Here is a 111,860-nt window from a genome sequence, read left to right on the forward strand (position 1 = left end):
GGGTGGGTGGATCTAGGCTTGGGCTTGCGGTGTTCTGGAGGTCCAATCGCGAGCAAGCTCGCTCCCACAGGGGGTTGCAGGTGCATTGTGGGAGCGAGCTTGCTCGCGATAGCGATCTAACGATCACTCCGGCTTCTGGTAACTATCGATCACTTCCTGCGCCGCCCGAAACGCATCGATCGCCGCCGGCACGCCCGCGTACACCGCGCAATGCAGCAACGCCTCGCGAATTTCTTCCACCGTGCAACCGTTGTTCAGCGCGCCGCGCACGTGGCCTTTGAGTTCCTGCGGGCACTTGAGGGCGGTGAGGGCGGCCAGGGTGATCAGGCTGCGGGTCTTCAGCGGCAGCCCCTCGCGTTGCCAGACACTGCCCCAGGCATGTTCGTTGACGAAGTCCTGCAACGGCTGGGTGAACTCGGTGGCGTTGCCCAGGGCGCGGTCGACGAACGCGTCGCCCATGACCTGGCGACGCATGTCCAGGCCGCTCTTTGGAGTGTCGGTCATGGCAAATCCCTCTTGTGGTGTTGGCGGCGCCAGGCGCGCAGGGAGGTGAACAGCAAAAACGCGAGCAGGGCCGGCAGCACATAGAACAGCATCAGCCGTTCCAGTTGGCCGGCCAGGGGCATGCCGGTGGTGAACGACACCACGTGCAGCCCGTAGGCCAGGTACAAGCCCAGGAACAACAGGCCTTCGGCGCGGGTGACGCGGTAACCGGAATAGAACACCGGCAGGCACAGCACCGCCACGCCGAGCATCACCGGCAGGTCGAAATCCAGGGCGTTCGGCGAGACCGACAGTGGCGTGGGCGCGGCGAGGGCGGTGACCCCCAGCACGCCCAGCAGGTTGAACAGGTTGCTGCCGATCACGTTGCCCACCGCAATGTCCCGCTGGCCCCGCAAGGCGGCGATCAGCGAGGTGGCGAGTTCCGGCAGCGAGGTGCTGACAGCGACGATGGTCAGGCCGATGATGCGTTCCGAGAGGCCGAGGTCCGTCGCCACTTCCACCGCCGCCCCCAGCAACAGGTGTCCGGCGAAAACCAGCATCGCCAGGCCCGACGCGATCATCAACACACTTTTGACCCAGGACAGCTGGGCCACGTCGCCCCCCATCGGGTGCGGTCGCCCCGAATGCCGTGACTGGCGCAGCAACAGCCCGAGGTACACCGCCAGGGCCAGCAGAAGCCAGACGCCGTCCAACCGGGTCAGTTCTTCGTTCCAGGCCAGCACGAACACCAACAGGCTGGCGCCGATCATCAGCGGGATGTCCAGGCGTACCAGTTGGCGCGAGACGCGCAACGGAATGATCAGCGCCGACAACCCGAGGGTGACGAGGATGTTAAAGATGCCGCTGCCGATCACGCTGCCCACGGCGATGTCGGCGTTCTGTGCCAGGGTCGCTTGCAGGCTGACGGCCATTTGCGGCGCGCTGCTGCCGAAGGCGACGACGGTCAGGCCGATGATCAGCGGTCGTACCTGCAAGCGTGCCGCCAGGCCCACGGCGGCGCGCACCAGCAGTTCGGCGCCGCCGATCAGCAACAGCAGGGCGCCGAACAATTCGATCAGGCTGAGCAGCGGTAGGGCGGTGAGTAGGGAAATGGCCGGGCTCCGTCTATCAATCGTCGAGGGCTTGCACGCGCACTCGTGCGGTGCCGCTGCGCAGCATGCCCAGTTGCTCGGCGGCTTCGCGGGACACGTCGATCAAACGGCCTCGGGAGTATGGGCCACGGTCGTTGATGCGCACCACCACGCTGTTACTGTTGCCCAGGTTGGTGATTTTCACCCGAGTGCCGAACGGCAACTGGCGATGGGCGGCGGTCAGGCCGTGCTGGTTGAAACGCTCGCCACTGGCGGTGCGCTTGCCATGGTGCCTGGCACCGTAATAAGAGGCGACGCCGGTCTGGTCGTAGCCGTGTGGATCGACCGTCCCGCTCTGGCTGGCGCAACCGGCCAGCAGGGACAGCAGGGCGCAGGCGCCGAGGAGACGCTTCATTCGAAAGTTTCCAAATACAAATGTGGGAGCGAGCCAGTGGGAGCAAAGCTTGCTCGCGACGAACGATAACTCGGTCCACTGATAGATCGAGGTGTCTTCATCGCGAGCAAGCTTTGCTCCCACAGGCTCGCTCCCACAGGGAATTGAGCCAGACAGCAAGACTGGCTCCATGTCCATCAGCCCTCGAGCTTGCTTTTCAGCAGTTCGTTGACCTGCTGCGGGTTGGCCTTGCCCTTGGAGGCTTTCATGGCCTGGCCGACGAAGAAGCCGAACATCTTGCCGCGCTTGGCTTCGTCTGCCGCGCGGTATTGTTCGACCTGCTCGGCGTTGGCCGCGAGCATCTCATCAAGCACGGCGCTGATCGCCCCGGTGTCGGTGACCTGTTTCAAGCCGCGCTTCTCGATGATCTCGTCGGCGCTGCCTTCACCATTGGCCATGGCTTCGAACACCATCTTGGCGATCTTGCCGGAAATGGTGTTGTCCTTGATCCGCAGCAGCATGCCGCCCAGTTGCTCGGCCGAGACCGGCGACTCATCGATTTCCAGGCCCTGCTTGTTCAACAGGCTGCCCAACTCGACCATCACCCAGTTGGCCGCCAGCTTGGCGTCGCCGCCGATGCTCACGACTTTTTCGAAGTAATCGGCCTGTTCGCGGCTGGTGGCCAGGACGTTGGCGTCATAGCTCGACAGGCCGAACTGCGCCTGGAAGCGCTCGCGTTTCTGCGGCGGCAGTTCCGGCAGGGTGGCGCGCACGTCATTGAGGAACGAGTCCTCGATGACCACCGGCAGCAGGTCCGGGTCGGGGAAGTAACGGTAGTCGTTGGCTTCTTCCTTGCTGCGCATCGGACGGGTCTCGTCCTTGTTCGGGTCATACAGGCGGGTTTGCTGGATGACTTTGCCGCCGTCCTCAATCAGTTCGATCTGGCGCTGGATTTCGCTGTTGATCGCCTTCTCGATGAAGCGGAACGAGTTGACGTTCTTGATCTCGCAGCGGGTGCCGAACTCGACCTGGCCCTTGGGCCGGATCGACACGTTGCAGTCGCAGCGCAGCGAGCCTTCGGCCATGTTGCCATCGCAGATGCCCAGGTAGCGCACCAGCGCGTGGATCGCCTTGACGTAGGCCACGGCTTCCTTGGCGCTGCGCATGTCCGGCTCGGAGACGATCTCCAGCAGCGGCGTGCCGGCACGGTTCAGGTCGATGCCGGTGGCGCCGTTGAATTCTTCGTGCAGGCTCTTGCCGGCGTCTTCTTCCAGGTGCGCCCGGGTGATGCCGACACGCTTGACCGTGCCGTCTTCCAGGGCGATGTCCAGGTGGCCCTTGCCGACGATCGGCAGTTCCATCTGGCTGATCTGGTAGCCCTTGGGCAGGTCCGGGTAGAAGTAGTTCTTGCGGGCGAACACGTTGTGCTGGCCGATCTCGGCGTCAATCGCCAGGCCGAACATCACCGCCATGCGCACGGCTTCGGCGTTGAGCACCGGCAGCACGCCGGGCATGCCCAGGTCGACCAGGCTGGCCTGGGTGTTGGGCTCGGAGCCGAACGTGGTGGAGCTACCGGAAAAGATTTTCGACCGGGTGGTGAGCTGGGTATGAATCTCCAGCCCGATCACGACTTCCCATTGCATGTGTTTCTCCTCAGAAGCCGGTTGGGGTGCGGGTGTGCCAGTCAGTGTGTAACTGATACTGGTGAGCCACGTTGAGCAGGCGGCCTTCCTGGAAATACGGCGCGAGCAGTTGCACGCCCACCGGCAGGCCATCGACGAAACCGGCCGGCATGGACAGGCCCGGCAAGCCGGCGAGGTTGGCGGTGATGGTGTAGACGTCTTCCAGGTACTCGGCGACCGGGTCGCTGTTCTTGGCGCCGAGCTTCCAGGCCGGGTTCGGCGTGGTCGGGCCGAGGATGATGTCGACCTCGTTGAAGGCGGCCATGAAGTCGTTCTTCACCAGGCGGCGGATTTTCTGTGCCTTGAGGTAGTAGGCATCGTAGTAGCCGGCGGACAGCGCATAGGCACCGACCATGATCCGGCGCTGCACTTCGGCACCGAAGCCTTCGCCACGGGAGCGCTTGTACAGGTCGATCAGGTTTTCCGGGTTCTCGCAGCGATAGCCGAAGCGCACACCGTCGAAGCGCGACAGGTTCGAGGACGCTTCCGCCGGGGCGATCACGTAGTACGCCGGAATCGCGTGCTGCATGTTCGGCAGGCTGATTTCCTTGATGACCGCGCCGAGCTTCTCCAGCGCTTTGACACTGTTGTGGACCAACTCGGCGATGCGCGGGTCGAGGCCGGCGCTGAAGTATTCCTTCGGCACGCCGATGCGCAGGCCTTGCAGCGAGCCGTTGAGGCTGGCGCTGTAGTCCGGCACGGGCTCATCGATGCTGGTGGAATCGTTCGGGTCGAAGCCGGCCATGCCTTGCAGCAGGATCGCGCAGTCTTCGGCGGTGCGTGCCAGCGGGCCGCCCTGGTCGAGGCTGGAGGCGTAGGCGATCATGCCCCAGCGCGAGACACGACCGTAGGTCGGCTTGAGGCCAGTGAGGTTGGTGAACGCCGCTGGCTGGCGAATCGAGCCGCCGGTGTCGGTGGCGGTGGCGGCCGGCAACAGGCGCGCGGCCACGGCGGCGGCGGAACCGCCGGACGAGCCGCCCGGTACGTGTTCCAGGTTCCAGGGGTTTTTCACCGCGCCGTAGTAGCTCGACTCGTTGGCCGAGCCCATGGCGAATTCGTCCATGTTGGTCTTGCCCAGGGTCACGGTGCCGGCGGCGGCCAGCTTGGCGACCACGGTGGCATCGTACGGGGCCTTGAAGTTGTCGAGCATCTTCGAGCCGCAGCTGGTGCGGATGCCCTGGGTGCAGAACAAGTCCTTGTGGGCAATCGGCGCACCGAGCAGGGCGCCGGTTTCACCGTTGGCGCGGCGGGCGTCGGCGGCCTTGGCCTGGCTCAGGGCCAGCTCCTGGGTGAGGCTGATGAAGCTGTTGAGCTGCGGGTCGAGCTGGGCGATGCGCGCCAGCAGGACCTGGGTCAGCTCTTCGGAGGAAAACTTTTTGTCGGCGAGTCCGCGGGCGATCTCGGCCAGGGTCATGTGATGCATGAGAGGCTCTTTCCCTTTAGTCGATGACTTTCGGAACCAGGTACAGGCCGTTTTCGACCGCTGGTGCGATGGACTGGTAGGCCTCGCGGTGATTGGACTCGGTCACGACGTCGGCGCGCAGGCGCTGGCTGGCTTCCAGTGGGTGGGCCAGCGGTTCGATACCGTCGGTGTCGACCGCCTGCATCTCGTCGACCAGCCCCAGAATGCTGTTCAGGGCAGAAGTGATGTGTGGAAGATCGGCTTCATTGAGGCCCAGACAGGCCAGATGAGCGATTTTTTCCACGTCGGAGCGTTCAAGCGCCATGGGATTCTCCAGTGGAAAACAAAACGGACGCAGTCTGTCCGTGTGTTAGATTGTCGGAACACTACCGCATTTCTACGGCCCTACGGCCGCGATTGTGGGGTTTGGTGCGCAGAAAAGCGGTCAATTTAACATATTGGCGCCTTGCCCAAAATCCCTGTCGTTGTTAGAGTTTGCCGCACTTTTTTACCCACGCGTTGCCTAGGGTCCCTTTCCCATGTTCAAGAAACTGCGTGGCATGTTTTCCAGCGATCTTTCCATCGACCTGGGCACTGCCAACACCCTTATTTACGTGCGCGAGCGCGGTATCGTCCTGAATGAACCCTCGGTCGTGGCCATCCGCACCCACGGTAACCAGAAAAGTGTCGTGGCTGTCGGTACGGAAGCCAAGCGCATGCTGGGCCGTACACCGGGCAACATCGCGGCCATTCGCCCAATGAAGGACGGCGTGATCGCCGACTTCAGCGTCTGCGAAAAGATGCTGCAGTACTTCATCAACAAGGTTCACGAAAACAGCTTTCTGCAGCCCAGCCCTCGTGTGCTGATCTGCGTTCCATGCAAGTCCACCCAGGTAGAGCGTCGCGCTATCCGTGAATCGGCCCTTGGTGCCGGTGCCCGTGAAGTGTTCCTGATCGAAGAACCCATGGCCGCTGCCATCGGTGCCGGCCTGCCGGTGGAAGAAGCCCGCGGCTCGATGGTCGTCGACATCGGTGGCGGTACCACTGAAATCGCGCTGATCTCCCTCAACGGTGTGGTCTACGCCGAATCCGTACGTGTGGGCGGCGACCGTTTCGACGAAGCGATCATCACTTATGTGCGTCGCAACTACGGCAGCCTGATCGGCGAATCCACCGCCGAGCGTATCAAGCAGGAAATCGGCACGGCCTACCCGGGCGGTGAAGTGCGTGAAGTCGACGTGCGCGGTCGCAACCTGGCCGAAGGCGTTCCACGGGCCTTTACCCTCAACTCCAACGAGGTGCTCGAAGCGCTGCAAGAGTCGCTGGCGACCATCGTCCAGGCCGTCAAGAGCGCCCTGGAGCAGTCGCCGCCGGAACTGGCGTCGGACATCGCCGAGCGCGGCCTGGTGCTGACCGGTGGTGGCGCGCTGTTGCGTGACCTCGACAAGTTGTTGGCCCAGGAAACCGGCCTGCCGGTGATCGTTGCCGAAGACCCGTTGACCTGTGTTGCCCGCGGCGGTGGCCGTGCATTGGAAATGATGGACAAGCACACCATGGACCTGCTCTCCAGCGAATAAGTCTGGCGCAGTGGTCTATGTTGTTCGCTCTCGGGCAGCACTTTGCAGTGCTGCCCGTTGGCGTTTATCTTCTGTCATTCGTATCCAGGCCGGTTTGATGCCGTATGAATAAAGAAAACATTTGCCTGGGAGGAGCGGCCTATTAAACCGCTTTTCGCCAAAGGCCCCTCATTGGGTGTGCGCCTGCTGGTGCTGACCGTGCTATCGGTCGCGCTGATGGTGGTCGATGCCCGCTTCACGCTGCTCAAGCCTGTACGCAGCCAGATGTCGCTGGTGTTGATGGAATCCTATTGGATCACCGACCTGCCGCAGCGCTTGTGGCAAGGTGTCGCCAGCCAATTTGGCAGCCGGACCGAACTGGTCGCCGAAAACGAAAAACTCAAGACCGAAAACCTGCTGTTGCAGGGGCGCATGCAGAAGCTGGCGGCCCTCACCGAGCAGAACGTGCGACTGCGCGAGTTGCTCAACTCCTCCGCACTGGTCAACGAGAAGGTCGAAGTGGCCGAGTTGATCGGCATGGACCCCAACCCCTTCACCCACCGCATCCTGATCAACAAGGGCGAGCGCGACGGTGTGGTCCTTGGTCAACCGGTGCTCGATGCCCGGGGCCTGATGGGCCAGGTGGTGGAGTTGATGCCTTACACATCTCGCGTGCTGTTGCTGACCGATACCACCCACAGCATTCCGGTGCAGGTCAACCGCAACGGCCTGCGGGCGATTGCCAGCGGCACCGGCAACCCGGAGCGCCTGGAGCTGCGGCACGTGGCCGATACCGCCGATATCAAGGAAGGCGACCTGCTGGTCAGCTCCGGCCTCGGCCAGCGTTTCCCGGCCGGGTATCCGGTGGCAACGGTCAAGGAAGTCATCCATGACTCCGGCCAGCCGTTCGCCATTGTGCGCGCGGTGCCGACGGCGGCGCTGAATCGCAGCCGCTACCTGCTGCTGGTCTTCAGCGACAACCGCACGCCCGAAGAGCGCGCCAACGACGCCGCCGTGGCCCAGGAAGCCCAGGACCGGCAGGGCGGCGAGTCGGCCGCCCCGGCTACGGCTGTGCCGGCGCCAGTCCCAGCCATCGTGCCAAAACCACCCGTGCCTGCACCGGCTACGGCAACGACGCCGGCCGCTGCTCCGGCCGCACCTGCTGCGAAACCGACCCGCTCGGCTACCCACGCGCCCGCCGCGCAGCCTGCTCAGCCAGCCCGGCCCGCCGCCAAACCGCCAGCCTCCACGCCGGCCACTGCGCCAGCCACCAGGGGAGCACGAGAAGAATGAGCAGTACCCAATCCGGTAACGGCTGGATGGTCTGGTTGACCTTCGCCATCGGCCTGTTGCTCAGTGTTTCGCCGCTGCCGCAATTCATGGAAATCCTGCGCCCCCTGTGGCTGGCCCTGTTGCTGGCCTTCTGGGCGCTGGCGTTGCCCCACAAGGTCGGCATGGTCACCGCCTGGTGCCTCGGCCTGGCCGAGGATGTGCTTTACGGCACGCTGCTGGGGCAGAACGCGTTGATCCTGACGCTGATTACCTTCCTGGTGCTGTCGCTGCAACAACGCCTGCGGATGTTCCCCATGTGGCAGCAGTGCCTGGTGATTCTGGTGATCTTCGGTCTGGCGCAACTGGTGCAGCTGTGGCTCAGCGCGCTGACCGGCAATCGCCAGCCAACCCTGGCGCTGGTCTTGCCAGCCCTGGTCAGTGCCTTGCTCTGGCCATGGGTCAGCTTCGGTTTGCGTGGCCTGCGCCTGCGTTTCAAAATCAACTGATTCGGTCAGGATATCTACACTTTTTCTGATGACTTACATCCCTGTGGCGAGGGAGCTTGCTCCCGCTCGGTTGCGTAGCGACCGTAAAAGTTGGGGCCGCTACGCCCGAAGCGTCGGGCCGGCCCAGCGGGAGCAAGCGCCCTCGCCACAAAAGCTGTTTTTGTCTGGATGGCTGTGCTTTGAGAGGGAGATGTCTTGATGAAACCGCTTTACCTCGCCTCAGGCTCACCGCGTCGGCGTGAGCTGCTCACGCAGATCGGCGTGCCCTTTACCGCCATTGGCGCCGACATCGATGAAACACCCCTGGATCACGAACCCCCCTCGGCCTATGTCGAGCGCCTGGCGCGCGGCAAGGCCGAGGCTGGGCGGCGAGCCCTGGACGCCGATGTGGATGGCTGCGTGCTCGGTGCGGACACCGCCGTGGTGCTGGAGGGGCGGATTCTCGGCAAGCCAGTGGACCAGGCCGACGCCTTGTCCATGCTGCTGAGCCTGTCCGGTCGCGACCATGAAGTGCTGACCGCCATTGCCGTGCTGGACGGCTCGAGCTGCGAATCACGGGTGGTGCGCAGTCGGGTGCGTTTTCGCCCCATCACCGAACAGGAAGCGCTGGCCTATTGGGCCAGCGGCGAACCTCGGGACAAGGCCGGCAGCTATGGTATCCAAGGGCTGGGCGCGGTGTTCGTCGCCGGGCTCGAAGGCAGCTATTCGGCCGTGGTTGGCCTGCCCCTGTGCGAAACCGCAGAACTGCTGGGCCATTTCGGCATACCCTGTTGGCAAACCTTGAGCGCGCGCTGAGCGCCGTCTGACTTGATGCGGCCATTATCGTGAACATGCCTGAACGAGACCCTGCCATGAGTGAAGAGATCCTGATCAACATCACGCCGATGGAATCGCGCGTGGCGGTGGTTGAAAACGGTGTGCTGCAAGAGGTCCACGTCGAGCGCACGCAAAAGCGTGGCATCGTTGGCAATATCTACAAGGGCAAGGTGGTGCGAGTGCTGCCGGGCATGCAGGCGGCCTTCGTCGACATCGGCCTGGACCGCGCGGCGTTCATCCATGCGTCGGAAATCTCCATGCGCGAAGGGCCGGCCGTGGAGAGCATCAGCGCGCTGGTGCACGAAGGCCAGAGCCTGGTGGTGCAGGTCACCAAGGATCCCATCGGTTCCAAGGGCGCCCGCCTGACTACGCAGTTGTCGATTCCGTCGCGCTACCTGGTGTACATGCCGCGCACTGCCCACGTCGGCATTTCCCTGAAGATCGAAGACGAAGCCGAGCGCGAGCGCCTCAAGCAGGTGGTCAGCGACTGCGTGGAAAAAGAAGGCATCAAGGAAGCCGGTGGGTTCATCCTGCGCACCGCCGCCGAAGGGGCCGGGGCCGATGAGATCCTCATGGACATCCGCTACCTGCGAAGGCTTTGGGACCAGATCGCCGCGCAGATCAAGACCATCGCCACCCCCAGCGTGATCTACGAGGACCTGGGCCTGGCACTGCGGACCTTGCGCGACCTCGTCAGCCCCAAGATCGAGAAAATCCGCATCGACTCCCGGGAAACCTTCCAGAAAACCACGCAGTTCGTCGCCGAACTGATGCCGGAAATCGCCGATCGCCTGGAACATTACCCTGGCGAGCGGCCGATTTTCGACCTGTACGGGGTCGAGGATGAAATCCAGAAAGCCCTGGAGCGCAAGGTGCCGCTCAAGTCCGGCGGTTACCTGGTGGTCGATCCGGCCGAAGCCATGAGCACCATCGACGTCAACACCGGAGCGTTCGTCGGCCATCGCAACCTGGAAGAAACCATCTTCAAGACCAACCTGGAAGCCGCCACGGCGATTGCCCGCCAACTGCGCCTGCGCAACCTGGGCGGGATCATCATCATCGACTTCATCGACATGGAAGATGAAGAGCACCAGCGCCAGGTGCTGCGGACCCTGGAAAAACAACTCGAACGCGATCACGCCAAGACCAACATCATCGGGATCACCGAACTGGGCCTGGTGCAGATGACCCGCAAGCGCACCCGCGAAAGCCTCGAGCAGGTGCTGTGCGAGCCGTGCAGCAGTTGCCAGGGGCGCGGCAAGCTCAAGACCCCGGAAACCGTGTGTTACGAAATCTTCCGGGAAATCCTCCGGGAGGCGCGCGCCTACCAGGCGACCGGCTATAGAGTGTTGGCCAACCAGAAAGTGGTGGATCGCCTGCTGGACGAGGAGTCAGGCAATGTCGCGGAGTTGGAAGCGTTTATCGGGCGCACGATTCGTTTCCAGGTCGAAACCATGTATTCCCAGGAACAATACGACGTGGTGTTGCTCTGAAGAGCTTGGGAAGCGGCGGGCCCGCGGATTTGATTATCTTTGCCAGGGGAGCCCACTGACATGGAGCGTCTGACACGCTTGATCGCGACGCTGACCCGTTGGGGGCTGGGGCTTTGCGCCCTGTTGCTGGTGTTGCTGGCGTTGTACGTCAGCCTCGGTCGCGAGCTGGTCCCGCTGGTGGCCGAATACCGCGCCGAGGTCGAGACCCGCGCGGGTGCCGCCCTGGGCATGCCTGTGCACATCGGTAGCCTGGACGGCAGTTGGGACGCTTTGGCACCGATCCTGGCGGCGCGCGACGTGGTGGTCGGCGAGGGCCCCAATGCCTTGCACCTGGACCAGGTGCGGGCCGTGCCTGACCTGTGGGGCAGCCTGCTGGCGCGTCAGGTGCGCATCGCCCACCTGGAAGTCAGTGGCCTGAAGATCAGCCTCAAGGAGGGCGCCGACGGCAAGTGGGCGCTGGAAGGCCTGCCGGTGAAGGACGAGCAGCCCCTCGATCCGCAGCAACTGCTCGAACGCATGCAAGTGGTCTCCAAGTTCTCGGTGCTCGATAGCCAGGTGACCTTGCAACCCGTCGAGCAACCGCCGCTGACCCTGACCTACGTCGGCTTGAGCCTGCGTACCGGCGCCACCCGCCAGCGCCTGGACGCACGCCTGACCCTGCCTGACGGGCAGCCGGTGGCGATCAACCTGCGCACCCGCCTGCGCGCCAGCGACTGGAAGAACGGCCAGGCCGATGCCTATTTGAGCCTGCCGCAAAGCGACTGGTCCAAATGGCTGCCCAAACGCCTGACCCAGCAATGGAATTTCTCCCGGATCCAGGCCGGTGGTGAGTTCTGGCTCAGTTGGGGCGAGGGCACGGTGCAAAGCGCGGCCATGCGCCTGAACGCGCCGCAGCTCCAGGGTGCCTACGGCGAACGCAAGCCGGTACAGATCCACAACCTGGCCCTCAACGCTTATTTCCAGCGCGGTAGCCAAGGGTTCACCGCGACCTTCGATTCCCTGGCGATGAACCTGGGCGAGACCCGCTGGGAATCGCGCCTGCAACTGCAACAAACCGCCGCCACCGAGCAGGCCGAGGAGCGTTGGCACCTGCAGGCCGATCGCCTCGACCTGACCCCGCTCACGCCTTTGCTCAATGCCCTGGCGCCGTTGCCCGAAGGCCTGGCCACGACGATTGATCGGCTCAAGGTGACCGGTGGCCTGCGCAACGTGCTGCTGGACTACCGGCCGCAGAACACCGGTGACCAGAAAGTCAGCTTCGCCACCAACCTGGACACCGTCGGCTTTGATGCCTATCGCGGCGCTCCGGCGGCGCGCAACGTCTCCGGGAGCCTGAGCGGCGACCTGGGCGGCGGCGAACTGCGCATGGACAGCAAGGACTTTTCCCTGCACCTGGACCCGATCTTCGCCAAGCCCTGGCAGTACTTGCAGGCCAATGCCCGGCTGACCTGGAAGCTCGACAAGCAAAGCTTCACCCTGATCGCGCCCTACCTGAAGGTGCTGGGCGAGGAAGGCCGGATTGCCGGCGACTTCCTGATTCGCCTGCATTTGGACCACAGCCAGGAGGACTACATGGACCTGCGGGTCGGCCTGGTGGACGGTGACGGGCGCTACACCGCCAAGTACCTGCCGGCGGTCCTCAGTCCGGCGCTGGATGAGTGGCTGCGCACGGCCATCGTCAAGGGCGCGGTGGACCAAGGCTTTTTCCAGTATCAAGGCTCGCTCAATCACGGTGCCGTGGACGCGGCGCGCAGCATCAGCCTGTTTTTCAAGGTGCACGACGCCGAACTGGCGTTCCAGCCGGGCTGGCCTTCGGTCAGCAAGGTCAGCGGCGATGTCTTCGTCGAAGACAGCGGCGTGCGCATCTATGCCAGCCAGGGGCAGTTGCTCGATACCCAGGTCAAGGATGTTTCGGTGAACATTCCCCATGTACCGACCGGCCAGAGCTCTCATCTGCTGCTGGACGGCGGGTTCGCCGGTGGGCTGGGCGATGGTTTGAAAATCCTCCAGAGCGCACCGATCGGGACCGCCGAGACGTTTGCCGGCTGGGAAGGCGAGGGCGACCTGAAAGGCAGCGTGAAGCTGGATATCCCGCTGGTCAAAGGCGAGCAACCGAAGATCCTGGTGGACTTTGCCACTGACCAGGCTCGTCTCAAGCTCAGCGAGCCGGCGCTGGAACTGACCCAGCTCAAGGGCGATTTCCGCTTCGACAGCAACAAAGGCCTGAGCGGCAAGGGCATCAGCGCCCGGGCATTCGACCGGCCCGTGACCGCGCAGATTTTCGCCGAGGGCCGTGCCGGTGCGCTCAACACGCGGGTCGCCGCGTCCGGGCAGGTGGAGATCAAGAAGCTCACCAGTTGGCTGAACGTCACCCAACCGTTGCCGGTATCGGGCGTCGTGCCCTACCAGTTGCAAGTGATCCTCGACGGCGCCGACAGCCAGTTGTCGGTCAACTCCAGCCTCAAGGGCGTGGCCGTCGACCTGCCGGCCCCCTTCGGCATGGCCGCCGATGTCGGGCGCGACACGGTGTTTCGCATGACCCTGCAGGGGCCGGAACGGCGTTATTGGGTCGATTATGGTGACCTGGCCAGCTTCACTTACGCCGCACCCAGCGGGAAAGTCGCCGACGGTCGCGGCGAGTTGCTGTTGGGCGCCGGCGATGCGGTGCTGCCTGGGGCCAAGGGGCTGCGACTGCGCGGCACATTGTCGGAGCTGGACGTAAGTCCCTGGCAGGACCTGGTGAACAAGTACGCCGGCCAGGATCCGGGTGGCAGTGCCAAGCAACTGCTCAGCAGCGTCGATCTGAGCGTCGGCAAGCTCACGGCCATGGGCACCACCCTGGACCAGGCGTCTGTGCAACTGGATCGCAAGCCGAACGCCTGGGCCTTGCGGCTCGACAGCCAGCAGGCCAAAGGCAATGTCAGCCTGCCGGACGCCAAGGCCGCTCCGATTGGCATCAAGCTTGACTACGTTCGCCTGCCGGCCCCAGACCCGACGGTCCAGGCCGATGAAAACGCCCCAGACCCGTTGGCGTCGGTCGATCCCGGCAAGATCCCGGCGATGGATATCGCCATCGACCAATTGTTCCAGGGCCCTGACCTCATCGGCGCGTGGTCGTTGCAAGTGCGACCGACCGCCAAGGGCATCGCGCTGAACAACCTGGACATGGGCCTCAAGGGCATGGTGTTGAACGGCAGCGGCGGCTGGGAAGGTACCCCTGGCGCCACCAGCAGTTGGTACAAGGGACGGATCGGCGGCAAGAACCTGGGCGATGTGCTCAAGGGCTGGGGGTTCGCACCGAGCGTGACCAGCCAGGCCTTCCGCCTGGATGTCGATGGTCGCTGGCCCGGTTCGCCGGCGTGGGTCGCCACCAAACGCTTCTCCGGCAGCCTCGACGCGTCGTTGACCAAGGGCCAGTTCGTCGAAGTCGAAGGCAGCGCCCAGGCGTTGCGGGTATTTGGCCTGTTGAACTTCAACTCCATCGGCCGACGCTTGCGCCTGGACTTCTCCGACCTGTTCGGCAAGGGTTTGAGCTACGACCGGGTCAAGGGACTGCTGGTGGCGAGCGACGGGGTGTACGTGACCCGCGAGCCCATTACCCTGACCGGGCCGTCGAGCAACCTGGAGCTCAATGGCACGCTGGACATGGTGGCCGACCGCGTCGACGCCAAGCTGCTGGTGACGTTGCCGGTGACCAACAACCTGCCGATCGCCGCGCTGATCGTCGGTGCACCGGCGGTGGGTGGGGCACTGTTTCTGATCGACAAACTGATCGGCGACCGCGTGGCGCGTTTTGCCAGCGTAAGATACGACGTCAAGGGGCCGTGGAAAGAGCCGAAGATCACCTTCGACAAGCCGTTTTGACAGCTCGACGCCAACTCCCTTGTGGGAGCAGGCCTGTGGGAGCAAAGCTTGCTCGCGATTGCGGTGTATCAGCCAGCCTATATGTTGGATGTACCTGCCTCATCGCGAGCAAGCTCGCTCCCACAGGGGAATGATGCAAAAAATGAGGGAAGCTCCATGCCAGTCGCCGTGATTCAAATGGTCAGCCAAAGCGACGTGCTCGCCAACCTGGCCCGTGCCCGGGTGCTGCTGGAGCAGGCTGCCGCCGGCGGCGCGAGGCTGGCGGTGCTGCCGGAGAATTTCGCGGCGATGGGGCGACGGGACATTGCCGATATCGGTCGTGCCGAAGCCTTTGGTCAGGGACCGATCCTGCCGTGGTTGAAACAGGTCGCCCGTGACCTCAAGTTATGGATTGTGGCCGGCACGCTGCCGTTGCCGCCGGTGGACCAGCCCGAGGCCAGGTCCCATGCCTGTTCGTTGCTGGTCGACGACCAGGGCCAGATTGTGGCGCGCTACGACAAGCTGCACCTGTTCGATGTGGATGTGGCGGACAATCGCGGGCGCTATCGCGAGTCGGATGACTATGCTTATGGTGCCAACGTGGTGGTTGCCGATACTCCCGTCGGCCGGGTGGGCCTGACGGTTTGTTATGACTTGCGGTTCCCGGAGCTCTACAGCGAGCTGCGGGCGGCCGGGGCCGAGTTGATCACGGCACCGTCGGCGTTTACCGCGGTGACCGGCGCGGCCCATTGGGACGTGCTGATCCGCGCCCGGGCCATCGAGACCCAGTGCTACGTGCTGGCGGCCGCCCAGGGTGGCGTGCATCCGGGGCCTCGGGAAACCTTTGGCCATGCCGCGATTGTCGACCCATGGGGCCGCGTGCTGGCACAACAGGATCAAGGCGAGGCCGTGCTGGTGGCCGAGCGCGACAGCAGCGAACAAGCGTCCATCCGGGCGCGCATGCCGGTGGCCAGCCATCGGCGCTTTTTCTCGCAGGGCGCTCGACAGCGGCCTGTCCAAGACGACGAATTCAAGGCGTAAAACATATGAGCGGGTTGTTATCCTCAGTCAGTGAACACCTTTTAGCCCCTGGCGGCGTGACGCTTGAAAGCCTGCAAGGCGTGCTGGGCGACCTGGCCGGCCCGGGCATCGATGCCGCCGACCTGTATTTCCAAGGCCAGATTTCCGAGTCCTGGTCGCTGGAAGACGGCATCGTCAAGGAAGGCAGTTTCAACCTCGACCAGGGTGTGGGCGTGCGCGCCCAGTCCGGGGAAAAGACTGGTTTTGCCTACAGCAACGCCATCACCCTCGAAGCCCTCGGCGCTGCGGCCCGTGCGGCCCGCTCGATCTCCCGCGCCGGGCAGAATGGCACGGTCCAGGCGTTCAGCAGCCAGGACGTTGCGCAGCTCTATGCCCCGGACAACCCGCTGGAAGTCATGAGCCGCGCCGAGAAAGTCGAATTGCTCAAGCGCATCGACGTCGCCACCCGCGCCCTCGACCCGCGCATCCAGCAGGTGTCGGTCAGCATGGCCGGGGTCTGGGAGCGGATCCTGGTGGCTTCCACCGACGGCGGCCTGGCGGCGGACGTACGGCCGCTGGTGCGCTTCAACGTCAGCGTGATCGTCGAACAGAACGGTCGTCGCGAGCGTGGCGGCCATGGCGGTGGCGGGCGCACCGATTACCGTTATTTCCTCAGTGAAGACCGCGCCATGGGCTACGCCCGTGAGGCGCTGCGCCAGGCCCTGGTCAACCTGGAAGCCATTCCGGCCCCCGCCGGCACATTGCCGGTGGTGCTCGGCTCCGGCTGGTCCGGTGTGCTGCTGCACGAAGCGGTGGGCCACGGTCTGGAAGGCGATTTCAACCGCAAGGGCAGTTCGGCCTACAGCGGGCGCATGGGGGAAATGGTCGCTTCGAAACTCTGCACCATCGTTGATGACGGCACCCTGGCCGGGCGTCGTGGCTCCCTGAGTGTCGACGATGAAGGCACGCCAACCGAATGCACCACGCTGATCGAAAACGGGGTGCTCAAGGGTTACATGCAGGACAAGCTCAACGCCCGGTTGATGGGCGTGGCCCGCACCGGCAACGGCCGTCGTGAGTCCTATGCGCACCTGCCGATGCCGCGCATGACCAACACCTACATGCTAGGCGGTCAAAGCGACCCGGCGGAAATCATCGCCTCGGTGAAAAAAGGTATCTATTGCGCCAACCTCGGCGGCGGTCAGGTGGACATCACCAGCGGCAAGTTCGTGTTCTCCACCAGCGAGGCCTACCTGATCGAAGACGGCAAGATCACCGCGCCGGTCAAGGGTGCGACCCTGATCGGCAACGGGCCGGAGGCGATGAGCAAGGTGTCGATGGTCGGTAACGACCTGGCGCTGGACAGCGGGGTGGGGACGTGTGGCAAGGACGGGCAATCGGTGCCGGTTGGCGTCGGCCAGCCGACCCTGAAGATCGATGCGATTACCGTGGGTGGCACGGGCGCATGAAAATATTCAGGGGCTTGCGTGAATCACCGTGGCGAGGGAGCTTGCTCCCGCAGGGCTACGCAGTAGCCCCAACGCGGTCGCTACGCAACCGAGCGGGAGCAAGCTCCCTCGCCACGGTAATTGCGACCCCGGCAAGGGTTTGGTGAGCCAGTGAGCGATCAGCGCAAGCCGCGTTGAGTCTCGTCCAGCTCACGGATGTACTTGAAGATTTTACGGCTCGAAGCCGGTGGCTTGTTCTGCGCCAGTTCGTGCTGGGCCTGACGGATCAGGGAGCGCAATTGCTGGCGATCGGCCTCCGGGTAGTCGATGACGAATTTTTCCAGCACGCCGTCGTCGCCTGCGATCAAGCGATCGCGCCAGCGCTCCAGGTTGTGGAAGCGTTCGTTGTACTGCCGGGTGGAGGCATCGAGTTGATCGAGCAGCACCAGGATGGCGTCAGTGTCCTGATCGCGCATCAGTTTGCCGATGAATTGCAGGTGCCGTTTACGCGCGATATTCGCGGTGTGCTTGGGCGCATCGGCCAGGGCCCGACGCAAGGCGTCGGTCAAAGGCAATTTGGCCAGCAAGTCAGGCTTGAGTGTTGTCAGGCGCTCGCCGAGGTCAACCAGAGCATGCAGCTCGCGTTTGACCTGGGATTTGCTTTTTTCACCCTCGTAGAGGGAGTCGTCGTAAGAATCAACCATGGTGGCAGTCCGCAAAGAAACGCCGCCATGATAACCAGTCGGGGGCCGCTTGTCCGGCCCGGTCGCTCGATGGCCATCACCGAAAACAGAATTTGAGTGGAGAACACCATGAGTGCAGTTCAAAGCGTCGGCCCGCAAGCATTGCCGGCACTGCAGGAACAAGTCGAGCAGATCCTCGCCGAGGCCAAGCGACAAGGCGCCAGTGCGTGCGAGGTGGCGGTGTCCCTGGAGCAGGGCCTGTCGACGTCGGTACGCCAGCGCGAGGTGGAAACCGTCGAATTCAATCGCGACCAGGGCTTTGGCATCACCTTGTACGTGGGCCAGCGCAAAGGCTCGGCCAGCACGTCGGCCAGTGGCCCGGACGCAATTCGCGAAACCGTCGCCGCGGCACTGGCGATTGCCCAGCACACCTCCGAAGACGAAGCCTCGGGCCTGGCCGATGCCGCGCTGATGTGCAAGGAACTGCGGGACTTCGACCTGTTTCACGCCTGGGACATCACCCCTGAACAGGCCATCGAACAGGCACTGCGTTGCGAAGCGGCGGCGTTCGATGCCGACTCGCGGATCAAGAATGCCGACGGTACGACGCTCAATACCCACCAGGGCTGCCGCGTCTACGGCAACAGCCACGGTTTCATCGGCGGTTATGCATCGACCCGCCACAGCCTCAGTTGCGTCATGATCGCCGAAGCCAACGGCCAGATGCAGCGTGATTACTGGTACGACGTCAACCGCCAGGGCACCTTGTTGGCGGACCCGGTGAGCATCGGCCAGAAAGCCGCGCAACGGGCGGCCAGCCGCCTGGGTGCACGGCCGGTGCCAACCTGCGAAGTGCCGGTGCTGTTTTCTGCCGAGCTGGCCGGTGGCCTGTTCGGCAGCTTCCTGTCGGCGGTGTCTGGCGGCAACCTGTACCGCAAATCGTCGTTCCTCGAGGGCGCGCTGGGCCAGAAACTGTTCCCGGAATGGATGACCATCGACGAGCGTCCACACCTGATGCAGGCCATGGGCAGCTCCGCGTTCGATGGCGATGGCCTGGCCACCTATGCCAAGCCGTTCGTGGAAAAGGGCGAGCTGGTGTCCTACATCCTCGGCACCTATTCGGGGCGCAAACTCGGCATGCCGAGCACCGCCAATGCCGGTGGCGTGCATAACCTGTTCGTGACCCATGGCGAAGAAGACCAGGCCGCCCTGCTGCGGCGCATGGGCCGGGGCCTGCTGGTGACGGAACTGATGGGCCACGGCCTGAACATGGTCACCGGCGACTATTCCCGTGGCGCGGCGGGTTTCTGGGTCGAGAACGGCGAGATCCAGTTCCCGGTCCAGGAAGTCACCATCGCCGGGAACATGCGCGACATGTTCAAACAGATCGTGGCCGTGGGGAATGACCTGGAACTGCGCAGCAACATCCGCACCGGCTCGGTACTGATCGAGCGGATGACGGTGGCGGGTAGCTGACCTTCAATCGCAGAAAAAAGGCGCGTCATCCATGGGGTGACGCGCCTTTTTTTATGTTCGCAGACCCCTGTGGCGAGGGAGCTTGCTCCCGCTCGGCTGCGCAGCAGCCGCAAAAAACTCAACAGCAGCGAAAGACGTGAAGGCCCTGGTAGACAGGGTCTGCTTCGCAGACCAGCGGGAGCAAGCTCCCTCGCCACGGTGAATTTTGTACCGACTTACAGTTGTGTTGCTTCTTATTATCATCTAATAATGAATCTCATTAGCCGAGTGAGCCCCGGTCATGAGTTCTGCCCTGCACGAACAACCCTACCTTGAAAGCTGGCGCTGGATGAGCCGTCAGATCCGTTGCGCGATGAACCCGGACGAGCCGCGGTTGATCGAGCACTACCTGGCCGAGGGCCGCTATCTGGCCTGCTGCACCGCCACCTCGCCGTGGATGATCTCCGAAACCGCCTTCCGCCTGTTGCTCGACACCGCCTCGGATGTCGCGCTGCCCTGGCATTGGCGCAGCCTCTGCCTCGACCAGGCCTGGCGCCCCCTGCGTGACCTCGAACGCCAATCACTGTGCCGCTGCCGCCTCAAGCGCTGGCAGAGCCATGCCTGGGCGCTGGCGACCTGCGCCCTGGCGCCATCGATTCCCCTTATTGAACTGGTGCAAGGATCTCCCGATGAGTAATACCCGTATCGAACGCGACAGCATGGGCGAGCTGCAGGTCCCGGTGGACGCCCTCTATGGCGCCCAGACCCAGCGTGCCGTGGATAACTTCCCGGTCAGCGGCCAGCGCATGCCGGCGCAGTTCATCCGCGCCCTGATCCTGGCCAAGGCTGCGGCCGCCCGGGCCAACGTGGAGTTGGAACAGATCAGTGCGGCCCAGGGCAAGGCCATCGTCGATGCCGCCCTGGGGCTGCTCGAAGGCCGTTTCATGGATCATTTTCCGGTGGATATCTTCCAGACCGGCTCCGGCACCAGCTCCAACATGAACGCCAACGAAGTGATCGCCACCCTCGCCAGCGGCCTGCTGGGAGAGGCGATCAACCCGAACGACCATGTCAACTGCGGCCAGAGCAGCAACGACATCATCCCCACCAGCATTCATGTCAGCGCCGCGCTGGCCTTGCATGAGCAACTGCTGCCGGCGTTGTTGCACCTGGTGCAGGTGATCGAGCGCAAGGCTGAAGAAGTCCACCCGTTCATCAAGACGGGCCGCACCCACCTGATGGACGCCATGCCGGTGCGCCTGAGCCAGGTGCTCGACGGTTGGGCGCAACAGCTCAAGGCCAATATCGGCCACTTGCAGGACCTGCTGCCGAGCCTGCAATCCCTGGCCCAGGGCGGTACGGCGGTCGGCACTGGGGTCAATGCCCATCCACGCTTCGCCGAGTTGTTCAGCCAGCAACTGACGCAATTGACCCAGGTGCAATTCACCCCGGGGAAGAACCTGTTCGCGCTGATCGGCTCCCAGGACACCGCCGTGGCGGTTTCCGGGCAGCTCAAGACCACGGCCGTGTCGCTGATGAAAATCGCCAACGACCTGCGCTGGATGAACTCCGGGCCGCTGGCGGGCCTGGGCGAGATCGAACTCGAAGGCCTGCAGCCGGGCTCCTCGATCATGCCCGGCAAGGTCAACCCGGTCATTCCTGAAGCCACTGCGATGGTCGCGGCCCAGGTGATCGGTAACGACACGGTGATCACCATTGCCGGTCAATCGGGCAACTTCGAATTGAACGTGATGTTGCCGATCATCGCCCAGAACCTGCTGAGCAGCATCGCCCTGATGTCCACCGCCAGCCGCTTGCTCGCGGACAAGGCCATCGCCACGTTCAAGGTCAACGAAGCCAGGCTCAAGGAGGCGTTGTCGCGCAACCCGATCCTGGTGACCGCGCTGAATCCGATCATCGGTTACCAGAAGGCCGCTGAAATCGCCAAGAAGGCTTATCAGCAAGGCCGACCGGTCATCGATGTCGCCCTGGAACACACCGACCTGTCTCGCAGCGAACTCGAAGTCCTGCTGGACCCGGAGAAGCTCACCGCTGGCGGCGTGTAACCCCGACACCTGTGTGGAGGACTCACCATGGAACACTGGAAACGTACGATCGAACGGGCCAATCGCTGTTTCATGCTGGGCGAGCTGGTGGATGCCCGCGAAGCCTACCTGCAAGCCCTGGCGCTGGCCCAAGTGTTGTTCGAGCGCTGGGCGGATGCCGACGAAGCAGTCGCTGCTTGCGTCGTCTCCCATCACAACCTGGCGGACCTGCACTTGCGCCTGAACCAGCCGGAGGAGAGCGCCGAATACTTGTGTGCGATCCACCAACGGCTGTTGCAGACGATGCAGGACGAACGCCTGGCTCCGGCCCTGCGCGCCGCCGCTCAGCGCCAGAGCCACAAGACCTACGTCGAACTGCTGAATTTCATCAGCGAGCACGGTGAGTACCCACGCACCCAGCGCCTGCTGCATTGCAATGCCGCTACGCCCCGGCAGCGCAATGCCCCTCTTCATTATGGAGTTCATTGAACATGGCTTTCACCTTGCCTGCATTGCCCTACGCCTACGATGCCCTGGAACCGCACATCGATGCGCAAACCATGGAGATCCATTACACCAAGCATCACCAGACCTACATCAATAACCTCAACGCGGCGGTGGACGGCACCGAATACGCCGGATGGCCCGTCGAAAAACTGGTGTCCAGCGTGGAGCAGTTGCCGCCCAGCCTGAAGGCGGCGGTGATCAACCAGGGCGGTGGCCATGCCAATCATTCGTTGTTCTGGGAGGTGATGACGCCTCAGGGCGGCGGCCTGCCCGAGGGCGCCCTGGCGGCGGCGATCGATGCGCAACTGGGTGGTATCGAGCGTTTCAAGGAAGCGTTCACCAAAGCGGCACTGACTCGTTTCGGCAGCGGCTGGGCGTGGTTGAGCGTGACCCCGCAAAAGACCCTGGTGGTGGAAAGCAGCGGCAACCAGGACAGTCCGCTGATGAATGGCAACACGCCGATTCTTGGCCTGGACGTCTGGGAGCATGCCTATTACCTGCGCTATCAGAACCGTCGTCCGGAATACATCAGCGCCTTCTACAACGTGATCAATTGGCCTGAAGTCGCCCGACGCTATCAGGCGGCGCTGGCGTCGAGTCCTTCATGAACACCCTCCAAGGCTGACTATGGATACTCAAACACTGGCGATTGGAAGCGGGCGGATGTTCCGCTATGCCTTGGGGTCATTGCTGCTGTTGGCCGGGATGACGTTGTTGGCGGCCCAGGGCCTGGCGTGGCTGGACCTGGAGCCCAGGCTGTTGCGAGCCCTTCAGGGCGGCGGACTTTGTGCCTTGGGCACCGCGCTGGGGGCCGTGCCGGTGCTGGTCATCCGGCGCATGCCCCAGGCCGTGAGCGATTCGCTGCTGGGCTTCGGTGCCGGGGTGATGCTCGCGGCCACGGCGTTTTCGCTGATCGTGCCGGGCATTGCCGCGGCCGAGCAGTTGGGATTCACGCCTTGGGCGGCCAGCGGCCTTATCTGCTTTGGCATTCTGTCGGGGGCGTTCGGGCTGTACCTGGTGGACCGCAAGGTTTCGGCCAGCCCCGAAAGGCTGGTGGCGGCACCGGGACGCCCGATCATTGCGCCGCGGATCTGGTTGTTCGTGTTCGCCATCATCGCCCACAACATTCCAGAAGGCATGGCGGTGGGCGTGTCGGCGGGCGGCGGCATGCCGGATGCCGACAGCCTGGCGATGGGCATCGCCTTGCAGGATGTCCCTGAAGGGCTGGTGATCGCGCTGGTGCTGGCTACGGCGGGTATGTCGCGGGTCAGGGCGTTCCTGATTGGCGCGGCGTCAGGGCTGGTCGAGCCCGTGTTCGCGCTGCTGTGCGCCTGGTTGGTGAGCCTGGCCGAGATGCTCTTGCCCCTGGGCCTGGCGTTGGCGGCTGGGGCGATGCTGCTGGTGGTGACCCACGAAGTCATTCCCGAATCCCGCCGCAATGGTCACGAGAAACTGGCGAGCCTGGGGTTGTTGGTGGGGTTTTGCCTGATGATGGTGCTGGATACGGCGTTGGCGTGACAGCGAAGGCGTTGAGAACACCGACACCTGCGGAGAAGGGATTTATTATCTGTGGCGAAGGGATCAGTGGGAGCAAAGCTTGCTCGCGATACAGGCGCCTCGGTTTCGGAGTTGCCGAGTCGCCTCCATCGCGAGCAAGCTTTGCTCCCACAAAAAATCCCGTTGCCACAACAAGCTCGATTCGAGTCCTGGGGCCGTTACTCGCCTTCGTCGAAATATCGGTTGATCAGGTCTACCAAGGCATTCATCGCTTCCTGCGCCTGATCCCCTTCAGTGCTCAGGTGGATCTTGGTGCCCTTGCCGGCGGCGAGCATCATCATTGCCATGATGCTTTTGCCGTCGACCGTGGACTCCGGTGTGCGGCCGACCCTGATGGTGGTGTCCTTGAACTGTCCCGCGACTCCGACAAACTTGGCCGACGCTCGGGCATGCAAACCCAGCTTGTTGATGATTTCAATTTCCTGAGCAGGCATCGCGGTGTGAATCCTTTAGCTGAGGTCGCGGTGGCGAACCTGGACATTCTTCAGGGATTGTTGCAGGAGCTGACCCAGGCGTTCGGTCAGGTAGACGGAGCGGTGGTGACCGCCGGTACAGCCGATGGCGATCGTGACATAGGCGCGGTTGCTGGCGGCAAAGCGGGGTAGCCATTTGAGCAGGTAGCTGGAGATGTCCTGGTACATTTCCTCGACGTCCGGCTGTGCGGCCAGGTAGTCGATCACCGGCTGATCGAGCCCGGACTGCTCGCGCAGTTCCGGTTTCCAATAAGGGTTGGGCAGGCAACGCACATCGAACACCAGGTCGGCGTCTACCGGCATGCCACGCTTGAAGCCGAACGACTCCACCAGGAACGCCGTGCCCGGCTCCGGTTGGTTCAGCAGGCGCAGCTTGATCGTGTCGCGCAACTGATACAGGTTCAGGTGCGTGGTGTTGACCTTCAGGTCCGCCAGGTCGGCGATCGGCCCCAATAGCTGGCTTTCATCCTCGATGGCTTCGGCCAGGGAGCGGTTGGCGTTGCTCAACGGGTGACGCCGGCGGGTTTCGGAAAAACGCTTGAGCAGCGTCTCCTCATCGGCATCCAGGTACAACACATCGCATTGAATATGCCGGCTGCGCACTTCCTCGAGCAGTTCGGGAAAGCGCGACAGGTGGCTCGGCAGGTTGCGCGCATCGATGGACACCGCCACCAGCGGCTGCGCCAGCTCGGTGTGGATCAGGGCGCGCTCGGCCAGTTCCGGCAGCAGGCCGGCGGGCAGGTTGTCGATGCAATAGTAGCCGCTGTCCTCAAGCACGTTGAGGGCCGTGCTTTTACCGGAGCCGGAGCGGCCACTGACGATGATCATGCGCATGTTTAATGACCGTTCTGCTCGTCCAGGACCACCTGGTACAGAGCTTCGTTACTCGGCGCGCTGCGCAGTTTTTCGCGCACTTCCTTGCGGTCCAGCATGCTGGCGATCTGGCGCAGCAGCTCGAGGTGCGCATCGGTCGCCGCTTCCGGAACCAGCAATACGAACAGCAGGTCGACCGGGGCGCCGTCGATGGCGTCGAAATCTATGGGGGCTTCAAGGTGCAACAGTGCGCTGATGGGCGCGGTACAACCCTTGAGGCGGCAATGGGGAATGGCGATGCCGTTGCCAAAACCGGTGGAACCGAGTTTTTCACGGGCAACCAGCGCCTCGAAGACGTCCTGCATTCCCAGATCCGGTACCTCGCGGTGGATCAGGTTGGCAGTTTGTTCGAGGGCTTTCTTTTTGCTGCCGCCCGGCGCGTTCACTAGGGAACGGCCGGGGGTCAGGATCTTTTCTAGTCGGATCATGGATTGGGGGGGTTAACGACCGGTCGCGCCCTGGAGGAGGCTCTGGGTCTTTTCCTTATGCTTTTTGAGTTGGCGATCCAGCTTGTCGGTCAGCAGGTCAATCGCGGCATACATGTCTGTGTGCTCTGCGTTGGCGACCACTTCTCCGCCGGGGATATGCAGCGTGGCTTCGATTTTCTGCAGCAGCTTCTCGACGTTCATCGTGACTTGCACGTTGGTGATCTTGTCGAAATGCCTCTCCAACCGGTCGAGTTTTTCGCCGATGTAGGTGCGCAGGGGTTCGGTCACTTCCAGTTGGTGTCCACTGATGTTGACTTGCATACAGCTTCTCCTTCGTTGCCAGTGCATAAAGCGGCAGGCAGAAATGCCTGCCACTGGAACGCTGTGGCGTGGCCTGTTACATCAACCGCTTGCGTTCGCTCGAAGGCGCGATCCCGAGGGATTCGCGGTATTTGGCGACGGTACGGCGGGCCACCTGAATGCCTTGTGCCTCCAGTAAACCAGCGATCTTGCTGTCACTCAACGGCTTTTTCTGATTTTCCGCGGCCACCAGTTTTTTGATGATCGCGCGGATGGCCGTGGACGAGCATTCGCCGCCTTCGGAGGTGCTGACATGGCTGGAGAAAAAGTATTTCAATTCATAGATGCCCCGGGGGTATGCATGAATTTCTGGGTGGTCACCCGGGAAATCGTCGACTCGTGCATGCCCACTGCCTCGGCAATGTCATGCAGGACCAACGGTTTCATCGCCTCATCGCCGTACTCCAGGAAGCCGCGCTGATGCTCGACGATCTGGGTGGCCACTTTCATCAGGGTTTCGTTGCGGCTCTGCAGGCTCTTGATGAACCAGCGGGCCTCCTGCAACTGGTTGCGCATGAAGGTGTTGTCGGCGCTGGTGTCGGCGCGCTTGACGAAGCCGGCGTACTGGGCGTTGACCCGCAGCTTGGGCACCGACTCCTGGTTGAGCTCCACCAGCCAGCGATCGTTGTGCTTGCGCACGATCACATCGGGGACCACGTACTCAGGTTCAGTGGATTCGATCTGCGAGCCGGGGCGCGGGTTGAGGCTCTGTACCAGCTCGATGACCTGGCGCAGCTCATCTTCCTTGAGCTTCATGCGTCGCATCAACTGGCTGTAGTCGCGACCGCCCAGCAGGTCGATGTAATCGGTGACCAACCGCTTGGCTTCGGCCAGCCATGGCGTCTTGGCAGGCAACTGGCGCAGTTGCAGCAGCAGGCACTCGCCCAGGTTGCGGGCGCCGATGCCGGCCGGTTCGAATTGCTGGATGCGATGGAGGACGGCTTCGATCTCGTCCAGCTCGATGTCGAGCTCGGGGTCGAAGGCTTCGAGGATTTCTTCGAGGGTCTCGTCCAGGTAGCCCTGGTTGTTGATGCAATCGATCAGGGTCACGGCGATCAGGCGATCGGTGTCGGACATCGGTGCCAGGTTCAGTTGCCACAGCAGGTGGCTTTGCAGGCTTTCGCCGGCCGAGGTACGGGTGGTGAAGTCCCACTCGTCGTCATCGCTGCTGGGCAGGTTGCTGGCGCTGGTCTGGTAGACATCTTCCCAGGCCGTGTCCACGGGCAGCTCGTTGGGGATGCGCTCGTTCCATTCGCCATCCTCGAGGTTATCCACCGTCGGGGCGGTTTCCTGGTAGGACGGTTCCGGGATCTCGGTGTTGGTCTTCTGCTCGACGTTGTCGGCCAGCGGATCGGTGTTATCGAAGTCGTCGCCTTCTTCCTGGCGTTCGAGCATCGGATTGGACTCCAGGGCCTCCTGGATTTCCTGTTGCAGGTCCAGGGTCGACAATTGGAGCAGGCGGATGGCCTGTTGCAGCTGCGGTGTCATCGTCAGCTGCTGGCCCATTCTCAAGACTAGCGATGGTTTCATGGCAGGGGCTTAACACCTTATTCGCCGGCGCACATGCGCCATCCACTACAGGGCGCCGGAGCGCCAAACTTAAGCAAATTATATGCCTGAAACCGAAGTGTTTGCCTAGAGCGTCGCCATAATAAAATTAAACGACGCCCGGGCAATTCGCCAGACACGTGTGCTTACAGGCGGAACTCATGGCCCAGGTACACTTCCTTGACCAGGTCGTTGGCCAGGATCGCGGCGGAGTCACCTTCGGCGATCAATTGGCCGTCATTGACAATGTAGGCGGTTTCGCAGATGTCCAGGGTCTCGCGCACGTTGTGGTCGGTGATCAGTACGCCGATGCCCTTGGCCTTGAGGTGATGGATGATCTGCTTGATGTCGCCCACCGAGATCGGGTCCACGCCGGCGAACGGTTCGTCGAGCAGGATGAACTTCGGTGCGGTGGCCAAGGCACGGGCGATTTCCACACGGCGCCGTTCGCCGCCCGACAGGCTCATGCCCAGGTTGTCGCGAATGTGGTTGATGTGGAATTCCTGCAGCAGGCTTTCCAGCTCCTGGCGACGGCCGGCCTTGTCGAGCTCCTTGCGGGTCTCGAGGATCGCCATGATGTTGTCGGCAACCGACAGTTTGCGGAAGATCGACGCTTCTTGCGGCAAATAGCCGATGCCGGCCTTCGCCCGGCCGTGCATCGGCTGGTGGCTGACATCCAGGTCGTCGATCAGCACGCGCCCCTGATCGGCCTGGACCAGGCCGACGATCATATAGAAGCAGGTGGTCTTGCCCGCGCCATTGGGGCCGAGCAGGCCGACGATCTGGCCGCTGTCGATGGACAGGCTGACATCACGCACGACTTGCCGGCCCTTGTAGCTCTTGGCCAAGTGCTGGGCTTTCAGAGTTGCCATTACTGGGCCTTCTGCTCGGTTTTCTTTTTAGGCTGGATCACCATGTCGATCCGCGGACGCTGCTCGGTCACTTTGCTGCCGGTGGCGCGGCCGGCGCTGGCCAGTTTCTTGACGGTGTCGTAGACGATTTTCTCGCCCTGGGTGACGTTGTTGTCCTTGTCGACGACCTTGGCACGGTCGATCAGGACCACGCGGTCCTGGGAGGCGTGGTATTGGATGGTGACCCCGTAGCCCTGTACCGGCTTGGTATCGCCCGCGGTTTGCAGCTGCTCGAAATAGGCCAGGTTGCCCACCGAGGTCACCACATCGATATCGCCGGTCGGGGTGCGGGTGATGGTCACGGTGTTGCCGGTGACCTTCATCGAGCCCTGGGTGATGATCACGTCGCCTTTATAGGTGGCGACGCCATTCTTGTCGTCGAGTTGGGCGTCGTCGGCCTGGATGCGGATAGGCTGGTCGCGGTCGTTGGGAAGAGCCCAGGCGCTCGCGCTTCCCAGTGCTGCGCCCAGACTGAGCAAAATAGGGAGGGTTTTAGCGAGCTTCATACTGTCCTCTTACGTTCGATAGCAGGTGTATCCTGCTTTCCTTCAAATACGCTTTCATGCCCGTGCCGGTCGATACACCCCCGGCGCCGTCGATTCTAACGGGTTGCTCGGTCTGCGCATATTCTTGCTGTGGGAACACGGTCATGCGTGTGCTGGTGATGATGGTCGTGCGGTTTTTCTCGTCGGTTCGGGCGACGCGTACCGAGTCGATCAGCTCCACTTCGGTGCCGCCGGAATTGACTTCGGCGTGCTCGCTCTGCACGTGCCACGGGAATTCGGTGCCGCGGAACATGTTCAGGTCCGGCTTGGTGACCAGCGTAATGTCAGTGGCCTTTACGTGGTCAACCTTGTCGGACGTCATCTCATACTGCACTTTGCCGTCGGGCAGGTACTGCAGGGTATGGGTGTTGGTCGCGTACCAGTCGATCCGTTCCTCGACCTGGGCCGCAGGCTGGTCGAGAAACCGTTCGGGGCTGATGTTCCAATAGCCCACCGCGGCGAAAATCGCCGCGATACAGGCAAACACCACAATGGTGCGAATCTTTTTGCTCAGCATAAATGGCTCACAGGTACGCGGCGTTGGCCGCTTCGAGGCGGCCCTGGGCACGCAGGATCAGTTCACAGAATTCGCGGGCAGCACCTTCGCCACCTCGCGCCGTGGTGATGCCGTGGGCATGCTCGCGCACGAAGCTGGCCGCGTTGGCGACCGCCATGCCCAGGCCGACCCGGCGAATCACCGGCAGGTCTGGCAGGTCGTCACCGAGGTAGGCCACCTGTTCATAGCTTAGGTTGAGTTGACCCAGAAGCTCGTCCAGCACCACCAGTTTGTCTTCGCGTCCCTGGTAAAGGTGCGGGATGCCGAGGTTCTTCGCACGCCGTTCGACCACCGGGGTCTTGCGGCCGCTGATGATAGCGGTCTGTACGCCGGCGGCCATCAACATCTTGATGCCTTGGCCGTCGAGGGTGTTGAAAGTCTTGAATTCGCTGCCGTCTTCGAGGAAGTACAGGCGGCCGTCGGTCAGCACGCCGTCCACATCGAACACGGCCAGCTTGATGGCTTTGCCACGTTGCAACAGGTCTGTGTTCATTTACATGACTCCCGCACGCAGCAGATCGTGCATGTTCAGGGCGCCCACCGGACGGTCTTCGTCATCGACGACCACCAGGGCGCTGATCTTGTGGTCTTCCATGATTTTCAGGGCCTCGGCGGCGAGCATCTCGGCGCGGGCGGTCTTGCCGTGGGGGGTCATGACTTGCTCGATGGTCGCACTGTGGATGTCGATGGTGCGGTCCAGGGTGCGACGCAGGTCGCCGTCGGTGAAGATCCCGGCGAGCTTGCCGTCGGCTTCGAGAATAACCGTCATGCCCAGGCCCTTGCGAGTCATCTCCATGAGCGCGTCCTTGAGCAGCGTGCCGCGCACGACCTGTGGCAGTTCCTGGCCGGCGTGCATCACGTTTTCGACTTTCAGCAGCAGGCGACGGCCGAGGGCGCCACCGGGATGGGAAAAGGCGAAGTCTTCCGCAGTGAAGCCCCGGGCTTCCAGCAGCGCCACGGCCAGGGCGTCGCCCATGACCAGGGCCGCGGTGGTGGAGGAGGTTGGCGCCAGGTTCAATGGGCAGGCCTCGTGCTCGACATGCACATTGAGGTTCACTTCGGCGGCCTTGGCCAGCGGCGAGTCGGGGTTGCCGGTCACGCTGATCAACTGGATGCCCAGGCGCTTGATCAGCGGCAGCAGGGTGATGATCTCGTTGGTGGAGCCGGAGTTGGACAGGGCCAGGATGATGTCGTCCCGGGTGATCATGCCCATGTCGCCATGACTGGCTTCGGCCGGATGGACGAAAAAGGCCGTGGTGCCGGTGCTGGCGAGGGTGGCGGCGATCTTGTTGCCGATGTGCCCGGACTTGCCCATGCCGACCACGACGACGCGGCCCTTGCTGGCCAGAATCATCTCGCAGGCGCGTACGAAATCAGCGTCGATATGGGGCAGCAAGCCTTGCACGGCTTCGAGCTCGAGGCGGATGGTACGTTGTGCCGATTGAATCAGGTCGCTGGATTGGCTCATGTCTGAAATCGTATAGCCCGATGAAAAGGTGGCGATTATAGCGGTAATGAACAATTCCCTCACGTAAGTTCGTCATGCTTTGTTCAAGGGGCCGCAACGTTTGACATAAAATGTGGCTTTTACCTTAAGCCAGGCTTAACGGGCGGGGCGTTGGCCTTGGGCGCTTGGCTGTTGCAGTGATATAGTTCGCCGCCGGTTCGCGTGCCCGGCGGTGCCGGCGCTTGTCGGCTGCCCAGGGCATTCGAATGTGAGGCTGCATCGCAAGGAGTTTAGATGAGTGCCGACAACGCCTACGCGGTCGAGCTGAAGGGACTGTCCTTCAAGCGAGGGACGCGCAGCATTTTCAATGACATCGATATTCGCATACCACGGGGCAAGGTCACCGGCATCATGGGGCCCTCCGGGTGTGGCAAGACCACGCTGCTGCGGCTGATGGGCGCGCAGCTGCGTCCCAGCGCCGGCGAAGTCTGGGTCAATGGCCAGAATCTTCCCCAATTGTCTCGCAGCGACCTGTTCGATGCGCGCAAGCACATGGGCGTGCTGTTCCAGAGCGGCGCGCTGTTCACCGACCTCGATGTGTTCGAGAACGTGGCGTTTCCGCTGCGGGTCCATACCGACCTGCCGGAAGAGATGATCCGCGACATCGTCCTGCTCAAGTTGCAGGCCGTCGGGCTGCGTGGCGCCATCGACCTGATGCCCGACGAGCTGTCCGGCGGCATGAAGCGGCGGGTCGCGCTGGCGCGGGCGATTGCCCTCGATCCGAAGATCCTCATGTACGACGAACCCTTCGTCGGCCAGGACCCGATCGCCATGGGTGTGCTCGTGCGCCTGATCCGCCTGCTCAACGATGCACTGGGCATCACCAGTATCGTGGTCTCCCATGACCTGGCCGAAACCGCCAGCATTGCCGACTACATCTATGTGGTCGGCGATGGCCAGGTGCTGGGGCAGGGCACACCGCAGGAACTGGCGGATTCGGACAACCCGCGTATTCGCCAATTCATGAAGGGTGATCCGGACGGGCCGGTGGCGTTCCATTTTCCGGCCACGGATTACCGTACCGATCTGCTGGGGAAGCGCTGATGCGCAAGAAATCACTGTTGGAAAGAATTCGTCTGTTCGGTCGCTCCGGCATCGATGTGGTGGCGGTGCTGGGCCGTTCCTCGCTGTTCCTGATGCACGCCTTGCTCGGTCGCAACGCGACAGGCGGCGGCTTTGGCCTGCTGGTCAAGCAGTTGCACTCGGTGGGCGTGATGTCCCTGGTGATCATCGTGGTCTCCGGGATCTTCATCGGCATGGTGCTGGCGCTGCAGGGCTTCAGCATTTTGTCCAGCTACGGTTCGGAGCAGGCGGTGGGGCAGATGGTCGCCCTGACGCTGCTGCGTGAGCTGGGCCCCGTGGTGACGGCGCTGCTGTTCGCCGGGCGAGCCGGTTCGGCGCTGACGGCTGAAATCGGTAACATGAAGTCCACCGAGCAGTTGTCCAGCCTGGAAATGATCGGTGTCGACCCACTCAAGTACATCATTGCCCCGCGCCTGTGGGCCGGCTTCATTTCCCTGCCGGTGCTGGCGATGATTTTCAGCGTCGTGGGGATCTGGGGCGGCTCCTGGGTGGCCGTCGACTGGCTGGGGGTCTATGAAGGGTCCTACTGGTCGAACATGCAAAACAGTGTCGACTTCCTCGACGATGTCCTCAATGGCGTGATCAAAAGTGCCGTGTTCGCGTTCGTCGTGACCTGGATCGCCGTGTTTCAAGGCTATGACTGTGAGCCCACTTCAGAGGGGATCAGCCGTGCCACAACCAAGACCGTGGTGTACGCCTCGCTGGCGGTCCTGGGCCTTGACTTTATTCTGACCGCCTTGATGTTTGGAGATTTCTGATGCAAAACCGCACCCTGGAAATCGGTGTCGGCCTTTTCTTGCTGGCTGGCATCCTGGCTTTGCTGCTGCTGGCCTTGCGGGTCAGTGGCCTGGCGCCGACGGCAAGCACCGATACTTATAAACTTTATGCCAACTTCGACAATATCGCCGGTTTGACGGTCAGAGCCAAGGTGACCATGGCCGGTGTGACCATCGGCAAGGTCACGGCAATCGATCTGAACCGCGAGGATTTCACCGGTCGGGTGACGCTGCAGCTGGAAAAGCGCGTGGACAACCTGCCGACTGACTCCACTGCATCTATCCTCACGGCCGGGCTGCTGGGCGAGAAATACATTGGCATCAGCGTGGGAGGGGAAGACACCGTGCTCAAGGACGGCGGCGTCATCCATGACACGCAGTCGTCCCTGGTGCTCGAGGACCTGATCGGTAAATTCCTGCTCAATACCGTTAGCAAAGACGCCAAATGAGGAGCTTTTGAATGATCTCTATCTTGCGACGTAGCCTGTTGGTGCTGCTCGCGGCGCTGCCGTTGATGGCCAACGCAGTGGCCGCGCCTTCGGCCCATGACATCATCCAGGACACGACCACCCGGTTGTTGGCGGACCTTGCCGCCAATAAAGAGAAATACAAGCAGGACCCCAGCGCGTTCTATGACGCGCTGAATGGCATCGTCGGCCCTGTGGTGGACGCCGATGGCATCTCCAAGAGCATCATGACCGTCAAGTACTCGCGCAAGGCAACCCCGGCGCAGATGACCCGCTTCCAGGAGAACTTCAAGCGCAGCCTGATGCAGTTCTATGGCAACGCCTTGCTGGAATACAACAACCAGGGCATCACCGTTTCCCCGGCCAAGGACGAAAGCGGCACCCGCACCAGCGTCGACATGCAGGTCAAGGGCAACAATGGCGCGGTCTACCCTGTGTCCTACACGCTGGAGAAGATCAACAGCGAGTGGAAAGTGCGCAACGTGATCATCAACGGCATCAACATTGGCAAGCTGTTCCGCGATCAGTTCGCTGACGCGATGCAGCGCAATGGCAACGACCTGGACAAGACCATCGACGGTTGGGCCGGCGAAGTCGCCAAGGCCAAGGAAGTGACCGAAGAAGCCAAAGAGAAGCAGGAACAATGATCGAGTCGGTGAGTGAGTCGGCCGTTCGTCTGGGCGGCGCCGGTGAGCTGCTGCTCAGTGGCGTGCTGGACTACCGCACCGGCCCGGCCTTGCGCAAGCAGGGCCAGGCGCTGATCAAGTCCGTCGGTGCCGCCGAGGTGGTCATTGACTGCTCGGCAGTGCAGAAGTCCAGCAGTGTCGGCTTGTCGCTGCTGCTGTGCTTCATGCGGGACGCCAAGGCGGCTGGCAAAACGTGGAGCATCCGTGGGATGCCCGAAGACATGCGCGAAATAGCCCAGGTCAGCGAGCTGACCGAGCTGTTGGCGCACTCCTGACCACATTGTTGGAAAAGTCCCCCCGTCAGAGTCCTGCTTCGCGGGGTTCGCAGGCGCGGGGCTTTTTTGTATGATGTGCGACCCGCGCGCACAGGGCGCCGATTGAGGTTGAGCATGCAGGCTGTAGAAGTGAAGAGCTTCCTTGAAGGAAAGCTGCCTGGTACGCAGGTGGAAGTTGAAGGCGAAGGCTGCAACTTCCAGCTGAACGTGATCAGCGATGAACTGGCGGCATTGAGCCCAGTGAAGCGTCAGCAGAGCATCTATGCCCATTTGAACCCATGGATTGCCGATGGCAGCATCCACGCGGTCACGATGAAATTTTTCAGCAGCGCGGCCTGGGCCGAGCGCACCTGAGCCCAAGGGCCTCGAGATTCTTATGGATAAACTGATTATTACCGGCGGCGTTCGTCTTGATGGCGAAATCCGTATCTCCGGGGCAAAGAACTCCGCCCTGCCAATCCTGGCCGCAACCCTGCTGTGCGATGGTCCTGTGACCGTGGCCAACCTGCCGCACCTGCACGACATCACCACGATGATCGAGCTGTTCGGCCGCATGGGTATCGAGCCGGTGATCGACGAGAAGCTCAGCGTCGAGATCGACCCACGCACCATCAAGACCCTGATCGCTCCGTACGAGCTGGTGAAAACCATGCGTGCGTCGATCCTGGTGCTGGGCCCGATGGTCGCCCGTTTCGGTGAAGCCGAAGTCGCCTTGCCTGGCGGTTGCGCCATCGGCTCGCGTCCGGTGGACCTGCACATCCGCGGCCTGGAAGCCATGGGCGCGGTGATCGACGTCGAAGGTGGCTACATCAAGGCCAAGGCGCCGGAAGGCGGCTTGCGCGGCGCGCACTTCTTCTTCGATACCGTCAGCGTGACCGGTACCGAGAACATCATGATGGCCGCCGCACTGGCCAAGGGCCGCAGCGTGCTGCAAAACGCTGCCCGCGAACCTGAAGTGGTCGACCTGGCGAACTTCCTGATCGCCATGGGCGCCAAGATCAGCGGTGCCGGTACTGACACCATCACCATCGATGGCGTCGAGCGCCTGCATTCGGCCACCTACAAGGTGATGCCGGATCGGATTGAAACCGGCACCTACCTGGTGGCCGCTGCCGTCACCGGTGGCCGCGTCAAGGTCAAGGACACCGATCCGACCATCCTCGAAGCCGTCCTGGAGAAGCTCAAGGAAGCCGGTGCCGAAGTCACCTGCGGCGAAGACTGGATCGAAGTGAACATGCACGGCAAGCGGCCCAAGGCTGTCAACGTGCGGACCGCTCCATACCCGGCGTTCCCGACCGACATGCAGGCGCAGTTCATCTCCCTCAACGCCATTGCCGAAGGCACGGGCGCGGTCATCGAGACGATCTTCGAAAACCGCTTCATGCACGTCTATGAACTGCATCGCATGGGCGCCAAGATCCAGGTCGAAGGCAACACGGCCATCGTCACCGGCACCGAGAAGCTCAAGGGCGCGCCAGTGATGGCCACCGACCTGCGGGCCTCGGCCAGCCTGGTCATTTCGGCCCTGGTTGCCGAAGGCGATACCCTGATCGACCGCATCTACCACATCGACCGTGGCTACGAGTGCATCGAAGAAAAACTGCAGATGCTCGGCGCCAAGATCCGCCGCGTGCCGGGCTAGTTCCGGCTGCATGGGCGCAGGGACGCGTCCGTTGATTTCGTTTTATCGAGGGTGTTTGCACCCTCGATGTGTGTCCGGCGCCGTTTGCGACCGGGCATGAGTACCTTGATAAGGACTGACGTTTCCCATGTTGACCATCGCACTGTCCAAGGGCCGCATCCTTGACGACACCCTGCCGCTTCTGGCTGAAGCGGGCATCGTGCCGACCGAGAATCCGGACAAGAGCCGCAAGCTGATCATCCCCACGACCCAGGCCGACGTGCGCTTGCTGATCGTGCGTGCCACCGATGTGCCGACCTATGTGGAACACGGTGCCGCCGACCTGGGCGTTGCCGGCAAGGACGTGCTGATGGAATACGGCGGCCAGGGCCTGTACGAGCCCCTGGACCTGCGGATCGCCCGTTGCAAGCTGATGACCGCCGGTAAAGTCGGCGCGCCGGAGCCCAAGGGGCGTTTGCGCGTGGCGACCAAGTTCGTCAACATTGCCAAGCGTTATTACGCCGAGCAGGGCCGTCAGGTCGACATCATCAAGCTGTACGGTTCGATGGAGCTGGCGCCGCTGATCGGCCTGGCGGACAAGATCATCGACGTGGTCGACACCGGCAACACCCTGCGGGCCAACGGTCTGGAACCCCAGGATTTCATTGCTGACATCACCTCCCGGCTGATCGTCAACAAGGCGTCGATGAAAATGCAGCATGCTCGTATCCAGGCTCTGATCGATACCCTGCGCAAGGCAGTGGAATCGCGACACCGCGGCTGATTCACCTGCGCGACCTTGAGTCGCGCCCGTCTATCCGTGTCATAGCCAATTTTCTCAGGTGCCCACGCGAATGGACTGGTAGCTTAGGGCGCCTGAGCATTTGCCATTAATGAGGCCCTCGCTATGACCGCTCCCACTTCGATTCGCCGACTCAACGCTGCCGATCCGGATTTCGCACATCATCTGGATCATCTGCTGAGCTGGGAAAGCGTGTCTGACGACTCGGTCAATCAGCGGGTGCTGGACATCATCAAGGCGGTGCGCGAGCGTGGCGATGCGGCACTGGTGGAATTCACCCAGAAATTCGACGGCCTGCAAGTGGCGTCCATGGCCGACCTGATCCTGCCGCGCGAGCGCCTGGAGCTGGCCCTGACCCGGATCACCGTGCCCCAGCGCGAAGCCCTGGAAAAAGCCGCGTCGCGGGTGCGTGATTATCACGAAAGGCAGAAACAGGACTCCTGGAGCTACACCGAAGCCGACGGCACGGTGCTGGGCCAGAAAGTCACGCCGCTGGACCGCGCCGGCTTGTACGTGCCGGGCGGCAAGGCATCCTATCCGTCCTCGGTGCTGATGAACGCCATCCCGGCCAAGGTCGCCGGCGTGACCGAAGTGGTCATGGTCGTCCCGACCCCGCGGGGTGAAATCAACGAGCTGGTGCTGGCCGCGGCCTGCATTGCCGGGGTGGACCGGGTATTCACCATCGGCGGCGCCCAGGCCGTGGCTGCGCTGGCCTATGGCACCGAAAGCGTGCCACGGGTGGACAAGGTGGTCGGGCCGGGCAATATCTATGTCGCCACCGCCAAGCGCCACGTGTTTGGCCAGGTCGGCATCGACATGATCGCGGGCCCTTCGGAAATCCTCGTGGTGTGCGACGGCCAGACCGATCCGGACTGGATCGCCATGGACCTGTTTTCCCAGGCCGAGCACGACGAAGACGCCCAGGCGATCCTGGTCAGCCCGGACGCCGAGTTCCTCGACAAGGTCGCCGCCAGCATCGACAAGCTGCTGCCGACCATGGACCGCGCCGAGATCATCAACACCTCGATCAACGGCCGTGGGGCGCTGATCAAGGTCGATGACATGGCGCAGGCCATCGAGGTCGCCAACCGCATCGCGCCGGAACACCTGGAATTGTCCGTTGCTGATCCGCAAGCCTGGCTGCCACAGATCCGCCACGCCGGCGCGATCTTCATGGGCCGCCACACCAGCGAGGCACTGGGCGATTATTGCGCGGGGCCCAACCACGTGTTGCCGACTTCCGGCACCGCTCGCTTTTCGTCGCCACTGGGGGTGTATGACTTCCAGAAGCGTTCGTCGATCATCTTCTGCTCCGAGCAGGGGGCTTCCGAACTGGGCAAGACCGCCTCGGTGCTGGCCCGTGGCGAATCGCTGAGCGCCCACGCCCGCAGCGCCGAGTACCGTATTCTTGATGAGCAATCCGTTGAAGGGCAGGGGAACTGAAATGAGTAAATTCTGGAGCCCGTTCGTCAAGAACCTGGTGCCCTACGTGCCGGGCGAGCAACCGAAGCTGACCCGGTTGGTCAAGCTCAACACCAACGAGAACCCCTACGGCCCATCGCCCAAGGCCCTGGCGGCGATGCAGACCGAACTGAACGACAACCTGCGCCTGTATCCGGACCCCAACAGTGACCTGCTCAAAGGCGCCGTGGCCCGCTACTACGGCGTGCAGAGCAACCAGGTGTTCCTGGGTAATGGCTCGGATGAAGTGCTGGCGCACATTTTTCACGGCTTGTTGCAACATGACCAGCCGCTGTTGTTCCCGGACATCAGCTACAGCTTCTATCCGGTGTATTGCGGGTTGTACGGCATCCAGTTCGACGCCGTGCCGCTGGATGAACAATTCCGGATCGATCCGGCGGACTATGCCAAGCCCAACGGCGGGATCATTTTCCCCAACCCGAACGCGCCCACCGGCTGCCTGCTGGCGCTGGACGCGGTCGAGCGGATCCTCAAGGCCAGCCCGGATTCGGTGGTGGTGGTCGACGAGGCCTATATCGACTTCGGCGGCGAGACGGCCATCAGCCTGGTGGATCGTTATCCGAACCTGCTGGTGACCCAGACATTGTCCAAGTCCCGCTCGCTGGCGGGGCTGCGCGTGGGCCTGGCGGTGGGCCATCCGGACCTGATCGAAGCGTTGGAGCGGATCAAGAACAGCTTCAACTCCTACCCGCTGGATCGCCTGGCGAACGTCGGCGGCGCGGCGGCGTTCGATGATCGCGAGCATTTCGACCGGACCTGCCGGTTAGTCATCGAGCACCGTGAATGGGTCGTGACCCAATTGGAAGCCAAGGGCTTTGAAGTGCTGCCCTCGGCGGCCAACTTCATCTTCGCCCGCCACCCCCGGCACGATGCGGCGGGCTTGGCGGCGAAACTGCGGGAGCAGGGGGTGATCGTGCGGCACTTCAAACAGGAGCGGATTGCCCAGTTCCTGCGGATCAGCATTGGCACACCGGAGCAGAACCAGGCCCTGATCGAAGCCCTCGGCGAACTCTGAAACCCTGCATTGACCCTGTGGGAGCGGGCTTGCTCGCGAAGGCGTAGTGTCAGTCACTTCAATGTTGGCTGAACTGGCGCCATCGCGAGCAAGCTCGCTCCCACAGTTGTTTGGGGTGTTCGCAATATCGGCGTTCCAGCGCCAATCCCTTGTGGGAGCGGGCTTGCTCGCGAAGGCGTAGTGCCAGTCACTTCATGGTGGCTGAACTGACGCTATCGCGAGCAGGCTCGCTCCCACAGTTGTTTTGGGGTGTTCGCACTGTCGGCGTTCCAGCGCCAATCCCTTGTGGGAGCGGGCTTGCTCGCGAAGGCGTAGTGTCAGCCGCTTCATGGTGGCTGAACTGACGCTATCGCGAGCAAGCTCGCTCCCACAGTTGTTTTGGGGTGTTCGCAATATCGGCGTTCCAGCGCCAATCCCTTGTGGGAGCGAGCTTGCTCGCGATGGGGCCTTCGGATCAGACCCTGAACTGATTGATCAACCGCCGCTGCTGCTCCGCCAGTTTGGTCAGCCCGGCGCTGGCCGCGCTGGATTCGTCGGCGCCGCTGGCCACTTCGTTCGCCACTTGCCCGATGTTGATCACGTTGCGGTTGATGTCGTCGGCCACGGCGCTTTGTTCCTCGGCAGCGCTGGCGATCTGGGTGTTCATGTCGTTGATCACCGACACGGCCTGGGTGATCGTTTCCAGGGCCTGGGCCGCTTTCGCCGCATGCTGCACGCTTTCATCGGTACGGTGCTGGCTGTCTTCCATCACCCGCACCACATCCCGGGTGCCTTGCTGCAGTTGCTGGATCATCGCCTGGATTTCTTCGGTCGCCTGCTGCGTCTTCTGCGCCAGGTTGCGCACTTCATCGGCGACCACCGCGAAACCACGGCCCTGTTCACCGGCCCGGGCCGCTTCGATGGCCGCGTTGAGGGCCAGCAGGTTGGTCTGTTCGGCGATCCCGCGGATGGCGGTGAGGATCGCGTTGATGTTCTCGCTGTCCTTGGCCAGGGTCTGCACCACACTCACCGCCTTGCCGATTTCCACGGCCAGGGCACCAATGGAGGTGGAGGTGTCCCGGACGATCTGCATGCCCTGGCTGGCGGCCTGGTCCGCATGACTGGCGGCCTGGGCCGCCTGGGTCGCGTTGCGGGCCACGTCCTGGGCGGTGGCGGTCATTTCGTGCACCGCAGTGGCGACCTGATCGATCTCGGACATTTGCTTGTGCACACCCTGGTTGGTGCGGATCGCAATATCGGCCGTGTGCTCCGATGAATCGCTGACGCTCTGCACCGAGGTCACCACTTGGGTGATCATGCCCTGCAACTTGCTCAGGAAAGTGTTGAAGCCCCTGGCGATCGCCCCTAGCTCATCGGCGCGGTCGCTCACCAGGCGACGGGTCAGGTCGCCTTCGCCCTGGGCGATGTCATCGAGCATCGCCACCATTTGCTTGAGTGGCCGGGCAATGCCATGGCCCACCAGCCAGATCACCAGCAGACCGATGCCGGCAATCACCAGGCCCACCATCGCCATGCCGAAGATATCGGCTTGGCGCTGATGGTCGAGGTCTTGCTGCAAGGCTTGCAGGTCGGCCATGACCGCATTCAGCGGCAACTGCAGCATCAACGTCCAGCGGGCGTTGGTCTCGCCGATGCCGAACGGCATGTACACCTCGATATGCCCGTGTTCTTCGTCGATGTCGTAGCGCACCTCGCCGACGCCCAGCTTGGCCAGGTTGTCCAATTCGCTGGCATCCAGCAGGTCGCTGGCTTTTTCCCCGAGTTTGCTCGGGTCCTTGGTGAAGGCCACCAGCCGGTTGTTGCTCGAGAGCAGGGCCATTTCCCCGGCGCCGTCGTACAGCTTGCCATCGGCGGCCACGAGCATGTCCTGGATGAAGTTCACCGACAGGTCGGCGCCAACGATGCCCTGGAACTTGCCATCGATCATGATCGGTTCGATGAACGAGGCGAGCATGGTCATCGTGCTGCCGACGCGATAGGGCGCCGGGTCGATCACGCAGGCTTTCTTGCTGTCCTGGGAGCACAGGTAGTACTCACTGGCGCGGATGCCGGTGGAGAGCAGTTTCTGGTCGGTCACGTCGGCGAGTTTTTCCAGGCCCAGGGAGCCGTCCTGGTTGCGAAACCACCACGGCAGGAAACGCCCGCTGGTTTCCATGCCCACCACCGGGCTGTTCACATAGTTGGCGTCGTCGTGGTCGATGGCGTTCGGCTCCCAGGCGATGTAGGCGCCGAGGATCTTCGGGTTGCGCACCACGGTTTCCCGCAGCAGGCTGATCATTTGCTCACGGGGCACCTTCAGTTGCGGGTTGCCGTCCGCGCCGTTGATGCCCATCAAGGCGTTCGTGGTGGCCAGGCCACGGGCGAGCAGCAGTGGTGCTTCCAGTTCCCGTTGGATCAGGCTGGCCTGGGTGCGCGCCAGGGCACTGAGGCGTTGTTCGATGAGTTGCTCGAACTGCGCCTTGGTGCGCTGTTGCACCATCTCCTGGGTGCGGGCGCCAGCAAACAACGCGTACAGCACAAGGGCGGCAACCACACTGAGCACGATGGCACCGGCCAGGGCGGCCACGGAAAACTGGATCGATTTGAATTTCATAAAGGCTCCGGACGCGGAAATGACGTCTGGGCTCTTTATCGGCGTTTCTGTGGCGCGGCATGAGGCGCTGTTCGTCGGGTGACTCTAATAGCTGCGTGGGTGTCGCAAATGGATGTGGTGGGATCTGTCCGAAAAAACGCTAATCCCTCGTTGTGTATCTGGCGCCGATACAAATCAAGGCCTAGGATACGCCCACGTTTCCAGGGAGCTTCTTTTACATGAACAAGACATTGATGGTGAGTGCTCTGAGCGCGGCGCTGCTGCTCGCCGGTTGCCAGTCGGTCAACACCACCAGCGGCGGAGCCGTGGGTGTGGAGCGCAAGCAGTACATGTTCAGCATGCTGTCGACCGACGAGGTCAACCAGATGTACGCCCAGTCCTATCAAAAGACGATGGGTGAGGCCAAGGCCCAGGGTGCGCTGGACAAGACCAGCAACGATGCCAAGCGCATCCAGGTCATTGCCGATCGCTTGATTGCCCAGGCGCCGGTGTTCCGCCCGGATTCGGCCCAGTGGAACTGGGAAGTGAACCTGATCAAGAGCGATGAACTCAACGCCAATTGCGGTCCTGGCGGCAAGATCATGTTCTACACCGGCCTGATCGACCAGTTGAAGCTGACCGACGCTGAAATCGCCGCGATCATGGGCCACGAAATCGCCCACGCCCTGCGCGAGCACGGGCGCGAAGCGATGTCCAAGGCCTATGGCATCGAGATGGCCAAGCAGGGCGCCGGTGCCTTGTTCGGCTTCGGCCAGGACAGCCTGGCCTTGGCCGACACCGTCGCCAACTACGGCATGACCTTGCCCAACAGCCGTGGCAACGAGAACGAAGCCGACCTGATCGGCCTCGAACTGGCCGCCCGCGCCGGCTACGACCCGAACGCGGCGATCACCCTGTGGAACAAGATGGCCAAGGCTTCCGAAGGCGCGCCGCCGGAATTCATGAGCACCCACCCGTCGTCGAGCAGTCGTATCGCTTCGTTGCAAGCGGCGATTCCGAAGGTGATGCCGCTGTATCAGCAGGCCAAGAAGTAAGCATCGCCATGTGGTAAAAGCTGTTTTTTTGTGGCGAGGGAGCTTGCTCCCGCTCGGTCGCGTAGCGGCCGCAAAAGCTTAGGGCTGCTTCGCAACCCAGCGGGAGCAAGCTCCCTCGCCAGAAGAGCCTGCATCAACCTGATCAAACCCACCCACTACTCTGCATCGCCTTGTACACCGCCACGATCGCCAGGACGAAGAACGCCGAGGCGGCCAGGCGGCGGATCAGGGTCAGGGGCAGCTTCTCGGCGGCGAAATTGCCCGCCAGGACCACCGGCACGTTGGCAATCAACATGCCCACGGTGGTGCCGATGATCACCAGCCACAGCTCCGGGTATTGCGCGGCGAGCATCACCGTTGCGATCTGGGTCTTGTCGCCGATTTCCGCCAGGAAGAACGCAATCAGTGTGGTCAGGAACGGGCCGAACCGGCGGGCCGTGTTGGCTTCTTCATCGTCCAGTTTGTCCGGGACCAGGGTCCACAGTGCCGTGGCCGCGAAGCTGGCCGCCAATATCCAGTGCAGGACCGCGTTGGAGAAAAAGCCGCTGACCCAGGCGCCGACCGCGCCGGCCGCCGCATGGTTGGCCAGGGTCGCGGCAACGATGCCGGCGATGATCGGCCAGGGTTTGCGAAAGCGAGCCGCCAGGATGAGCGCGAGCAATTGCGTCTTGTCGCCGATTTCGGCCAGCGCAACGATCGCCGTAGGTACGAGGAGTGAGTCCAGCATCAGGGATTTCCTAAAGGGGCGGGTCGACACGGCTATGACACGTACAGCCTTCCCGCCCCGGGTAAGGTGTGCGTGTCATAGGTCTTGTCAAACCCAGCGACCATCTGCGTGGACGCTTGGGCCGCATACGCCATGGTCTGCTGACCAAGTATGTTGACGTATGCCGGGCGAGCATGGCGCTCGCGGGAGACTACTCCCCTAGGACGGAGCGGATTCTGCCTAGGCAAACCCGATTGAGCAAGTACTGTTTCCTAAAAAACTTCAACCGCGCTTGGCCCGGTAGATGCGAAAGCCTTGGCCTTCGGCCTTGATCGCGCAAACGCCCAAATGCTCCTCGATCAGCGGCTGGTACTTGAGGAAGCTATTGGCAACCAGCCGAAGTTCGCCACCGTTTTTCAGATGTTTGGCTGCTTTTCGCAGCAGGTTTTCCGTGGCGTGGTAATCGGTGTGCACGCCGACATGGAACGGCGGGTTGCTCAGGATCGCGCTCAAACCCATCGGTGCGGCGTCGATGCCATCACCGGTCAGCACTTCGGCTTCCAGGCCATTGGCGGCCAGGGTCAGGCGACTGCTGGCGGCTGCGAAAGCGTCCACGTCCAACAGGGTGACGGTGTTGTGCGGATAGCGCCGCTTGACCGCCGCCCCCAGCACCCCGGCGCCGCAGCCGAAGTCGAGCAAATGCCCGCTGGGCAGTTTATCCAGGTGTTCCAACAGCAGCGCACTGCCGCGATCCAGGCGCCCGTGGCTGAACACTCCCGGCAGGCTGATAACCTTCAGCGGGCCTTCGGCCAGGGGCAGTTCGTAGGTCTGGGCCAGGCTTTCCAGGGGCTTGGCCTCGGGCGCGTTGGCGACAGTGACCTGCCACAGTTGGCAGTGCCGCGCGCTGTCGAGCTTGCGTGGCTTGCCGAACGGGTTGAGCTGCTTGGATGCGCCTTCGATGCCGCTGCGTTTTTCCCCCACCAGGTACACCTCGCGCCCGGCCAGGCGCGCCGCCACGGCATTGAGGAGGTAGTCGGTCAGGTCCTTGGCCTTGGGCAGGAACACCACGGCGGTGTCGAACGCGCGCTCGGGCACGGTCACGCCAAAGTGGCTGCGCTCAGGAAAACGAGCATCCAGCGCCGCCTGATCGCCGGCATGCCAGCACCAGCCATGGGCTTCTGGCAAACGGCCGAGCAAATCGTCGGCGGGCAGGCCGGCCAACAACACCGAACCCTGGAATAACTCGGCCTGACGAAGCAGTACTTCACTGCGCGGATCCATGGTCTGCTCCTTGATAAAGCGGGTAAAAAAAAGTGCGGCAGTTTATCAACTGACGACACGCCGCGCTGTACCGCTGAAAAAGCCCTGGGCGTTTTCGCTCATTTGGCCGACGATCCGCTGCCGCGCTTCGCGGCTGCCCCAGGCGTTGTGTGGGGTGACGATCAACCGTGGGATATCGCCGGCCAGCAGCGGGTTGCCTTGGGTCGGCGGCTCCACGCTGAGCACGTCGGTGGCGGCGCCTCCCAAGTGACCGCTGCGCAGTGCTTCGGCCAGGGCCTGTTCGTCGATCAACCCACCACGGGCGGTATTGACCACGAATGCGCCGGGCTTGAGCAGCGCCAGTTCGCGGGCGCCGATGAAGTTCCGGGTGTGCTCGTTGAGCGGGCAGTGCAGGGTCAGGGCATCGACTTGCGGTAACAATTGCTCCAGTGGCAAGCGGTCGGGACGGGTCGGGCGCCCAGGGATCTGCCCCAGCAGCACGCGCATGCCAAAGGCTTCGGCCAGCCGCCCGACGGCGCTGCCCAACTCGCCATGGCCGAGCAGGCCCAGGGTCTTGCCTTCCAGCTCGACAATCGGATAGTCCAGCAGGCAGAACTGCGAAGCCCGCTGCCAGCGACCTTCCCCCACCGCTTTTTGATAATCGGCCAGGCGCGTCGCCAGGTTCAGCAACAGCATGAGGGTGTGCTGGGCCACCGACGGCGTGCCGTAGCCCTGGCAATTGCACACCGTGATGCCGTGGTGACGGGCGGCCGCCAGGTCGACATTGTTGGTACCGGTGGCACTGATCAGGATCAGCTTCAGTTCAGGGCTGGCCGCCATGGCCTGGGCATCGATCACGATTTTGTTGGTGATTGCCACAGTGGCGCCCTTGAGCCGCTCGATGACCTGGTCCGGCGTGGTCCGGGCGAACAGTTGCAGTTCGCCGAAGCAACTGCGCAACGGGTTCAGGTCCAGGTCGCCGAGGTCCAGGGAAGGGTGGTCGAGGAAAACGGCGCGGGCGGTGTTCGTCATCAGCTGTACCTTTTATGTCAAGAACCGAAGGCGTAATGTGGCGAGCCTATCAGATGAATGCGGCCCTGGCGCCGAACACCGTGGCGAGGGAGCAAGCCCCCTCGACACGGGACTTCATCCAACAAAAGATTGTCGTAAGGAGCTTCCATGTACCTCACCGAATTCCTCACCGTCGCCCTGATCCACCTGCTGGCTGTTGCCAGCCCCGGGCCGGATTTTGCCGTGGTGGTGCGCGAAAGTGTGACTCATGGCCGACGCGCCGGAACCTGGACGGCGCTGGGCGTCGGCACGGCGATTTTCCTGCACGTGGGCTATTCGTTGCTGGGCATCGGCCTGATCGTGTCGCAATCGATCGTGCTGTTCAACGCGCTGAAGTGGGCCGCTGCCGCGTACCTGCTGTACATCGGCTTCAAGGCACTGCGGGCGCAACCGGCCAAGCCGGCCGAGGAAAACCTGCACAAGGAAGTCGGTGAGCGGACCGCCCGTGGCGCATTCATTTCGGGCTTTGTCACCAATGGCTTGAACCCCAAGGCGACGCTGTTTTTCCTGTCGCTGTTCACCGTGGTGATCAACCCGCATACGCCGTTGGCGATCCAGGCCGGTTACGGCGTGTACCTGGCGGTGGCGACGGCCGTCTGGTTCTGCCTGGTGGCGCTGTTGTTCAGCCAGCAACGGGTGCGCGCCGGTTTCGCGCGCATGGGTCATTGGTTCGACCGGACCATGGGCGCGGTGCTCGTCGCCATCGGGGTGAAGCTGGCGTTTACCGAGGCGCACTGACCGCTCTGATCTTTCCTCTGATCGCTTCCATGCGGGTGTGGGGCGATCAATGCCGTTGGCGGGCGTAATCCAGAAAAGCGTCGATGTTGTCACTGCACAGCAGGGGGGACACCGCCTTGACCTCTTCCATCGGCCATTCCCACCAGGCCGACTCCAGCAGGGCCTGACGCACCGGCTCCTCGAAGCGCCAGCGAATGAACCGGCACGGGTTGCCGCCCACCATGGCGTAAGGCTCGACATCGCGTGTCACCACCGCGCCGGCGGCGACCACGGCGCCATGGCCGATGGTCACGCCCGACAGGATCATCGCGTCAGCGCAGATCCAGCAGTCGCTGCCAACCACCACGTCGCCCTTGGTCGGGTTACTGCCGGGAATGTCCCGGGCTTCATCGATCATGCGCGGGAATGGAAACGTGCTGACCCAGTCGGTGCGATGCCCACCGCCCAGCAGGATCTTCACCCCTTCGGCGATCGACGTATAGGAACCGACCTTGAGGACCGTGTCGTCGCCGAACTCCATCACCTCGGGAATGCCATACGTGCCCACCCCGACCTGGTACCTCGGATAGCGCAGACGGATTTTTTCCGGTGAGCGTTCGAGTTTTTCCAGGCGCTTGAGGTGCTTTCGCTCCTTTCGCTCCTTGAGTTTCTGCAAGAACTTCATGGTTGGGACCTTGTCATCGGCAGTCGCAAGGCCAGCCGCTTGAGGCGTTTGAAACTGGTTTTGTTCCAATGGCGCCAGGGGATGCTGCGCAACAGTTGCCAGGCTTCTTTCCGGTCTTCGACCACGGCGTACTTCAGCGCTTTGTGCACCAGCACCGTACGGGCCGACGGGTAGGCGGGGTGATCCCGATAGGGCTCGATGGCCTGCAGGTCCGTCTTGAGCATCAAGCGGTACTTTCTCGAGAGGTTATTGGGGTGGCGCCGATAGCGCGTGACGCAGATCGGCAACTCATGGATTTCGTAACCCTGGCGGGCGATCCGCAGGGTGATCTGGAAATCCTGGACCCTTAGCTGCGGATCATAAAAACCGGCGTCCCGCAGGGCACTCATGCGATACAGGGCCGTGGGCGCGCCGATGACCGCGGCGTTACGCAGCAGGTCATCGAAGGTATGCACCTGGATGTGGTCGCGTTGTTGCTCCTTGATGGTCCGGCCCTCGCTGTCCATGTAGATGATCAGCGCGCCGACACAGCCCACCTGCGGGTGCTCGTCCAGGTATTGGGCACGGACCCCGATCGAATGGGGCAACATCACATCGTCAAGGTCCGGGGTGGCGACATACGTGCCCTTGGCATACTGCAGCCCGTGGTTGAGTGCCGCGCTCACCCCCTGGTTCTCCTGGGAGTAGAGCTGGAAATCGTAGGTCTGCTGCAACTGCCGGAGCATGGCGAGGCTGTCGTCGGTGGAGCCGTCGTCGACCACGATGACCTCGATGTTCCGGTAATCCTGGGCAAAGAGGCTGTGGATCGCTTCTTCCAGGTACTTCCCGGCGTTGTAGCAAGGAGCCACGATCGACACAAGCGGCGCACCTTGAGGCGCGGTGGCCTGGGAAGAGGTCAGTTCGGTGTTCATTATTTTCTGTCAAAAAGTGGTGGCATGCTGGAGACCTGCCAGGGCATTTTCCCCACAGGCTTTTGTAACAAGCGTGACACCTATGCTCGCTGTTGGATCCCGATCTGACAAGGTTTGGTTGCGCAATGCTTGCGAAACCTGGGGGTGAGATGGCTCTGGGCTAGTATTTGCGCGCGGATCAAATCATTCCTTTGGCTGATTTGATCCGTGTATAAGCGCTCTAGAGTGCTTGCTTCCAGCCAAGACCGTGCAGTCAGAAAAGGGATTCTTATGTTGCAGACTCGCGTTATTCCTCCAGCCGAAGGCGCCTATCAATACCCGCTGCTGATCAAGCGGCTGCTGATGTCCGGCACGCGTTACGAGAAAACCCGCGAGATCGTCTACCGTGACCAGTTGCGCTACAGCTATCCGACGCTGATCGAACGGGTCGCGCGCCTGGCCAACGTGTTGACCGAGGCGGGGGTCAAGGCCGGCGATACCGTGGCGGTGATGGACTGGGACAGCCATCGCTACCTGGAATGCATGTTCGCGATCCCGATGATCGGCGCGGTGATCCACACCATCAACGTGCGCCTATCACCGGAGCAGATCGTCTACACCATGAACCACGCCGAGGACCGCTTCGTGCTGGTCAACAGCGAGTTCGTCGGCCTTTACCAGGCGATAGCCGGGCACCTGACCACGGTGGACAAGACCCTGCTGCTGACCGACCTGCCGGAAAAAACCGCCGACCTGCCGAACCTGGTGGGTGAATACGAGCAATTGCTGGCCGCCGCGGCGCCCACCTACGACTTCCAGGATTTCGACGAAAACTCCGTCGCCACCACGTTCTACACCACCGGCACCACGGGCAACCCCAAGGGCGTGTACTTCACCCATCGGCAACTGGTGCTGCACACCATGGGCGTGGCAACCATCATGGGGGCCATCGACAGCGTGCGGCTGCTGGGCACCAACGACGTGTACATGCCGATCACGCCGATGTTTCATGTCCACGCCTGGGGCCTGCCCTACGTGGCGACCATGCTCGGGCTCAAGCAGGTCTACCCGGGTCGCTACGACCCCGAATTCCTGGTCCAGCTGTGGCGCAAGGAAAATGTCACCTTTTCCCATTGCGTGCCAACCATCCTGCAAATGGTCCTCAATGCCAAGGGCGCCCAGGACACCGACTTCGGCGGCTGGAAGATCGTCATCGGCGGCAGCGCGCTGAATCGCAGCCTGTACGAAGCGGCGAAGGCGCGGGGCATCCAGCTCACCGCCGCCTACGGCATGTCGGAAACTGGCCCGCTGGTGTCCTGCGCCCACCTCAACGACGAATTGATGGCCGGCAGCGAGGACGAGCGCACCACCTACCGGATCAAGGCCGGCGTGCCGGGGCCGCTGGTGGAGGCGGCGATCGTCGACACCGAGGGACGGTTCCTGCCCGCCGACGGCGAGACCCAGGGCGAACTGGTGCTGCGCGCGCCGTGGCTCACCGAGGGCTATTTCAACGAGCCGCAGAAGGGCGCCGAGCTCTGGGCCGGCGGCTGGCTGCACACCGGTGACGTCGCCACGCTGGACAACATGGGCTTCATCGACATCCGCGACCGTATCAAGGACGTGATCAAGACCGGTGGCGAATGGATCTCCTCCCTGGACCTGGAAGACCTCATCAGCCGTCATGTGGCGGTACGCGAAGTAGCAGTGGTCGGCATTCCCGATCCGCAGTGGGGCGAGCGGCCGTTTGCCTTGCTGGTGGTTCGGGAAGGGCATGAGATCGGGGCTCGCGAACTCAAGGAACACCTCAAGCCGTTCGTCGAGCTGGGGCACTTGAGCAAGTGGGCGATCCCGAGCCAGATCGCCCTTGTTACGGAAATTCCCAAGACCAGCGTCGGCAAGCTCGACAAGAAGCGTATCCGCGTCGACATCACCGAATGGCAGAGCAACAACAGCACCTTCCTGTCCACGCTTTAGGTCTTTTTGCCGTGCCCGAAAGGGCACGGCAGCCCCACCAAGCAAGCGCTTGCCTTGTCAAACCGCAAATTTCAGCCATCCTTGCCGTGCCGACATCTGTCGGACTGGCGAAAGGACTGTTCCAGAGTGGTCGCGGGCTGCAAATCACACTTTAGAGGGATCAAGCCGTACTACCTGCTGGCTATAGTCCGCTCACGGATTCTCAAGAACGGGGCGCACGCACGAAAGGGCGATGCGACTTCGACGGATATCGGGACGCTGCCGCTCCCTGCCGCCGAGGTGTTTTTGAAATGTCCATTGCCATAACAATAATGCACATGGAGTAGCGTCGATGACCTCAGCAACCACGTTCTGGCGCCGGGCAAAACTGCCTCTGGCGGTCAGTCTCGCCTCTTCGCTCGCCGGGCCAGCATTCGGCGTCAGTTTCAACATCGGTGAAATCGAAGGCCAGTTCGACTCGTCCCTGTCGGTCGGCGCGAGCTGGTCCACGGCCAACGCCAACAAGGACCTGATCGGCGTCAACAATGGCGGCAAGGGCTTGTCGCAGACCTCCGATGACGGCCACTTGAACTTCAAGCGAGGGGAAACCTTCTCGAAGATCTTCAAGGGCATCCATGACCTGGAACTGAAATACGGCGATACCGGCGTGTTCGTGCGTGGCAAGTACTGGTACGACTTCGAACTCAAGGACGAACACCGCCTGTACAAGGACATCAGCGACAGCAACCGCAAGGAAGGCGCCAAGTCCTCCGGCGGGCAGATCCTCGATGCGTTCGTCTACCACAACTATGCCATTGCCGATCAGCCAGGCTCTGTGCGCCTGGGCAAGCAGGTGGTCAGCTGGGGTGAAAGCACGTTCATCCAGGGCGGCATCAACTCCATCAACCCGGTCGACGTGTCCGCGTTCCGTCGTCCTGGCGCCGAGATCAAGGAAGGCCTGATCCCGGTCAACATGTTCTACGTGTCCCAGAGCCTGACCGACAACCTGTCGGCCGAGGCGTTCTACCAGATTGAATGGGACCAGACCGTGGTGGATAACTGCGGTACGTTCTTCTCCCAGCCGGATGTGATTGCCGACGGTTGCACCGATAACCTGCGGGTGCTGAACAAGCGTTCGACCATTCCGCTGCCGGGCGTCATTCTTCCAATATTGGAAGGCCAGGGTGTCGATATCAACGAAGAAGGCGTGCTGGTACGCCGTGGCCCGGACCGCGATGCCCGCGACAGCGGCCAGTGGGGCGCATCGTTGAAGTACATGTTCGAACCACTGGACACCGAGTTCGGTGCCTACTTCATGAACTACCACAGCCGTGCGCCGATTTTCAGTGCCCAAGGGGCTGCGCAGCAGTTCTACACCGCGGGGCCAATCGCGGCACTGCGTCCTCTGATCGTGGCGGGTAACTCCAACTACTTCGTCGAATACCCGGAAGATATCCGTCTCTATGGCCTGAGTTTCTCCACGACACTGCCTACCGGCACGGCATGGAGCGGTGAGATCAGCTACCGCCCGAATGCACCTGTGCAACTGAGCACCACTGATATCCTCTTCGCCGGTGTGACGCCACTTCCCGGATTTGGTGATGCATCGGTGCTCCAGGGCACGCCGGGCCAAGACCTGCATGGCTATCGCCGTAAAGAGATCACTCAGTTCCAGACCACATTCACGCACTTCCTCGATCAAGTCATGGGCGCCAGCCGCCTGACCCTGGTGGGTGAAATCGGGGTGACCCATGTCGGCGGCCTGGAAAGCAAATCCGACGCTCGCTATGGCCGTGATCCGGTGTTCGGTCCGGGCGAACTGCCCAACGGTTTCTGTAACTCGCTCAATACGTCTACTGCGACGGGCGGCGGCCAGACCATCAACGACGTGAACAGCAACTGCAACAACGACGGCTTCACCACCTCCACGTCCTGGGGCTACCGTGCTCGCGCCATCTGGGAATACCCGGACGTGTTCGCTGGCGTGAACCTCAAGCCCAACGTGGCCTGGTCCCATGACGTCAAAGGCTACTCGCCAGGCCCTGGCGGCAACTTCGAAGAAGGCCGCAAAGCCGTCAGCCTCGGGCTGGATGCCGAGTACCAGAACACCTACAACGCCAGCCTGGCCTACACCAACTTCTTTGGTGGCGACTTCAGCACTGTGGACGATCGTGACTTCCTGGCGCTCAGCGTCGGCGTGACCTTCTAAGCACCGTATTTCAGGACGACACACTATGAAAGTAACAAAGAATCTGTTGCAGGCCGGTGTCTTGGGGCTGTCCCTGCTGGCCGCCAGCGTCATGGCGGCAGTACCCGCGGCCGAGGCCGACAAGCTGGGCAAGAGCCTGACGCCGATGGGCGCCGAGATGGCCGGCAATGCCGATGGCTCGATCTCGGCCTGGAAACCCATGGCCAAGAACGCCGGTGCCGTGGACAGCAAGGGCTTCCTGGCCGACCCGTTCCCGACTGAAAAACCGCTGTTCACCATCACTGCGCAGAACGTCGAGCAATACAAGGCCAAGCTCGCCCCGGGCCAGTACGCGATGTTCAAGCGCTACCCGGAAACCTTCAAGATGCCGGTCTACCCGACCCATCGCGGCGCCACCGTGCCGGACGAGGTGTTCGCCTCCATCAAGAAGAATGCGGTCAACACCAAGCTGGTCTCCGGCGGCAACGGCCTGGAGAACTTCGAGACGGCCGTGCCGTTCCCGATTCCCCAGAGCGGTGTCGAAGTCATCTGGAACCACATTACCCGCTATCGCGGCGGCAGCGTGACGCGCCTGGTCACCCAGGCCACCCCGCAGCCCAACGGTTCGTACAGCCTGGTGTACTTCCGCGACCAGTTCGTGTTCCGCGACAAGATGAAGGATTTCGATCCGGCCAACCCTGGCAACATCCTGTTCTACTTCAAGCAACAAGTGACCGCGCCGGCGCGCCTGGCCGGTGGCGTGCTGCTGGTGCACGAGACCCTCGACCAAGTGAAGGAGCCGCGTTCGGCGTGGGTCTACAACGCTGGCCAGCGCCGTGTGCGCCGTGCCCCGCAAGTGTCCTATGACGGCCCGGGTACTGCCGCCGACGGCCTGCGTACCTCCGACAACCTGGACATGTACAACGGCGCACCGGACCGCTACGACTGGAAACTGGAAGGCAAGAAAGAGCTGTACATCGCCGCCAACAGCTACCGGATCGATTCGCCGCAACTCAAGTACGCCGACATCATCAAGGCCGGCCACATCAACCAGGACCTGACCCGCTACGAGCTGCGTCGCGTCTGGCATGTGACCGCGACCCTGAAGGAAGGCCAGCGCCACATCTACGCCAAGCGTGACTTCTACATCGATGAAGACACCTGGCAAGCCGCGGTGATCGACCACTACGACGGTCGTGGCCAACTGTGGCGCGTGGCCGAGGCCCATGCCGAGAACTACTACGACAAGCAAGTGCCGTGGTACGCCCTGGAAACCCTCTACGACCTGCAGTCCGGCCGTTACCTGGCGCTGGGCATGAAGAACGAAGAGAAATCGGCCTACGACTTCGGCTTCACCGCCACCACCGCCGACTTTACCCCGAACGCGCTGCGTCAGGACGGCATCCGCTAAACCGCTGCACCCGAGGCCGCATCCTCGAAACAACGCCCCGACTGGTTCGGGGCGTTTTTTTTGTTCGATCAGTCAACACAAAACCCTGTGGCGAGGGAGCTTGCTCCCGCTGGGCTGCGCAGCAGCCCCAAACCAGCCGACTCATTGTGTCAGGTACAACGCAGTCGCTGCCTTGCGGGTTGCTTCGCAACCCAGCGGGAGCAAGCTCCCTCGCCACAAGAGCGTTGGCTGCCTGAGTTTTTTCAAGTCGGTCGGCTTGTAGTCTTTTTGTAGCCATTTGTAGCACTCCCTTCAATACCTTCTCGTTTACCGCTAGTCTGCGGACATCTGCAACGCCGCCACCCGCATTCCTACAAGAGCCGGCCATGACTGATTTGTCTTCACTTCCGGATTCTGCCCGCGCAGCCATCGCGGTACAGGACGGGCGTTTCTACCGCCCGCCCTTGCCCGACGGCCATGTCGCGCGGCCGCGGTTGTGCGAACGTTTGAGCGCCGGGCTCGGCGGGCGGTTGCTGTTGGTCAGTGCCCCGGCGGGGTTCGGTAAAAGCTCCCTGGCGGTGGAGTTCTGCCAGAGCCTGCCGGCCCATTGGCAAAGCCTCTGGCTGGGGCTCAGTGCCCGGGACAACGATCCGGGGCGTTTCCTGGAACGCTTGCTCGACGGGCTCCAGGCATTTTTCCCGCAACTGGGCGGCCGGGCGCTGGGGCTGCTGAAAATGCGCCAGCGCCATCAGCCCTTTGCCTTCGAAGAATGGCTCGATGGCTTGCTGGACGAATTGTCCGCGCACTTATCGCCCCGCAATCCCTTGTTGCTGGTCCTCGACGATTACCACCTGGCCCAAAGCCCGGTGCTGGATCGCTGCCTGCAATTTTTCCTCAATCACCTGCCTGACGGTTTGCTGGTACTCGTCACCAGTCGCCAGCGCCCGGACTGGCACCTGGCGCGCCTGCGCCTGTCGCGACAATTGCTCGAACTCAACGAGCAAGACCTGCGCCTGACCCATGACGAAGCCTTGACCCTGCTCCAGCATCACAGCAGCTCGTTGCGCGGCGAGGCGCTGGAAAACCTCATCCAGCGCAGTGAAGGCTGGGTGGCCGGGCTGCGGTTCTGGTTGCTGGCCGCCTCCGAGGCCGGCAGCGAAGGCCTGCTGCCCCAGGCCTTGCACGGTGGGGAGGGGTTGATCCGCGATTACCTGCTCGAAGAAGTCATCGATTGCCTGCCCGCCGAGGTGCAGGCGTTCCTCTACGACACGGCCCCTCAGGAGCGTTTTTGCAGCGCGCTGTGCGATGCCGTGCGCGAAGCCCATGACAGTGGCGAAATCCTGCGTTACCTGGCGGCCCACCAGGTCTTCCTGGTGCCGCTGGACGAGCACGGCCATTGGTACCGTTATCACCACTTGTTTTCCGACCTGCTGCGCAGTCGCCCCAGCGCGCCGGCCATGGTCCCGGCCGCGACCCTGCATCTGCGGGCCTGTCGCTGGTTCAACGCCCAGGGCCTGATCGACGAAGCCGTGGAACAGGCGCTGCGGGCCGGGCACCTGGATGTGGCGGCGAACCTGGTGCAGAACCTTTCGGAGGAGCAACTGCTGGCCGAGCAGAACGTCGGCATGTTGCTGCGCTGGAAAATGGATTTGCCCGACAGCCTGCTCATCAGCACGCCGCGGCTGATCGTGCTCTACAGTTGGGCATTGGGCCTGGCCTGCCAATTGGACGCCGCCGAAGAGCTGGCCGCGCACTTGAGTCGTTTCCTGCCGGCCCCTTCCGCCACCGCGCAAAAGTCCATGCTCGCCCAATGGCTGGCCCTGAGCGGCATCGTCGCCCGTGGCCGCGGTGATCGCGAGGCCACCCTGCGTTATTGCAGCGAAGCCCTGGAGAGCCTGCCGCAAAAACGCTACGGCCAGCGGCTGATGTGCCTGTCCACCTTGTCGAACCTGGCGATTGCCGACGGCGACCTGTGGCGCGCCCGGAACCTGAACCGCGATTCCCTGGAGCTGGCGCAGCGGGTTGGCAACCCATTGTTCGAGGCCCTGGCCCATTACGACCGTGCCCGGGTCTTGCAGGCACGGGGGGAAATCCTGCGGGCGCTGGACGAAGTGCACCAGGGTTTGCAACGTTTGCATAAATTATCGCCCCAGCGGCTTTATGCGGTGCGGGCGCGGTTGATCATGTACGAGGGGTTCCTGCTGACCTTGCGCATGCAACCCCAGGTCGGCCTGGCGCGGTTGCAGGCAGGCCTCACCGAAGCCCGCGCCTGCCGCGACATCAGCGTGCTGATCGGTCATTGCGTGATCGCCCGTATCGAAGGCTACAGTGGCGAGTTCGCCCGGGCCTTTGCCGAACTGGCTGAAGCCGAGCGCCTGATGCACATCTGGGACGTTCCGCCGATCTACTACCTGGCGATGATTACCCTGGTCAAATGCGAGCTCTGGCTGGCCCAGGGGCGTACCGACCTGGCCGAAGCCTGGCTGGCCCGCTTGGGCCAGACCTACACGGGCGAACGGGCCGCCGCGCCGCCGGAGTTCCACCCGCAACTGCCGCTGCATGTCGAATTGCAGCAGGCGGTGCTGGAATCCATCCGGGGTCAACCGATGCTTGCCGAAGGGCGACTCGATGCCCTGCTTGAACACGGCCAGCAAACCGGCCGGCAAATGCTCAGCGTGATGGCGCTCAACCAGAAGGTCGCCTTGCTGTTGAGCGTCGGCCGTGAGCCCGAAGCACGCCGTACCCTGGCCCAAGCTTTCGAAGCCGCCAGCGGCGGGGTGTTGCAGCCCTTCGAGTGGTTGTTTGGCAAGCACTGTGAATGGTTTCGCGAACAACTGCTGCATGCACCGCCCAGCACGTTGCGCGAACATCTGCTCGAACGCCTGCCCTCGACGGTGGCCCAGCCTGTCGACCCGGCGGCACCTGTCGAAACCCTCAGCAGTCGCGAGCGGGCGGTGTTGCAACTGATTGCCCAAGGTTGTTCGAACCAGGAGATCAGCGAGCAATTGTTCATCTCGCTGCACACCGTCAAGACCCACGCCAGCCACATCAACAGCAAGCTCGGCGTCGAGCGCCGCACCCAGGCGGTGGCGCGGGCAAAGGCGTTGGGGTTGTTGGGCTGAGCAAGGTTTTGGGGGCGGTGAGAAAAAACTGTGGCTAGGGAGTAAGCTCCCTTGCCACAAAGGCTTTGACAAGGAATCCCTCGATGTTGCCTCTGTACAAAACCATCCCGTCCCCCGTCGGCCAGTTGATCCTCGTCGCCCGAGAGACAAGACTGGCGGCCATCCTGTGGGAAAACGAGCGGCTCAACCGGGTGCGCCTGGGGCCTTTGGAAGAAGACACCCAGCATCCGGTCCTCAAGGAAACCGAACGTCAGTTGCTGGAGTATTTCGCCGGTCAGCGCCGCCGTTTCGAATTGGAGCTGGACTTTGCCGGCACTGATTTCCAGGTCCGAGTGTGGCACGCACTGCTGACCATCCCCTTCGGTGAAACCCGCAGCTACCGCGACATCGCCGTCCAGATCGGCCAACCGACAGCGGTCCGGGCGGTCGGCGCCGCCAACGGTCGCAACCCCATCTCGATCATCGCCCCGTGCCACCGCGTCATCGGCAGCTCCGGCAGCCTCACCGGCTTCGCTGGCGGTTTGGCGGCCAAACAATTGCTGCTCAGCCTCGAAGGCCAACAGACCCTGCAGTTGGCGTTCTGACTGCCTCCCTGTGGGACTGTAGATTTTGCATCCATCCCCAGTCCCCTGTGGGAGCGAGCTTGCTCGCGATAGCGCCCTGTCAGTTTGCCTAGGTGCTGGCTGTGCCAGCGCTTTCAGGTCGGTGGGGATTTGGGGGGCAGCATGCGTGTCGGTGGTTGGCCGTTGGCGTTGTGCTGGTAGATCTTCGTGGGCTGGCCCTGTTCATTGAAGAACACCTGGCCAATGCCGGCGCTGTTCCACAGCCGTTCGCCCGCTTCGGCGTGTTCCGGGGTGTGGGGGACGATGCGCATGCTGCGGCGCTTGGTGAACCAGTTCAGGGGCGAGCGCGGGGAGTAGAGCCAACGGTTCAGGCGGTCGAACCATTCCAGCAGTACGGGCGGGAATTCATTCTTGATGCCGCTGCTGGTGATCTGCCAGATACGCGGGCCGCCCTTGCGGTGTGGGATCAGCACCTCGTAGACGAAGGAATAATGCACATCCCCTGACAGCACCACGTAATTACCCGGTGTGCGTGAGTGTCGGAAAATGTTCAGGATCACCTGGGCCGCGCCGCGATGGGCCATCCAGTTTTCCGCGTCCACCAGCAACGGATAACCGCACCAACTGAACACCCGCTGCACGGTCTCGATCAGCTTTACGCCGAAGATCGGTGCCGGTGAGACGATGATGGCCGAGGGGTGATCCAACAACTCTTGCTGCAACTCGCTCAGGGCTTCCCAATCCAGCAGGCCGGAAGGTTGCTTGAGGGTGTTCTCACTGCGCCAGCGGCGGGTGCGGGTATCGAGCACCACCAGGGCCGGGGTGCTCGGCAGCACGTAATGCCACTGCTGGAAACCCAGCAGGGTGTCGATCAATTGGTCCTGTGGTTCGCTGTCGAGGTAACGGTCGCGGGCGGTGTCGCTCAAGGCCAGGGTTTGCGGGAGCACGTCCGCAAAGGCATCCGGGTTGTTACCCCAGCCTTGGCAAAGCATGTAGGCGATCAAGGCGTTGCCGATGATGCGCTTGGAGAACGGATGGCCGTAGGCCGTTTCCTCCCACTGCGCGGACAGATTCCAGTCATCGGTAATGTCGTGGTCGTCGAAAATCATCAGGCATGACAAGTGCGCAAATACCCGCGCCACGCCGTCCAGCCCGGTCTTGAACGCGTCGATGCGTCGTTGTTCCAGGTCGTAGCGCTGGCGCCGCTCGACGGTCAGTTCGGGGGGCTGCACAGCGATCAGTGTCCAGGGCACCGGCGACCACACCAGCAGGTACATCGCCATGACTTCGGCGAACGTCACCAAGTGATTATCGGCGCTGCTGCTGGTGAAGATCGGCTTGCGCGCCCCGCCGAAAAAACGCTCGCGCAGGGTTTCGTTGCTCTCCAATGCCGGTAGCAAATCGGCGCGATGGTAATAACTGGCCGGGTGTTGGTAGAGCTTGGCGCTGTCTTCCACGACGGCGCCGTCCAGGCATTCCTCGAACAGCCCCAAGCGTTCGATCAGCCCATGAATCGCCCGCAGCATGGGCCCGGCGACATCGTCGGCATAGACCTGGTCGCCACTCATCATCAACAGAGCCGGGCGTTGCGCCGGGTCTTGCGCGAGCAGACGGTCGACACAGAGCAGGCCGTCGTTGGCCGGGTAGTGGGGTTTGCGGCAGGAACCGTGGACCAATTGCTCGATACGCGAGTGCAACATGAAGTTCGGGCACTGTGCGCCGTCATACAACAGATGCGGCGCCCACTCGGCGATGGGGGCACCGTCCACCAGCAGGTCGTAGTCAATCGCCACGTCCTGGGGCAGGGGCGCGTCGAGCGTCACATCGATCAAGTGCACAAACGCCCGTTGCCCCACCGGCACCACGGTGCAACGTGATGCATCGAGTGCCAGGTCGCCGACACCGTCAATGCGCAGCGTCAACGCCAACGCTCGCGTGCCCACCAACCACATCACCAGGCGCGCAGGCTCCAGGCGCCGTAACAGCGGGCCGACCAGAACAGGGGGCAGGGTAGAGGTCATGTCTGGAGTGGACGACAGCATTCGCGAAAAAAGCTCTGTTCAGGGAGAGGCGGGGATCATAACGCAATGTGCTATGCCGCTGGGGATGGGGGAGTGGGCGCTTTTGTGGCGAAGGAGCAAGCTTCCTCGCCACAGGAACGTGTCAAGCCTGGTGATGTCACTGGGCGCTGTTGGAAGCCTCGGCCGCCTTGATCAGGTCCGGACCGATCTCTTTCTCGAACTTCGCCCATACCGGTTTCATTCGTTCGCGCCAGACACTGCGTTCTTGCGGTGTGAGGGTGATGATCTCGGTGGTCTTGGCGTCCAGGACGTGCTGCTTGTCCTGTTGGTTGAATCGTTCCGCTTCCTGGTTGGCATGGGCGGTGGATTCGACCACGATCTTCTCCAGCTCGCTGCGGATATCCGGCGGCAGGCCGTTCCAGAAGTCCGACGTGGTGATCAACATGTAGTCGAGTATGCCGTGGTTGGATTCGGTGACGTATTTCTGTACCTCATTGAGCTTCTGGTTGTAGAAGTTCGAATAGGTATTTTCCGTGCCGTTGACCAGGCCGGTGCGCAGCCCCTGGTACACCACCGAGAAAATCATCGGTTTGGCCTTGGCATCCACCGCCTTGAACTGCTCCTCCAGCACCGCAGAGGTCTGTATCCGGAACGTCAGGCCGCGGGCATCCTCGGGGGTGCGCAATGGCTTGTTGGCCGATAACTGCTTCATGCCGTTGTGCCAATAGGCCAGGCCGGTGACGTTCTTGCTTTCCATGGACTTGAGCAGTTTCTGGCCCTCGGGGCTTTGCTGGAAACGGTCTACTGCGGCGATGTCGTCGAATAGAAAGGGTAAGTCGAACAGTTGCACGGTCTTGGTGTACTGATCGAACTTGGCCAGTGACCGCGCAATGATCTGCACCTCCCCCAGGAGCAGGGCTTCCATCTCCTTGTCATCGCCGTACAGCGTGGAGTTGGGGTAGACCTCGACCTTCACTTTGCCCGGCAGTCGCTCTTCCGTCAGCTTCTTGAACATCAACGCGCCCTGGCCCTTGGGCGTTTGGTCGCCTACCACGTGGGAGAACTTGATGACGATCGGCTCAGCCGCCATGGCCGTGCCCCACACGCCGAAAGCCAGGGTGCAGGCGAGCGCTTTCCATACAGGTTTGAGCATTGCGAAATTCCCTTTGCCTTTACATTCATCGTACGGGCCTCTTCGGAACCCGGCGTACAGCAGACAACGTCCAGTCTAGGAGAAAAACCATCCACTGCCGGGTGAGGTGTTCCGGCGGGCAAACCATCGGGCTTCTGCCAGGTGGGAGCGGGTGTTCACGGCCCCCTTGTGGGAGCGAGCTTGCTCGCGATGATGGCGGCACCTCCAACATCATCGGCCCAGGTACACCGCTATCGCGAGCAAGCTCGCTCCCACAAATCTTTATTCTCCCGCCTCGGTTTCCAGTCCTCCCGTCATCGTGGCCCTCCCGGGGCGAGTCGTATTGTTTTTGTTGTGTGGTATGACGACATTTTAGATTTCTCTCAATAAAAATAATCTCATTTCTCTCTTTCATCCCAGGTTTCATTAATTTTTATTGATTTTGTGGGTTGACAGTCCGTGTGAAACGTCAGAATAATCCGCTACGTTGTATGACGACATACAAATAAACAATAACAACAGGGTGCTCCCTTCTATGAGAATCACAGGCGTTCACGTCGAAGTCTTTTCCACACCTTCGCGCCGTGCCCAGGACAGCGCCGGTCACGCCCATCCGGGCGATGAGGTCATGATCAAGATGGCCTTGCTGCGAATCGGCTGCGACGATGGCAGCGAGGGTTATGCCTTTGGCCCGCCTGAGTTGATTCGTCCGCACATCATCGAATCCTTCGTGCGCAAAGTGCTGGTGGGCCGCGATCCGATGGACCGTGAAAGCATCTGGCAAGACCTGGCGCACTGGCAGCGCGGTAGCGCCGGGCAGTTCACCGACCGGGCGCTGGCGCTGGTGGAGCAGGCTTTGTGGGATCTGGCCGGACGCAAGCTCAAATTGCCGGTGCATAAACTGATTGGCGGTTATCGCGACAAGGTCCCGGCGTACGGCTCGACGATGTGCGGCGACGATTTGCCGGGTGGGTTGTCGACGCCGGACGAGTACGGCCAATTTGCCGAGAAACTGGTGCAGCGCGGCTACAAGGCCATCAAGTTGCACACCTGGATGCCGCCGATTTCCTTCGCGCCAAATCCACAAATGGACATCCAGGCCTGCGCCGCCGTGCGTGAGGCAGTAGGGCCGGACATCGCGCTGATGCTCGACGGTTACCACTGGTACAGCCGCATGGATGCGCTGACCATTGGCAAGGCCCTGCAAAAGCTGAATTTCGCCTGGTTCGAAGAGCCGATGATGGAAGACTCGGCGGAGTCCTATGCCTGGCTGGCCGCCAACCTGGACATCCCGGTGCTGGGCCCGGAGAGCATCGCCGGCAAGTTCCATAGCCGCGCCAGTTGGGTCACCCAGAAGTCCTGTGACATCCTGCGTGCCGGCGTGGCCGGGGTCGGGGGTATCGGACCGTGCCTGAAGGTCGCGCACCTGGCCGAGTCGTTCGGCATGGACTGCGAGGTCCACGGCAATGGCGCGGCGAACCTGGCGGTGGTCGGGGCGATCAGCAATTGCCGCTGGTACGAGCGCGGTCTGCTGCACCCGTTCCTTGACTATGAAGACGTCCCGGCGCACCTCAACAGCATCGTCGATCCCATGGACGCCGACGGTTTTGTCCACCTGTCCGACCGGCCGGGGTTGGGCGAGGACATCAACTTCGCGTATATCGAGGCCAACACCCTGTCCCGACATTGAGCCTGTTCCACGCCTGAGGTCGATGGCTGCCCGGGCGACAAGTCTTTATAAATATAAGAAAGGACTGAACCATGAATCTCTGGCCCAAGCGCCTGACCAGGCTGCTGTGTGTCACCGTGGCCCTGTGCGCAGTGCAGGTGCCCGTCAGCCTGGCCCAAGGCGAAACGCCCCCCGACCAATTGGTGGTGGGCATGAGCATGATCAACCTGCTGTCCCTGGACCCTGCCGCGGCGACGGGGCTGGAGGTCGCCGAGGTCAACGCCAACGTCTACGACATGCTCCTGGAGCAGGACGCGGCGCAGCCGGACACGCTGATTCCGGCCCTGGCGAAAACCTGGGACATCAGCCCCGACCGCATGCGGCTGACCTTCCAATTGCGCGACGACGTGCGTTTTCACTCCGGCGCGCCGCTCACCGCCCAAGACGTCGCCTGGTCGTTGCAGCGCGTTGTCACCCTCAACCGCGCCCTGGCTTCCACCTGGAAAGCCTACGGCTTCACCGCCGACAACGTCGTCAAACTGATGCGCGCCGAAGGGTCGCACACCTTTGTCATGGAGTTGCCACGCGTCACTGACCCGATGCTGGTGCTCAACACCCTGGCCACCTCTCCCAGTGCTTTCATCATCGATCGCTCGGTCGCCTTGCAACATCAGGTCGGCGACGACCAAGGCGCGGCGTGGCTGGCGACGCACACGGCCGGCTCCGGCGCGTTCAAGCTCGACATCTGGCGGGCCAACGACGTGATCCTGATGAGTCGCAATGACGACTATTGGCGCGGCGCGGCGAAGTTGCGCCGGGTGATCATGCGCAACATGACCGAGTCCCAGGCCCTGCGCCTGATGGTCGAGCGCGGTGACCTGGACGTCGCCCGCGGCATGGCCGCCACCGACATCAAGGCGTTGGGCAAGGTCGATGAAGTGCGCATCCAGAGCATCGCCCGCGGCACGCTGTACTACGTGGCGATGAGCATGCAGCAGCCGTTGTTCCAAGACATCCGCGTACGCCAGGCCATCCGCCTGCTGATCGATTACCAGGGCATCAACGATGTGGTCATGCCGCACTACGGCGTGATCAATCAGCGGCCTTTGCAGTTGGGGCTGCCGGCACGCCTGGACGATCCGGGTTATCGCCTGGACGTGGCCGAAGCCAAGCGCCTGTTGGCGGCGGCCGGGCATGCCGAAGGCTTCAAGGTGACTATCCGTTCGCTGACCGATCCGCCGTTCATCAACATCGCCACCAGCCTGCAAGCGACGCTGGCCCAGGCGGGGATCCAGGCGACGATCATCACCGGCACCGGCAACCAGATCTATGGCGCGATGCGCGACCGTCAGTTCGACATCCTCGTTGGGCGTGGCGGTGGCGGGGCGGAGCGGCATCCCCACTCGAGCCTGCGGGCCCTGGTGTACAACCCGGACAACCGCACCGAAGCCAAGCTGAGCAACTTCCAGGGCTGGCGCACCTCGTTCTTCGACCCGCAGCTCAATCAACTGATCGAGCAAGCCGAGCGCGAACGTGACCCCGAGCGCCAGCGCGAAATCTATGGGCAGATCCAGACCCTCTACGACCAACAGGCCGGGGCGATCATGCCGGTCTCACAGATGGTGGACGAAGTGGTGATCCACGCCGACGTGCGCAACTACATCGGCCACACCGCCGCCACCACGCGTCTTCGGGACGTCTACAAGCAGCGCTGAAATCGACGGCCACAGGGCCAAGGCAGGAATGAACATGTCGACTGCATCCTTTTCAATCTGGACCACCCGGGCCGCTTCGGCGACCCGGCGCGGCGGCTCGGTGGCGGTGACGCTGCTGGGGTTGCTGCTGCTGACCTTTTTCATCGGGCGAGTGATGCCCCTGGATCCGGTGCTGGCCATCGTCGGCCCGGACGCCGACGCCTCGGCCTACGCCCAGGTGTACAAAGAACTGGGCCTGGACAAGCCGTTGTGGACCCAGTTCGCGATCTACCTCGGCGACCTGCTGCACGGTGACTTCGGCATGGCCTTGCTGACCGGCAACCCGGTCATCACCGACATCGCCCGGGTCTTCCCGGCCACCTTGGAACTGGCGACCCTGGCCATCCTGTTCGGCGTGCTGGCGGGCTTGCCGCTGGGTGTCTATGCGGCGACCCACCAGGGCCGTGCCGGTGACCATGTCGCGCGGCTGATCACGCTGTTCGGTTACTCCACGCCGATTTTCTGGATCGGCATGATGGCCTTCCTGGTGTTCTACGCCTGGCTGGGTTGGGCTGGCGGCGTCGGGCGCATCGGTCTGGCCTATGACGGGCTGATCCCGAAACACACCGGATTGTTGTTGATCGATACCGCCTGGTCCGGCGACTGGGAGGCCTTTCGCAGCGCCCTGCGGCACATCCTGCTGCCGGCGGTGATCCTCAGTTTCAATTCGGTCGCCTACATCAGCCGCATGACTCGCAGCTTCATGCTCGAGCAACTGTCCCAGGAGTACATCATCACCGCCCGGGTCAAGGGCTTGTCCCAGCGCCGCATCGTCTGGGGCCATGCCTTCGGCAACATTCGCGTGCAGTTGTTGACCATCGTCGCCCTGGCTTATGGCGGCCTGCTGGAAGGTGCGGTGCTGATCGAAACCGTGTTCGCCTGGCCGGGCTTCGGCCAGTACCTGACCAGCAGTTTGCTGCTCGGTGACATGAACGCGGTGATGGCCTGCGTGCTGCTGATCGGCCTCATCTTCGTGACGCTGAACCTGATCAGCGATGCGCTGTACAAGATCTTCGACCCGAGGACTCGCTAATGAACCTGCCCCTTGCTTCCAGCGCAGCCGGCAGTGCCGCGCTGCCCGCTTCGAGTACGGCAGCGCTGGTCGCCAGCACCGTGCGCCTGCTGCGATTTTTGCTGCGCAACCCGATGACCTTCGCCGGCCTGATCGTCGTCGCGACCCTGATGCTGGTCGCGGTCTTCGCGCCTTGGATCGCCGGCCACGATCCGCTGTTGCAGAACCTCGCCGGGGCCTTGCAGGCACCCAGCGGCGTGCACTGGTTCGGCACCGACGAATACGGTCGCGATGTCTTCGCCCGGCTGGTGTATGGCTCGCGCATCACCTTGTACATCGTCTTGCTCGTGACGGTGATCGTCGGCCCCATCGGCCTGTTGGTCGGCACGGTTTCCGGCTACTTCGGCGGTTGGGTCGACAGCCTGTTCATGCGCATCACCGACATCTTCATCTCGTTCCCCAGCCTGGTCCTGGCGCTGGCCTTCATCGCCGCTCTCGGCCCGGGATTGGAGCATGCGGTAATCGCCATCGCACTCACGGCCTGGCCGCCGATTGCCCGGCTCGCCCGCGCCGAAACACTGCCGCTGCGCAACGCTGACTTCGTCGTCGCGGTGCAGCTTCAGGGCGCGTCGAGCACCCGCATCATCCTGCGCCACATCATCCCGATGTGCCTGTCGTCGGTGATCATCCGCCTGACCATGAACATGGCGAGCATCATCCTCACCGCCGCCGCCCTGGGTTTTCTCGGCCTTGGCGCCCAGGCACCGCTGCCGGAGTGGGGCGCGATGATCTCCACCGGGCGGCGCTACATGCTCGAAAGCTGGTGGCTGGTGGCGGCGCCGGGTGCGGCGATCATGCTGGTCAGTCTGGCCTTCAATCTGTTGGGTGACGGCTTGCGCGACGTCCTCGACCCACGCAGCCAATCCTGAGGAACAGCCCATGACTGAGATAAAACTTGCGGTACAGGACTTGTGCGTGGAATTTCGCAACGCCGGCAAAACCTCGCAGGCGGTGCGTGATGTGTCGTTCACGTTGGGGCGGGAAAAGCTCGCCATCGTCGGCGAGTCCGGCTCGGGTAAATCCACCGTTGGCCGCAGCCTTCTACGCCTGCATCCGCCGACGGCGCGGGTCACCGCCAAGACCTTGCGCTTCGCCGATATCGACCTGCTGGCCGCCAGCGAAAAGCAGATCCAGGCGATTCGTGGCGCGCGCATGTCGATGATCATGCAAGACCCGAAATACTCGCTGAACCCGGTGGTGCGGGTTGGCGAACAGATCGCCGAGGCGTACCTGGCCCATCACAAGGTGCCCCATCGCGAAGCCCGCGAACGGGCCCTGGACATGCTCGCCAAGGTGCACATTCGCGATCCCCGGCGGGTCTACGACCTGTACCCCCACGAGGTCTCGGGCGGCATGGGCCAGCGGATCATGATCGCCATGATGGTGATCACCGATCCCCAGGTGATCATCGCCGACGAACCCACTTCGGCGCTGGACGTGTCGGTGCGCCGACAAGTGCTCAATGTGCTGGAGGAGTTGGTCAGCGAGCGTGACCTGGGGCTGATCTTCATCAGTCACGACCTGAACCTGGTGCGGAGTTTCTGCGACCGCGTGCTGGTGATGTACGCCGGTCGGGTGGTCGAGTCGATTGCTGCCGCCGACCTCGACCAAGCCACCCATCCCTACACCCAAGGCCTGTTGGCCGCGTTGCCGAGCCTGGACCATCCGCGTGCCACGCTGCCAGTGCTGCAGCGCGACCCACTCTGGTTGAACGCTTGAGGAGCCTGTCATGAGCATGATTGAAATCGCCGGCCTGAACCTCAGTTTTGGCACCGGCGCGGCATTGAACGCGGTACTGCACGACGTCGATTTGAGCGTGGGCGAAGGCGAGGCATTCGGCCTGGTGGGGGAGTCCGGTTCGGGCAAGACCACCGTGCTGCGCTGCCTGGCCGGGCAGTACCAGCATTGGAGTGGACAACTGCGGGTCGCCGGCCAGGCCGTGACGCGCAACCTGCCGTTGAACCACTACCGCACGGTGCAGATGGTGTTCCAGGACCCGTATGCCTCGTTGCATCCGCGCTACACCATCGACGCCGCGTTGCAGGAACCGCTGCGCATCCATGGCATCGATGGGCGTGGGCAGAAGGTCAGCGAGATCCTGCGCAAGGTTGGCTTGAACGACAGCTTTCGCTTCCGCTATCCGCACCAGTTGTCCGGAGGGCAGCGCCAACGGGTGGCGATTGCCCGAGCGCTGATCCTGCGGCCCCGGGTGCTGTTGCTGGACGAGCCGACCTCGGCGCTGGATGTCTCGGTGCAGGCGGAAATCCTCAACCTGCTGGCCGACTTGCGTCGCCAGGAAGGGTTGACTTACCTGATGGTCACCCACGATCTGGCGGTGGTGGCGCATTTGTGTGATCGGCTGGCGGTGATGCAGCAGGGCCGGGTGGTGGAGACGCTCGACAGCCATCTGCTGGCGAGCGATGGCGCCACCCATGCGTACACCCGTTTGCTGGTGCAAGCCAGTCGGGACATACAGCGAATACCTATCGCTGTTTGAGCTGACTCGTTCGTTGCACGTGTTTTAACCCGCAGAAGACGTTGAACCGCAGGTTTCAATGCCGCGCACGCGCTCGCCTGTGATTTGGCGTTCAACCCAACTAATAACTCAACTAACAAGAATAAAAAACATGAAAAAGACACTTGTCGCGCTGTCCCTCGCTTCCTTGTTCACTTCAGTCGTTGCCATGGCCGATACCGGCTATATCAACGTACGCCACCAGTATGCGGAACAAACCCGCATGCACGCCGACCGCGCCAAGTTTGGCATGCGGCTGGACAACGGCGTGGGGCTGGAAGGGGAACTCAAATACAAGACCGCCGGTGATCGCGAAGACGTTGCCTTCGACAACACCGTCGGCAGCGGCCATGAATTCACCGTCAACTACCAGCACAAGCTCAATGATCGCTGGACGCTCACGCCTTCGTTCGCCATGGAAAGCGACGAAGAATCCACCACCTACAAGATGGGCATGCGCCTGGGCTACAAGCTCACCAAGGAGCTGAGCATCGCCGGACGCTACCGCTACGACTCCTCCAAGCTCGACCGTGACAAGGTCGATCATGACGTTCCGGACAACGGCCAGGACGACCAGAAGATCCATCGCTACGACGTGTACATCAACTACGCGAACCAGGGGCCGTGGGCGTATGAATATCAACTGACGTACTTCGATGCCAACTACATCCGTTACAACGGCGGCACCGACGACTATGAGCAGAATGCCGTGGTCAAGTACAAGTGGGACAAACGCTGGGCGCCGTTCTTTGAAGTGGGTGATATCAAGGTCAACTCCGTCGACAGTGATCGTCAACTGCGTCTGCGGGTCGGTATTCAATACAACTTTTTCTAAGTTGTTGAAGCGCGGGATCAACCTGTGGGAGCGAGCTTGCTCGCGATAGCGGCGGATCAGTCAACATTGATGTGGCTGACACACCGCCATCGCGAGCAAGCTCGCTCCCACAGGGGCAGGGCTTACTCGTTGTAGAACGCCTGGCGCTGTTGCGTTTCACACAGGCGCATGCGGCTGTTGCTCAAATGCAGGTACATGGCCGCCCGCGCCGCATCGACATTGCCGCTGGCGATGGCGTCGAAGATCTGCTGGTGTTCGGCGTTGATCCCCTGCAGGTAAGCGCTGCGATCACTTTGCCCGGAGTAGGCGGAGTTCATGCGGGTACGGGGGATCAGCTTCGTGCCCAGGTGCTTCATGATATCGATCAGGTAGTAATTGCCGGCCGCCTTGGCGATTTTCAGATGGAACTGGAAATCGGCATTGATGGTGGTACCGGACTTTTCTGGCCCTTGCAGCAACGCCTCCAGCGCCTGGGCCAGTTCGGCCAGGGCTTCGGGGGTTGCGCGTTCGGCGGCCATGCCGGCGGCCTGGACTTCCAGGCTCAGGCGAAACTCCAACAGGTTGAGCACGTCCGACAACGTGGCAATCGTCGCCGGCCCCAAGGTGAAGCCCTCCGGCGCCGGCATGTCGAGGACAAAGGTGCCGACGCCATGGCGCGTCTCCACCAGCCCCGCCGCCTGCAAGCGCGACAGCGCTTCGCGCACCACTGAACGACTGACCCCCTCGGCCTCCATGATATGCACTTCGGTGGGAAGCTTTTCGCCACACTTGAGGGTGCCGTCGCGCATGCGCTGGGCAAAGCGGTCGACCAGTGTTTCGGCGAGGCGGCGTGGCTTGTTCAGTGGAGATAACGCTTGATCCGTCATCGGCTTGCTCTTGGGTGATCAGCGGGCATTATAGTGAGTTTTAGCGCAAGGTCGCGGCTATAATGCCGCGATCGTCTGGCTTTAATGGATAGGTGCAATGGACCGTGTCACACCCGATCGACGCCTGAGCATGACTCAACAACTGGTGGTCGACCTGACGCAGCAGATACTGGCCGGCGAACTGCCTGCGGGCAGCAAGTTACCCACCGAACAAGTCATCATCAAGGAACGCGGCGTCAGCCGGACGGTGGTCCGCGAGGCCATGTCGCGGCTCCAGGCCGAAGGGTTGGTGGAAACCCGTCACGGCATCGGTACCTTCGTGGTGGACACCGCCCGCCCGGGGGATTTCCAGGGCAGCAAACACGTCAAGGGCGGTGCCTACGATGCGCTCGCCGTGATCGAACTGCGCCTGAGCCTGGAAGTGGAAGCCGCCGGCATCGCCGCACAACGGGCCACACCGGAGCAGTTGCAGGCGATGCGTGAAGCGCTCGACGCGGCGAATGCTTTTGACTCAACGGCTGACGAAAGCGCCCGGGTCGATTTCGAATTTCATCTGCAGATCGCCCAGTGCACCGGCAACAGCTTTTTCATCGACGCCATGGCCCATGTGGGCAATACGTTGATCGCCGTGGTGCAACAGGCCGGACCGGCGGTGACGGATGAAAATCGGGCGTTGGTGGTGCGTGAGCGCGAGCAGATCTACGCGGCGTTGGCGCGGCATGATGCGCAAGCGGCGCGGGCGTCGATGCGGTTGCATTTGATCAATATGCAGCAGCGGGTTCGGGGTGTGGTGGAATTGACGGCGCTATAACCTCCACCGCAGAACATTGTGGGAGCGAGCTTGCTCGCGATAGCGGCGGATCAGTCAACATTGATGTGGCTGACACACCGCCATCGCGAGCAAGCTCGCTCCCACAGTTTTTGATCTCGGGTGTGTGCAAATACTGTATCCACCACCGCCCCCCTGTGGGAGCGAGCTTGCTCGCGATGACGGCGCTACAGCCCATGGCTGCTAGTTGCGCTTCCAGCACTCCGCAAACCGTGCACAAACCCCGTAGCGCTCATCCATCTGCGCCATCCTTTCCAAGTGATGACCTACCGCTTCGACCGTCACCCCATTCCCGATCCGGAAGTACTCCACCATCATCGCGATGTCCAGATCGATCTCGGCTTTCTCCGGCTTGGCATTGGCGGTTTTGGGCAACGCCCATTGTTCCAACTGCTCATCCTTCACCTGCCGCAGGCGCGTCTGGTATTCATCCTTGAAGCGTTCCAGCGAGCGCGCCTTGTTCTGCGCCATGTCATCGCCAAATGTCTTCAGGTTTTCCCGGTACAGCGTCCAGTAGTCAGGCGGCAGGTCGAAGCCGAGCTTGGCCTTGCGTTCGCTGATCAACGTGTCGAGTTTCTCTGGCGAGTAACTCTCGACTTTTTCCTTGGCCTGATCGGTTTTCACAGTGACGACCAGGCTTTTATCGATGACCCGGTTCATCAGCTCCAGGCGATGGGGCGTGTCCGGGTAGGTCTTGGGAAACAGCGCATTGCGACCGGCGCAGGCGGGAAAATCTTTTTTCAGGATCGAGATCGGTGTGCGCACGTCCTTGCCGTCGACCCGTTGCAGGCGTTGCAACTGAGTCAGGCAGAGGTTCTTCTCGGACTTGAAGGTCACCTCGTATTCGGCATTGGCCTCGGGGGTAAAGTTGAAACCCTTGCCGCACACGGCATAACCGCTGTTCATGTTGGTGCGCAGGTAAATCTGCTCACCGGGCTTGAACTTGACCTCCAGATAGCCCTTGGCATCCTTGGGCGCCGGAACGCTCATCCCCACCCGCCGCGCGGTATCGCTCAGCAGCAGATTGTTGAGAATGCCCGTGGTTTGCCCGTCGCAATGAGCTGCATCGAAATAATCCAGCGTGGCGTTACTGGTATTGGCGACGAACCGCAACTTGGCAGCGTCCGGTTCGGTGGCGTCGGGGTAACTGCCGTTGACGCTGCAACCGCCGAGCAATACGAACAACGCGGACAATGCTGACAGCGGGACAAGACGGCGAGGCAGGGCGAGCATGAGGCATCCTTGAAGGATCGATAAAGTGGGTGAATGCTACTGATGTGCCACTATTGCGTCCACCGCCGACCTCCTGTGGGAGCGAGCTTGCTCGCGATGACGCCGGCACAGTCAACATCACCGATCCAGATAGACCGCTTTCGCGAGCAAGTCCGCACAGGGGATTGCTCGCCAGTTGAAGCTCAGGGTTCCAATGCCGGCCCCTTCAACTCGATCTGGTTGCCGTCCGGGTCGAAGCAGTAGATCGACCAGCCCTTGCCCTCCGCGCCATAGCGCATCTGCGCCTTCTCAACGGTCAGGCCTGCCGAAGCCAAATGCGCGAGAAGGGCGGGTTCATCAAACGGCTCGATCCGCAGGCAGAGGTGATCGACATTGTGCCCCTGCTTTCCCGCTGCCGGCCCACCTTGGCGACCGAGGGGGCCGTCCACGGCAACCAGGTCAATCATCGAAACACCGGTGCCCAGATGAAGCATGCCTAGATCGTCCCGGCGCTTCTTCAGCTCGCAACCGAGCACCGATGTGTAGAAAGCGAGGCTGCGCTCAAGGTCCTTTACGCGCAGGACGATGTGGTCGATGCGTTGAATCGTGAAGTTCTTCATACGGGCCTCATGTGCTCAGTACCGCATTGTTTATTGCCACAGGAATTCCACACGCTATCGGGGCTTCTGATACCGTGCAAAAAACATGATCTGGAGAATGGCATAAGCATGAAGGCTCCACGAATTTTTATGATCCATGCAACCCCTTTGGCGATCGAGCCCATCACCGCTGCTTTTGCCCGGCATTGGCCGCAGGCACGGATCATCAATCTGCTTGAGGACTCGCTGCCCCAGGACCGGGTGGAAGAGGGCGAGTTGACCACGAGCATGAAAGCTCGCTTCCTTACGCTTTCCCAGTACGCCGTACAAAGCGCGGCGGATGCCATTCTGTTTACCTGCTCGGCGTTTGGCGATGCCATCGACCTGATTAAACCCGAGGTGGCCATTCCCGTGCTCAAGCCGAACGAAGCCATGATCGAGCAGGCACTGAGCCAGGCATCGCGCATTGCGGTGCTGGCCACGTTCGAACCCACCATTACCTCGATGATGCCCGAGTTCAAGCAAGCGGCAGAGCGCAGTGGTCGCGTGGTCGAAGTGGTGCCCTATTTCGTTCCGGGTGCATTGCAGGCGTTGAAAGACGGCAACCCGCAAGCCCACGATGCCGCCATCGTGGAAATGGCCGCCCGGGTCGAGGGCTGCGACCTGATATGTTTCGCCCAGTTTTCGATGACCAGCGCCGCCGGGCAAGCTCAGGCCCGCTCCGGTCTGCCAGTATTGACGACGCCCGACAGTGCGGTGCTGGCGCTGCACAAGTTGCTCTGAACGGATGATTTCGTTTCTTCCCAGGATGGATGATTGACCCAATGCCCAAGTTCAACGCTCACCTCGGTTTTCAATTCAATGAGGTGCCTTTTCTACAACGCATCGAAGCCGCCGCTGCTGCGGGTTTTCGCGCGGTGGAGTTCCCTTCGCCCTACGAATTCGATGCCAGTCTTCTGGCCGATCATCTGACTCAACACAACCTGCCGTTGATCCAGTTCGCCGCACCGGCTGGCGTGACCAAAGGCATCGCAGCCTTGCACGGCAAGGACGAGGAGTTTCGCAGCGGCTTGCTCCAGGCTGCTCGCTATGCGAAGGCGCTGGCGTGTTCGGATGTCCACATCATGTCGGGCGTTACGATTCAGGAAGACGCCGCGCTTATCTATGGGCGCAACCTGGAGTACGCCGTCAAATACCTTGAGGACCAGGGTTTGCGGCCGCTGATTGAAGTCATCTGTGTGCAGGAGATGCCGGACTATTACATGTCCGACTTCACCAAGGCGCAACAAGTGCTGGAGACTTTCCCGAGTGTCGGGCTGATCCTCGATCTTTACCACGCCCAACGGTTGACCGGGGATGCGGCGGATGTCCTGGCTCGCTTCTATGACCGAACCGTCCATGTGCAAATTGCCGACTGCCCGGGGCGTCATGAACCAGGGACGGGGAATATGGATTTTGCGGCTTTGTTCGCAGACTTGGAGCGGCGTGGCTACCAAGGGTGGATCGGCTGTGAGTACCGCCCCATCAGCTCTACCGTGGCAGGCCTTGATTGGATCAAGCAGTTCAACGCCTGACCCCCTGTGGGAGCGAGCTTGCTCGCGATAGCGGATTCACAGTCAACCAATCTGCTGGCTGTTACACCGCCATCGCGAGCAAGCTCGCTCCCACAAAAAACGATGAGGTCTGTGGGAAATCTGCAGCACGTCTATCCTAGGTAGTCTTGAACCAGGCGCGGAATCGGCAACCGATCACCCACGGACTTCCACACCATGAAAAAACAAGAACAAGACAACCTCATCCAAACCCTGAAAACCCGCTTCGAACAAAACCTCAACCATCACCCAGACATCCCTTGGGCCGACGTCCAGAGCCGGCTCGAAAACAACCCCAATGCCCTGGAGTCCCTCCAGGCCATGGAAGCCACCGGCGGCGAGCCAGACGTGATTGGCCAAGACAAAGAGACGGGCCTCGTCATTTTCTGCGATTGCGCCAAAGAAAGTCCGAGCGGGCGCCGGAGCCTTTGCTACGACCGCGCGGCCCTGGAGGCGCGCAAGGAGAACAAGCCCAAAGGCAGTGCCATCGAAATGGCCGAAAAGATGGGCATCGCCCTACTGACGGAAGACCAATACCGAGCCCTGCAAACCCTCGGTGAGTTCGACGCCAAGACGTCCAGCTGGTTGGCAACCCCTCCAGAGCTTCGCTCGCTCGATGGAGCGATTTTTGGCGATTATCGGTATGGCCGGGTGTTCATCTACCACAATGGCGTGCAGTCGTATTACGCGGCGCGAGGGTTTCGCGGGTTGCTGCGGGTTTGAGCCCTCAACATCACCGCTAACCCCGTGGTGAGGGAGCAAGCTCCCTCGCCACGGTGATAGCGTACGGTCGAAGGAAATGCGGCAGAAGCCCCTCACTCAAAAACCAAAACCTCACCCCCTTGGCCTCAACCATCTCGCTGAATTCCGGCAACCGCGCCACAAACGCCGTCTCGAACGCCAGGTAGCGATCCTGCGCCGGTACATAACGAACATCTGGCTTGATCCGCGGAATGTCCTTGGTCGACAGCTTCACCACCTCGTTACTGTCCTGATTCCAGAACCACGCCAGCGTCTGCGACCCAAACGTATTGGCGCGATAACTCCACACCCACCAATTCCCATGCCCCCGGGCAACATGAAGCTGCCCATGAAAGGTGCGCAACGTAATGACCTGCTTGGGCTGGGTGACGAGCAAACGCGTGTCCTGGCGCAGTTCACTGCCGAAACCGTCCAACAGCGCCTTCGTCGTAGCGCCGGTCACGAAGTTGAAGCGCCACGCCAACAGCACCGTCTCCTGATAACCCGAATGCTCAAGGTTCTGCCGCGCGCCTTCGCTGAACAGCAGAACCTCGTCACCCCCCAGGTAAGCCGTTGACGCCCTGAGTTTATAGCCCTCGGCAGGCATTGCTCGGGCGACGATGGCTTGGTGCGGAGGGTCTTGATTCCAGACCCAGCACTTCGGCCCGTTGTGTTGCATGAACAGCAAACGGCGAGGGCCGATGGGCAGGATCGTCAGTTCATCCGCATACTCGAAAATCACCTCGCTGCTGTCTGCCGTGATCCGCCAGATCCGCGTCAAATGCTCGGGTTCGTAGATGCGTTGACGTTCGAATATCTCCGAGCCCACCACCACGCTGGGCTGTTCAAACTCCGGCCACTGCACCCCGGCAGGCCCGAACGCCGCGATCGCATCGCCTTGACGAATTTCGTATTGGTAGCGCTCGTCCGCACTGTAATCGCCGCGTATGACCCGACGTTTCCACAGGCTGCGCCGGGCATCGGCATCGACGAGCTGAAGGTCCGCGCCGTCCACGCCATCGGCCCGGTGTTCGAGCATGTCCTGCTCGGCGGGCGGCCATTGGTTGTAATCGATCAGAAAGCACAACCACTGGTCTTCGTCCTGCTCGGTGATGGCGGCCCAACCGTTGCGGTAGTTGTATTCATGCACATAGGTGGCGCCGGGATAGTCATGGACTTCCTGCAGCCACTTCACCTTGCTGCGCTTGGGTTTGGCCGGTTTTCGCTCGACGGCGGCAGGCTTGGGCGGCTCGATCAAACTCGCCGTGAACCTCGGCTCGCCGCGCTGGCCCTGCCAGTACCGGGCAAAGGCCTCGCGCTGAGCGACCGGAACAATCACCGGCCGATAATCATCGCCACCGGCGTCCAGGTTCCACAAGTCATAACCTTGACCCGCCAACAGCGGCACCAGCGCCTCGAAACAGACCTCGGGCATCTCGTTGGACAGCTCATCCAACAGCGCCTCGAACCCCGGGCCGGCAAACACACCGATGTCGGGATAGTAATGCTGCAACAGCCCGAGCAAGTCGCTGCCCGGTGTTTTCCAATCGATATGAACCAACGGATCGAATTGCGATTGCATCACGCCTGTCTTCCTTGTGGTTTCTCTGCGCGCCATCTTAGCCGCACACCGCCGACCTTGAGCAATCCAATAAACCTGTGGCGAGGGAGCTTGCTCCCGCTGGGCTGCGCAGCAGCCCCAAATCGATGGGCACAGTCCACTGTGGGAGCGAGCTTGCTCGCGATAGGGGCAGGTCAGGCACATCGATGGCGGCTGGTATACCGCTATCGCGAGCAAGCTCGCTCCCACAGGTATTCTCGGCACCTTCAAGTCTTCGCCAGAGCTGCCGCTATCGGTATAACGATTTTTACCGATCCATCGATTGGCTTTGCAATACCGTTGCTTTCCGGCAATTAATTGGCAAACGCACGATAAGAGAACGTAGCGAATGGACGACGGACGATACGAAAGGCGGACGGCTATGGAGGCAAGCGCGGCGGCGTGGTCCGAGCCGCATATCCTGCTGATCGACGACGTCCCGGAGGATATTCGCGCAACGCTCGTCCTGCTCAAGGCGCAACCCTGGCGCATTTCCCTGGCCAGCGATGCCCACCAGGGTTATCAGCGGGCCCTGGCCTTGCGCCCGGACCTGATTGTGCTGGACGTGCACATGCCGCACATGAACGGTTTCAGTCTGTGCAGGCTGTTGCGCGAGGCGCCGGCGACCCGGCACACGCCAATTCTGTTCCTGTCGTCGGCCAACAGCTCAATCGAGCGTCTGGAAGGGCTGACCGTCGGCGGGGTGGATTACATCCCCAAATCCTGCGCGCCCGAGGAAGTGCTGGCACGTATCAAGATCCACCTGCAATTGACCTGGCGCGCGCCGCCCACCGCTCAAGCCTGCCCGGCCGACCCGGAGCCAGAGGGCGATGAGATCGTCCTGCGCGCTGCGATGCGATTGATCGAAGAACACCTCGATGACATGCCTTCCCTGGTCCAGCTGGCGCAGAAAGTCGGCACTCACGAGAAGCGCCTCTCGCGGATCTTTCGCGAGCACCTGGGGCTGACGGTGTTCGCCTACATTCGCGACGCCCGATTGCGGCGCGGCCAGGATTTGCTCTCCGAAAGCGCCATGAGCGTGCAGGACGTTGCCGAACTGGTGGGTTTTCGCAACGCCTGCAATTTCACCACCGCCTTCCGCCAGCGAATCGGCATGACGCCCAGCCAGTTTCGCCAGCAAGCCCTGGGCATCACCGAAACCGAGTCGGCCGGGCGTGCCTGATGCGCCTCCTACAGTTGTTATTGCTGGCGACAGCGTTGTTATCCACAGGCTTGCTGCACGCCACGCCTGTGGATATCTGCCGGGCGGACCACTTGGACCTGATGCCCGCAATACAGATTTTCGAAGACACCCAAGCCAGCTTGAGCCTGGAAGACGTCGCCCGACTGCCCGAAACGCGTTTCAACGCCGCAACCCCTGGCTGGCCGACCCAAGGCTATAGCCGCTCCGCCTTCTGGTTGACAGTGCAGCTCACCAACTCAAGCGCTGTGTCGTGTTCGCGCCTGCTGGTGATCGGGGCGCCGCGCCTGGAAGACATCCGTGTGTACCAGTCGGGACATGACGCCCACGCCGGAGCCGCCTATCCCTTGGCCGAATGGCCCCAACCGGCGGCGCGTCAGCCGGCGTTCCCGGTCTCGCTGGCGGCGGGGGAGCGCGTCACGGTGTTCGTCCGCGTGACCAGCAACTTCCAAATGTTGCTGGAGCCGGAGCTGTGGTCCGAGCCGGCGCTGCTGCGCAGTCAGCAACAGACCTACTTGAGCGACGGACTCACCCTCGGCATTGTCCTGCTGGTCGTGCCATTCGGCTTCATCGTCGGCTGGATCCTGCGCTCCCGGTTGCTGAGCGTGAATGCGGGCGCGGTCCTGAGCTACATCCTGCTGACCTGCATCCTCAACGGCTACCTGATTTACTGGCCCACCGCGCTGGGCTGGACCCGGGAGTTGCTGACCTGCGCCAGCGCCCTCTCGTTCGTCCTGTTCCTCGCCTACTTCCGCGTGCTGTTGCAAGTGTCCGTCCTGCCCAAAGTCATTGGCTGGAGCTATTGGCTGCCGCTGTCGGGGTGTGTGCTCGGGCGACTCTGGTGGCTAAAAGTCGATCCGGTCCAGGGCGCGCAGATCGTCCAGATATCCCTCCTGAGTTTCTACGGGGTGCTGCTCGTCACGCTGTTCATGGCCTGGCGCAGACGGCTGAGCTACAGCTGGCTGGCCTGGCTGGTGTCAGGGCTCTTGCTTGCACAATTGCTGATGCGGATGCTTTTCCCCCAGGAACAATTGCCCTGGCAGTCGCCCCAAAGCAAATACAGCTTATCGTCCACACTCCCGGGCGTGGCGTTGCTGGTGTGCACGTTGATCATGGAAGTGGCCCGCAGCCGCAACCGCGAAAAAAACGCCCTGGCCACCCTCGAACAACAACGCCAGGCTGAGCACGAACGCCTGGAAAGCACCGTGGCCCTGCGTACGTCGCAGTTGCGCGACTCCCTGGCGGCCCGCAGCGCGTTGATGGCGCGGATCAGCCACGACTTGCGCTCGCCGCTGGTGCGCATCATCGACTATGCGCGTCTGCTGCACGCCGGACCGAACCGCGACTATCAAGCCACGATCGAGCGCAACGCCCGCCAGCAACTGGAGCTGATCGACGAGATGCTCGAGTTTTCCCGTGGCGAGCTGGAGCAGATGCAACTGACCCTCGCGCCGGGCTACCTCTACGGCTTCCTCAAAGAGATCGCAGACGAAGCGGGCTTTCTCGCCGCACGCCAGGGCAACACCTTCGAAGCGGTGCTGGCGGATGACCTGCCGCCACTGGTGGAAGCCGACTTCAAGCGCCTTCGGCAGGTGCTCATGAACCTTTTGGCGAACGCGGCGAAATTCACCCGCAACGGCCAGATCCGCTTCGAAGTGAGCGCGGCTCCAGGGGCCACCGTCGACACCGTGGAGCTGCGTTTCAGCGTGACCGACACCGGCATCGGCATGGACCCGCAAGAGTTCGAACAACTGCTGCAACCGTTCCGCCGCGGTCGCAATGCCCAGCGCTACGAAGGCAGCGGGCTGGGCCTGTCCATCGTCACGCAACTGCTGGAACGCATGGACAGCCGCCTCGAACCCCAAGCCACCGGGCAGGGCAGCCACTTCAGTTTTCGCCTGCAACTGAAATACGCCGAGGAGCAGGACTTGGAAAACGGCCTCGTCGACAACAACGCGACGCCGCTCGACGGCCAGGGCAAACACGTTCTGCTGGTGGACGATGTCGAGCAGAACAGCGAATGGCTCTACGACTTGCTGGCCGGCTACGGTTTTGACGTGAGCATGGCGGCGAACGGCGAAGACGCCTTGGCCTGCCTGGCGCAGCAGCCAATCGACCTGCTGATCAGCGACCAGATGATGCCCGGCATGGACGGCTGGGAACTGCTGCGACAAGTGCGTGAACGCTGGCGCCATCTGCCGGTGATGCTCTATTCGGCGGTGCCGCCCCGCAGGCCGCAGGACTATCCAGAGGACCTGGCCTTCGACGCGGTCCTGCTCAAGCCTGCTGACAGCCGCGAATTGCTGGCGTGGGTGAAGGCTCTGGCCTGCCCGGACACCACGCGTCGCGCGTTGGTACGGGAGCACTAGGATGCCGGGTTTGGGTTACCGGTTGTTCCTGCTCGGCGGCCTCTCGATGTTGCCCTGGCCGTCGGTCCAGGCCGAACAAGTGGCGCCCAGCGCCCTCACGCTCGACGCCACCACCGTCACCGCTCGCCGTCGCGAGGAAGACCCGCAACACGTGCCGATCCCGATCAACGTCCTCTACGGCGAGCAACTGGACGAGGCCGGCCTGCACCGGCTGCAAGACATCCAACAGCGGGTGCCCGGCCTGGTGGTCTCCGGCCACGACGCCCGTTACGCCGGCTTCGGCCTGCGCGGCTTCGGCGCGACCGCCTACAACGATGGCCTGGAAGGCAGCGTCGGCACCTACGTCGATGGCGTTTACCAGGCGCGCCAGGGCATGGCCTTCACCGAGTTGATGGACATCGAGCGCATCGAAGTGCTGCGCGGGCCGCAAGGCACCTTGTTCGGCAAGAACACCACGGCGGGCGCGCTGAACATCATCACTCGCCAACCAACGTTTCAGCCCGAAGCCAACCTCGAAGCCAGCTACGGCGAGCGAGGCCTGCGGGAGTATCGCGGGACGGTTTCCGGGCCGTTGCAGGACGATGTGCTGGCCGGCCGACTCAATGTTTTCGACAGTTCCACCGATGGCGCCGTGGAGAACCTCGAAGACGGCGCCCGCCTCGGCGACGCCGACAGCCAAGGCCTGCGCGGCCAGTTGCTGTGGACGCCGACCGCCGACTTCAGCGCCCGCCTCATCGCCGACTATGCCGAGCAAAACGAAGCCGGCAACGTCCTGCTGGTCAATCACTACAGCCAGCAGACCCGCAAGCGCGCCCAGTTCCTCGGCTACCCATTGTCGGAGCCCGACCCTTACAAGCGCGAGGCACGCATCGATGCGCCGGGTCATCCGCAAACCTTGCAGAACGGTGTCTCACTGGAACTGAACTGGGACCTCGACGAGGCAATGCGCTTGACCAGCATCACCGCCTACCGCGACTGGGACTACCGCGCCACGCGCGACAGCGACAGCACCGCGCTGTCCGTGGCCCAGTCCGAAACCGAGCTGGGCCACCGGCAGTTCAGCCAGGAGTGGCGCTTGTCCGGCACGGCCGGTTCGTCCGTCGACTATGTGGCCGGGCTCTATTACCTGCGTCAACAACTCGACCGGGAGATCGACGCCGAATTCGGCAAGGACGCCGCGCCCTGGTTCGTCGGCGATCAATTGGAGCAACTGCAAAAGCTCTACGGCATCACGTTCACCGATCCGAAGCAGGTGCCGGCGATGCTGCTGGACGGCGCCCGGCAACGCTATGACGGCGAACAGAAGGGCGACAGCCGAGCCCTTTTCGGCCAGCTCTCCTGGCGCCCGATCGACCCGCTGGAGCTCACCGGCGGCCTGCGCTACAGCCAGGAGCGCAAGGACGGCTGGGTCTCCCGCGACGTTAGCAACCTCGCCCCGCTGACAGGTTTGCCGCCGGTGTTCCAGGCCGGTGGACAGTTGCTGCGCGACATCGCCCTCGGTGGTGCTTATTACCGCGAGGATTCGATAAAAGAAAACAACGTCTCCAGCCTCCTCAGCGCCAGCTACCGCTTCAGCGATGGAGTGATGGGCTACGTCAGTTGGTCGCGGGGCTACAAGGCCGGGGGCATCAACTTCGACGTGGTCGGCCCGTTCACCGCACCCACCTTCGAGCCGGAGCGGGCCACGTCCCTGGAGCTGGGCATGAAGACGCGTTTCTGGGATGAGCGCGCATTGCTCGACCTCGCCGTCTACCAGACCGACGTCGACAACTACCAGGCGCTCACCTACAGCCCGCCGACGTCCATGTTCGCGCCACCGCTGCGGGACAACCTGATCAACGTCGGCAAGGTCCGCCTGCGCGGCATCGAGCTGGATTCCGCCTGGCAACTCACCCCCCGACTCACCGGGCGCCTGGGCCTGGCCTGGAGCGACGCGCGCTACCGCAGCTTCCCCAACGCCCCGTGCCCGCCGGCCTCGGGCCAATGGACCTGTGATCTCAGCGGCGATCGGCTCTACAACGCGCCGGAATGGAACCTCAGCAGCGGCCTCGACCACACCCATCCGCTGCCCTACGGGCTGGAAGCCTTCAGCGGCATCGACTACAGCTTCCGCACCGGCTACTCCGGCACCCTCGAAGGCGGCGAAGGCAGCTATCAACCCAGCTACGGCCTGACCAATTTGCGCCTGGGACTGCGCAGCCAGGACCGCGCCTGGGAAGTGGAAGGCTGGGTGCGCAACGTCTTCGACCGCAACTACATCACCGCCGTCTATTCACTGCTCGGCGCCGGTGACTATGGTGTCATGACCGGCAGCGAACGAACCCTCGGCACCACCGTCAGGCTTCGCTATTGAGCGAAATAAACCGCGTCGGACAAAACGCCAGACGATTGCCGCCGGCCTTTTTCGACAGGTACATCGCCTTGTCCGCCTTGCTGATCAGCCCATCGACCTCCTGCCCATGCTCAGGAAAAAACGCCACGCCGATACTGGCGGCAATCTCCACCGTTTGCGCACCGATCACGATCGGCGCATTGGCCGCCGCCAGCATCCGCTTGAGCAACGGCTCGCTGTCCTCCACCGCCTGCAAACCCACCAGCCCCGCCACGAACTCATCGCCACCGAGCCGCGCCAACGTATCGCCTTCACGCAACGTCGCATTGATCCGCGCCGCGACAATCTGCAACACCCGATCCCCCCAGTCATGGCCATAACTGTCGTTCAGTGCCTTGAACCCATCCAGATCAATGAACGCAATGGCCACCTTGTGCTGGTGAGTCCGCGCCTTGCCCAGCGCCTGGCGCATCCGCTCGGCCAACAGCAAGCGATTGGGCAGTTGCGTGAGGGCGTCATAACGGGCATCGCGCTCCAGTAACTGAAGCCGTTGCTTCACCTGCGTCATGTCGCTGAGCAGCGCCACATAATGCTGCACGTTACCGTGACGGTCATGCACGGCACTGATGCTGATGCGCGACGTCATCTCCCGGCCATCCTTGTGATTGCTTTGAATTTCACCAGACCAATGCCCGTGGAAATCCAATGCGTTCTTCATCGGCGCATAAAACGCCGCGAGCCGACGCACCATGCGATGGGAGTTCAACTCCCGGCCCCTTACCTCCTCTTGGCCGTAACCGGTCAGGCGGGTGAACGCCTCGTTCACGGCGATGACCCGGCCGAATGGATCGACCAGGATGATGCCTTCGCGGGCATGGCTGAACACGGTGGCGGCCAGCTCTGGGCACACGGTGTTGAGGCGACGGTCCAGAGCGGCTTCGTCACGGGTGGCTGGCCATGTTTCGGAGTCGAAGCCTTGCTGCGCCAGATAGCCGGCCAGGGATGACAGCGCCCGGTGCAGGCGGGTCAGGGCATTCGTGGCGAGCCTGGAATTGAGGCAATAGCTCCGGATGAAGGTGTGTAGGTTCATGGGAGTACACGTTGCTCGGCTGCAGCGGTAGGGGGTGAGTGAAGAAGGCATTATCGAGGCGGGGATTGGCGGGGGAGTTTGCTGGAGCGGATGGGAGCTTTGCGCAAGAGGATGGAGTGGAAAGATTTTTTGCCTGGGATGTAGGAATGTCAGGCGGGGCTGTCAGTCGTTGGGCAGACGGGCCTCGCCAGCCGACGTCGCCTTGCGCCTTTGCCTACAACTACGCCAGAATCCGCCGGCTTGTTCGCCTTGGGCTGCATCGGTAGTTTGGGACCTGTCACTGCTCATCAGTGATCGGGTTTAGTCGCCCGTCGTTGCTAAGTCGCTCAAGCGTCCATCAGCCAGGTATCCCATACCTGCACTCGATGGTGGCTGTGCGCAGGGCGCCTCCGGGTGCGCCGATTTCTTAGCTCGTCGGTCGACTAACCTGCGTACAGCTGCCTCCCAATCGTTTAGTCGCGAGCGGGACGTAGCCCAATCCAAAGAGAGCTAAGGCTATGGTCAAAATTACACCGAATCCTCCAGTTACAGATACAGACGAACCCACATCACGTGCCCAATCGGCTCGCAACAAAAAGCTCGACGAAGCGGCCACTCGTGCCCTGGATTACTACCTGAAGCCCAAGCCTACGGGCGAAACATCTGACAAGTCCGACTCCATTTTACGGATTGACCCTGGGGTTGATTCTGAATGTTTGCTTGCGAATCTCAGTGAGAACCTGGCGTCGGCGAATGCCATGATCAACGATTTGGCGTTTGATCTGGATGGGTCCCGGCGGCATGTGGCGTTGGGGATTTTGCAGGTGATCGAGGTGAGTGAATTGTTGGCGAATCGGGCGTTGGATATTGTTGAGGTGAGGTAGCGACTCAGCTACAGCGGTATAAGAAAAAGGTCTTGTCTAACAAGACCTTTTTCAAAAAATGACCGCATTCGTCATTCAAGGCAGACGATTTGAATGATGCGGTTATCGCCATGAATGATTGTGTGAGTCCACTCTTCTATGGTCGTTATCTGCTGTGGTGACAGGTCGTAGACAAAGCAAAAATCTTCAGGCTTTGTCCAGCCCATAAGTGCGGCCAACGGGTCCATGTATACGTTTGGGACTTCCACGGTCTGTATTAGCTCTTCGGTAGTCTGGTCAAAAATTTCAACGACGGGCTTCATTTTTCTACTTTCCTTGTCGGATCGGCGGGTTTGGTTTGTTCGCCAGTCATCGGATCAAACTCGCCAAGGTGTTGACCCTGTTTTGTGTACAGCTCTACGGCACCGTGCTGTGAGTCCCATTCATAAATCCTGCCTTTACGATCCTTCCATCTTCGACGTTTAACGCCACCACCACGTACAAAGGTTTTGGAAGGAGCAATCGTAGCGTCTGGAAACGCAGGAAGCAGTGGTGGGGGCTTGTAGTACTTATGATCCCCCGGAACACTCAGCACCACATAAACCGGCCGAACCCCCGAATCCGCCGGAAACACCAGAATGAAATCCCTGTACTCCGGCGGATAGATCGGGTCGACGATGATGCTGTCGGCCACCGGCGTCGGCGGATAGATCCAGATGTTAGGCGCCTGTGGCGCCGCTTCCAGGGCAGGAATGCCGAGGGTGTCGGACGGGTCGGTGGCCGGGGTCCAGATCAGCTCGATGCCATCACCCAGGTCGGCGACGAATTGATCGGCCCGCGGGGTGAATTGGACAACGTCGACCATTTCCCAGTCGGAGTTCTGGCTGGTGTAGAAGCCATAGCCCTTGAGGCTGCCGTCGGCCTGCTGCTCGATGCTCAGGCGCATGCGGCTGCGGGCTTGCTTGAGATCGCGTAGCTGGTCTTCGCTGTAAAGCGCGCTGTCGCCCAGATTGGACGGCCAGAGTAGGGCGACGATGCCTGTCAGCAGGGCTGCGCCGACGGTACCGCCGGCAGCGGCAGCCGTAGAAGTTACCGAACCGCCCAGCGCGAGCCTGCCTAAGGTAACGGGTACCGTGCCAGCGCCGATCCGCTTGAGGGGGATCGTGCCGGATGGGTCGGCGCTCCTGCCCCCGAGCCACATGAGATCGCCGTACTGCTTGACCAGATCCGCCGGGACATAGCCGTTGGGGTTGCTGTAATCGATGATGCCATCGGGGAGCTTGCAGCTCTTGGCAAACACGCTTCCGGTCACGCTGGATAACGGCTTGCTATCCACCGTGGCCCAGCGCATTTGTTCGTAGGCTGCCTGGCGGGCAAGCATGGCTTCATGAGCCTGCTGCAGGGCGTCGCGCTCGGCCAGTTCGCTGGCGCTCATGTCCCGATAAGTGAGGTGATGCCCGTCACCGCCGGGCGGGTTGCGAACCTGGGGGATGTCTTTTTCGCGTGTCGCCACGTAGTGAGTCTCGTCCGCTAAATGCAGGACAGACGCTAACGCGGGAAGAGGGGGGGGATGTAGGAGGTTTCTTGAAGTGGTTGTTCCGGTTTCCTCAATGCAGGTAGGGCTGGCTGTTGAGGGGCGGAATAAGCTGAAGCGTCAGCGGGGGATGTCAGTCATTGGGCGGCAATCAGCATGCATCTGAGTGCTACCAAAAAAAGATAACACTCTCTAACCCGTTCGGCGCGTTGCCACTCCCAGCATTTTGTCCCCCTTGCTCTTTAGTGCCGTGGCTTCTCTCTACACGCGAAGCAGGAAAATTCGCTGCTCGACCGGGAGTCATTTAATATCTCGACCTCGTCCAATACGTGGTCTCGTCCATGCAGTCTCTCGAAAATGCGCTGCTTTCCTACGCCACACAGCACTTGCCATCACTTCCCCATACCTATACCTGGACGTTCGATACCGCTCTCGTCCACCATTCATTCAAATGGGAGATCGATGGCTCGAACTGGTACGAAAAAGCGCGCGCCCTGAAGCGACATGTCGCCCAGGAATGGACCTCGTCGCCCGAACAACGAATGGCCCTCGCAGACTACGCGGTGCGCGTGTGGGGCGGTATTGGGGGAAATAAGCTCGCAACGATGCAAGGCTACGTTCAGACCGTGTCACAGGGGCGGGTGCCGGACAAGCACAAGGGCATCGCCTCATGGTCGAAGGTGGCGGCATTCTCGAATCCAACCGAACACGCCATCTTCGATGCGCGGGTCGCATTTTCCCTGAACGTTCTACAGGTGCTTCACAGCGATGAGCAACGCTGGTGGTTTCCGCACTTGGCGGGTCGAAACACCCACCTCAACGCCTGTTGGCCCCGCTTGAAAATCCAGGCGCGTGAACAGCGCTGGATTCGAATTGCGACGACCGATGTCTACTCGACTTACATCGAGTTGCTGGTGAACGTCTCCCGAAAACTCAATGTCGAGATCGGTGACGTGGAGATGCTGCTCTTTTCGAAGGCGGAAGATTTTGCCGGGGCGTTCAACGAGGCCTATCCCCCGTCCTGACGACCAAAGCACCCCGGCACTTATCGAAAGGGGACGACAGGCAGTTCCCCCGTGGCGAGGGAGCTTGCTCCCGCTGGGCTGCGCAGCAGCCCCAAAACCTCCCAGCCCGGCAGACTCCGCTACGCCAGCACAACCCGGCCAAACCGGGCGTTGTCATCCTGCGGCGTAATCGCCAGCAACTGATCGAGGCGAATCTCTCGGCGACCTTCCGCAGTTTCCACATCAAGAAACTCCTCCCGTGTGGTGGCGGTGCGCGTGGTGATCGCACGGGCGGTCAGGCGTTGGCCGTCAGTCAGTTCGATGTCCAGCGTGTAGCCGTACAGGCAGGCAATCTCCAGGTAATCATGCAGGTCGCAGTTCAACGGTTGATAGGTTTTCATCTCATGCCTCGCTACAGGATTGGACAGTCGCGATGAGCCCGCCCGGCGCCGGGCGGGCTCGGTCGGGGTTATTTCAGGGCGACTTTCGGGAAGTCGACCGGCACGTCCAACGCGACGTTGATGTAGTTGGTGAACAGGTTCAAGGCGACGTGGGCGATGATCTCGACAATCTGCCCGTCGCCGAAACCGTTGTCACGCAGGCGTTGGACGTCGCTGTCATCCACCTGTGCTCGCTGTTCGACCACTTTCAGGGCGAACGCCAGGGCCGCCGCCGTCTTCGGGTCGCTGGATTCGCCGCGCTGGGCGGCGGCCATGTCCAGCGAGGACACGCCGGCTTTCTGGCCCAAGGTCGTGTGCGCGGCAAGGCAGTATTCGCAGCGGTTGCGGTTGGCAACGGCGACGGCGATCTGCTCGCCGAGCCGGGCACCCAGCGTGCCCTGGCCCAGGGCGCCGAAGGCCGCCCACATGCTTTGCAGCGCTGCCGGCGAATGGGCGACCGCCTTGAACATGTTCGGCGTTGCGCCAAAGGCCTGGTGGATCTCGGCCAGCATGGGTTGGCTGGCGGCGGGTGTCTGGTGTGGCTGAAGGTTGATACGTGCCATGGGTTTTATCTCCAGTGATGTGTCGGGGTTGAATGCAGGAACGGTGCGGTGGCTTTAGCGATTGATCTTGCCGGGCAGGGACAGGTCGCCCGACGCCACCTTGAACACGTCGGCGACGCACAGCAGCGGGTTGTGCACGCTGGCGTTCACGCGCAGGGCGGCGGTGACGCCGTCGAAAGCACCGGCCTCGACCGCGCCGATGTCGTCGAACGGCACCCGCACTTCCACGGTTTGCTGGGTGATGGTCGGCGTCCAACCCGGGCTGTCGATCAGGATCGGCAGCCCCGGCCAGGTCTTCGGCACACGGGGCTTGGCCCCTTCGGGAATGTCCACCACCTTCAGCGCATCTTTTCCACAGGCCGGGTCCGGCTGCAGCACCACCCAGTGGGAATGCCAAAGGTCACCGTCGTTATCCAGGCGCCCGTCGTGGTTCTCGTCGAACAGCGGGGTGTCGTCGAAATCCGGGTGAGAGGTGACGGCAAATGCCAGGATCCCGGACTTCGGCTCGAAGCCAATCGCCGAAGGGTCCAGGCTGGTAGGCCAGACGTAAGAGAACACGGCGCTGCCTGCCAGCTTGCCGCTGGCTGCGGGGCGTACCTTGCCGGCCTTGCCGGACACCGCCATGTGAAAAATCGCCACGTTGCCCTCGGTGGTGATCTTCGTATGCACGATATCGAACGGCGCCTGTACAGCCTTCGCCGGTTGACTGGCGATGCCGCCTTGATGCGCGGCCTCGTGTGCGCTGACGCTTGCGCTCAAGCCAAGCAACAGCGACGCGCAAAGGAGGGGAGAGCGATTGAGTTTCATGATGGGCCCTTCTGCCAAGTGAGGTAGTGCTGGCAGTGTAGGGCGATGGTCTGTACTATTTGGCTCTTAACGTACGCCTAACGTAGCTATTCGTTCAGAATGCAAACACTTCCGACCATCGATCGCCTCTCCGGCATCCTCGACCACTTCCGTGTGCAGGCGCAGCTGCATCACACCGGTGCCCTGTGCGGTGTGAATCGCTTCGATGCGCGGGAAGGGTTCGGCTACCTGCATGTGCTCCGCCGCGGCCAGTTGAAAGTCACTCACCCTGGTGAGCAAGGCCTGCCCTCGATGCGCTTCGAAGAGCCGTCGCTGCTGTTCTATCCCTGCCCGCTCACCCATCAATTCCACAACCCCCCAGCGGAAGGCGCCGACTTCACCTGTGCTCGACTTATGTTCGAGGGCGGTTCACGCAACCCCCTGGCTCGGGCGCTGCCGCCCTTGATTGCCTTGCCATTGGCCCAGGTACCGGGCCTGCACGCCGCGCTGGAACTGCTGTTCGCCGAGACTGACCACGTGCGCTGCGGCCAACGCATGCTCGCCGACCGACTGTTCGAAGTCGTGGTGCTGCAACTGTTGCGCTGGCTGCTCGACCACCAACAAGAAGCCGGCATCCGGCCAGGCCTGATCGCCGGGCTCTCCAACCCACGCCTGGCCCGCGCACTGGTCGCCATCCACGAAGACCCAGGCGCCGCCTGGACCCTGGAACGCATGGCCGAATGCGCCTGCCTGTCACGCACGGCATTCGCCACCACCTTCCGCGACGTGGTCGGACAAACCCCTGCCGACTACCTCACCCACTGGCGTATCGCCCTGGCCCAGAGCAGATTGCGCCAGGGCGAGTCGATCAAGAGCTTGACCGAAGCGCTTGGCTATACGACGCCGTCGGCACTGTCGCGGGCTTTCACGGCCAAGGTTGGGATGTCGCCTCGGGAGTGGTTGGCGCAGATAGCCACAGGTCAAAATGGCGGATCGGGGTTGTCGAAGTAGGTGGTGTCAGGCAGGGCCTTCAGACACCGGCAAGCACCGCTCGCCAGGCCACAGCTCCTTGGGCCTTTGTCTACAACTGCGCCAGATGCAGGTAATCATGCTGGTCGCAGTTCAACGGTTGGCAGGTCTTCCTCTCATGCCTCGCAACCTTGCAGCTTGAGGATGAAAAAGCCCTGCCTGGCGATGGCCGCGCCGATCTCGGGGTTGCCCGGCTCGACATGGCAGAAGCGGCAGTCGTTCAAGGTGATGTCCTGGTCTTCGATGCCTTGCTCGGCAAGGAAACGTCGCGCGCAGACTTGGGCGAATGCCTGGTCGTTACGGTCGATCAGCACATCGAAATGCAGGTAGCGCCCGTCTTGGGTGCGTACGTGGGTGTCATAGACTTTGATGGTCATGGTGTTCTCCCGGTGACAGCCAATGGAGCGAGCGGACAGGTTGGGGCGCCACCTGTCCGTCGCGAAGTCAGAGCGAATCAGAGCAGTTGTTTCAACATCGCCTGCAGTTGCTGGTTACGCGCCTCATCCAATGGAAAAACCGGCAGACGCGGATCGCCGACCTCCAGGCCAAGCGTTCGCAAACCGGCCTTGATGGTGGCGGGCAAACCGCCCTTGAGGATGAAATCCAGCAGCGGCAATTGACGATAGAACAACGCCCGGGCCAGGCTCAGGTCGTTGGCCAGTACGGCCGCATACAGGTCGAGGTTGAGCTGCGGGATCAGGTTCGGCGCAGCGGTGCACCAGCCTTTGGCGCCGGCGGCGAAGGCTTCCAGCGCCAGCGGGTTGCAACCGTTGTAGAACGGCACCTGGCCTTCGCTCAGCAACTGCAGCTTGTGCATGCGCTGAATGTCGCCAGTGCTTTCCTTGACCATGGTGACGTTATCCACCGAGTTGAAAATCCGCAGGATCAGCTCCACCGACATGTCGATGCCGCTGGTGGCGGGGTTGTTGTAGAGCATGATGGGCAGGTCGATGCTGGCGCCGATGGCCTGGTAGTGCGCGAGGATTTCCGCCTCGCTCAGTTTCCAGTACGAGGCCGGCAACACCATCACCACATCGGCGCCCTTCGCCTGGGCAAAGCGTGCGCGGCGTACCGCCTTGGCGGTGGTCAGGTCAGACACGCTGACCACGGTCGGTACCCGGCCGGCGACGCGGGCGATGCTGAACTCGCTGACCTGGTCCCACTCGGCGTCGCTCAGGTAGGCACCTTCACCGGTGCTGCCCAGGGGCGCGATGGCATGCACGCCGCTGTCGATCAGACGGTCGATGGACCGGCCCAGTGCGCCCAGGTCCAAGCCCTGGCCGTCGGTGGAGAAGGGCGTGATGGTGTAGCCGATGATGCCGTGGATGTTGGGGGTAGACATGGCTTCGCTCCTGGTGGGTTCAGTTCAGGCAATCGGCGTGTTGGCGCAGGTTCTGCCGGGCGTAGTAGTTGAAGGCGGCCGCGTGGCGCTTGGGGCGGGCGATCCAGTCGTGGGCTTCGCGGCCCAGGTGAGGCAGGATCGGTTTCACCTCGCCGGCGGCCATGGCCAGCAATTGCAACTTGGCGGCGCGTTCGATCAGTTGGGCGATGTTGCAGGCTTCTTCCACGGTGGCACCGGTGGACAACTGGCCGTGATGGGAAAGCAGGATCGCGCGCTTATCACCCAAGGCACCGGCGATCAATTCGCCTTCTTCGTTGCCCACCGGCACCCCCGGCCAGCCCTCCAGGAAGGCGCAGTCGTCGTACAGCGGGCAGAGGTCCATGTGGGAAATCTGCAGCGGCACTTCCAGCATCGACAGCGCGGCGATGTGGGTCGGGTGGGTGTGAATGATGCAATTCACATCCGGCCGGGCGCGGTAGACCCAAGTGTGAAAGCGGTTGGCCGGGTTGGGCATGCCATGGCCCTCCAGCACCTCGAGGTCTTCATTGACCAGCAACAGGTTACCGGCGGTGATTTCATCGAAGCCCAGGCCCAATTGCTGGGTGTAATAGGTGCCCGGTTGCGGCCCGCGCGCGGTAATCTGCCCCGCCAGCCCTGAGTCGTGGCCGTTCTCGAACAGGATGCGGCAGGTCAGGGCCAGCTTTTGTCGTACAGTCCACGTATTATCCGGCAGTGTTTTCTGCATCTGGTTAACAGCATGCTGGACCAACTGGTCCTTGGGCGTCGCCAGTGTCTTGCTCATATCCGTTCTCCTGATTCGTTCTTTGACCGTTCTTGATCCGCGTCATGGAAGCTGTGAAAGGAAGGTGCTAATGACACTAAATAGACTATATGACACAAAGTGTCATTTGCAATCGCAGATTGTCCGTTTCTCTGGAAATGTTGGTTACCTATGTCCATTCGCTTGAAATTGCTCAGGAAAAAACTCGGCATGACACTGGACGTCCTGGCCGAAAAAACCGGGATGACCAAGAGCTACCTGTCCAAGGTGGAACGGGGCTTGAGCACGCCCTCCATCGCCACGGCGCTCAAGCTCGCCAAGGCCTTGAGCGTGAAAGTCGAGGAGCTGTTCTCCGAAGAAACCGTCTCCCTCGACAGCTACAGCCTGGTGCGCAGCGAAGACCGCCAATCCCTCGCGGCGAGCAGCGGCAGCTCCGAATACGCGGTACTGGCCCACCAAGTATCCGAGCGCAGCCTGCTGCCCTTCATCCTCTACCCGGCCGCCGAATTCACCGCCCATCACGCGTTCAAGGAACACACCGGAGAGGAGTTCCTGTTCGTGCACGAGGGCCAGGTGGAAGTGGACTTCATGAACGAGCGTGTGCTGCTGAACCGTGGTGATGCGCTGCATTTCAATGCGCAGAAGCCCCATCGGCTGCGTTCGGTGGGGGATGTTCAGGCGCAGTTGCTGGTGGTGGTGCACAGCGATGAGTCGTCGGAAAAGGGCGAGGGCGCCTAGCGGCTCCAATCGCAGGTAACCAACGTGGCGAGGGAGCTTGCTCCCGCTGGGCTGCGCAGCAGCCCCCTTCCTATGAACGCCTCGCCACAAATCTTCCGACAGCCTCAACTGAACGGCATCGAGCATCTGCCCGGACCAGTTGAGTGACGTCTGTCAGTAAAGACCGACAGACACCAGCGACGACGGCCCGCCAAGCCACAGCGCCTTGCGCCTTTGCCTACAACTACGCCAGAATCCGCCGGCTTGTGCGCCTAGGGTTGCGTCGGTAGTTTTGGACCTGTCACTGATGGTCAGTGATCGGGTTTAGCAGCTCGCCGAGTTAAGTCGCACAACGCGTCATCAGACAGGAATCCCCATTCCTGCACTTGATGGTGGCTGTGCGCAGGGCGTCCTCGGACGCGCCGATTTCTTAACTCGTCGGTCTGCTAACCTGCGTACAGCTGCCTCCCAATTCGTTTAGCAGCGAGCGGGTCGTGGCCTCAACCAGAGAGTTAAGACCATGGTCAAAATTACACCGAACCCTCCAGTTACAGATGCAGACGTACCCACATCCCGTGCCCAGTCTGCCCGCAACAAAAAACTCGACGACGCGGCCACTCGTGCGTTGGATTACTACCTGAAACCCAAGCCTAAGAGCGAAACGTCTGACAAGACCGACTCTATTTTTCGGATTGATCCGGGTGTGGATTCTGAGTGTTTGCTTGCGAATCTTAGTGAGAATTTGGCTTCGGCGAATGCCATGATCAGTGATTTGGCGTTCGATCTGGATGGTTCAAGGCGGCATGTGGCGTTGGGGATTTTGCAGGTGATTGAGCTGAGTGAGTTGTTGGCGAATCGGGCGTTGGATATTGTTGAGGTGAGATAGGGCGGCAGTATTACGTGCTGCCTAGATTGGAAAAAGGTCTTGCCTAGCAAGACCTTTTTTTGTGTCCGTGTGAGACTGGTGCCGGATTGGGACCCACGATAAAGCTGGGTCGAGAGGCAATTCATGGGGAGTACAATTCGAACATTTAGGGTTGAGATAACCTATTTTTCGTCCCTTTTCCGTTTCATGAATATGGGGAACTGATACCCTTTCCCTTTTAATCTATCAGGAACTTTTTGTTTTACTAATAGCCTCAAGGGTAAGAGGTTTTGCTAAAGAACGCGCGGTAGGCGATTGGGCATTTAGGGTTAATAGCATTCTCATCTATTTGATAAATCTGAAATTTATTATCGACTAAGAGCTTTATTGAGATGCAATGTAGGAGAATTTCCTCAAGCATGAATAGCATATTGTTTATATATGTATCCATCTCATCTATTATTGCACATTCCCTCTTAATTGGGATCCTGTCGGTTAGGTCGTAACACCATGTGGGAAGAGTGAATTTATTTCCTGGTAGTAGCTTGAAGTTGTTCAGCTTTATGCTTAGGCCTGGTCGCGAGTGTTCTATTGCATTCCGGCATTCGGAGAGCGTCCTTATCCACCCAAGATCCGATTTTAAGGCTGTTGTCAAACTGGACAGTTCGGGGGCATTCGTTTCAAGCCACTTGATATGAGTGTTGAAATGAGTTTCGTTGGCACTTTTGATCGGAAGAGGTACGAACATTGAAATAAGCTTAAAGCATTGTGTAATGAAAAGTTTTCCGGTGCTGAGAAATGCTTTGGTGTTCAAGTCCAGATTTGATATTTGCGGTAAGGCCGGTATGCTTTTTCCATGCTTGTGCTGTTCTATAAGCGCATCGCAGCGAGTCGCGACATCATCGATCTGTTTTGTAATCTCATCCCGGTAATTGACACAATTGGCCAATAATAAATTTGTTTCCCATATTTTTGCTAAGATGGACTCTTTGTTGGGATTGTCCCAGAAGGTTAGATCAAGGATCTCCTGGCTTTGCAAAAATATTCTTGCGAATAGCTGCGAGGATGAGCCGTAGGCTGAGATTTTTTCATAAGTATTGCCGGTGTCTAAGTGCTGCCGCTCAGGGTCGATGCCGTCTGCAGTTAAAATGTAATAAGTACTATTTTCTTTAAAGAGAATAAGGCGCTTATCGTTAAGGTTGATTAGCTTTGTATTCGGGGAGTTATCTATCAAATCAGGGTCGCTGATTTTTATCGAGAATGAGTCGTCTCTGCTATGCATGGTTTTGATCTTCGATAGAGATTCAATCTTACCCTAACATAGGAGGAAAGGCGTTTGAAGCCATCTGATGGTTGAAGCACCTTCTGTGGCGAATCGCGATAGTCGTGATGGTATCGGAGTTGACCTGTCCCCTTCTGCGAGTAAGCCAACAGACTCGGCCAAAAGCAAGTTATTGATTATAAAGGATTTGGGGTGTGGCGTTGTGCCACTTGGTGAACTCCGCTAAGCTATGGTGTGCATATGGCTCTTCTTAAAAAACTTTGTTCAAGGAGGAATTTTGAAATTAATAAGTTTTTCTGCGGTAGGCGTACATAGTCATTTGGGTTTTAATATAAAGTTTAACGATGACGTGAATTTCATTGCTGGGCTAAATGGTTCTGGAAAAACGTCGGCGTTAAATATAATTTCTGCGCTTCTAGTTCCCTCGCTAGAAGATTTAGCTAAAATTAGCTTCGGAACAGCTGAGTTGTGCGTAAAGATCGATTCTATGATGCCGTTCTTTATCAGAGCTAGGCAGATTGATGAGTGGTTGGAGTTGCGGGTTTCCAGTTCTGATGCTCCAGGAGATCAAGTGCTCAGAGCAAATATTCAAGAGCTGACGCATTCTTCAGATAGATCTGCTACAAGTAAATTTTTATCAAATGATGTATTTAGATTTATATCGAAACTACCTTCGCCGATGTACTTAAGTCTAGATAGGCGTTTCATAAAAGAAGTAACACCATACGATAATTCACCTTTCACTCTGAGTAAATTTTTCCTTGAGAAAAATGCTGATGATGCTCAGGGGGCCGACGTAGGGATGAAAGAGGCGCTAGAATTAATTTCTAAAAAAAGCGCGGAAATTAAAGATCGACAAACTATTGAAGATCACAAGTTGCGTAATAAAATAATTCTAGATTCGTTTTTTATTGATGGTAATAACAGTTCGATGTCTTTGCCTGATAGTAAAAGTTTGAGGCAGCTAAAAGACAAGCAGCGCACAATTAAAAATGCATTAATAAATCTAGATGTGAAAAATGAAGAACTGTCGGCTATGTATGATAGATTTTTCGATAATTTAACGGGTATTTTAAATAGCGCGTTGACTGTGTTTGCCTTAAGCGATAACCCGTTTGCGTCCTCGCGGAGAAGTGCTTTGCCTAAGAGGAAGGATAGTGATTCTATTCCTTCAGAAACCAGCAAGGGAAAGACGCAATCTATATCTTTGGAGTCTTCAAAGGTTTTGGCAACGTGGTTTGCTAATAGTCACCAGATTGCTCGAATTGATAGGCTTATTAATTTGATTGGTGAGTACGAGAAGATTAAGTCTGAAATTTACGAGCCTCTACAAAAATTTGAAAGTTTAGTAAACTTATTTTTGAAGCAAACAAAAAAGAAAATAAGTGTAACAAATCGCGGTGAGGTCAGTATATTTATTTCTGATGTTGAAAGATCTCTTACTGTTCTTTCTTCTGGGGAGAGGCAGATCTTAATAATGCTTGCGCATTTGTCGTTGAATGCTCATCTTCCAAGAAGCGGAGTGTTTATCGTGGACGAGCCAGAGTTATCTCTGCATATCGCATGGCAAGATATGTTCGTAGAAGCTGTACAGGCTGCCGGACCCGATCTGCAAATAATTTTGGCGACTCACTCTCCAGCTATTATTGGCGGGAGAAAAAAATACTATATCCCTCTGAATGGAGGGATCTGATATGTCGTTGGATGAAGTTCCTTCATGGTCTGCTTCAGCAAGTGAAAGTATAGGGTTACTTTATCGGGGGTTGCAGCCCATTGAGGTGTATGTAGAGGATAGCAACTCAGAAGCATTTTACCTTGAGTTATTAAATAGGATGGTTGCAGGAGAGGATATGATAAAAAAAATCATTCCTCTCCATGGACGATCCCACGTTCTTAAGGTATGTGAGGAGTACATTGATCCCAATCCCGCGATTTTCCTAATTGACGGGGATTTAGACTTACTGTTGGGTGCGAGGAAAACGGGCTATAGAAACTTATTTCAATTGCGAAGTTACTGTATCGAAAATTACCTTTTTTGCAGTATTGCTGCCCGGGAACTTATTGCTGAGGGATCAGGTGTTATTCTTCGCGAGCAAGCTCTTTCGAGAGAGGAGTGGACAGATTTTTGCTCTTCTATTCTTAGTTCCCTAAAGGAATTGTTCGTTGTATTTGCCGCTGCTAGAGAAGTAAAGCCTGATTTGAAAACGGTATCCCATGGCCTTGCCTCCATTTTAACTCAGCGTGGTCGAGGTGAAAGTCCATTTGTTGATCTTGAGAAAATAGAAAATTTAAAATCTGACATCGCTGGAGAGTGTATTAAAGCGGTCGGTGAAGTGGCTTGGCGTTCAGAGTTGCAAATGGTGAATGATTATGCAAGTAATCTTCATCCTCTTGATGTGGTGTCCGGCAAGGATTTTCTTTTGCCTATGTTAAGCTTTTTAATTCGCGCCAAAGGTTGTGGTTCTATGAATACAGCGAGCCTGATGTTCAAGTTGGCAAAATACTGCTCGCTCGATCGTCTGGATGAGCTTAAAACCGCATTGGCTGAGGTCTTGGCTGGGAATGGTTTTATTTCCAAATAGCGACTAAATGGGGCAGATTTTATTTTCTGGATGAAAATAAATTTGTTCCCTTTCTTTGAAGGATCTTTAGTCAATTGCAACCGCAGGTAGTGCATACTCGGTATTCAATTAAATATAGCCCTTCATTGCAGATTTCACAGTTGGAAAAAGAGCGGCTGTTTTGCCCTGCGTTGGGTGAGTAATTACGCAGATGAAGGTCTAGGACGCCAGCGTTACAAATGTCATCATAGCTGTACATCGAATCACACTCAGCGCAACAAAATATAGATCGTTCCGCTTTGATTCCTAATTGAGTAGGATTCACAAGGCTTGATGAGCAGGAGATGCAGCAGAAATCTATGAAAATGTCTCTGATGATTTTGTGATGAAAGTCGAGCGTGCAAATTTTACGTGTCACGTTTTCATTTTCGAATTCATAAACTTCGTATGCATGCAAAAGTACTTGCCAGGACTCTTCGCCAAGCATTTTTTTTGCATCTGTGTTCAGGTGTTCGGCGAGAAATTTGCTTATGATTATAAAACAGTCTGCTAATAGATTGGCGATTTCCTCTTCGGTGGTGGGGCTGAAATAATGTTCAATCTCGTTGCGGTGTTTGTTGATGCGATCAAAAATTTTCCAGTCTACCGAGATGCCTAAGGAGCTAAGGCGGCTTTTTATAGTGGCTACGTCGATAGTCTTATTTCCTACTCCTTTCCAGGTGACAACACCGTTCGAGTTAAGTACAGGAATAACATTTTGCTTTATTAATGCGGCGCTAGAGTCTTCTCCTCCTAATAGTAGTAGTTTGTGCTTGAAGAGAAGTAAGATGCCTGCATAAATATTTCTAACGCTGGATGCTAAGCGATCATCGTGCATGTAGTCATCTAGTCCTATCTGTATAGATCGGATCGCGTTGTCGAAAAGGCTCAAAAGTCAGATCTCCATTGTATGCGTTATTTTTGTTTGTCGTTGTGGTGATAATAGACTTTTAACAAAAATAGGGGGGCGGATTTATTTACTATGGCTCTATGGCTGAGCTGGTCCGTCTCCTTTGCTACCTAGATTGGCCTGGCGTAAGCGCCCTGCGCTCGGTATGTCTAGGTAGATTATTAGTCTCCCCGTGCTATTCCTCGGCTAAGCAGCTTGGATACACGGGTTGCGGCGCACCATGCTAAGCGGCCAGAACCAACCAGCAGGCGTTTCAGCACACGGAGGCACTGGCCCAGCCGATACCGTGCAGCCCTAAGAACCCGACGCCTATCAGCCGCAGGCCGTGCATCAATCAAACACAACTTGGTAGTCGCCAACGCCACTTTTGCTCCGACCGCCACAGCGACAGCAAGGAAATACAGCCAACGCTGATTCTTGGCTTTGTCATGTTGGCTGACTAGCGCCGACAACTGCTTCAAGGAAGGCTTGGCACCGGCGAGCCAGGGAATGATGCATTCGCTGGCCAAGGCTACGGTGTGGCTGCTGATATTTTTGTCTACAAGTCCCGGCGGACCATCAGGATTGACCGAGCAATAACCACGGGGGACGTACTCACAGGTGCTGGAGAGCGGCGATGAGCGCGACATGCCATTGGAAAAGTGCTTCACGGGGCACAACCGTTGGTTGTATTCGTTGATCTCTGTGCGAATGGCGATCACGTCCTCATCGCTTAGGGTTCTTCTATTCGCGGCGTAGAACCCTTTGGAGTCGTCCGGTGCGTAATCCATGAAGTAGCTGGCTTCACCTTCCTTGATGTGAGTAAAGGTCCACTGTGAATCGCTGCTCCACTGGCACGACTTCAGGTTACCCAGGCCATTGGCCTTACAGTAATCATCGTAGCCCCTGATCTGGCCCAACAGGAACGCGCTGGCGTCCTGGATGCTCGCTGTCGCCTCCTTCAGCAATGCGGCGTCTTCATTGGCACCGTTGTCCGCCACGAAGAACACCGCTGCGACCAATGCCAGCGGAAACCAGAAGTGATCGTATAGCTGTCGGAAGCGTTCGGTGAGGTTGAGGTTGTCATAAATAAGGACCGTGACACCCCATCCGGTGAGGGCGCAAAGCATCAACAGGGGAATCAGCCCGACTTCGCTGCCCAGCTTTCCAACGCCATTGATGGTGTAGCGGATGGGCAGGTAATTGATGCTTGGGAAAAGGCCCAGGCAGTTCAACACACCGGGTAGGAACAAGAGCGCGAAGAAGATGAACACGCCTCGCTTCTTGCTCACGGTAAAGGCCGTTGCTGCCAGCAAGGGGATCAGCAGCAGTGACAGCATCATCAGATAGCCCAGCGTGATCACCATGGCTTCATCGGGCGACCAGTAAGTTCCGATGATTTGCCCGGCGTCGTTACGCCCGGCGAAGGTCGATGATACGACGCCAAGGCCTTCAAGGATCTGGTGTAGGTTGTAGGCAGCGCCGTGGAGAAACTTTACGTAAGGGTAGAAAAAATCCCCTATTGAAATTGACATCAATCTGAGTCCTTCAATTTTTTGCCATTCCGTGGTTACGTGGAGGAGAGCGGGAAAAACGGCCAGATTATGGGTGAGTTTATCCGAGGCGGCCCAGCGGATATCCGTTGGGCCGATGTCATTTTTGTGATGAAGCGCAAGCACGAGCACCGTCTACGGGCAGAGTACGCCCGGCTGCTTGAGCACAAGCAGCTGCATGTTCTGGATATTCCCGATGACTATCGCTTCATGGATCCTGAGCTGGTGGACATGCTTGAGCTGGCGGTGACGCCGTACCTGTGTATTTGAGCATTTAGGGCAATCTTCACGAGCCGCCTTTTCTTCAATGGCTAGGCGAAACGATCAGGCTCACAGGTAGCTCGCCTGCAATTTCCGTTAACTCCGTTTGCAATGCCACTGTGTTTTTAACAAGGCCGCGAGGGTCGTAAACGAAGAAAATGATTGCATGGCATTCGGGATGGGCCCGGTAGCGTGCGATATCCAGGATAAGCGCGTCTGCCAGCGATCTTACCGTCATGCCATCGCGCGTCATCTTGAGTTCAATAAAGAGCCCATGCTCAGGCAGGAAGAAGTCTGTGCGGGTGCCGCCTGCTGCCATGCTCGGGGACGGCTCTTCAGACTTTACGTTATCGAACTGCAATCTTAGCAACGCGTTGACCAGAAACTGGACGTCGTATTCATCGTCAAGCTGGATTCCCTTTCGGCCGCGCGGGCGGTGTTCCAAGTCTTTCGCAAAACGGTGAAAACGTAGCAGCATGCGCTCGATGATCTTGTCGGCTCGCTCTTGGGGGGCGGGGAGCACGGGCATATCAAAGGAGAAATGCTCTTGGAGTATCTGTTCCTCAAACCTGCGCTGCGCTTTTGGTGGCCCTTGGAAAATTGCGCAGGCTGCTAGCCCGATCAGAACCAACTCGATGGTCAAAAACAAAACAAGATAGCCTATGGAGACGGTCACTTTGTACTGGCCATCAAGCTTGTATTTGCTGCCTCCTCCCTGCCTGGGCTCGTCTCGTGGCACCAGTTTCAGGTTGAAAGTGACCATCACCCCGCCAATTCGATGTACGCCCTGTAAACCATGCAGCGAATCCAGGTCGATCTCCCCGCGGTTATACAGGTCGAGCAGAGCAAAGACCTCCCGGGTTGCCCGTTGATACTCTTCGCTATTGATCACCTCAAGCACTGCGGGATTGGTAACTCCAGAGTCCTCAAACCATGGGGCTATCCATGAGCAGTAAGTGAGGATGGGCATCAACGTCAGTATGATGAACCCGACCTTGGCGAACATGCGCCAGCGCCGGTTCTCCATCACTAACTCGCCCAGCGTGTCGTTTTCGCGACTTCTAAGAAAAAATGCAGAGATCCATTTCAGCAAAACGTATTTCTCCAAGATGTTCGGTTGCGCCAGGTCCCGCAGGTTTACTGGATATCTTTCAGGTAATCCCTAAGGGCTAGAAGCGGGCCCCGAAGCTCTTCTACCGTTCGGGAAGCGCCGAAGTCAGTCGCTAACCGCCCGAGTTCCCGTCCCAAAGCTGTATTGCTTCCCCCAATTGCCTCCAGCGCCAAGTCCAGGCAGTGCTGCACTTTCGCCTGGATAGTTTGGATGTCTTCTCTGCGCACCAACAACCCAAACACCTCCCGATCACACCCGCCCATCAACGGATCATCCCGCAAAATCGGGCTGTGACCCTCTGTCTCATAGGCCAGCTTCAGCGAGTAAAGAGCGACTGTTTCCAGCAGCAATTCCATGGGGTGAAGTCCTTTGTCAGCGGGTGAGGAGGGGCGGTGGAGCTGGGTCAGCAGGGTGTTGCAAGGCGGAGCATTGGTGGGGGTAGTGAGATCTTTGTGAGCGCTTCGCGCTCAAGCGGAAGCAAGCTCCCTCGCCACAGGGGTTGTGGTGTTCTTGTGGGTGTGGGCACGGTAGACACTTTTTTGCAGACGAAAAAAAAGACCTTGAATTTCAAGGTCTTTCTTTAAGATGGTGCCCCGAGGGAGACTCGAACTCCCACTCCTTTCGAAAACGGATTTTGAATCCGCCGCGTCTACCAATTCCGCCATCAGGGCTCAATGGCGGCGAAGTATAGAGAGGTGCCTACCGTTGGTCAATCACGTTTCATGGTGAATTTTTGATATTTCCGCTAGACTTTCCGGCCCTGCTAGACGAACCCCATCATGCGTGTTGCTGACTTTACCTTCGAACTCCCGGATTCGCTGATCGCTCGCCACCCTCTGGCGGAGCGTCGCGCCAGTCGACTGTTGACCCTGGACGGGGTCAGCGGTGCCATGGCTCACCGTCAATTCACTGATTTGCTTGAGCATTTGCGCCCGGGCGATTTGATGGTGTTCAACAATACCAGGGTGATTCCGGCGCGGTTGTTTGGCCAGAAGGCCTCCGGCGGCAAGCTGGAGATTCTGGTGGAGCGGGTGCTGGACAGTCATCGTGTGCTGGCCCATGTGCGCTCCAGCAAGTCGCCCAAGCCGGGTTCGTCGATTTTGATCGACGGTGGCGGCGAGGCGGTGATGGTGGCGCGGCATGATGCGTTGTTCGAGCTGGAATTTGCCGAAGAGGTGTTGCCGCTGCTCGACCGTGTCGGGCACATGCCGTTGCCTCCTTATATAGATCGCCCGGACGAAGGTTCGGACCGCGAGCGTTATCAGACCGTGTACGCCGAGCGCCTGGGGGCGGTGGCGGCGCCGACGGCGGGGTTGCATTTCGATCAGCCGTTGCTGGAAGCAATTGCCGCCAAGGGCGTGGAGACCGCGTTCGTGACGCTGCACGTGGGCGCTGGCACGTTCCAGCCGGTGCGGGTCGAGCGTATCGAAGACCACCACATGCACAACGAATGGCTGGAAGTGAGCCAGGATGTGGTCGATGCCGTGGCGGCCTGTCGCGCTCGCGGTGGGCGGGTGGTGGCGGTGGGGACCACCAGCGTGCGGTCCCTGGAAAGCGCTGCCCGCGATGGCGTGCTCAAGCCGTTCAGTGGCGACACCGACATCTTCATCTACCCGGGTCGGCCGTTCCATGTGGTCGATGCCCTGGTCACCAACTTTCATTTGCCCGAATCCACGCTGTTGATGCTGGTTTCGGCGTTCGCCGGTTATCCCGAAGCCATGGCCGCCTACAAGGCCGCCGTCGAGCATGGATACCGCTTTTTCAGCTACGGTGATGCGATGTTCATCACCCGTAACCCCGCGCCACGCGGACCCGAGGAAACAGTATGAGTCGCACCTGTCGCATGTCCTTCGAGCTGCTCGCCACCGATGGCAAGGCTCGTCGCGGTCGTCTGACCTTCCCCGCGGTACCGTGGAAACCCCGGCGTTCATGCCGGTGGGCACCTACGGCACGGTCAAGGGCATGCTGCCACGGGACATCGAGGCGATTGGCGCGGAGATCATCCTGGGCAATACCTTCCACCTGTGGCTGCGCCCGGGCATGGAAGTGATCAAGGCCCACGGCGACCTGCACGATTTCATGCAGTGGAAAGGCCCGATCCTGACCGACTCCGGCGGTTTCCAGGTGTTCAGCCTGGGCGCGATGCGCAAGATCAAGGAGGAGGGCGTGACCTTCGCTTCTCCGGTGGACGGTTCCAAGGTGTTCATGGGCCCGGAAGAGTCGATGCAGGTGCAGCGCGACCTGGGCTCGGACATCGTGATGATCTTCGACGAATGCACGCCGTACCCGGCCGATGAAGACGTGGCGCGGGTGTCCATGGAGCTGTCGTTGCGCTGGGCCCAGCGCTCGAAGAATGCCCATGGCGAAAACACCGCGGCGCTGTTCGGCATCGTCCAGGGCGGCATGCACCGCGACCTGCGCATGCGCTCGCTGGAAGGCCTGGACAAGATCGGCTTCGACGGCCTGGCGATTGGCGGCCTGTCGGTGGGCGAGCCCAAGCACGAGATGATCAAGGTGCTCGATTACCTGCCGGGCGAAATGCCCGCTGACAAACCTCGTTACCTTATGGGCGTTGGCAAACCGGAAGATCTGGTTGAGGGTGTGCGCCGCGGGGTGGACATGTTCGATTGCGTGATGCCAACCCGTAATGCCCGCAATGGGCATCTGTTCATCGACACGGGCGTGCTGAAGATCCGTAACGCGTTCCATCGCCATGATGATTCGCCGCTGGATCCGACGTGCGATTGCTATACCTGCCAGAACTTCTCCCGCGCTTATCTGCATCATTTGGACAAGTGCGGCGAAATGCTCGGCAGTATGCTCAATACCATCCACAATTTGCGCCATTATCAGGTGCTTATGGCTGGTTTGCGCGAGGCTATCCAACAGGGTACATTGGCCGCCTTTGTCGAGGCCTTCTATGCCAAGCGCGGGTTGCCTGTACCGCCTTTGGACTGAGTTTTCCGATCCCTAGATTCAATACTTGCAACTGGAGTGCTAAATGAGCTTTTTTATCTCTAATGCCATGGCTGACGCGGCTGCACCTGCTGCTGCCGGCCCTATGGGCGGTGGTTTCGAGTGGATTTTCCTGGTCGGCTTCCTGGTCATCTTCTACCTGATGATCTGGCGTCCACAGGCCAAGCGCGCCAAAGAGCAGAAGAACCTGCTGAGCAGCCTGCAAAAGGGCGATGAAGTGGTTACCACCGGCGGTATCGCTGGCAAGATCACCAAAGTGGCCGATGACTTCGTGGTACTGGAAGTGTCCGACACTGTTGAAATGAAGTTCCAGAAGGGCGCTATCGCGGCCACGTTGCCAAAAGGCACACTGAAAGCGATCTAAGTAACAACTTCTATTCAATCGACGGGGCGCGCAAGGCGCCCCGCGTCATAAGCGGGCGGCGTGATGCTGAACAAATACCCTCTGTGGAAATATGTACTGATCCTGGCGGTGCTGGCGGTCGGTCTGATTTATTCCGCTCCCAATCTATACCCGGATGACCCGGCCATTCAGGTCAGTGGCGCAAGCACTGCGCTGCAGGTCACCCAGGCCGATCTGGACCGTGCGAGCGCTGCGCTCAAGGCGTCCAATATCGAGGTCAAGGCTGCGTCCATCGCCGAAAACGGCAAGGGCGGCCTGCTGCGCCTGGTCAAGTCGGAAGACCAGTTGCCAGCCAAGGACGTGGTGCGCAAGGCGTTGGGCGACGATTACGTTGTAGCCCTGAACCTGGCCCAGACCACCCCGCAATGGCTGCGCAAGCTTGGCGCGCATCCGATGAAGCTGGGCCTGGACTTGTCCGGTGGTGTGCACTTCCTGCTGGAAGTGGACATGGAAAAAGCCCTCGACGCGCGGATGAAAGTCTACGAAGGCGACGTCAAGAGCCTGCTGCGTAAAGAGCGCCTGCGCTATCGCAGCCTGCCGCAACTCAACGGTGCCATTCAGCTGGGCTTCAGCGATGAAGATACCCGCGAGCAGGCCCGTGCGCTGATCCGCAAGAACTTCAACGATTTCGACATTGTGCCGGCCGACCTCAATGGTCAGGCGGTGCTGCGTCTGGCGATGACCCCGGCCAAGCTGGCGGAAATCCGCGAATACTCCATCAAGCAGAACTTGACCACGGTACGTAACCGCGTCAACGAACTGGGTGTGGCCGAGCCGATCGTGCAGCGCCAGGGCGCCAACCGCATCGTGGTTGAGCTGCCAGGCGTGCAAGACACCGCCGAAGCCAAGCGTATCCTTGGTAAAACAGCCAACCTGGAATTCCGCCTCGGTGCTGAACCAGGCGCTTCCAAGGCCACCACAGAGAGCTTCGAGTTCCGTGAAGGCGGTCGTCCGGCGGCGCAGATCGAGCGTGGCCTGATCATCACCGGTGACCAGGTGACCGACGCCCAGGCGGGCTTCGACGAGCAGGGTCGTCCACAGGTGAACATCCGTCTCGACGGCCACGGTGGCGAACTGATGAGCCGCGCCACGCGCAGCAACGTCGGTCGCAGCATGGCGGTGATCTTCATCGAGCAGAAGCCGACCACCACCTACACCAAGCAAGTGGTCGACGGTGTCGAGAAAGACGTCGCGGTGCAGACCTTCAAGGAAGAGAAGAAAATCATCAGCCTGGCGACCATTCAGTCGCCACTGGGCAGCCAGTTCCGCATCACCGGCCTGAACGGCCAGGGTGAATCCTCGGAACTGGCCCTGCTGCTGCGTGCCGGTGGCCTGGCCGCGCCGATGTACTTCGCTGAAGAACGCACCATCGGCCCGAGCCTGGGTGCCGACAACATCACCAAGGGTATCGATGCATCGCTGTGGGGCATGCTGTTCGTCTCGCTGTTCATCATCGCCATCTACCGTTTCTTCGGCATCATCGCCACCGTCGCGCTGGCGGTGAACATGGTGCTGCTGCTGGCCCTGATGTCGCTGCTGGGTGCTACGCTGACCCTGCCGGGTATCGCCGGTATCGTGTTGACCATGGGCATGGCGGTGGACGCCAACGTGCTGATCTTCTCGCGGATACGTGAAGAGATCGCCGCGGGCATGACGATCCAGCGGGCAATCAACGAAGGCTTCGGCCGGGCATTCACCGCGATTCTCGACTCCAACCTGACCACGTTGCTGGTCGGCGGGATTCTCTTTGCCATGGGCACCGGCCCGGTCAAAGGCTTCGCAGTGACCATGTCCCTCGGGATCTTTACCTCGATGTTCACAGCCATCATGGTGACCCGCGCAATGGTCAACCTGATCTTTGGCGGTCGTGACTTCAAGAAGTTGTGGATTTAAGGGGCTGCCATGTTACGTACAATCAACTTCATGGGCGTTCGCAACATTGCGTTCGGCGTCACATTGTTCCTTACCGTACTGGCGTTGTTCAGCTGGGCCACCAAGGGATTGAACTACGGCCTGGACTTCACCGGCGGTACGCTCATCGAGCTGACCTACGAGCGTCCGGCCGATGTCACCAAGGTGCGTGAGCAACTGGCGACCTCGGGCTACAGCGATGCCATCGTGCAGAGCTTCGGTGCGACCACCGACCTGCTGGTGCGCATGCCGGGTGAAGACCCGCAACTGGGCCACCAGGTAGCCGAAGCCTTGCAGAAGGCTGGAGGCGACAACCCGGCCCAGGTCAAGCGCGTCGAGTTCGTCGGCCCGCAAGTGGGTGAAGAACTGCGCGACCAGGGCGGCCTCGGCATGCTGTTGGCGCTGGGCGGCGTGATGCTCTACCTGGCTTTCCGCTTCCAGTGGAAGTTCGCGGTGGGTGCGATTGCCTCGCTGATCCACGACGTGATCGTGACCGTGGGTATCCTGTCGTTCTTCCAGATCACCTTCGACTTGACGGTGCTGGCGGCGGTGTTGGCGATCATCGGTTACTCCCTCAACGACACTATCGTGGTGTTCGACCGGGTGCGTGAAAACTTCCGTGTGCTGCGCAAGGCATCGTTGGTCGAGAACATCAACATCTCGACCACCCAGACGCTGCTGCGGACCATGGCGACATCGATCTCTACCTTGCTGGCGATTGCTGCTCTGCTGTTTTTTGGTGGCGACAACCTGTTCGGTTTCTCCATCGCGCTGTTCATCGGTGTAATGGCGGGTACCTACTCGTCGATCTATATCGCCAACGTGGTGCTGATCTGGCTGAACCTGAACTCCGAGGACCTGATTCCTCCTGCGGCCACCGAAACGGAAGTGGACGACCGCCCATAAGGCTCGTCGCTCCGCCCGTCACCGCTGAAAAGGCGCGAGTTGAACTCGCGCCTTTTTTTGTGCTCCAAGGCTGGGAGAAGCGCGGATTAATCCGCTTGTGATGGTCAGGAGGTTCAAGTGAACAAATCGATGCTGGTTGGTGCGGTATTGGGTGCTGTCGGTGTAACAGCCGGTGGCGCGGTCGCCACCTACAGCTTGGTAAAGAGTGGCCCTGAGTATGCGCAAGTACTGGCCGTGGAACCGGTCAAGACCCAAATCAAGACCCCGCGTGAAGTGTGCAAGGACGTCACCGTGACTCGGCAGAAGCCAGTCCAGGACCAGCACCAGATCGCCGGCACCGTGCTGGGCGCCGTAGCCGGTGGCCTGCTGGGTAACCAGATCGGCGGTGGCACCGGCAAGAAAATCGCCACTGTGGCGGGTGCGGCCGGTGGTGGTTATGCCGGTAACAAGATTCAGGAAGGCATGCAGGAGCGCGACACCTACACCACCACCCAGACGCGTTGCAACACGGTCAATGACATCAGCGACAAGGTGGTAGGCTACGACGTTCGCTACATGCTCGACGGCAAAGAAGGCAAAGTCCGCATGGATCGCGACCCGGGCAACCAGATCCCGGTGAGCAAGGAAGGCCAACTGATCCTGGGCCAGAACGAACCAGCCCAGTGATCCAACCGCTATGAAAAAAGCACCCTTCGGGGTGCTTTTTTTGTGCCCTGATTTCCTGGCTCACCGCCACCCCCTTGTGGGAGCGAGCTTGCTCGCGATAGCGGTGGGTCAGCTTGTATCAGTGTTGAATGTGCTGCAGCCATCGCGAGCAAGCTCGCTCCCACACTGGATCTTCAGTGGATATAAAACCTGTGCCAACCCAATCCCCCCTGGACTGACCCCAAAAGTCAGGTTGGTGTCCAGCTTTTTGGGGCAGTCCACCCTGTGGGAGCAAAGCTTGCTCGCGATAGCGGTGGGTCAGGTGGCCTCTCTGTTGAGTGTGCCACTGTATCGCGAGCAAGCTTTGCTCCCACAGTGGTTCGGGTGTGCAAAATCCAGGCATAAAAAAGCACCCCGAAAGGTGCTTTTTCTGTAGCTGTGTCGCTTAGCGTTTCAGCGAAGCCGGCAAATGCGGCTGGATAGCAGTGAGCACAGCCTTGAAGCATTTGGTGTTGCCGGCAACGATGTGGCCTTTTTCAAGGAAGTCGTGGCCGCCGGTGAAGTCGCTCACCAAACCACCCGCTTCCTGGATCAGCAGGGCACCCGCTGCCATGTCCCACTCGGACAGGCCCGACTCCCAGAATGCATCGAAACGACCGGCAGCCACATAAGCCAGGTCCAGGCTCGCGGCGCCAGCGCGGCGGATGCCGGCGGTCTGGCCGACCAGGGCGCGGAACATGCCCAGGTAGTTGTCCAGGTTGTCCATCTGGTCATCACGGAACGGGAAGCCGGTACCCAGCAGGGCGCCGTCCAGGCTGGTGCGGCCGCTGACGCGCAGGCGACGACCGTTCAGTTGGGCGCCACGGCCGCGGCTGGCGGTGAATTCTTCCTGGCGAACCGGGTCCAGCACGACAGCGTGTTCCAGGCGGCCACGGTATTTGCAGGCGATGCTGACAGCGAAATGAGGAATGCCGCGCAAGAAGTTGGTGGTGCCGTCCAGCGGATCGATGATCCACAGGTACTCTTCGCCTTCGATGCCAGTGCCGGCGTGCATGCCGGTCTCTTCACCGAGGATGGAGTGGTTCGGATAAGCCTTGCGCAGGGCGTCGACGATCTTTTGCTCGGCGGCGCGATCGACCTCGGACACGTAGTCCTTGGCGTCTTTTTCATCGACCTTGATGGTATCCAGGCGCTCGATGGAGCGGAAGATCAGTTCACTGGCGCTGCGGGCGGCGCGCAGCGCGATATTCAGCATGGGCTGCATGGATGTGTCACCTAAGGTTGTTAAAGAAAGCCGCGCATTCTATCAGAAAGTTTTCTCAGGAGAAGGTTGGTGTTCGCTTTCATAGCTTAACGGTAGGTGCTTCTGTAAGATTTGCTCCCTTTATCGTGTTCGAGAGCGCCCCCCTTGTTGCAGAACATTCGTGTCGTCCTGGTCAATACCAGCCATCCGGGTAACATCGGCGGAGCTGCGCGGGCCATGAAGAACATGGGCCTGTCGCGCCTGGTGCTGGTCGAGCCGCGCTTGTTTCCTCATCACGAAGCCGACGCCCGTGCTTCTGGTGCCGGTGACATCCTGGCCAACGCGCAAGTCGTCGCCACCCTCGAAGATGCCCTGGTGGGTTGCAACCTGGTGCTTGGTACCAGCGCCCGCGACCGGCGTATTCCCTGGCCGCTGCTCGATCCCCGGGAATGCGGCACCAAAGTGGTCGAGGAGGCCGCGCAAGGCTTTGAAATCGCCCTGGTGTTCGGCCGTGAAGACTCCGGCCTGACCAACGACGAGCTGCAGCGATGTCACTTTCACGTGCATATCCCTTCCGACCCCGAGTTCAGTTCCTTGAACCTGGGGGCGGCGGTGCAGGTGTTGAGTTATGAAGTGCGCATGGCTTGGCTGGCGGCCGAAGGCAAGCCCAGCAAAGTCGAAAAAACCGAGGTCACGTCGCCGCGCAGTGAGACACTGGCGACCATGGACGAGCTGGAACGATTCTATGAGCACCTGGAGCAGACCCTGGTGGACATCGAGTTCCTCGACCCGGAAAAGCCGCGGCACTTGATGGCGCGCCTGCGTCGGTTGTACGGACGAAGCTCGGTCAGCCGGGCGGAGATGAATATATTGCGCGGCATCCTCACGGAAACCCAGAAGGCGGCCCGTGGCGAGCTGATTAAGCGGAAGAAATAAAATGTTCGAACGTTTGCGTGAAGATATCCAAAGTGTTTTCCATCGTGACCCGGCGGCGCGCAATGCCTTTGAAGTGCTGACCTGCTACCCGGGGATGCACGCCATCTGGATCCATCGCCTGTCCGGCGCCTTGTGGAACATGGGCTGGAAGTGGCTGGCGCGGCTGGTCTCGAACTTCGGCCGCTGGCTGACCGGGATCGAGATCCACCCGGGCGCCAAGGTCGGTCGCCGGTTCTTCATCGACCACGGCATGGGCATCGTCATCGGTGAAACCGCCGAGATCGGCGACGACGTGACCTTGTACCAGGGTGTGACCCTCGGCGGCACCAGCTGGAACAAAGGCAAGCGTCACCCAACCCTGGAAGACGGCGTGGTGGTCGGTGCCGGTGCCAAGGTGCTCGGGCCGTTCACGGTGGGGGCGGGGGCGAAAGTCGGCTCCAACGCCGTGGTGACCAAGGCCGTGCCGCCGGGTGCGACCGTGGTGGGGATTCCGGGGCGGATCATCGTCAAGTCCGATGAGGAGCAGGATGCTCGCCGCAAGGCCATGGCCGAGAAGATCGGCTTCGACGCCTACGGTGTCGGCGAAGACATGCCCGACCCGGTCGCCCGGGCCATCAACCAGTTGCTCGATCACCTGCAGGCCGTCGACGGGCGCCTGGAGGGGATGTGCGGCGCCCTGAAGGACCTGGGCAGTAATTACTGTGCCAAGGACCTGCCTGAACTGCGCGAGGAAGACTTTGCGTGTGTGAAGGATAAGGATGAGAGCCAGGCTAGCTGAAACCCTGCTGGCCTCATCGCGAGCAAGCTCGCTCCCACAGGAGATCTGCGGTGTACACAAATTGTGCATCCACCAAAGCCCCTCCTGTGGGAGCGAGCTTGCTCGCGATAAACGACAACACGGTATCACTGGTCGCCGCCGACCAGCCTTTGCTATCATGCGCGCGCTCTTTCGCGGGTAAACCTGAGTAAAGCACTAGGTCTTATACTTGACTTAAATACTCGGGAATTGCATACTCGCCCCCATTCCGAACTCCGTGGTAATTGTCCATGCGACTGACTACAAAAGGCCGATACGCCGTGACCGCAATGCTCGATCTGGCATTGCATGCGCAGCACGGGCCGGTGTCCCTGGCCGATATCTCCGAGCGCCAGGGCATTTCCCTGTCTTACCTTGAGCAACTGTTCGCCAAGCTGCGCCGCAGTAACCTGGTCTCCAGCGTTCGCGGCCCTGGCGGTGGCTACCAGCTGTCGCGGGACATGCAAGGCATCCAGGTCGCCCAGGTGATCGATGCGGTGAACGAATCGGTCGATGCGACCAAATGCCAGGGCCTAGGCGACTGCCATGGCGGCGATACTTGCCTGACCCACCACTTGTGGTGCGACCTCAGCCTGCAGATTCACGAATTTCTAAGCGGTATCAGCTTGGCTGACCTTGTAACTCGCCGTGAGGTGCAAGAAGTAGCCCAGCGTCAGGACCAGCGCCGTTGCAACAGCAAGGCGCCGCACCTGGACAAGATTGAAGCGTCCGCCGTCGAATGACTGCCGCAGAGCACGCGGAACGCCAGCCAGCCTGATTTAGGAGAAAGTCCATGAAATTGCCGATTTACCTTGATTACTCTGCGACCACCCCGGTTGATCCGCGTGTTGCGCAAAAAATGAGTGAATGCCTGCTGGTCGACGGAAACTTCGGTAACCCGGCGTCCCGTTCCCACGTGTTTGGCTGGAAGGCCGAAGAGTCGGTCGAAAACGCCCGTCGCCAGGTCGCCGACCTGGTCAACGCCGACCCGCGTGAAATCGTCTGGACCTCCGGTGCCACCGAATCCGACAACCTGGCAATCAAGGGTGTCGCGCATTTCTACCACACCAAGGGCAAGCACCTGATCACCTCCAAGATCGAGCACAAGGCTGTCCTGGACACCATGCGCCAACTGGAGCGTGAAGGCTTCGAAGTCACCTACATCGAGCCCGGTGAAGACGGCATCATCACCCCGGCCATGGTCGAAGCCGCCCTGCGCGACGACACCATCCTGGTCTCGATCATGCACGTGAACAACGAAATCGGCACCGTCAACGACATCGCGGCCATCGGCGAACTGACCCGCTCCAAGGGCGTCCTGTTCCACGTCGACGGCGCGCAGTCCACTGGCAAGGTCGACATCGACCTGTCCAAGCTGAAAGTCGACCTGATGTCGTTCTCGGCCCACAAGACCTACGGCCCTAAAGGCATCGGCGCGCTGTACGTCAGCCGCAAGCCGCGTGTTCGCCTCGAAGCGACCATGCACGGCGGCGGTCACGAGCGTGGCATGCGTTCCGGTACCCTGGCGACCCACCAGATCGTCGGCATGGGCGAAGCCTTCCGCGTCGCCAAGGAAGACATGGCGGCCGAGAATGTACGCATCAAGGCCCTGAGCGACCGTTTCTTCAAGCAGGTCGAGCACCTCGAAGAACTCTACGTCAACGGCAGCCTGACCGCCCGCGTACCGCACAACCTGAACCTGAGCTTCAACTACGTTGAAGGCGAGTCGCTGATCATGGCGCTCAAGGATCTGGCCGTGTCGTCCGGTTCGGCGTGCACCTCGGCGTCCCTGGAGCCTTCGTACGTACTGCGCGCCCTGGGCCGCAACGACGAACTGGCCCACAGCTCCATTCGCTTTACCTTCGGCCGTTTCACCACCGAAGAAGAAATCGATTACGCCGCGCAGAAAGTCTGCGAGGCCGTTACCAAGCTGCGCGCTCTGTCGCCGCTGTGGGACATGTACAAAGACGGCGTCGACATTTCGAAAATCGAGTGGGCGGCGCACTGAAGAAGTCGCCACCAGAGCGACTCACTGATGAGGATTGAAGCAAATGGCATATAGCGAAAAGGTCATCGACCACTACGAGAACCCGCGTAACGTCGGCAAGATGGACGCGCAGGATCCTGATGTCGGCACCGGCATGGTCGGCGCTCCGGCGTGCGGCGACGTCATGCGCCTGCAG

At 60.8% G+C, this 111,860-nt stretch carries 106 protein-coding genes, 1 tRNA gene, 4 pseudogenes and 1 riboswitch (2 of these 112 cut by a window edge); of the genes and pseudogenes, 65 read left to right on the forward strand and 46 right to left on the reverse strand.

All coding sequences use genetic code 11. The features are described 5' to 3' along the window. Positions 1-16 carry the end of an AEC family transporter gene (locus tag ACZ5M5_RS04860; protein WP_060739173.1) on the forward strand. Its footprint begins 926 nt before the window's first position, so the window shows 16 of its 942 coding nt (coding positions 927-942); its start codon lies off the left edge, out of view; it ends in the stop codon at positions 14-16. Between the two features lie 107 nt (positions 17-123). Here ACZ5M5_RS04860 and ACZ5M5_RS04865 read toward each other — a convergent pair whose 3' ends face one another. The 6 genes from ACZ5M5_RS04865 to gatC form a co-directional block, all read right to left on the reverse strand. Then, complete coding sequence (locus ACZ5M5_RS04865; RefSeq protein WP_464738717.1) at positions 124-504, reverse strand: carboxymuconolactone decarboxylase family protein; 381 nt, start codon at positions 502-504, stop codon at positions 124-126. Further along, positions 501-1,562, reverse strand: a complete 1,062-nt coding sequence (locus ACZ5M5_RS04870; protein WP_103309004.1) for a calcium/sodium antiporter — start codon at positions 1,560-1,562, stop codon at positions 501-503. The genes ACZ5M5_RS04865 and ACZ5M5_RS04870 overlap by 4 nt, the downstream gene beginning before the upstream one ends. A 49-nt stretch (positions 1,563-1,611) precedes the next feature. Further along, on the reverse strand, positions 1,612-1,989 hold the full coding sequence (locus ACZ5M5_RS04875) for a septal ring lytic transglycosylase RlpA family protein (protein ID WP_060739171.1): 378 nt from the start codon (positions 1,987-1,989) through the stop codon (positions 1,612-1,614). Positions 1,990-2,165: 176 nt separating this feature from the next. After that, positions 2,166-3,611 carry an Asp-tRNA(Asn)/Glu-tRNA(Gln) amidotransferase subunit GatB gene (gene gatB / locus ACZ5M5_RS04880; protein ID WP_060739170.1) on the reverse strand — a complete coding sequence of 482 codons (1,446 nt, stop codon included), beginning with the start codon at positions 3,609-3,611 and terminating at the stop codon, positions 2,166-2,168. Positions 3,612-3,621: 10 nt separating this feature from the next. Next, positions 3,622-5,073: an Asp-tRNA(Asn)/Glu-tRNA(Gln) amidotransferase subunit GatA gene (gene gatA / locus ACZ5M5_RS04885; RefSeq protein ID WP_464738718.1), complete on the reverse strand. Its 1,452-nt coding sequence runs from the start codon at positions 5,071-5,073 to the stop codon at positions 3,622-3,624. 16 nt (positions 5,074-5,089) lie between these two features. Further along, positions 5,090-5,377 (reverse strand): Asp-tRNA(Asn)/Glu-tRNA(Gln) amidotransferase subunit GatC, encoded by a 288-nt coding sequence (gene gatC / locus ACZ5M5_RS04890; RefSeq protein WP_020297123.1) that lies wholly within the window; start codon positions 5,375-5,377, stop codon positions 5,090-5,092. A 214-nt stretch (positions 5,378-5,591) separates the two neighbouring features. Between gatC and mreB the strand changes: the two genes are divergently transcribed. The 8 genes from mreB to tldD all read left to right on the forward strand — a co-directional run bounded on the left by mreB (position 5,592) and on the right by tldD (position 17,027). Further along, positions 5,592-6,629 carry a rod shape-determining protein MreB gene (gene mreB / locus ACZ5M5_RS04895; RefSeq protein ID WP_002555108.1) on the forward strand — a complete coding sequence of 346 codons (1,038 nt, stop codon included), beginning with the start codon at positions 5,592-5,594 and terminating at the stop codon, positions 6,627-6,629. Positions 6,630-6,770: 141 nt separating this feature from the next. Further along, a complete protein-coding gene (mreC, locus tag ACZ5M5_RS04900; RefSeq protein ID WP_081015329.1) occupies positions 6,771-7,901 on the forward strand; it encodes a rod shape-determining protein MreC in 1,131 nt (376 codons plus the stop codon). After that, positions 7,898-8,386: a rod shape-determining protein MreD gene (mreD, locus tag ACZ5M5_RS04905; protein ID WP_003197820.1), complete on the forward strand. Its 489-nt coding sequence runs from the start codon at positions 7,898-7,900 to the stop codon at positions 8,384-8,386. The genes mreC and mreD overlap by 4 nt, the downstream gene beginning before the upstream one ends. Before the next feature lie 198 nt (positions 8,387-8,584). Continuing rightward, on the forward strand, positions 8,585-9,181 hold the full coding sequence (locus ACZ5M5_RS04910) for a Maf family protein (RefSeq protein ID WP_060739169.1): 597 nt from the start codon (positions 8,585-8,587) through the stop codon (positions 9,179-9,181). A gap of 56 nt (positions 9,182-9,237) precedes the next feature. Next, positions 9,238-10,695 (forward strand): ribonuclease G, encoded by a 1,458-nt coding sequence (rng, locus tag ACZ5M5_RS04915; protein WP_018613976.1) that lies wholly within the window; start codon positions 9,238-9,240, stop codon positions 10,693-10,695. Between the two features lie 60 nt (positions 10,696-10,755). After that, positions 10,756-14,559, forward strand: coding sequence for a YhdP family protein (locus tag ACZ5M5_RS04920; RefSeq protein WP_464738719.1), 3,804 nt, complete (start codon positions 10,756-10,758; stop codon positions 14,557-14,559). 156 nt (positions 14,560-14,715) lie between these two features. Next, on the forward strand, positions 14,716-15,579 hold the full coding sequence (locus ACZ5M5_RS04925) for a carbon-nitrogen hydrolase family protein (protein WP_060739167.1): 864 nt from the start codon (positions 14,716-14,718) through the stop codon (positions 15,577-15,579). Between the two features lie 5 nt (positions 15,580-15,584). Beyond that, positions 15,585-17,027 (forward strand): metalloprotease TldD, encoded by a 1,443-nt coding sequence (gene tldD, locus ACZ5M5_RS04930; RefSeq protein WP_003197828.1) that lies wholly within the window; start codon positions 15,585-15,587, stop codon positions 17,025-17,027. Between the two features lie 158 nt (positions 17,028-17,185). Here tldD and yjgA read toward each other — a convergent pair whose 3' ends face one another. Continuing rightward, positions 17,186-17,710, reverse strand: coding sequence for a ribosome biogenesis factor YjgA (gene yjgA / locus ACZ5M5_RS04935; protein ID WP_003197830.1), 525 nt, complete (start codon positions 17,708-17,710; stop codon positions 17,186-17,188). 108 nt (positions 17,711-17,818) lie between these two features. Between yjgA and pmbA the strand changes: the two genes are divergently transcribed. The 6 genes from pmbA (at position 17,819) to ACZ5M5_RS04965 (ending at position 23,214) form a co-directional block, all read left to right on the forward strand. Then, positions 17,819-19,165 (forward strand): metalloprotease PmbA, encoded by a 1,347-nt coding sequence (gene pmbA, locus ACZ5M5_RS04940; protein ID WP_060739165.1) that lies wholly within the window; start codon positions 17,819-17,821, stop codon positions 19,163-19,165. A gap of 280 nt (positions 19,166-19,445) precedes the next feature. Beyond that, the gene (locus tag ACZ5M5_RS04945; RefSeq protein ID WP_053118468.1) at positions 19,446-19,841 is read left to right on the forward strand and encodes a hypothetical protein; all 396 of its coding nucleotides are present in this window, start codon (positions 19,446-19,448) and stop codon (positions 19,839-19,841) included. Next, positions 19,834-21,210, forward strand: coding sequence for a class II fumarate hydratase (locus ACZ5M5_RS04950; protein WP_060739164.1), 1,377 nt, complete (start codon positions 19,834-19,836; stop codon positions 21,208-21,210). Before ACZ5M5_RS04945 ends, ACZ5M5_RS04950 begins: the two co-directional genes overlap by 8 nt. Before the next feature lie 27 nt (positions 21,211-21,237). Then, entirely contained in the window at positions 21,238-21,678 is a 441-nt protein-coding gene (locus ACZ5M5_RS04955; protein WP_072410865.1) for a hypothetical protein, read from the forward strand. Positions 21,679-21,680: 2 nt separating this feature from the next. After that, the gene (locus tag ACZ5M5_RS04960) at positions 21,681-22,304 is read left to right on the forward strand and encodes a superoxide dismutase (protein WP_060739162.1); all 624 of its coding nucleotides are present in this window, start codon (positions 21,681-21,683) and stop codon (positions 22,302-22,304) included. 19 nt (positions 22,305-22,323) lie between these two features. Continuing rightward, positions 22,324-23,214: a ZIP family metal transporter gene (locus ACZ5M5_RS04965; RefSeq protein ID WP_060739161.1), complete on the forward strand. Its 891-nt coding sequence runs from the start codon at positions 22,324-22,326 to the stop codon at positions 23,212-23,214. Positions 23,215-23,411: 197 nt separating this feature from the next. On the opposite strand, the gene ACZ5M5_RS04970 is transcribed toward ACZ5M5_RS04965, so the two are convergent. The 10 genes and pseudogenes from ACZ5M5_RS04970 to ACZ5M5_RS05015 form a co-directional block, all read right to left on the reverse strand. After that, the gene (locus ACZ5M5_RS04970; RefSeq protein ID WP_060739160.1) at positions 23,412-23,687 is read right to left on the reverse strand and encodes an HPr family phosphocarrier protein; all 276 of its coding nucleotides are present in this window, start codon (positions 23,685-23,687) and stop codon (positions 23,412-23,414) included. A 15-nt stretch (positions 23,688-23,702) separates the two neighbouring features. Continuing rightward, positions 23,703-24,560, reverse strand: a complete 858-nt coding sequence (rapZ, locus tag ACZ5M5_RS04975; protein ID WP_018613998.1) for an RNase adapter RapZ — start codon at positions 24,558-24,560, stop codon at positions 23,703-23,705. A 2-nt stretch (positions 24,561-24,562) separates the two neighbouring features. Then, the gene (gene ptsN / locus ACZ5M5_RS04980) at positions 24,563-25,027 is read right to left on the reverse strand and encodes a PTS IIA-like nitrogen regulatory protein PtsN (RefSeq protein WP_060739159.1); all 465 of its coding nucleotides are present in this window, start codon (positions 25,025-25,027) and stop codon (positions 24,563-24,565) included. 12 nt (positions 25,028-25,039) lie between these two features. Then, positions 25,040-25,348 carry a ribosome hibernation-promoting factor, HPF/YfiA family gene (gene hpf / locus ACZ5M5_RS04985; protein ID WP_003178005.1) on the reverse strand — a complete coding sequence of 103 codons (309 nt, stop codon included), beginning with the start codon at positions 25,346-25,348 and terminating at the stop codon, positions 25,040-25,042. 76 nt (positions 25,349-25,424) lie between these two features. After that, positions 25,425-26,917: pseudogene (locus ACZ5M5_RS04990) on the reverse strand (RNA polymerase factor sigma-54). A 164-nt stretch (positions 26,918-27,081) separates the two neighbouring features. Beyond that, positions 27,082-27,807: an LPS export ABC transporter ATP-binding protein gene (gene lptB, locus ACZ5M5_RS04995; protein ID WP_060739157.1), complete on the reverse strand. Its 726-nt coding sequence runs from the start codon at positions 27,805-27,807 to the stop codon at positions 27,082-27,084. Then, positions 27,807-28,352: a lipopolysaccharide transport periplasmic protein LptA gene (lptA, locus tag ACZ5M5_RS05000; RefSeq protein ID WP_060739156.1), complete on the reverse strand. Its 546-nt coding sequence runs from the start codon at positions 28,350-28,352 to the stop codon at positions 27,807-27,809. Before lptA ends, lptB begins: the two co-directional genes overlap by 1 nt. Then, positions 28,339-28,908 carry an LPS export ABC transporter periplasmic protein LptC gene (lptC, locus tag ACZ5M5_RS05005; protein ID WP_060739155.1) on the reverse strand — a complete coding sequence of 190 codons (570 nt, stop codon included), beginning with the start codon at positions 28,906-28,908 and terminating at the stop codon, positions 28,339-28,341. The genes lptA and lptC overlap by 14 nt, the downstream gene beginning before the upstream one ends. Before the next feature lie 7 nt (positions 28,909-28,915). Next, positions 28,916-29,440, reverse strand: a complete 525-nt coding sequence (locus ACZ5M5_RS05010; protein WP_060739154.1) for a KdsC family phosphatase — start codon at positions 29,438-29,440, stop codon at positions 28,916-28,918. Beyond that, complete coding sequence (locus tag ACZ5M5_RS05015) at positions 29,441-30,415, reverse strand: KpsF/GutQ family sugar-phosphate isomerase (protein ID WP_060739153.1); 975 nt, start codon at positions 30,413-30,415, stop codon at positions 29,441-29,443. A gap of 273 nt (positions 30,416-30,688) precedes the next feature. Here ACZ5M5_RS05015 and ACZ5M5_RS05020 point away from each other — a divergent pair, with 273 nt between their 5' ends. The 10 genes from ACZ5M5_RS05020 to hisC all read left to right on the forward strand — a co-directional run bounded on the left by ACZ5M5_RS05020 (position 30,689) and on the right by hisC (position 38,661). After that, a complete protein-coding gene (locus tag ACZ5M5_RS05020; protein ID WP_092205009.1) occupies positions 30,689-31,498 on the forward strand; it encodes an ATP-binding cassette domain-containing protein in 810 nt (269 codons plus the stop codon). Further along, positions 31,498-32,295 (forward strand): lipid asymmetry maintenance ABC transporter permease subunit MlaE, encoded by a 798-nt coding sequence (gene mlaE / locus ACZ5M5_RS05025; protein ID WP_072346977.1) that lies wholly within the window; start codon positions 31,498-31,500, stop codon positions 32,293-32,295. The genes ACZ5M5_RS05020 and mlaE overlap by 1 nt, the downstream gene beginning before the upstream one ends. Continuing rightward, positions 32,295-32,762, forward strand: coding sequence for an outer membrane lipid asymmetry maintenance protein MlaD (gene mlaD / locus ACZ5M5_RS05030; RefSeq protein WP_003178020.1), 468 nt, complete (start codon positions 32,295-32,297; stop codon positions 32,760-32,762). Before mlaE ends, mlaD begins: the two co-directional genes overlap by 1 nt. A gap of 11 nt (positions 32,763-32,773) precedes the next feature. Further along, on the forward strand, positions 32,774-33,427 hold the full coding sequence (locus ACZ5M5_RS05035) for an MlaC/ttg2D family ABC transporter substrate-binding protein (protein WP_060739150.1): 654 nt from the start codon (positions 32,774-32,776) through the stop codon (positions 33,425-33,427). Positions 33,428-33,435: 8 nt separating this feature from the next. Then, positions 33,436-33,741: an STAS domain-containing protein gene (locus tag ACZ5M5_RS05040; protein ID WP_072410951.1), complete on the forward strand. Its 306-nt coding sequence runs from the start codon at positions 33,436-33,438 to the stop codon at positions 33,739-33,741. A gap of 114 nt (positions 33,742-33,855) precedes the next feature. Next, positions 33,856-34,095, forward strand: coding sequence for a BolA family protein (locus tag ACZ5M5_RS05045; protein ID WP_007953556.1), 240 nt, complete (start codon positions 33,856-33,858; stop codon positions 34,093-34,095). 22 nt (positions 34,096-34,117) lie between these two features. Next, positions 34,118-35,383 carry a UDP-N-acetylglucosamine 1-carboxyvinyltransferase gene (gene murA, locus ACZ5M5_RS05050; RefSeq protein ID WP_018614024.1) on the forward strand — a complete coding sequence of 422 codons (1,266 nt, stop codon included), beginning with the start codon at positions 34,118-34,120 and terminating at the stop codon, positions 35,381-35,383. Between the two features lie 127 nt (positions 35,384-35,510). Then, the gene (gene hisG, locus ACZ5M5_RS05055; RefSeq protein ID WP_047228656.1) at positions 35,511-36,146 is read left to right on the forward strand and encodes an ATP phosphoribosyltransferase; all 636 of its coding nucleotides are present in this window, start codon (positions 35,511-35,513) and stop codon (positions 36,144-36,146) included. 123 nt (positions 36,147-36,269) lie between these two features. Beyond that, positions 36,270-37,607, forward strand: coding sequence for a histidinol dehydrogenase (gene hisD / locus ACZ5M5_RS05060; protein WP_060739149.1), 1,338 nt, complete (start codon positions 36,270-36,272; stop codon positions 37,605-37,607). A gap of 1 nt (position 37,608) precedes the next feature. After that, complete coding sequence (hisC, locus tag ACZ5M5_RS05065; protein ID WP_060739148.1) at positions 37,609-38,661, forward strand: histidinol-phosphate transaminase; 1,053 nt, start codon at positions 37,609-37,611, stop codon at positions 38,659-38,661. A gap of 454 nt (positions 38,662-39,115) precedes the next feature. Here hisC and ACZ5M5_RS05070 read toward each other — a convergent pair whose 3' ends face one another. Beyond that, the gene (locus ACZ5M5_RS05070; protein ID WP_371919229.1) at positions 39,116-39,958 is read right to left on the reverse strand and encodes a methyl-accepting chemotaxis protein; all 843 of its coding nucleotides are present in this window, start codon (positions 39,956-39,958) and stop codon (positions 39,116-39,118) included. 15 nt (positions 39,959-39,973) lie between these two features. Beyond that, positions 39,974-41,254: pseudogene (locus ACZ5M5_RS05075) on the reverse strand (methyl-accepting chemotaxis protein); the annotation flags it as partial. Positions 41,255-41,472: 218 nt separating this feature from the next. On the opposite strand from ACZ5M5_RS05075, the gene ACZ5M5_RS05080 reads away from it, so the two are divergent. Beyond that, positions 41,473-42,288, forward strand: coding sequence for a M48 family metallopeptidase (locus ACZ5M5_RS05080; protein ID WP_464738720.1), 816 nt, complete (start codon positions 41,473-41,475; stop codon positions 42,286-42,288). A gap of 142 nt (positions 42,289-42,430) precedes the next feature. On the opposite strand, the gene ACZ5M5_RS05085 is transcribed toward ACZ5M5_RS05080, so the two are convergent. The 3 genes from ACZ5M5_RS05085 to ACZ5M5_RS05095 all read right to left on the reverse strand — a co-directional run bounded on the left by ACZ5M5_RS05085 (position 42,431) and on the right by ACZ5M5_RS05095 (position 45,286). Beyond that, on the reverse strand, positions 42,431-43,015 hold the full coding sequence (locus tag ACZ5M5_RS05085; protein ID WP_060739145.1) for a TMEM165/GDT1 family protein: 585 nt from the start codon (positions 43,013-43,015) through the stop codon (positions 42,431-42,433). 89 nt (positions 43,016-43,104) lie between these two features. After that, positions 43,105-43,227: riboswitch (yybP-ykoY riboswitch) on the reverse strand. A 49-nt stretch (positions 43,228-43,276) separates the two neighbouring features. After that, the gene (locus tag ACZ5M5_RS05090; protein ID WP_060739144.1) at positions 43,277-44,275 is read right to left on the reverse strand and encodes a class I SAM-dependent methyltransferase; all 999 of its coding nucleotides are present in this window, start codon (positions 44,273-44,275) and stop codon (positions 43,277-43,279) included. 45 nt (positions 44,276-44,320) lie between these two features. Then, positions 44,321-45,286: a 2-hydroxyacid dehydrogenase gene (locus tag ACZ5M5_RS05095; RefSeq protein ID WP_464738721.1), complete on the reverse strand. Its 966-nt coding sequence runs from the start codon at positions 45,284-45,286 to the stop codon at positions 44,321-44,323. A gap of 147 nt (positions 45,287-45,433) precedes the next feature. Between ACZ5M5_RS05095 and ACZ5M5_RS05100 the strand changes: the two genes are divergently transcribed. After that, a complete protein-coding gene (locus ACZ5M5_RS05100) occupies positions 45,434-46,063 on the forward strand; it encodes a LysE family translocator (RefSeq protein ID WP_060739142.1) in 630 nt (209 codons plus the stop codon). A gap of 46 nt (positions 46,064-46,109) precedes the next feature. Here the strand turns inward: ACZ5M5_RS05100 and ACZ5M5_RS05105 are convergent, their stop codons facing one another. Together ACZ5M5_RS05105 and ACZ5M5_RS05110 are read right to left on the reverse strand one after the other, a co-directional pair. After that, positions 46,110-46,727 carry a CatB-related O-acetyltransferase gene (locus ACZ5M5_RS05105; RefSeq protein ID WP_207291179.1) on the reverse strand — a complete coding sequence of 206 codons (618 nt, stop codon included), beginning with the start codon at positions 46,725-46,727 and terminating at the stop codon, positions 46,110-46,112. After that, positions 46,724-47,638 (reverse strand): glycosyltransferase family 2 protein, encoded by a 915-nt coding sequence (locus tag ACZ5M5_RS05110; RefSeq protein ID WP_060739140.1) that lies wholly within the window; start codon positions 47,636-47,638, stop codon positions 46,724-46,726. The genes ACZ5M5_RS05105 and ACZ5M5_RS05110 overlap by 4 nt, the downstream gene beginning before the upstream one ends. A gap of 270 nt (positions 47,639-47,908) precedes the next feature. Between ACZ5M5_RS05110 and ACZ5M5_RS05115 the strand changes: the two genes are divergently transcribed. From ACZ5M5_RS05115 to ACZ5M5_RS05135, 5 genes are all read left to right on the forward strand, one after another. Then, on the forward strand, positions 47,909-49,591 hold the full coding sequence (locus tag ACZ5M5_RS05115) for a fatty acid--CoA ligase (protein ID WP_192261485.1): 1,683 nt from the start codon (positions 47,909-47,911) through the stop codon (positions 49,589-49,591). Between the two features lie 331 nt (positions 49,592-49,922). Further along, a complete protein-coding gene (locus tag ACZ5M5_RS05120; RefSeq protein ID WP_192261486.1) occupies positions 49,923-51,779 on the forward strand; it encodes a DUF1302 domain-containing protein in 1,857 nt (618 codons plus the stop codon). A gap of 25 nt (positions 51,780-51,804) precedes the next feature. After that, the gene (locus ACZ5M5_RS05125; RefSeq protein ID WP_060739137.1) at positions 51,805-53,169 is read left to right on the forward strand and encodes a DUF1329 domain-containing protein; all 1,365 of its coding nucleotides are present in this window, start codon (positions 51,805-51,807) and stop codon (positions 53,167-53,169) included. Positions 53,170-53,534: 365 nt separating this feature from the next. Next, positions 53,535-56,270, forward strand: coding sequence for a winged helix-turn-helix domain-containing protein (locus ACZ5M5_RS05130; RefSeq protein WP_103310462.1), 2,736 nt, complete (start codon positions 53,535-53,537; stop codon positions 56,268-56,270). 83 nt (positions 56,271-56,353) lie between these two features. Beyond that, positions 56,354-56,854 carry a methylated-DNA--[protein]-cysteine S-methyltransferase gene (locus tag ACZ5M5_RS05135; protein ID WP_060739135.1) on the forward strand — a complete coding sequence of 167 codons (501 nt, stop codon included), beginning with the start codon at positions 56,354-56,356 and terminating at the stop codon, positions 56,852-56,854. Positions 56,855-56,967: 113 nt separating this feature from the next. Here ACZ5M5_RS05135 and ACZ5M5_RS05140 read toward each other — a convergent pair whose 3' ends face one another. Continuing rightward, the gene (locus tag ACZ5M5_RS05140) at positions 56,968-58,875 is read right to left on the reverse strand and encodes an alkaline phosphatase D family protein (protein WP_060739134.1); all 1,908 of its coding nucleotides are present in this window, start codon (positions 58,873-58,875) and stop codon (positions 56,968-56,970) included. Positions 58,876-59,011: 136 nt separating this feature from the next. After that, positions 59,012-60,007: a TRAP transporter substrate-binding protein gene (locus ACZ5M5_RS05145; RefSeq protein WP_464738722.1), complete on the reverse strand. Its 996-nt coding sequence runs from the start codon at positions 60,005-60,007 to the stop codon at positions 59,012-59,014. Between the two features lie 514 nt (positions 60,008-60,521). On the opposite strand from ACZ5M5_RS05145, the gene ACZ5M5_RS05150 reads away from it, so the two are divergent. The 7 genes from ACZ5M5_RS05150 to ACZ5M5_RS05180 all read left to right on the forward strand — a co-directional run bounded on the left by ACZ5M5_RS05150 (position 60,522) and on the right by ACZ5M5_RS05180 (position 67,831). Then, positions 60,522-61,676 (forward strand): mandelate racemase family protein, encoded by a 1,155-nt coding sequence (locus ACZ5M5_RS05150; RefSeq protein WP_060739132.1) that lies wholly within the window; start codon positions 60,522-60,524, stop codon positions 61,674-61,676. Positions 61,677-61,747: 71 nt separating this feature from the next. Beyond that, positions 61,748-63,370, forward strand: a complete 1,623-nt coding sequence (locus ACZ5M5_RS05155; RefSeq protein ID WP_464738723.1) for an ABC transporter substrate-binding protein — start codon at positions 61,748-61,750, stop codon at positions 63,368-63,370. Positions 63,371-63,404: 34 nt separating this feature from the next. Then, on the forward strand, positions 63,405-64,442 hold the full coding sequence (locus tag ACZ5M5_RS05160) for an ABC transporter permease (RefSeq protein WP_025211956.1): 1,038 nt from the start codon (positions 63,405-63,407) through the stop codon (positions 64,440-64,442). Next, positions 64,442-65,350 carry an ABC transporter permease gene (locus ACZ5M5_RS05165; RefSeq protein ID WP_192261493.1) on the forward strand — a complete coding sequence of 303 codons (909 nt, stop codon included), beginning with the start codon at positions 64,442-64,444 and terminating at the stop codon, positions 65,348-65,350. Before ACZ5M5_RS05160 ends, ACZ5M5_RS05165 begins: the two co-directional genes overlap by 1 nt. Positions 65,351-65,360: 10 nt before the next feature. Continuing rightward, positions 65,361-66,200 (forward strand): ABC transporter ATP-binding protein, encoded by an 840-nt coding sequence (locus ACZ5M5_RS05170; RefSeq protein ID WP_464738724.1) that lies wholly within the window; start codon positions 65,361-65,363, stop codon positions 66,198-66,200. 10 nt (positions 66,201-66,210) lie between these two features. Next, positions 66,211-66,978, forward strand: coding sequence for an ABC transporter ATP-binding protein (locus ACZ5M5_RS05175; protein ID WP_060739127.1), 768 nt, complete (start codon positions 66,211-66,213; stop codon positions 66,976-66,978). Positions 66,979-67,108: 130 nt separating this feature from the next. Beyond that, entirely contained in the window at positions 67,109-67,831 is a 723-nt protein-coding gene (locus tag ACZ5M5_RS05180) for an oligogalacturonate-specific porin KdgM family protein (protein WP_060739126.1), read from the forward strand. Positions 67,832-67,953: 122 nt separating this feature from the next. On the opposite strand, the gene ACZ5M5_RS05185 is transcribed toward ACZ5M5_RS05180, so the two are convergent. Continuing rightward, the gene (locus ACZ5M5_RS05185; protein WP_464738725.1) at positions 67,954-68,697 is read right to left on the reverse strand and encodes a FadR/GntR family transcriptional regulator; all 744 of its coding nucleotides are present in this window, start codon (positions 68,695-68,697) and stop codon (positions 67,954-67,956) included. 97 nt (positions 68,698-68,794) lie between these two features. On the opposite strand from ACZ5M5_RS05185, the gene ACZ5M5_RS05190 reads away from it, so the two are divergent. Beyond that, entirely contained in the window at positions 68,795-69,508 is a 714-nt protein-coding gene (locus ACZ5M5_RS05190) for a FadR/GntR family transcriptional regulator (RefSeq protein ID WP_464738726.1), read from the forward strand. A gap of 201 nt (positions 69,509-69,709) precedes the next feature. On the opposite strand, the gene ACZ5M5_RS05195 is transcribed toward ACZ5M5_RS05190, so the two are convergent. Then, a complete protein-coding gene (locus ACZ5M5_RS05195; RefSeq protein WP_464738727.1) occupies positions 69,710-70,759 on the reverse strand; it encodes a hypothetical protein in 1,050 nt (349 codons plus the stop codon). 182 nt (positions 70,760-70,941) lie between these two features. Beyond that, positions 70,942-71,358, reverse strand: coding sequence for a VOC family protein (locus ACZ5M5_RS05200; protein WP_072410941.1), 417 nt, complete (start codon positions 71,356-71,358; stop codon positions 70,942-70,944). Positions 71,359-71,466: 108 nt separating this feature from the next. Here ACZ5M5_RS05200 and ACZ5M5_RS05205 point away from each other — a divergent pair, with 108 nt between their 5' ends. The 3 genes from ACZ5M5_RS05205 to ACZ5M5_RS05215 all read left to right on the forward strand — a co-directional run bounded on the left by ACZ5M5_RS05205 (position 71,467) and on the right by ACZ5M5_RS05215 (position 73,652). Continuing rightward, positions 71,467-72,120, forward strand: a complete 654-nt coding sequence (locus ACZ5M5_RS05205) for an arylsulfatase (protein ID WP_060739121.1) — start codon at positions 71,467-71,469, stop codon at positions 72,118-72,120. Between the two features lie 41 nt (positions 72,121-72,161). Further along, a complete protein-coding gene (locus tag ACZ5M5_RS05210) occupies positions 72,162-72,911 on the forward strand; it encodes a hydroxypyruvate isomerase family protein (protein WP_103310128.1) in 750 nt (249 codons plus the stop codon). 195 nt (positions 72,912-73,106) lie between these two features. Further along, complete coding sequence (locus ACZ5M5_RS05215) at positions 73,107-73,652, forward strand: DUF4256 domain-containing protein (RefSeq protein ID WP_464738728.1); 546 nt, start codon at positions 73,107-73,109, stop codon at positions 73,650-73,652. 16 nt (positions 73,653-73,668) lie between these two features. Here ACZ5M5_RS05215 and ACZ5M5_RS05220 read toward each other — a convergent pair whose 3' ends face one another. Then, positions 73,669-75,252, reverse strand: coding sequence for a hypothetical protein (locus ACZ5M5_RS05220; protein ID WP_464739327.1), 1,584 nt, complete (start codon positions 75,250-75,252; stop codon positions 73,669-73,671). 400 nt (positions 75,253-75,652) lie between these two features. On the opposite strand from ACZ5M5_RS05220, the gene ACZ5M5_RS05225 reads away from it, so the two are divergent. The 3 genes from ACZ5M5_RS05225 to ACZ5M5_RS05235 are packed head-to-tail and all read left to right on the forward strand — an operon-like array spanning position 75,653 to position 81,193. Beyond that, on the forward strand, positions 75,653-76,453 hold the full coding sequence (locus tag ACZ5M5_RS05225; RefSeq protein ID WP_464738729.1) for a response regulator transcription factor: 801 nt from the start codon (positions 75,653-75,655) through the stop codon (positions 76,451-76,453). Continuing rightward, complete coding sequence (locus ACZ5M5_RS05230) at positions 76,453-78,840, forward strand: hybrid sensor histidine kinase/response regulator (protein ID WP_464738730.1); 2,388 nt, start codon at positions 76,453-76,455, stop codon at positions 78,838-78,840. Before ACZ5M5_RS05225 ends, ACZ5M5_RS05230 begins: the two co-directional genes overlap by 1 nt. Before the next feature lies 1 nt (position 78,841). Continuing rightward, a complete protein-coding gene (locus ACZ5M5_RS05235; protein WP_464738731.1) occupies positions 78,842-81,193 on the forward strand; it encodes a TonB-dependent receptor in 2,352 nt (783 codons plus the stop codon). Here the strand turns inward: ACZ5M5_RS05235 and ACZ5M5_RS05240 are convergent. Continuing rightward, positions 81,177-82,262: a diguanylate cyclase domain-containing protein gene (locus ACZ5M5_RS05240; protein WP_464738732.1), complete on the reverse strand. Its 1,086-nt coding sequence runs from the start codon at positions 82,260-82,262 to the stop codon at positions 81,177-81,179. The genes ACZ5M5_RS05235 and ACZ5M5_RS05240 overlap by 17 nt on opposite strands. Positions 82,263-82,759: 497 nt before the next feature. On the opposite strand from ACZ5M5_RS05240, the gene ACZ5M5_RS05245 reads away from it, so the two are divergent. Beyond that, on the forward strand, positions 82,760-83,125 hold the full coding sequence (locus ACZ5M5_RS05245; protein WP_103310137.1) for a DUF6124 family protein: 366 nt from the start codon (positions 82,760-82,762) through the stop codon (positions 83,123-83,125). A 71-nt stretch (positions 83,126-83,196) separates the two neighbouring features. Here the strand turns inward: ACZ5M5_RS05245 and ACZ5M5_RS05250 are convergent, their stop codons facing one another. Further along, on the reverse strand, positions 83,197-83,427 hold the full coding sequence (locus ACZ5M5_RS05250) for a DUF7683 domain-containing protein (RefSeq protein ID WP_103311155.1): 231 nt from the start codon (positions 83,425-83,427) through the stop codon (positions 83,197-83,199). Beyond that, positions 83,424-84,617: a colicin E3/pyocin S6 family cytotoxin gene (locus ACZ5M5_RS05255; RefSeq protein WP_464738733.1), complete on the reverse strand. Its 1,194-nt coding sequence runs from the start codon at positions 84,615-84,617 to the stop codon at positions 83,424-83,426. Before ACZ5M5_RS05255 ends, ACZ5M5_RS05250 begins: the two co-directional genes overlap by 4 nt. A 362-nt stretch (positions 84,618-84,979) precedes the next feature. Between ACZ5M5_RS05255 and ACZ5M5_RS05260 the strand changes: the two genes are divergently transcribed. After that, positions 84,980-85,663, forward strand: a complete 684-nt coding sequence (locus ACZ5M5_RS05260) for a hypothetical protein (RefSeq protein ID WP_464738734.1) — start codon at positions 84,980-84,982, stop codon at positions 85,661-85,663. Between the two features lie 119 nt (positions 85,664-85,782). On the opposite strand, the gene ACZ5M5_RS05265 is transcribed toward ACZ5M5_RS05260, so the two are convergent. From ACZ5M5_RS05265 to ACZ5M5_RS05275, 3 genes are all read right to left on the reverse strand, one after another. Next, positions 85,783-86,043, reverse strand: coding sequence for a Rho-binding antiterminator (locus ACZ5M5_RS05265; RefSeq protein WP_192261512.1), 261 nt, complete (start codon positions 86,041-86,043; stop codon positions 85,783-85,785). Positions 86,044-86,111: 68 nt separating this feature from the next. Further along, positions 86,112-86,645, reverse strand: a complete 534-nt coding sequence (locus ACZ5M5_RS05270; protein ID WP_464738735.1) for a carboxymuconolactone decarboxylase family protein — start codon at positions 86,643-86,645, stop codon at positions 86,112-86,114. A 54-nt stretch (positions 86,646-86,699) separates the two neighbouring features. After that, the gene (locus tag ACZ5M5_RS05275; protein ID WP_464738736.1) at positions 86,700-87,452 is read right to left on the reverse strand and encodes a hypothetical protein; all 753 of its coding nucleotides are present in this window, start codon (positions 87,450-87,452) and stop codon (positions 86,700-86,702) included. 99 nt (positions 87,453-87,551) lie between these two features. On the opposite strand from ACZ5M5_RS05275, the gene ACZ5M5_RS05280 reads away from it, so the two are divergent. Then, positions 87,552-88,442: an AraC family transcriptional regulator gene (locus tag ACZ5M5_RS05280; protein WP_464738737.1), complete on the forward strand. Its 891-nt coding sequence runs from the start codon at positions 87,552-87,554 to the stop codon at positions 88,440-88,442. A gap of 134 nt (positions 88,443-88,576) precedes the next feature. Here ACZ5M5_RS05280 and ACZ5M5_RS05285 read toward each other — a convergent pair whose 3' ends face one another. The 3 genes from ACZ5M5_RS05285 to ACZ5M5_RS05295 form a co-directional block, all read right to left on the reverse strand. Continuing rightward, a complete protein-coding gene (locus tag ACZ5M5_RS05285) occupies positions 88,577-88,837 on the reverse strand; it encodes a DUF2024 family protein (protein ID WP_464738738.1) in 261 nt (86 codons plus the stop codon). A 77-nt stretch (positions 88,838-88,914) separates the two neighbouring features. Then, a complete protein-coding gene (locus ACZ5M5_RS05290) occupies positions 88,915-89,802 on the reverse strand; it encodes a dihydrodipicolinate synthase family protein (protein WP_464738739.1) in 888 nt (295 codons plus the stop codon). Positions 89,803-89,821: 19 nt separating this feature from the next. Further along, the gene (locus tag ACZ5M5_RS05295; protein WP_060739107.1) at positions 89,822-90,604 is read right to left on the reverse strand and encodes an aldolase; all 783 of its coding nucleotides are present in this window, start codon (positions 90,602-90,604) and stop codon (positions 89,822-89,824) included. Positions 90,605-90,754: 150 nt separating this feature from the next. On the opposite strand from ACZ5M5_RS05295, the gene ACZ5M5_RS05300 reads away from it, so the two are divergent. Continuing rightward, positions 90,755-91,321: a helix-turn-helix domain-containing protein gene (locus ACZ5M5_RS05300; protein WP_092223346.1), complete on the forward strand. Its 567-nt coding sequence runs from the start codon at positions 90,755-90,757 to the stop codon at positions 91,319-91,321. 499 nt (positions 91,322-91,820) lie between these two features. Next, positions 91,821-92,186, forward strand: a complete 366-nt coding sequence (locus ACZ5M5_RS05305; protein ID WP_464738740.1) for a DUF6124 family protein — start codon at positions 91,821-91,823, stop codon at positions 92,184-92,186. Between the two features lie 253 nt (positions 92,187-92,439). On the opposite strand, the gene ACZ5M5_RS05310 is transcribed toward ACZ5M5_RS05305, so the two are convergent. Then, complete coding sequence (locus tag ACZ5M5_RS05310; protein ID WP_464738741.1) at positions 92,440-93,447, reverse strand: hypothetical protein; 1,008 nt, start codon at positions 93,445-93,447, stop codon at positions 92,440-92,442. Between the two features lie 277 nt (positions 93,448-93,724). Here ACZ5M5_RS05310 and ACZ5M5_RS05315 point away from each other — a divergent pair, with 277 nt between their 5' ends. Further along, on the forward strand, positions 93,725-95,140 hold the full coding sequence (locus ACZ5M5_RS05315) for an AAA family ATPase (RefSeq protein ID WP_464738742.1): 1,416 nt from the start codon (positions 93,725-93,727) through the stop codon (positions 95,138-95,140). Position 95,141: 1 nt separating this feature from the next. After that, entirely contained in the window at positions 95,142-96,029 is an 888-nt protein-coding gene (locus tag ACZ5M5_RS05320; protein ID WP_464738743.1) for a DUF4435 domain-containing protein, read from the forward strand. Positions 96,030-96,099: 70 nt separating this feature from the next. Here the strand turns inward: ACZ5M5_RS05320 and ACZ5M5_RS05325 are convergent, their stop codons facing one another. Together ACZ5M5_RS05325 and ACZ5M5_RS05330 are read right to left on the reverse strand one after the other, a co-directional pair. Beyond that, positions 96,100-96,885, reverse strand: a complete 786-nt coding sequence (locus tag ACZ5M5_RS05325) for a hypothetical protein (protein ID WP_464738744.1) — start codon at positions 96,883-96,885, stop codon at positions 96,100-96,102. 233 nt (positions 96,886-97,118) lie between these two features. After that, positions 97,119-98,615 carry a hypothetical protein gene (locus ACZ5M5_RS05330; RefSeq protein WP_464739482.1) on the reverse strand — a complete coding sequence of 499 codons (1,497 nt, stop codon included), beginning with the start codon at positions 98,613-98,615 and terminating at the stop codon, positions 97,119-97,121. Between ACZ5M5_RS05330 and ACZ5M5_RS05335 the strand changes: the two are divergent. Further along, positions 98,562-98,759: pseudogene (locus ACZ5M5_RS05335) on the forward strand (phosphotyrosine protein phosphatase); the annotation flags it as partial. The gene ACZ5M5_RS05330 and the pseudogene ACZ5M5_RS05335 sit on opposite strands and share 54 nt — an antisense overlap. Positions 98,760-98,793: 34 nt before the next feature. Here the strand turns inward: ACZ5M5_RS05335 and ACZ5M5_RS05340 are convergent. From ACZ5M5_RS05340 to ACZ5M5_RS05350, 3 genes are all read right to left on the reverse strand, one after another. Next, positions 98,794-99,843, reverse strand: coding sequence for a PD-(D/E)XK nuclease domain-containing protein (locus tag ACZ5M5_RS05340; protein WP_464738745.1), 1,050 nt, complete (start codon positions 99,841-99,843; stop codon positions 98,794-98,796). Positions 99,844-99,887: 44 nt separating this feature from the next. Beyond that, the gene (locus ACZ5M5_RS05345; protein WP_103309419.1) at positions 99,888-100,217 is read right to left on the reverse strand and encodes a hypothetical protein; all 330 of its coding nucleotides are present in this window, start codon (positions 100,215-100,217) and stop codon (positions 99,888-99,890) included. Between the two features lie 230 nt (positions 100,218-100,447). Then, positions 100,448-100,532 (reverse strand) — tRNA-Leu (locus ACZ5M5_RS05350). A gap of 108 nt (positions 100,533-100,640) precedes the next feature. Between ACZ5M5_RS05350 and queA the strand changes: the two genes are divergently transcribed. From queA to ACZ5M5_RS05380, 6 genes and pseudogenes are all read left to right on the forward strand, one after another. Then, complete coding sequence (gene queA, locus ACZ5M5_RS05355) at positions 100,641-101,690, forward strand: tRNA preQ1(34) S-adenosylmethionine ribosyltransferase-isomerase QueA (protein WP_028237240.1); 1,050 nt, start codon at positions 100,641-100,643, stop codon at positions 101,688-101,690. Between the two features lie 14 nt (positions 101,691-101,704). Further along, positions 101,705-102,819: pseudogene (gene tgt, locus ACZ5M5_RS05360) on the forward strand (tRNA guanosine(34) transglycosylase Tgt). A 43-nt stretch (positions 102,820-102,862) separates the two neighbouring features. Then, entirely contained in the window at positions 102,863-103,201 is a 339-nt protein-coding gene (gene yajC, locus ACZ5M5_RS05365; RefSeq protein WP_007916913.1) for a preprotein translocase subunit YajC, read from the forward strand. Positions 103,202-103,264: 63 nt separating this feature from the next. Continuing rightward, a complete protein-coding gene (secD, locus tag ACZ5M5_RS05370) occupies positions 103,265-105,133 on the forward strand; it encodes a protein translocase subunit SecD (protein WP_060739097.1) in 1,869 nt (622 codons plus the stop codon). 9 nt (positions 105,134-105,142) lie between these two features. Beyond that, on the forward strand, positions 105,143-106,057 hold the full coding sequence (gene secF, locus ACZ5M5_RS05375) for a protein translocase subunit SecF (protein ID WP_060739096.1): 915 nt from the start codon (positions 105,143-105,145) through the stop codon (positions 106,055-106,057). Between the two features lie 117 nt (positions 106,058-106,174). Then, entirely contained in the window at positions 106,175-106,723 is a 549-nt protein-coding gene (locus ACZ5M5_RS05380) for a glycine zipper 2TM domain-containing protein (RefSeq protein WP_014336691.1), read from the forward strand. A 424-nt stretch (positions 106,724-107,147) separates the two neighbouring features. Here ACZ5M5_RS05380 and suhB read toward each other — a convergent pair whose 3' ends face one another. Continuing rightward, on the reverse strand, positions 107,148-107,966 hold the full coding sequence (gene suhB, locus ACZ5M5_RS05385) for a type III secretion system regulator SuhB (protein ID WP_003185165.1): 819 nt from the start codon (positions 107,964-107,966) through the stop codon (positions 107,148-107,150). Between the two features lie 144 nt (positions 107,967-108,110). Here suhB and trmJ point away from each other — a divergent pair, with 144 nt between their 5' ends. The 5 genes from trmJ to iscU all read left to right on the forward strand — a co-directional run. Further along, a complete protein-coding gene (gene trmJ, locus ACZ5M5_RS05390; RefSeq protein WP_038856918.1) occupies positions 108,111-108,881 on the forward strand; it encodes a tRNA (cytosine(32)/uridine(32)-2'-O)-methyltransferase TrmJ in 771 nt (256 codons plus the stop codon). 1 nt (position 108,882) lies between these two features. Beyond that, a complete protein-coding gene (gene cysE, locus ACZ5M5_RS05395; protein WP_092165673.1) occupies positions 108,883-109,659 on the forward strand; it encodes a serine O-acetyltransferase in 777 nt (258 codons plus the stop codon). 269 nt (positions 109,660-109,928) lie between these two features. Beyond that, positions 109,929-110,420 (forward strand): Fe-S cluster assembly transcriptional regulator IscR, encoded by a 492-nt coding sequence (gene iscR, locus ACZ5M5_RS05400; protein WP_003185160.1) that lies wholly within the window; start codon positions 109,929-109,931, stop codon positions 110,418-110,420. Between the two features lie 50 nt (positions 110,421-110,470). Beyond that, on the forward strand, positions 110,471-111,685 hold the full coding sequence (locus ACZ5M5_RS05405; protein ID WP_060739094.1) for an IscS subfamily cysteine desulfurase: 1,215 nt from the start codon (positions 110,471-110,473) through the stop codon (positions 111,683-111,685). 43 nt (positions 111,686-111,728) lie between these two features. Further along, positions 111,729-111,860, forward strand: partial view of a Fe-S cluster assembly scaffold IscU gene (iscU, locus tag ACZ5M5_RS05410; RefSeq protein ID WP_003185157.1) — the 5' portion only. Its footprint extends 255 nt past the window's final position; 132 of the gene's 387 nt are visible here — the first part of the coding sequence; the start codon lies at positions 111,729-111,731; its stop codon lies beyond the right edge, outside the window.

The organism is Pseudomonas sp. Van50, assembly GCF_055390755.1.

Excerpts from the sequence above, each read along its gene's own strand:
- ACZ5M5_RS05405 (WP_060739094.1), top strand. The coding sequence starts at position 110,471 with ATGAAATTGCCGATTTACCTTGATTACTCTGCGACCACCCCGGTTGAT.
- ACZ5M5_RS05160 (WP_025211956.1), top strand. The coding sequence starts at position 63,405 with ATGTCGACTGCATCCTTTTCAATCTGGACCACCCGGGCCGCTTCGGCG.
- ACZ5M5_RS05085 (WP_060739145.1), bottom strand. The coding sequence starts at position 43,015 with ATGCTGGACTCACTCCTCGTACCTACGGCGATCGTTGCGCTGGCCGAA.
- ACZ5M5_RS05185 (WP_464738725.1), bottom strand. The coding sequence starts at position 68,697 with ATGACGGATCAAGCGTTATCTCCACTGAACAAGCCACGCCGCCTCGCC.
- ACZ5M5_RS05295 (WP_060739107.1), bottom strand. The coding sequence starts at position 90,604 with ATGAGCAAGACACTGGCGACGCCCAAGGACCAGTTGGTCCAGCATGCT.
- secD (WP_060739097.1), top strand. The coding sequence starts at position 103,265 with ATGCTGAACAAATACCCTCTGTGGAAATATGTACTGATCCTGGCGGTG.
- ACZ5M5_RS05200 (WP_072410941.1), bottom strand. The coding sequence starts at position 71,358 with ATGAAGAACTTCACGATTCAACGCATCGACCACATCGTCCTGCGCGTA.
- ACZ5M5_RS05300 (WP_092223346.1), top strand. The coding sequence starts at position 90,755 with ATGTCCATTCGCTTGAAATTGCTCAGGAAAAAACTCGGCATGACACTG.
- ACZ5M5_RS05150 (WP_060739132.1), top strand. The coding sequence starts at position 60,522 with ATGAGAATCACAGGCGTTCACGTCGAAGTCTTTTCCACACCTTCGCGC.
- ACZ5M5_RS05090 (WP_060739144.1), bottom strand. The coding sequence starts at position 44,275 with ATGGATCCGCGCAGTGAAGTACTGCTTCGTCAGGCCGAGTTATTCCAG.
- ACZ5M5_RS04875 (WP_060739171.1), bottom strand. The coding sequence starts at position 1,989 with ATGAAGCGTCTCCTCGGCGCCTGCGCCCTGCTGTCCCTGCTGGCCGGT.
- hisC (WP_060739148.1), top strand. The coding sequence starts at position 37,609 with ATGAGTAAATTCTGGAGCCCGTTCGTCAAGAACCTGGTGCCCTACGTG.
- ACZ5M5_RS05285 (WP_464738738.1), bottom strand. The coding sequence starts at position 88,837 with ATGACCATCAAAGTCTATGACACCCACGTACGCACCCAAGACGGGCGC.
- ACZ5M5_RS05105 (WP_207291179.1), bottom strand. The coding sequence starts at position 46,727 with ATGAAGTTCTTGCAGAAACTCAAGGAGCGAAAGGAGCGAAAGCACCTC.
- yjgA (WP_003197830.1), bottom strand. The coding sequence starts at position 17,710 with ATGGTTGATTCTTACGACGACTCCCTCTACGAGGGTGAAAAAAGCAAA.
- ACZ5M5_RS05010 (WP_060739154.1), bottom strand. The coding sequence starts at position 29,440 with ATGAACACAGACCTGTTGCAACGTGGCAAAGCCATCAAGCTGGCCGTG.
- rapZ (WP_018613998.1), bottom strand. The coding sequence starts at position 24,560 with ATGCGCATGATCATCGTCAGTGGCCGCTCCGGCTCCGGTAAAAGCACG.
- ACZ5M5_RS05310 (WP_464738741.1), bottom strand. The coding sequence starts at position 93,447 with ATGCATAGCAGAGACGACTCATTCTCGATAAAAATCAGCGACCCTGAT.
- ACZ5M5_RS05205 (WP_060739121.1), top strand. The coding sequence starts at position 71,467 with ATGAAGGCTCCACGAATTTTTATGATCCATGCAACCCCTTTGGCGATC.
- lptB (WP_060739157.1), bottom strand. The coding sequence starts at position 27,807 with ATGGCAACTCTGAAAGCCCAGCACTTGGCCAAGAGCTACAAGGGCCGG.
- ACZ5M5_RS05155 (WP_464738723.1), top strand. The coding sequence starts at position 61,748 with ATGAATCTCTGGCCCAAGCGCCTGACCAGGCTGCTGTGTGTCACCGTG.
- ACZ5M5_RS05195 (WP_464738727.1), bottom strand. The coding sequence starts at position 70,759 with ATGCTCGCCCTGCCTCGCCGTCTTGTCCCGCTGTCAGCATTGTCCGCG.
- ACZ5M5_RS05245 (WP_103310137.1), top strand. The coding sequence starts at position 82,760 with ATGGTCAAAATTACACCGAATCCTCCAGTTACAGATACAGACGAACCC.
- ACZ5M5_RS05280 (WP_464738737.1), top strand. The coding sequence starts at position 87,552 with ATGCAAACACTTCCGACCATCGATCGCCTCTCCGGCATCCTCGACCAC.
- ACZ5M5_RS05145 (WP_464738722.1), bottom strand. The coding sequence starts at position 60,007 with ATGCTCAAACCTGTATGGAAAGCGCTCGCCTGCACCCTGGCTTTCGGC.
- tldD (WP_003197828.1), top strand. The coding sequence starts at position 15,585 with ATGAGCGGGTTGTTATCCTCAGTCAGTGAACACCTTTTAGCCCCTGGC.
- ACZ5M5_RS05100 (WP_060739142.1), top strand. The coding sequence starts at position 45,434 with ATGTACCTCACCGAATTCCTCACCGTCGCCCTGATCCACCTGCTGGCT.
- gatB (WP_060739170.1), bottom strand. The coding sequence starts at position 3,611 with ATGCAATGGGAAGTCGTGATCGGGCTGGAGATTCATACCCAGCTCACC.
- ACZ5M5_RS05235 (WP_464738731.1), top strand. The coding sequence starts at position 78,842 with ATGCCGGGTTTGGGTTACCGGTTGTTCCTGCTCGGCGGCCTCTCGATG.
- ACZ5M5_RS05045 (WP_007953556.1), top strand. The coding sequence starts at position 33,856 with ATGCAGGCTGTAGAAGTGAAGAGCTTCCTTGAAGGAAAGCTGCCTGGT.
- hpf (WP_003178005.1), bottom strand. The coding sequence starts at position 25,348 with ATGCAAGTCAACATCAGTGGACACCAACTGGAAGTGACCGAACCCCTG.
- ACZ5M5_RS04950 (WP_060739164.1), top strand. The coding sequence starts at position 19,834 with ATGAGTAATACCCGTATCGAACGCGACAGCATGGGCGAGCTGCAGGTC.
- hisG (WP_047228656.1), top strand. The coding sequence starts at position 35,511 with ATGTTGACCATCGCACTGTCCAAGGGCCGCATCCTTGACGACACCCTG.
- lptA (WP_060739156.1), bottom strand. The coding sequence starts at position 28,352 with ATGAAGCTCGCTAAAACCCTCCCTATTTTGCTCAGTCTGGGCGCAGCA.
- ACZ5M5_RS05290 (WP_464738739.1), bottom strand. The coding sequence starts at position 89,802 with ATGTCTACCCCCAACATCCACGGCATCATCGGCTACACCATCACGCCC.
- ACZ5M5_RS05070 (WP_371919229.1), bottom strand. The coding sequence starts at position 39,958 with ATGATCACCCAAGTGGTGACCTCGGTGCAGAGCGTCAGCGATTCATCG.
- ACZ5M5_RS05305 (WP_464738740.1), top strand. The coding sequence starts at position 91,821 with ATGGTCAAAATTACACCGAACCCTCCAGTTACAGATGCAGACGTACCC.
- ACZ5M5_RS05120 (WP_192261486.1), top strand. The coding sequence starts at position 49,923 with ATGACCTCAGCAACCACGTTCTGGCGCCGGGCAAAACTGCCTCTGGCG.
- ACZ5M5_RS05135 (WP_060739135.1), top strand. The coding sequence starts at position 56,354 with ATGTTGCCTCTGTACAAAACCATCCCGTCCCCCGTCGGCCAGTTGATC.
- mlaE (WP_072346977.1), top strand. The coding sequence starts at position 31,498 with ATGCGCAAGAAATCACTGTTGGAAAGAATTCGTCTGTTCGGTCGCTCC.
- ACZ5M5_RS05175 (WP_060739127.1), top strand. The coding sequence starts at position 66,211 with ATGAGCATGATTGAAATCGCCGGCCTGAACCTCAGTTTTGGCACCGGC.
- ACZ5M5_RS05165 (WP_192261493.1), top strand. The coding sequence starts at position 64,442 with ATGAACCTGCCCCTTGCTTCCAGCGCAGCCGGCAGTGCCGCGCTGCCC.
- ACZ5M5_RS04970 (WP_060739160.1), bottom strand. The coding sequence starts at position 23,687 with ATGCCTGCTCAGGAAATTGAAATCATCAACAAGCTGGGTTTGCATGCC.
- ACZ5M5_RS05180 (WP_060739126.1), top strand. The coding sequence starts at position 67,109 with ATGAAAAAGACACTTGTCGCGCTGTCCCTCGCTTCCTTGTTCACTTCA.
- ACZ5M5_RS05345 (WP_103309419.1), bottom strand. The coding sequence starts at position 100,217 with ATGGAATTGCTGCTGGAAACAGTCGCTCTTTACTCGCTGAAGCTGGCC.
- ACZ5M5_RS05230 (WP_464738730.1), top strand. The coding sequence starts at position 76,453 with ATGCGCCTCCTACAGTTGTTATTGCTGGCGACAGCGTTGTTATCCACA.
- ACZ5M5_RS05215 (WP_464738728.1), top strand. The coding sequence starts at position 73,107 with ATGAAAAAACAAGAACAAGACAACCTCATCCAAACCCTGAAAACCCGC.
- queA (WP_028237240.1), top strand. The coding sequence starts at position 100,641 with ATGCGTGTTGCTGACTTTACCTTCGAACTCCCGGATTCGCTGATCGCT.
- ACZ5M5_RS05110 (WP_060739140.1), bottom strand. The coding sequence starts at position 47,638 with ATGAACACCGAACTGACCTCTTCCCAGGCCACCGCGCCTCAAGGTGCG.
- mreB (WP_002555108.1), top strand. The coding sequence starts at position 5,592 with ATGTTCAAGAAACTGCGTGGCATGTTTTCCAGCGATCTTTCCATCGAC.
- ACZ5M5_RS05220 (WP_464739327.1), bottom strand. The coding sequence starts at position 75,252 with ATGCAATCGCAATTCGATCCGTTGGTTCATATCGATTGGAAAACACCG.
- iscR (WP_003185160.1), top strand. The coding sequence starts at position 109,929 with ATGCGACTGACTACAAAAGGCCGATACGCCGTGACCGCAATGCTCGAT.
- pmbA (WP_060739165.1), top strand. The coding sequence starts at position 17,819 with ATGAGTGCAGTTCAAAGCGTCGGCCCGCAAGCATTGCCGGCACTGCAG.
- ACZ5M5_RS05140 (WP_060739134.1), bottom strand. The coding sequence starts at position 58,875 with ATGCTGTCGTCCACTCCAGACATGACCTCTACCCTGCCCCCTGTTCTG.
- ACZ5M5_RS05265 (WP_192261512.1), bottom strand. The coding sequence starts at position 86,043 with ATGAAAACCTATCAACCGTTGAACTGCGACCTGCATGATTACCTGGAG.
- cysE (WP_092165673.1), top strand. The coding sequence starts at position 108,883 with ATGTTCGAACGTTTGCGTGAAGATATCCAAAGTGTTTTCCATCGTGAC.
- gatA (WP_464738718.1), bottom strand. The coding sequence starts at position 5,073 with ATGCATCACATGACCCTGGCCGAGATCGCCCGCGGACTCGCCGACAAA.
- ACZ5M5_RS04945 (WP_053118468.1), top strand. The coding sequence starts at position 19,446 with ATGAGTTCTGCCCTGCACGAACAACCCTACCTTGAAAGCTGGCGCTGG.
- ACZ5M5_RS05250 (WP_103311155.1), bottom strand. The coding sequence starts at position 83,427 with ATGAAGCCCGTCGTTGAAATTTTTGACCAGACTACCGAAGAGCTAATA.
- ACZ5M5_RS05015 (WP_060739153.1), bottom strand. The coding sequence starts at position 30,415 with ATGAGCCAATCCAGCGACCTGATTCAATCGGCACAACGTACCATCCGC.
- ACZ5M5_RS05225 (WP_464738729.1), top strand. The coding sequence starts at position 75,653 with ATGGAGGCAAGCGCGGCGGCGTGGTCCGAGCCGCATATCCTGCTGATC.
- ACZ5M5_RS04865 (WP_464738717.1), bottom strand. The coding sequence starts at position 504 with ATGACCGACACTCCAAAGAGCGGCCTGGACATGCGTCGCCAGGTCATG.
- mreD (WP_003197820.1), top strand. The coding sequence starts at position 7,898 with ATGAGCAGTACCCAATCCGGTAACGGCTGGATGGTCTGGTTGACCTTC.
- ACZ5M5_RS04965 (WP_060739161.1), top strand. The coding sequence starts at position 22,324 with ATGGATACTCAAACACTGGCGATTGGAAGCGGGCGGATGTTCCGCTAT.
- ACZ5M5_RS05035 (WP_060739150.1), top strand. The coding sequence starts at position 32,774 with ATGATCTCTATCTTGCGACGTAGCCTGTTGGTGCTGCTCGCGGCGCTG.
- ACZ5M5_RS05130 (WP_103310462.1), top strand. The coding sequence starts at position 53,535 with ATGACTGATTTGTCTTCACTTCCGGATTCTGCCCGCGCAGCCATCGCG.
- ACZ5M5_RS05190 (WP_464738726.1), top strand. The coding sequence starts at position 68,795 with ATGGACCGTGTCACACCCGATCGACGCCTGAGCATGACTCAACAACTG.
- gatC (WP_020297123.1), bottom strand. The coding sequence starts at position 5,377 with ATGGCGCTTGAACGCTCCGACGTGGAAAAAATCGCTCATCTGGCCTGT.
- ACZ5M5_RS05095 (WP_464738721.1), bottom strand. The coding sequence starts at position 45,286 with ATGACGAACACCGCCCGCGCCGTTTTCCTCGACCACCCTTCCCTGGAC.
- ACZ5M5_RS04910 (WP_060739169.1), top strand. The coding sequence starts at position 8,585 with ATGAAACCGCTTTACCTCGCCTCAGGCTCACCGCGTCGGCGTGAGCTG.
- ACZ5M5_RS05115 (WP_192261485.1), top strand. The coding sequence starts at position 47,909 with ATGTTGCAGACTCGCGTTATTCCTCCAGCCGAAGGCGCCTATCAATAC.
- ACZ5M5_RS05170 (WP_464738724.1), top strand. The coding sequence starts at position 65,361 with ATGACTGAGATAAAACTTGCGGTACAGGACTTGTGCGTGGAATTTCGC.
- ACZ5M5_RS05210 (WP_103310128.1), top strand. The coding sequence starts at position 72,162 with ATGCCCAAGTTCAACGCTCACCTCGGTTTTCAATTCAATGAGGTGCCT.
- ACZ5M5_RS04955 (WP_072410865.1), top strand. The coding sequence starts at position 21,238 with ATGGAACACTGGAAACGTACGATCGAACGGGCCAATCGCTGTTTCATG.
- ACZ5M5_RS05270 (WP_464738735.1), bottom strand. The coding sequence starts at position 86,645 with ATGGCACGTATCAACCTTCAGCCACACCAGACACCCGCCGCCAGCCAA.
- ACZ5M5_RS05275 (WP_464738736.1), bottom strand. The coding sequence starts at position 87,452 with ATGAAACTCAATCGCTCTCCCCTCCTTTGCGCGTCGCTGTTGCTTGGC.
- ACZ5M5_RS04925 (WP_060739167.1), top strand. The coding sequence starts at position 14,716 with ATGCCAGTCGCCGTGATTCAAATGGTCAGCCAAAGCGACGTGCTCGCC.
- ACZ5M5_RS05020 (WP_092205009.1), top strand. The coding sequence starts at position 30,689 with ATGAGTGCCGACAACGCCTACGCGGTCGAGCTGAAGGGACTGTCCTTC.
- lptC (WP_060739155.1), bottom strand. The coding sequence starts at position 28,908 with ATGCTGAGCAAAAAGATTCGCACCATTGTGGTGTTTGCCTGTATCGCG.
- ACZ5M5_RS05260 (WP_464738734.1), top strand. The coding sequence starts at position 84,980 with ATGCAGTCTCTCGAAAATGCGCTGCTTTCCTACGCCACACAGCACTTG.
- ACZ5M5_RS05325 (WP_464738744.1), bottom strand. The coding sequence starts at position 96,885 with ATGCACGATGATCGCTTAGCATCCAGCGTTAGAAATATTTATGCAGGC.
- ACZ5M5_RS05240 (WP_464738732.1), bottom strand. The coding sequence starts at position 82,262 with ATGAACCTACACACCTTCATCCGGAGCTATTGCCTCAATTCCAGGCTC.
- mlaD (WP_003178020.1), top strand. The coding sequence starts at position 32,295 with ATGCAAAACCGCACCCTGGAAATCGGTGTCGGCCTTTTCTTGCTGGCT.
- ACZ5M5_RS05080 (WP_464738720.1), top strand. The coding sequence starts at position 41,473 with ATGAACAAGACATTGATGGTGAGTGCTCTGAGCGCGGCGCTGCTGCTC.
- ACZ5M5_RS05125 (WP_060739137.1), top strand. The coding sequence starts at position 51,805 with ATGAAAGTAACAAAGAATCTGTTGCAGGCCGGTGTCTTGGGGCTGTCC.
- ACZ5M5_RS04960 (WP_060739162.1), top strand. The coding sequence starts at position 21,681 with ATGGCTTTCACCTTGCCTGCATTGCCCTACGCCTACGATGCCCTGGAA.
- suhB (WP_003185165.1), bottom strand. The coding sequence starts at position 107,966 with ATGCAGCCCATGCTGAATATCGCGCTGCGCGCCGCCCGCAGCGCCAGT.
- murA (WP_018614024.1), top strand. The coding sequence starts at position 34,118 with ATGGATAAACTGATTATTACCGGCGGCGTTCGTCTTGATGGCGAAATC.
- secF (WP_060739096.1), top strand. The coding sequence starts at position 105,143 with ATGTTACGTACAATCAACTTCATGGGCGTTCGCAACATTGCGTTCGGC.
- hisD (WP_060739149.1), top strand. The coding sequence starts at position 36,270 with ATGACCGCTCCCACTTCGATTCGCCGACTCAACGCTGCCGATCCGGAT.
- rng (WP_018613976.1), top strand. The coding sequence starts at position 9,238 with ATGAGTGAAGAGATCCTGATCAACATCACGCCGATGGAATCGCGCGTG.
- ACZ5M5_RS04920 (WP_464738719.1), top strand. The coding sequence starts at position 10,756 with ATGGAGCGTCTGACACGCTTGATCGCGACGCTGACCCGTTGGGGGCTG.
- ptsN (WP_060739159.1), bottom strand. The coding sequence starts at position 25,027 with ATGATCCGACTAGAAAAGATCCTGACCCCCGGCCGTTCCCTAGTGAAC.
- yajC (WP_007916913.1), top strand. The coding sequence starts at position 102,863 with ATGAGCTTTTTTATCTCTAATGCCATGGCTGACGCGGCTGCACCTGCT.
- ACZ5M5_RS05320 (WP_464738743.1), top strand. The coding sequence starts at position 95,142 with ATGTCGTTGGATGAAGTTCCTTCATGGTCTGCTTCAGCAAGTGAAAGT.